Source organism: Ruminococcus sp. YE71 (assembly GCF_900119155.1).
Lineage (GTDB): Bacteria > Bacillota > Clostridia > Oscillospirales > Ruminococcaceae > YE71.
Genome location: NZ_FPIR01000001.1, coordinates 228,649 through 343,991, shown reverse-complemented (window position 1 = coordinate 343,991; position 115,343 = coordinate 228,649). Strand labels below are relative to the sequence as shown.

At 49.3% G+C, this 115,343-nt stretch carries 104 protein-coding genes (1 of these 104 running past the window's edge); 44 read left to right on the top strand and 60 right to left on the bottom strand.

The features are described 5' to 3' along the window. From BT142_RS01525 to BT142_RS01505, 5 genes are all read left to right on the top strand, one after another. Positions 1 to 326, top strand: the final stretch of a protein-coding gene (locus BT142_RS01525; RefSeq protein ID WP_072416435.1) for a hypothetical protein. It extends 631 nt beyond the left edge of the window; only the last 326 of its 957 coding nucleotides appear in the window; its start codon lies beyond the left edge, outside the window; the stop codon is at positions 324 to 326. 755 nt (positions 327 to 1,081) lie between these two features. Next, complete coding sequence (locus tag BT142_RS01520; RefSeq protein ID WP_072416434.1) at positions 1,082 to 4,825, top strand: family 43 glycosylhydrolase; 3,744 nt, start codon at positions 1,082 to 1,084, stop codon at positions 4,823 to 4,825. Positions 4,826 to 4,988: 163 nt separating this feature from the next. Further along, positions 4,989 to 5,975 carry an SMI1/KNR4 family protein gene (locus BT142_RS01515; protein ID WP_072416433.1) on the top strand — a complete coding sequence of 329 codons (987 nt, stop codon included), beginning with the start codon at positions 4,989 to 4,991 and terminating at the stop codon, positions 5,973 to 5,975. A gap of 166 nt (positions 5,976 to 6,141) precedes the next feature. Then, positions 6,142 to 6,678 carry an NUDIX hydrolase gene (locus BT142_RS01510; RefSeq protein ID WP_242871887.1) on the top strand — a complete coding sequence of 179 codons (537 nt, stop codon included), beginning with the start codon at positions 6,142 to 6,144 and terminating at the stop codon, positions 6,676 to 6,678. A gap of 794 nt (positions 6,679 to 7,472) precedes the next feature. Next, the gene (locus tag BT142_RS01505; protein ID WP_072416431.1) at positions 7,473 to 7,865 is read left to right on the top strand and encodes a hypothetical protein; all 393 of its coding nucleotides are present in this window, start codon (positions 7,473 to 7,475) and stop codon (positions 7,863 to 7,865) included. A 731-nt stretch (positions 7,866 to 8,596) separates the two neighbouring features. Here the strand turns inward: BT142_RS01505 and BT142_RS19365 are convergent. Next, positions 8,597 to 8,836: a P-loop NTPase family protein gene (locus tag BT142_RS19365; protein WP_207647519.1), complete on the bottom strand. Its 240-nt coding sequence runs from the start codon at positions 8,834 to 8,836 to the stop codon at positions 8,597 to 8,599. 29 nt (positions 8,837 to 8,865) lie between these two features. Between BT142_RS19365 and BT142_RS01500 the strand changes: the two genes are divergently transcribed. The 3 genes from BT142_RS01500 to BT142_RS01490 all read left to right on the top strand — a co-directional run bounded on the left by BT142_RS01500 (position 8,866) and on the right by BT142_RS01490 (position 13,130). After that, complete coding sequence (locus tag BT142_RS01500; RefSeq protein WP_072416430.1) at positions 8,866 to 9,126, top strand: hypothetical protein; 261 nt, start codon at positions 8,866 to 8,868, stop codon at positions 9,124 to 9,126. A gap of 795 nt (positions 9,127 to 9,921) precedes the next feature. Next, on the top strand, positions 9,922 to 10,764 hold the full coding sequence (locus BT142_RS01495; protein ID WP_084659264.1) for a hypothetical protein: 843 nt from the start codon (positions 9,922 to 9,924) through the stop codon (positions 10,762 to 10,764). Between the two features lie 128 nt (positions 10,765 to 10,892). Then, positions 10,893 to 13,130, top strand: coding sequence for a lipase family protein (locus BT142_RS01490; protein ID WP_072416429.1), 2,238 nt, complete (start codon positions 10,893 to 10,895; stop codon positions 13,128 to 13,130). Positions 13,131 to 13,190: 60 nt separating this feature from the next. On the opposite strand, the gene BT142_RS01485 is transcribed toward BT142_RS01490, so the two are convergent. The 7 genes from BT142_RS01485 to BT142_RS01455 form a co-directional block, all read right to left on the bottom strand. Beyond that, a complete protein-coding gene (locus BT142_RS01485; protein ID WP_072416428.1) occupies positions 13,191 to 13,850 on the bottom strand; it encodes a metallophosphoesterase family protein in 660 nt (219 codons plus the stop codon). Beyond that, positions 13,847 to 15,724: a BMP family ABC transporter substrate-binding protein gene (locus tag BT142_RS01480; RefSeq protein ID WP_072416427.1), complete on the bottom strand. Its 1,878-nt coding sequence runs from the start codon at positions 15,722 to 15,724 to the stop codon at positions 13,847 to 13,849. Before BT142_RS01480 ends, BT142_RS01485 begins: the two co-directional genes overlap by 4 nt. Positions 15,725 to 15,751: 27 nt before the next feature. Further along, entirely contained in the window at positions 15,752 to 16,879 is a 1,128-nt protein-coding gene (locus BT142_RS01475; protein ID WP_242940020.1) for an HD-GYP domain-containing protein, read from the bottom strand. Positions 16,880 to 17,112: 233 nt separating this feature from the next. Next, on the bottom strand, positions 17,113 to 18,750 hold the full coding sequence (locus BT142_RS01470; RefSeq protein WP_207647518.1) for a PP2C family protein-serine/threonine phosphatase: 1,638 nt from the start codon (positions 18,748 to 18,750) through the stop codon (positions 17,113 to 17,115). A gap of 8 nt (positions 18,751 to 18,758) precedes the next feature. After that, complete coding sequence (locus BT142_RS01465; protein WP_072416424.1) at positions 18,759 to 19,169, bottom strand: ATP-binding protein; 411 nt, start codon at positions 19,167 to 19,169, stop codon at positions 18,759 to 18,761. Between the two features lie 35 nt (positions 19,170 to 19,204). After that, positions 19,205 to 19,810, bottom strand: a complete 606-nt coding sequence (locus tag BT142_RS01460; protein WP_072416423.1) for a hypothetical protein — start codon at positions 19,808 to 19,810, stop codon at positions 19,205 to 19,207. A gap of 15 nt (positions 19,811 to 19,825) precedes the next feature. After that, entirely contained in the window at positions 19,826 to 20,122 is a 297-nt protein-coding gene (locus tag BT142_RS01455) for an STAS domain-containing protein (RefSeq protein ID WP_072416422.1), read from the bottom strand. 216 nt (positions 20,123 to 20,338) lie between these two features. On the opposite strand from BT142_RS01455, the gene BT142_RS01450 reads away from it, so the two are divergent. The 7 genes from BT142_RS01450 (at position 20,339) to BT142_RS01420 (ending at position 27,985) form a co-directional block, all read left to right on the top strand. Continuing rightward, positions 20,339 to 21,646 (top strand): sensor histidine kinase, encoded by a 1,308-nt coding sequence (locus BT142_RS01450; protein WP_072416421.1) that lies wholly within the window; start codon positions 20,339 to 20,341, stop codon positions 21,644 to 21,646. Continuing rightward, complete coding sequence (locus BT142_RS01445) at positions 21,627 to 22,217, top strand: response regulator (RefSeq protein ID WP_072416420.1); 591 nt, start codon at positions 21,627 to 21,629, stop codon at positions 22,215 to 22,217. Before BT142_RS01450 ends, BT142_RS01445 begins: the two co-directional genes overlap by 20 nt. A gap of 148 nt (positions 22,218 to 22,365) precedes the next feature. Then, positions 22,366 to 22,665, top strand: a complete 300-nt coding sequence (locus BT142_RS01440; protein WP_072416419.1) for an STAS domain-containing protein — start codon at positions 22,366 to 22,368, stop codon at positions 22,663 to 22,665. 13 nt (positions 22,666 to 22,678) lie between these two features. Then, the gene (locus BT142_RS01435; protein WP_072416418.1) at positions 22,679 to 23,101 is read left to right on the top strand and encodes a hypothetical protein; all 423 of its coding nucleotides are present in this window, start codon (positions 22,679 to 22,681) and stop codon (positions 23,099 to 23,101) included. A gap of 9 nt (positions 23,102 to 23,110) precedes the next feature. Further along, the gene (locus tag BT142_RS01430; RefSeq protein ID WP_072416417.1) at positions 23,111 to 25,288 is read left to right on the top strand and encodes an NHLP family bacteriocin export ABC transporter peptidase/permease/ATPase subunit; all 2,178 of its coding nucleotides are present in this window, start codon (positions 23,111 to 23,113) and stop codon (positions 25,286 to 25,288) included. 13 nt (positions 25,289 to 25,301) lie between these two features. Beyond that, positions 25,302 to 27,515 carry an NHLP bacteriocin export ABC transporter permease/ATPase subunit gene (locus BT142_RS01425; RefSeq protein ID WP_072416416.1) on the top strand — a complete coding sequence of 738 codons (2,214 nt, stop codon included), beginning with the start codon at positions 25,302 to 25,304 and terminating at the stop codon, positions 27,513 to 27,515. Positions 27,516 to 27,547: 32 nt separating this feature from the next. Beyond that, positions 27,548 to 27,985, top strand: a complete 438-nt coding sequence (locus BT142_RS01420) for a hypothetical protein (RefSeq protein ID WP_072416415.1) — start codon at positions 27,548 to 27,550, stop codon at positions 27,983 to 27,985. Positions 27,986 to 28,068: 83 nt separating this feature from the next. Here the strand turns inward: BT142_RS01420 and BT142_RS01415 are convergent, their stop codons facing one another. The 7 genes from BT142_RS01415 to BT142_RS01385 form a co-directional block, all read right to left on the bottom strand. Beyond that, entirely contained in the window at positions 28,069 to 28,869 is an 801-nt protein-coding gene (locus BT142_RS01415; RefSeq protein ID WP_072416414.1) for a hypothetical protein, read from the bottom strand. A 46-nt stretch (positions 28,870 to 28,915) separates the two neighbouring features. Continuing rightward, a complete protein-coding gene (locus BT142_RS01410; RefSeq protein ID WP_072416413.1) occupies positions 28,916 to 29,332 on the bottom strand; it encodes a hypothetical protein in 417 nt (138 codons plus the stop codon). Positions 29,333 to 29,350: 18 nt separating this feature from the next. Then, on the bottom strand, positions 29,351 to 29,923 hold the full coding sequence (locus tag BT142_RS01405) for a TetR/AcrR family transcriptional regulator (RefSeq protein WP_072416412.1): 573 nt from the start codon (positions 29,921 to 29,923) through the stop codon (positions 29,351 to 29,353). Positions 29,924 to 29,978: 55 nt separating this feature from the next. Then, positions 29,979 to 30,179 carry a hypothetical protein gene (locus tag BT142_RS01400; RefSeq protein ID WP_072416411.1) on the bottom strand — a complete coding sequence of 67 codons (201 nt, stop codon included), beginning with the start codon at positions 30,177 to 30,179 and terminating at the stop codon, positions 29,979 to 29,981. Positions 30,180 to 30,207: 28 nt separating this feature from the next. Then, positions 30,208 to 31,323 carry a zeta toxin family protein gene (locus tag BT142_RS01395; RefSeq protein WP_072416410.1) on the bottom strand — a complete coding sequence of 372 codons (1,116 nt, stop codon included), beginning with the start codon at positions 31,321 to 31,323 and terminating at the stop codon, positions 30,208 to 30,210. Positions 31,324 to 31,410: 87 nt separating this feature from the next. Further along, positions 31,411 to 33,696, bottom strand: coding sequence for a hypothetical protein (locus BT142_RS01390; protein ID WP_072416409.1), 2,286 nt, complete (start codon positions 33,694 to 33,696; stop codon positions 31,411 to 31,413). Positions 33,697 to 33,836: 140 nt separating this feature from the next. Then, the gene (locus BT142_RS01385) at positions 33,837 to 34,043 is read right to left on the bottom strand and encodes a hypothetical protein (protein WP_072416408.1); all 207 of its coding nucleotides are present in this window, start codon (positions 34,041 to 34,043) and stop codon (positions 33,837 to 33,839) included. 399 nt (positions 34,044 to 34,442) lie between these two features. Between BT142_RS01385 and BT142_RS01380 the strand changes: the two genes are divergently transcribed. Continuing rightward, on the top strand, positions 34,443 to 34,826 hold the full coding sequence (locus BT142_RS01380; protein ID WP_072416407.1) for an AAA family ATPase: 384 nt from the start codon (positions 34,443 to 34,445) through the stop codon (positions 34,824 to 34,826). A 463-nt stretch (positions 34,827 to 35,289) separates the two neighbouring features. Here the strand turns inward: BT142_RS01380 and BT142_RS19485 are convergent, their stop codons facing one another. Continuing rightward, positions 35,290 to 35,937 (bottom strand): NYN domain-containing protein, encoded by a 648-nt coding sequence (locus tag BT142_RS19485; protein ID WP_278277285.1) that lies wholly within the window; start codon positions 35,935 to 35,937, stop codon positions 35,290 to 35,292. Between the two features lie 165 nt (positions 35,938 to 36,102). Beyond that, positions 36,103 to 36,444: a hypothetical protein gene (locus tag BT142_RS19480; protein WP_242871889.1), complete on the bottom strand. Its 342-nt coding sequence runs from the start codon at positions 36,442 to 36,444 to the stop codon at positions 36,103 to 36,105. Between the two features lie 226 nt (positions 36,445 to 36,670). Between BT142_RS19480 and BT142_RS01370 the strand changes: the two genes are divergently transcribed. Continuing rightward, complete coding sequence (locus BT142_RS01370; RefSeq protein WP_072416406.1) at positions 36,671 to 37,180, top strand: hypothetical protein; 510 nt, start codon at positions 36,671 to 36,673, stop codon at positions 37,178 to 37,180. A 51-nt stretch (positions 37,181 to 37,231) separates the two neighbouring features. On the opposite strand, the gene BT142_RS01365 is transcribed toward BT142_RS01370, so the two are convergent. Both BT142_RS01365 and mobC read right to left on the bottom strand, forming a co-directional pair. Further along, complete coding sequence (locus tag BT142_RS01365) at positions 37,232 to 38,623, bottom strand: relaxase/mobilization nuclease domain-containing protein (protein WP_072416405.1); 1,392 nt, start codon at positions 38,621 to 38,623, stop codon at positions 37,232 to 37,234. Continuing rightward, positions 38,620 to 38,949, bottom strand: coding sequence for a plasmid mobilization protein (mobC, locus tag BT142_RS01360; protein WP_072416404.1), 330 nt, complete (start codon positions 38,947 to 38,949; stop codon positions 38,620 to 38,622). The genes BT142_RS01365 and mobC overlap by 4 nt, the downstream gene beginning before the upstream one ends. Before the next feature lie 540 nt (positions 38,950 to 39,489). Here mobC and BT142_RS01355 point away from each other — a divergent pair. The 6 genes from BT142_RS01355 to BT142_RS01330 all read left to right on the top strand — a co-directional run bounded on the left by BT142_RS01355 (position 39,490) and on the right by BT142_RS01330 (position 46,306). Beyond that, a complete protein-coding gene (locus tag BT142_RS01355) occupies positions 39,490 to 39,840 on the top strand; it encodes a CHC2 zinc finger domain-containing protein (RefSeq protein WP_072416403.1) in 351 nt (116 codons plus the stop codon). 1,534 nt (positions 39,841 to 41,374) lie between these two features. Continuing rightward, the gene (locus BT142_RS18380; RefSeq protein ID WP_242871890.1) at positions 41,375 to 41,548 is read left to right on the top strand and encodes a transposon-encoded TnpW family protein; all 174 of its coding nucleotides are present in this window, start codon (positions 41,375 to 41,377) and stop codon (positions 41,546 to 41,548) included. Positions 41,549 to 41,678: 130 nt separating this feature from the next. Further along, complete coding sequence (locus BT142_RS01345; RefSeq protein ID WP_072416402.1) at positions 41,679 to 43,331, top strand: recombinase family protein; 1,653 nt, start codon at positions 41,679 to 41,681, stop codon at positions 43,329 to 43,331. Between the two features lie 464 nt (positions 43,332 to 43,795). Then, a complete protein-coding gene (locus BT142_RS18610; protein WP_139182154.1) occupies positions 43,796 to 44,242 on the top strand; it encodes a hypothetical protein in 447 nt (148 codons plus the stop codon). Between the two features lie 586 nt (positions 44,243 to 44,828). Further along, positions 44,829 to 45,242, top strand: coding sequence for a hypothetical protein (locus tag BT142_RS18930; protein WP_072416400.1), 414 nt, complete (start codon positions 44,829 to 44,831; stop codon positions 45,240 to 45,242). A gap of 89 nt (positions 45,243 to 45,331) precedes the next feature. Continuing rightward, positions 45,332 to 46,306 (top strand): helix-turn-helix transcriptional regulator, encoded by a 975-nt coding sequence (locus BT142_RS01330; protein ID WP_072416399.1) that lies wholly within the window; start codon positions 45,332 to 45,334, stop codon positions 46,304 to 46,306. Positions 46,307 to 46,317: 11 nt separating this feature from the next. Here BT142_RS01330 and BT142_RS01325 read toward each other — a convergent pair whose 3' ends face one another. The 11 genes from BT142_RS01325 to BT142_RS01280 form a co-directional block, all read right to left on the bottom strand. Further along, positions 46,318 to 47,535, bottom strand: a complete 1,218-nt coding sequence (locus BT142_RS01325) for a leucine-rich repeat domain-containing protein (protein WP_072416398.1) — start codon at positions 47,533 to 47,535, stop codon at positions 46,318 to 46,320. A gap of 195 nt (positions 47,536 to 47,730) precedes the next feature. Next, a complete protein-coding gene (gene lysS / locus BT142_RS01320) occupies positions 47,731 to 49,320 on the bottom strand; it encodes a lysine--tRNA ligase (protein ID WP_072416397.1) in 1,590 nt (529 codons plus the stop codon). Positions 49,321 to 49,337: 17 nt separating this feature from the next. Further along, positions 49,338 to 49,535 carry a hypothetical protein gene (locus BT142_RS18925; RefSeq protein ID WP_175545475.1) on the bottom strand — a complete coding sequence of 66 codons (198 nt, stop codon included), beginning with the start codon at positions 49,533 to 49,535 and terminating at the stop codon, positions 49,338 to 49,340. Positions 49,536 to 49,705: 170 nt separating this feature from the next. Beyond that, positions 49,706 to 50,536, bottom strand: coding sequence for an ATP synthase F1 subunit gamma (gene atpG, locus BT142_RS01315; RefSeq protein WP_072416396.1), 831 nt, complete (start codon positions 50,534 to 50,536; stop codon positions 49,706 to 49,708). Positions 50,537 to 50,540: 4 nt separating this feature from the next. Continuing rightward, positions 50,541 to 52,034 (bottom strand): F0F1 ATP synthase subunit alpha, encoded by a 1,494-nt coding sequence (gene atpA / locus BT142_RS01310; RefSeq protein WP_072416395.1) that lies wholly within the window; start codon positions 52,032 to 52,034, stop codon positions 50,541 to 50,543. Then, entirely contained in the window at positions 52,031 to 52,561 is a 531-nt protein-coding gene (atpH, locus tag BT142_RS01305; RefSeq protein WP_072416394.1) for an ATP synthase F1 subunit delta, read from the bottom strand. The genes atpA and atpH overlap by 4 nt, the downstream gene beginning before the upstream one ends. Continuing rightward, the gene (atpF, locus tag BT142_RS01300) at positions 52,558 to 53,064 is read right to left on the bottom strand and encodes a F0F1 ATP synthase subunit B (RefSeq protein WP_072416393.1); all 507 of its coding nucleotides are present in this window, start codon (positions 53,062 to 53,064) and stop codon (positions 52,558 to 52,560) included. Before atpF ends, atpH begins: the two co-directional genes overlap by 4 nt. 10 nt (positions 53,065 to 53,074) lie before the next feature. Then, positions 53,075 to 53,362 carry an ATP synthase F0 subunit C gene (gene atpE, locus BT142_RS01295; RefSeq protein ID WP_072416392.1) on the bottom strand — a complete coding sequence of 96 codons (288 nt, stop codon included), beginning with the start codon at positions 53,360 to 53,362 and terminating at the stop codon, positions 53,075 to 53,077. A 39-nt stretch (positions 53,363 to 53,401) separates the two neighbouring features. Then, the gene (locus tag BT142_RS01290; RefSeq protein WP_084659260.1) at positions 53,402 to 54,295 is read right to left on the bottom strand and encodes a F0F1 ATP synthase subunit A; all 894 of its coding nucleotides are present in this window, start codon (positions 54,293 to 54,295) and stop codon (positions 53,402 to 53,404) included. Next, positions 54,285 to 54,692, bottom strand: a complete 408-nt coding sequence (locus tag BT142_RS01285; protein ID WP_072416391.1) for a hypothetical protein — start codon at positions 54,690 to 54,692, stop codon at positions 54,285 to 54,287. The genes BT142_RS01290 and BT142_RS01285 overlap by 11 nt, the downstream gene beginning before the upstream one ends. Positions 54,693 to 54,866: 174 nt before the next feature. Then, complete coding sequence (locus BT142_RS01280; RefSeq protein WP_072416390.1) at positions 54,867 to 55,496, bottom strand: orotate phosphoribosyltransferase; 630 nt, start codon at positions 55,494 to 55,496, stop codon at positions 54,867 to 54,869. Positions 55,497 to 55,737: 241 nt separating this feature from the next. Between BT142_RS01280 and BT142_RS01275 the strand changes: the two genes are divergently transcribed. From BT142_RS01275 to BT142_RS01260, 6 genes are all read left to right on the top strand, one after another. Continuing rightward, the gene (locus BT142_RS01275) at positions 55,738 to 58,194 is read left to right on the top strand and encodes a right-handed parallel beta-helix repeat-containing protein (RefSeq protein ID WP_072416389.1); all 2,457 of its coding nucleotides are present in this window, start codon (positions 55,738 to 55,740) and stop codon (positions 58,192 to 58,194) included. 405 nt (positions 58,195 to 58,599) lie between these two features. Next, on the top strand, positions 58,600 to 60,471 hold the full coding sequence (locus tag BT142_RS01270) for an oligosaccharide flippase family protein (RefSeq protein ID WP_072416388.1): 1,872 nt from the start codon (positions 58,600 to 58,602) through the stop codon (positions 60,469 to 60,471). An 87-nt stretch (positions 60,472 to 60,558) separates the two neighbouring features. Then, positions 60,559 to 60,810, top strand: a complete 252-nt coding sequence (locus tag BT142_RS01265) for a YdbC family protein (RefSeq protein WP_072416387.1) — start codon at positions 60,559 to 60,561, stop codon at positions 60,808 to 60,810. An 18-nt stretch (positions 60,811 to 60,828) separates the two neighbouring features. Then, positions 60,829 to 60,966, top strand: coding sequence for a hypothetical protein (locus tag BT142_RS18920; protein WP_175444866.1), 138 nt, complete (start codon positions 60,829 to 60,831; stop codon positions 60,964 to 60,966). A 3-nt stretch (positions 60,967 to 60,969) separates the two neighbouring features. After that, the gene (locus BT142_RS18915) at positions 60,970 to 61,143 is read left to right on the top strand and encodes a DUF6472 family protein (RefSeq protein ID WP_175444867.1); all 174 of its coding nucleotides are present in this window, start codon (positions 60,970 to 60,972) and stop codon (positions 61,141 to 61,143) included. Between the two features lie 15 nt (positions 61,144 to 61,158). Beyond that, positions 61,159 to 62,361: an immunity protein YezG family protein gene (locus tag BT142_RS01260; protein WP_072416386.1), complete on the top strand. Its 1,203-nt coding sequence runs from the start codon at positions 61,159 to 61,161 to the stop codon at positions 62,359 to 62,361. 252 nt (positions 62,362 to 62,613) lie between these two features. On the opposite strand, the gene BT142_RS01255 is transcribed toward BT142_RS01260, so the two are convergent. Further along, positions 62,614 to 63,240: a hypothetical protein gene (locus BT142_RS01255; RefSeq protein WP_072416385.1), complete on the bottom strand. Its 627-nt coding sequence runs from the start codon at positions 63,238 to 63,240 to the stop codon at positions 62,614 to 62,616. Positions 63,241 to 63,771: 531 nt separating this feature from the next. Here BT142_RS01255 and spoIVB point away from each other — a divergent pair. Together spoIVB and spo0A are read left to right on the top strand one after the other, a co-directional pair. Further along, entirely contained in the window at positions 63,772 to 64,965 is a 1,194-nt protein-coding gene (spoIVB, locus tag BT142_RS01250) for a SpoIVB peptidase (RefSeq protein ID WP_072416384.1), read from the top strand. Positions 64,966 to 65,651: 686 nt separating this feature from the next. Then, positions 65,652 to 66,434 carry a sporulation transcription factor Spo0A gene (spo0A, locus tag BT142_RS01245; RefSeq protein ID WP_072416383.1) on the top strand — a complete coding sequence of 261 codons (783 nt, stop codon included), beginning with the start codon at positions 65,652 to 65,654 and terminating at the stop codon, positions 66,432 to 66,434. Between the two features lie 57 nt (positions 66,435 to 66,491). Here the strand turns inward: spo0A and BT142_RS01240 are convergent, their stop codons facing one another. The 8 genes from BT142_RS01240 to rimO form a co-directional block, all read right to left on the bottom strand. Then, positions 66,492 to 67,991: an L-fucose/L-arabinose isomerase family protein gene (locus BT142_RS01240; RefSeq protein WP_072416382.1), complete on the bottom strand. Its 1,500-nt coding sequence runs from the start codon at positions 67,989 to 67,991 to the stop codon at positions 66,492 to 66,494. A 58-nt stretch (positions 67,992 to 68,049) separates the two neighbouring features. Further along, positions 68,050 to 68,472 (bottom strand): hypothetical protein, encoded by a 423-nt coding sequence (locus BT142_RS01235; RefSeq protein WP_072416381.1) that lies wholly within the window; start codon positions 68,470 to 68,472, stop codon positions 68,050 to 68,052. Between the two features lie 59 nt (positions 68,473 to 68,531). After that, positions 68,532 to 68,957, bottom strand: a complete 426-nt coding sequence (locus tag BT142_RS01230) for an NUDIX domain-containing protein (protein WP_072416380.1) — start codon at positions 68,955 to 68,957, stop codon at positions 68,532 to 68,534. Between the two features lie 122 nt (positions 68,958 to 69,079). Next, positions 69,080 to 70,612 carry a prolipoprotein diacylglyceryl transferase gene (locus BT142_RS01225; protein ID WP_072416379.1) on the bottom strand — a complete coding sequence of 511 codons (1,533 nt, stop codon included), beginning with the start codon at positions 70,610 to 70,612 and terminating at the stop codon, positions 69,080 to 69,082. A gap of 115 nt (positions 70,613 to 70,727) precedes the next feature. Continuing rightward, positions 70,728 to 71,603, bottom strand: coding sequence for a peptidylprolyl isomerase (locus BT142_RS01220; protein WP_072416378.1), 876 nt, complete (start codon positions 71,601 to 71,603; stop codon positions 70,728 to 70,730). An 89-nt stretch (positions 71,604 to 71,692) separates the two neighbouring features. Beyond that, positions 71,693 to 73,111, bottom strand: coding sequence for a cysteine--tRNA ligase (gene cysS / locus BT142_RS01215; protein WP_072416377.1), 1,419 nt, complete (start codon positions 73,109 to 73,111; stop codon positions 71,693 to 71,695). A 52-nt stretch (positions 73,112 to 73,163) separates the two neighbouring features. Then, positions 73,164 to 73,739 carry a CDP-diacylglycerol--glycerol-3-phosphate 3-phosphatidyltransferase gene (gene pgsA / locus BT142_RS01210; protein WP_072416376.1) on the bottom strand — a complete coding sequence of 192 codons (576 nt, stop codon included), beginning with the start codon at positions 73,737 to 73,739 and terminating at the stop codon, positions 73,164 to 73,166. Between the two features lie 476 nt (positions 73,740 to 74,215). Next, positions 74,216 to 75,565: a 30S ribosomal protein S12 methylthiotransferase RimO gene (rimO, locus tag BT142_RS01200; protein ID WP_347497605.1), complete on the bottom strand. Its 1,350-nt coding sequence runs from the start codon at positions 75,563 to 75,565 to the stop codon at positions 74,216 to 74,218. Positions 75,566 to 75,981: 416 nt separating this feature from the next. Between rimO and BT142_RS01195 the strand changes: the two genes are divergently transcribed. From BT142_RS01195 to BT142_RS01145, 11 genes are all read left to right on the top strand, one after another. Continuing rightward, the gene (locus tag BT142_RS01195; protein WP_242871891.1) at positions 75,982 to 76,974 is read left to right on the top strand and encodes a C40 family peptidase; all 993 of its coding nucleotides are present in this window, start codon (positions 75,982 to 75,984) and stop codon (positions 76,972 to 76,974) included. 294 nt (positions 76,975 to 77,268) lie between these two features. Further along, positions 77,269 to 77,679, top strand: a complete 411-nt coding sequence (locus BT142_RS01190) for a hypothetical protein (protein WP_072416373.1) — start codon at positions 77,269 to 77,271, stop codon at positions 77,677 to 77,679. 3 nt (positions 77,680 to 77,682) lie between these two features. Next, the gene (locus BT142_RS01185) at positions 77,683 to 78,639 is read left to right on the top strand and encodes a D-2-hydroxyacid dehydrogenase (RefSeq protein ID WP_072416372.1); all 957 of its coding nucleotides are present in this window, start codon (positions 77,683 to 77,685) and stop codon (positions 78,637 to 78,639) included. A 437-nt stretch (positions 78,640 to 79,076) separates the two neighbouring features. Next, entirely contained in the window at positions 79,077 to 79,853 is a 777-nt protein-coding gene (gene proB / locus BT142_RS01180) for a glutamate 5-kinase (protein WP_072416371.1), read from the top strand. Between the two features lie 28 nt (positions 79,854 to 79,881). After that, positions 79,882 to 80,436 carry a hypothetical protein gene (locus BT142_RS01175; RefSeq protein ID WP_072416370.1) on the top strand — a complete coding sequence of 185 codons (555 nt, stop codon included), beginning with the start codon at positions 79,882 to 79,884 and terminating at the stop codon, positions 80,434 to 80,436. Between the two features lie 233 nt (positions 80,437 to 80,669). Further along, a complete protein-coding gene (locus BT142_RS01170; RefSeq protein WP_072416369.1) occupies positions 80,670 to 81,866 on the top strand; it encodes a type II secretion system F family protein in 1,197 nt (398 codons plus the stop codon). Positions 81,867 to 81,965: 99 nt separating this feature from the next. Next, entirely contained in the window at positions 81,966 to 83,507 is a 1,542-nt protein-coding gene (pilM, locus tag BT142_RS01165) for a pilus assembly protein PilM (protein ID WP_072416368.1), read from the top strand. Next, positions 83,507 to 84,244: a hypothetical protein gene (locus tag BT142_RS01160; protein ID WP_072416367.1), complete on the top strand. Its 738-nt coding sequence runs from the start codon at positions 83,507 to 83,509 to the stop codon at positions 84,242 to 84,244. The genes pilM and BT142_RS01160 overlap by 1 nt, the downstream gene beginning before the upstream one ends. 224 nt (positions 84,245 to 84,468) lie before the next feature. Then, complete coding sequence (locus BT142_RS01155; protein ID WP_139182156.1) at positions 84,469 to 87,243, top strand: hypothetical protein; 2,775 nt, start codon at positions 84,469 to 84,471, stop codon at positions 87,241 to 87,243. 20 nt (positions 87,244 to 87,263) lie between these two features. Further along, complete coding sequence (locus BT142_RS01150; RefSeq protein WP_072416365.1) at positions 87,264 to 88,109, top strand: type II secretion system protein; 846 nt, start codon at positions 87,264 to 87,266, stop codon at positions 88,107 to 88,109. A 17-nt stretch (positions 88,110 to 88,126) separates the two neighbouring features. Then, entirely contained in the window at positions 88,127 to 90,436 is a 2,310-nt protein-coding gene (locus BT142_RS01145) for a type II secretion system protein (protein ID WP_072416364.1), read from the top strand. Positions 90,437 to 90,561: 125 nt separating this feature from the next. Here BT142_RS01145 and BT142_RS01140 read toward each other — a convergent pair whose 3' ends face one another. Further along, complete coding sequence (locus BT142_RS01140; protein WP_072416363.1) at positions 90,562 to 91,443, bottom strand: prepilin peptidase; 882 nt, start codon at positions 91,441 to 91,443, stop codon at positions 90,562 to 90,564. 160 nt (positions 91,444 to 91,603) lie between these two features. Between BT142_RS01140 and BT142_RS01135 the strand changes: the two genes are divergently transcribed. Both BT142_RS01135 and BT142_RS01130 read left to right on the top strand, forming a co-directional pair. Further along, entirely contained in the window at positions 91,604 to 93,292 is a 1,689-nt protein-coding gene (locus BT142_RS01135; RefSeq protein ID WP_072416362.1) for a GspE/PulE family protein, read from the top strand. Positions 93,293 to 93,318: 26 nt separating this feature from the next. Then, complete coding sequence (locus tag BT142_RS01130) at positions 93,319 to 94,398, top strand: type IV pilus twitching motility protein PilT (protein ID WP_084659257.1); 1,080 nt, start codon at positions 93,319 to 93,321, stop codon at positions 94,396 to 94,398. 109 nt (positions 94,399 to 94,507) lie between these two features. Here BT142_RS01130 and BT142_RS01125 read toward each other — a convergent pair whose 3' ends face one another. The 20 genes from BT142_RS01125 to purB all read right to left on the bottom strand — a co-directional run bounded on the left by BT142_RS01125 (position 94,508) and on the right by purB (position 115,237). Beyond that, positions 94,508 to 95,791: an ABC transporter permease gene (locus tag BT142_RS01125; RefSeq protein ID WP_072416361.1), complete on the bottom strand. Its 1,284-nt coding sequence runs from the start codon at positions 95,789 to 95,791 to the stop codon at positions 94,508 to 94,510. Beyond that, a complete protein-coding gene (locus tag BT142_RS01120; protein ID WP_072416360.1) occupies positions 95,757 to 96,488 on the bottom strand; it encodes an ABC transporter ATP-binding protein in 732 nt (243 codons plus the stop codon). The genes BT142_RS01125 and BT142_RS01120 overlap by 35 nt, the downstream gene beginning before the upstream one ends. 13 nt (positions 96,489 to 96,501) lie before the next feature. Then, a complete protein-coding gene (locus BT142_RS01115) occupies positions 96,502 to 98,187 on the bottom strand; it encodes an HlyD family efflux transporter periplasmic adaptor subunit (protein WP_072416359.1) in 1,686 nt (561 codons plus the stop codon). 367 nt (positions 98,188 to 98,554) lie between these two features. Beyond that, complete coding sequence (locus BT142_RS01110) at positions 98,555 to 99,475, bottom strand: ribonuclease Z (protein ID WP_072416358.1); 921 nt, start codon at positions 99,473 to 99,475, stop codon at positions 98,555 to 98,557. Between the two features lie 129 nt (positions 99,476 to 99,604). Beyond that, a complete protein-coding gene (locus BT142_RS01105; RefSeq protein ID WP_072416357.1) occupies positions 99,605 to 101,215 on the bottom strand; it encodes a spermidine synthase in 1,611 nt (536 codons plus the stop codon). A gap of 137 nt (positions 101,216 to 101,352) precedes the next feature. After that, positions 101,353 to 102,120, bottom strand: coding sequence for a Nif3-like dinuclear metal center hexameric protein (locus tag BT142_RS01100; protein WP_072416356.1), 768 nt, complete (start codon positions 102,118 to 102,120; stop codon positions 101,353 to 101,355). Beyond that, on the bottom strand, positions 102,117 to 102,824 hold the full coding sequence (locus tag BT142_RS01095; RefSeq protein ID WP_242871892.1) for a class I SAM-dependent methyltransferase: 708 nt from the start codon (positions 102,822 to 102,824) through the stop codon (positions 102,117 to 102,119). The genes BT142_RS01100 and BT142_RS01095 overlap by 4 nt, the downstream gene beginning before the upstream one ends. 115 nt (positions 102,825 to 102,939) lie before the next feature. Continuing rightward, entirely contained in the window at positions 102,940 to 104,262 is a 1,323-nt protein-coding gene (locus tag BT142_RS01090; RefSeq protein ID WP_072416355.1) for a glycosyl hydrolase, read from the bottom strand. Positions 104,263 to 104,483: 221 nt separating this feature from the next. Beyond that, positions 104,484 to 105,644 (bottom strand): molecular chaperone DnaJ, encoded by a 1,161-nt coding sequence (gene dnaJ, locus BT142_RS01085; protein WP_072416354.1) that lies wholly within the window; start codon positions 105,642 to 105,644, stop codon positions 104,484 to 104,486. Between the two features lie 102 nt (positions 105,645 to 105,746). Further along, entirely contained in the window at positions 105,747 to 107,615 is a 1,869-nt protein-coding gene (gene dnaK, locus BT142_RS01080) for a molecular chaperone DnaK (protein ID WP_072416353.1), read from the bottom strand. Between the two features lie 50 nt (positions 107,616 to 107,665). Next, a complete protein-coding gene (locus BT142_RS01075; protein ID WP_072416352.1) occupies positions 107,666 to 108,277 on the bottom strand; it encodes a hypothetical protein in 612 nt (203 codons plus the stop codon). 18 nt (positions 108,278 to 108,295) lie between these two features. Further along, positions 108,296 to 108,847: a nucleotide exchange factor GrpE gene (locus BT142_RS01070; protein WP_072416351.1), complete on the bottom strand. Its 552-nt coding sequence runs from the start codon at positions 108,845 to 108,847 to the stop codon at positions 108,296 to 108,298. Between the two features lie 8 nt (positions 108,848 to 108,855). After that, a complete protein-coding gene (gene hrcA / locus BT142_RS01065) occupies positions 108,856 to 109,887 on the bottom strand; it encodes a heat-inducible transcriptional repressor HrcA (RefSeq protein WP_072416350.1) in 1,032 nt (343 codons plus the stop codon). Positions 109,888 to 110,315: 428 nt separating this feature from the next. Then, positions 110,316 to 110,693 carry a VOC family protein gene (locus BT142_RS01060; RefSeq protein WP_072416349.1) on the bottom strand — a complete coding sequence of 126 codons (378 nt, stop codon included), beginning with the start codon at positions 110,691 to 110,693 and terminating at the stop codon, positions 110,316 to 110,318. A 4-nt stretch (positions 110,694 to 110,697) separates the two neighbouring features. Then, entirely contained in the window at positions 110,698 to 111,246 is a 549-nt protein-coding gene (locus BT142_RS01055; RefSeq protein ID WP_072416348.1) for a Uma2 family endonuclease, read from the bottom strand. Between the two features lie 29 nt (positions 111,247 to 111,275). Then, positions 111,276 to 111,827, bottom strand: a complete 552-nt coding sequence (locus BT142_RS01050; protein WP_072416347.1) for a histidine phosphatase family protein — start codon at positions 111,825 to 111,827, stop codon at positions 111,276 to 111,278. 70 nt (positions 111,828 to 111,897) lie between these two features. Then, entirely contained in the window at positions 111,898 to 112,278 is a 381-nt protein-coding gene (locus BT142_RS01045; RefSeq protein ID WP_072416346.1) for a DUF2085 domain-containing protein, read from the bottom strand. Beyond that, entirely contained in the window at positions 112,254 to 112,481 is a 228-nt protein-coding gene (locus BT142_RS01040) for a hypothetical protein (RefSeq protein WP_072416345.1), read from the bottom strand. Before BT142_RS01040 ends, BT142_RS01045 begins: the two co-directional genes overlap by 25 nt. Before the next feature lie 4 nt (positions 112,482 to 112,485). Then, positions 112,486 to 113,673, bottom strand: a complete 1,188-nt coding sequence (locus BT142_RS01035) for a hypothetical protein (RefSeq protein WP_072416344.1) — start codon at positions 113,671 to 113,673, stop codon at positions 112,486 to 112,488. Positions 113,674 to 113,797: 124 nt separating this feature from the next. Further along, entirely contained in the window at positions 113,798 to 115,237 is a 1,440-nt protein-coding gene (gene purB / locus BT142_RS01030; protein WP_072416343.1) for an adenylosuccinate lyase, read from the bottom strand. Positions 115,238 to 115,343: the final 106 nt, after the last annotated feature.

The following is a 115,343-nucleotide window of genomic DNA, read 5'->3' as shown; positions in this document are numbered from 1 at the left end:
TGAGAAAGCACCCGAATACCAACTTTACTCCCGAAATGCTCAATAAGCAGTTCCCGCAGGGTGCGATGTTCGACAAATGTCCCAGCGTCAACAGGACTGTATTTGACATCCAGCAGCTCAGCACGCACATCTCCCCCGATGACATCTGGAACAAATACGTCCCCATGGGATTCAGCCACTTCAAGATAGAGGGCAGAACTTACGAGACCTTCAACCTGCTCGAACACTATATGTACTACATGATAAAGCCCGAATGCAAGGACATCGCAAGGTTCACCTTCCTCAGGCAGCTCCGCGCAAACGGCGTGATAGACCTCGCAGAGTAACACATGACAGCAAAAGCCGACAGTTTTTTTGAACTGCCGGCTTTTTTACCGTGGGAGTGCGGGTGATATTGGGGGAGACCCGCAGGCAGCAAGACCAACAGCCCCCGAAGGGGCTGCCGATCCAGAATATTATTTAAAGGAGGTGAAAGTGATCTGTCGTTTGTGGCTGTGACAGCTTTCATGGCCGTGTATCCGATATTAACACGTTCGTCCGATATGAACATTTTGACACTGCGAAGAGTTTACAAAAGATACACAAAATATCAGCGCTTTTGCCCCAATATACTGTGCAGATGTATCATTCTGCGGCGGATTTTGCGGGCGGTTATAGTCTTTTCTCACAAATAGTTTACTTGATGTAAAACTCATGTGAAGAATCCTTATACTAATATTATACCACACGGGTGTCACAAATCCGTAACAGAGAGCGCCCTCATTTGTGAATCTTTTGTAAATTTTACAAAGAAACTACATTTTTAAGTTATACTTTTGTTGATATTTGTACTTTATCTATTCAGAACTCACAAAACTACCATAAAAAGGAAGTTTTTTTAACCTCAAATTGCGAACCTTTCAGAGTTTATATACTTATATATCGTACTTGACAAGATCCGGGGCTTGTGCTATAATATTTAACAATAAAGATAGTATGCACTAATTTCAACAAATTTGTGCGTATTTTTAGGTCAAAACGCTGTAAATTCAAGGCTGCACGGCGATGCAGCCCGAAATATAAAGGTTCGGAGGAAGTTGTTATGTCAAGTTCAAAAACGATAACGAAACGAATATTGTCAGTACTGTCATCGGCAGCGATGGCTGCGTCCTGTCTTGCACTCGTTCAGGGCGGGATGCCGTCTGTCCATGCCAACGCCCTTGAATCGGGACAGGTCGCAAATCCCGTGATATGGGCGGACGTTCCCGACCCCGACATCATCAGGGTCGGCGACACCTACTACATGGTGAGCACCACCATGTTCTTCAACCCCGGCGTGCCCGTCATGAAGTCGAAAGACCTCGTGTCGTGGGAGATATGCTCCTACGTCTACGACACCATGGCCGACGGCGCAAAGCAGACCCTCTCGAACGGTCAGCACGACTATGCGCACGGTTCGTGGGCGGCGAGCCTCAGGTATCACGACGGCAATTTCTACGTGTTCTTCGGAAGCTACGGCACAGGCAAGTCCTACATCTACAAGACCAGCGACATCGAGAGCGGCAACTGGACGAAGAGCGAGATCAACGGTATGTATCACGACGCATCGCTCCTTTTCGACGATGACGGCAGGAACTACCTCGTTTTCGGCGGCGGCGGTGAGATCAAGATCAAGGAGCTCAACTCCCAGATGACGGGCTTCGCAAACGGCGCGACCGAACGCACCATCATCAAGACGGGACTGGATAACCTCGCAGGCGAGGGTTCGCACATCCAGAAGATAAACGGCTACTACTACGTGTTCCTCATCGCATGGCCGAGCAACAGCGGAAGAATAGAGCTCTGCTACAGAAGCAAGAGCCTTAACGGCAATTTTGAGGGCAAGACGGTGCTGAATTCGGGTCTCGGAACGTATGGCTCGGGCGTTGCTCAGGGCGGTATCGTCGATACTCCCGACGGAAACTGGTACGGACTGCTGTTCCAGGATCACGGCTCGGTGGGTCGTATCCCCGTTCTTGTGCCCGTTACATGGCAGGACGGCTGGCCGATGATGGGCGTGAACGGCAAGGCTCCCGTTGTACTCGACATCCCCGGAAGCCATAAGGGCACACAGCTGGCGAAGGACGACGAGTTCGACTACAGCTCCAACAAGCTGAAGCTCGAATGGCAGTGGAACCACAACCCCGACAACCGCTACTGGTCGGTGACCGAGAGACCCGGCTGGCTGCGTCTCAAGAACGGCTACACCGCAAAGAGCATCATCCACGCGAGAAATACCCTGACCATGAGGACTGAGGGTCCGTCCTGCTCGGGCGTTATCAAGATGGATGTCTCCAACATGAAGCCGGGTGACTGCGCAGGTCTTTCGGCGTTCCAGTACAACTACGGAAACGTCGGCGTGCGTGTTACCGACAGCGGCGAGAAGAAGATATACATGGCTACCAACGCCAACTACGGCAACAGCGACGTTATGAACAGCGCCGACAAGATACAGGAAGAGGTCTCCCTCAGCGGCAACACCGTTTACCTCAAGACCGATTTCCAGTTCAACACGGTCGATTCTAACTACAATGTCTCGAACAACATCGACAAGGTGAACTTCTACTACTCGACTGACGGCAGCTCGTGGAAGAAGATAGGCACGACCGTCGGCATGACCTACGACCTGAAACTCTTCACGGGCTACAGAAATGCTATCTACAGCTACGCCACCAAGTCTACGGGCGGCTATGTGGACGTTGACTATTTCGACTATGAACGCGCAGAGTGGAACGCACCTACGATAGTCGAGCCCGACGCTGACGGCTACTATATGCACGACACATTTGAAAGCGGCACCGACGGCTGGTCGGGACGCGGCGGCTGTACGGCTGAGACAAGCACCTCTGCAAAGACAAAGGGCTCGAAGTCGCTGTTCCTGTCGGACAGGACTGCCACATGGCACGGCGGGATGAAATCGCTCAGCACCTCGACATTCGTACCGGGCAACAGCTATGCGTTCAGCGCGGACTTCGTGAACCTCACAGGCTCCGATCCGACCGAGTTCAAGCTCACTCTCCAGTACAAGGTGAACGATGAGGTCTACTACGAAAAGATCGCTCAGGGCACGACAAAGCGCGGCAAGTTCATCCAGCTCTACAACCCGAGCTATACTATCCCCGCAGGTGCGTCGGAGCTCGTGCTCATCGCCGAGACTACCGAGGAGACCTGTGATTTCTACGTGGATGAGGTCATTGCGGCTCCCGTCGGCGCAAATATCGAGATATCCTCGAACACCGCACCGATCGAGGACACGAGCAGTTATCTGTTCCACGATACCTTTGAGAGCGGCTCGGACACATGGTCGGGACGCGGCGGATGCACCGCCGAGACAAGCTACGATACAAAGTACAAGGGCTCAAGATCCATGCTCTTCTCGGGAAGAACTTCGGCATGGAACGGCGGTCAGAGAGAGCTCAGCACAAGCACATTCGTGCCGGGCAAGAGCTACGCATTCAGCGCCTGCTTTGCAAACCTTGAGGGCTCCGACCCCACCGAATTCAAGCTCACCCTCCAGTACGAGCTCAACGGCGAGGCGAACTACGCAAAGATAGCTCAGGATTCGGCGAAACGCGGCGAGTTCGTTCAGCTCTACAATTCTTCGTTTACTATACCGAAAGGCGCCGAGAAGCTCGTTCTCGTGGCTGAGACCACTCAGGAGACCTGCGATTTCTATCTGGATGAGGTCATCGCCGCTCCCGCAGGAACAAAGATAGTCGGACCTGTATCGACAGTCATAACCGACGCAGATATCAGAAGAGGCGACGTTGATCTGGACGGAGAGATCACGATCTCTGACCTTGTCAAGCTCAAGAGAGGCATCTCCGAAGGCATCACCGACAAGATCGTAAAGCAGAACGCGGATGTTGACCGCAGCGGAACTATCGACGAGAATGACGTGACCGCGCTCCACTCGTATCTTTGCGGCAAGATCACGGAATTCCCCGTGGCAGAGCCCGAAAAGGTACCGTACAACTACAACGCGAACCTTCAGTACAAGGCTGCGCCCGACAGCTACTTCAAGCAGCCCGAAAAGCACGGAACTGTTGTCAAGGAGACCTATAACGGCATCAACGGCAGCAAGTCCATGAACGTGTATCTCCCCTACGGCTACGACAAGTCGAAGAAGTACAACGTGTTCTACCTGATGCACGGCGGCGGAGAAAATGAAAACACCTGCTTCAACGACAGCAGTATCGACATTGACATAATGCTCGACAACATGATCGCAAACGGCGATATTGAGCCGATGATCGTTGTTACGCCGACCTTCAACGGCTGCCCCTCTTCGGATAACAACATGGGTGCAGGCTATGTATGGGACGAGATGCGCCGCAGCATCATCCCCTACGTGGAAGGCAAGTATTCGACCTACGCAAACGGCAGCACAAGCATCGACAGCCTGAAAGCATCCCGTTTCCACAGAGCCTACGGCGGATTCTCCATGGGCGGCGGCTCGACCTGGAAGATGCTCTGCAATAATCTCGACATCTGCGCGTACTATATGCCGCTCTCCGGTCACTGCTGGGACGGCGCACAGGGCATCCAGAATGCGATAGACAAGAGCGGATACTCAAAGCGCGATTACTTCGTCCTTGCCGCAACGGGAACGAAAGACCTCGCCTACAATAACATGGTGCCGCTGATAAACTCCCTCAAGAGCGATACCAAGCGCTTCACCTACACGAGCGATTTCTCGAAGGGCAACTTCTACTTCCTCGAAGCAGCAGGCAACGTTCACTACTGGCCGCAGGTACGTCACTATATCTATGACGCACTGCCGTACTTCTTCCATGAAGGACAGTGACATCACAGCCGAATAAGATCTTTGCCCCGAAGTGTTCAGAGCGCTTCGGGGCATCGTTCTTATCTGTTTGCGGAAGCAGGCGTCTGAGCTTGACAAACTGCGGAAATAGTGCTAAAATCAAATATGCGATACAGAACAAAAGTAAACCTTAGGAGATAAGAAAATGTTTGATAATGTAGATATGAATGATTTCTGGGACAGCGGCAGTGAATACGATCATCTTAAACTTGAGTCTTTCTCTGACGAAAAACTTCGGGACATAGAAAAGGAGATCGGATATAAATTACCCGAATCCTATATTGCCCTGATGCGTGTTCAAAACGGAGGATGCCCAAAAAATAATAGGGTCGGAAGCACGGTATGGCTGATCGACGGCATTTACGGTATCGGAAAAGATGAAAGTGACTTCTGGGAAAATGAAGGGGTAGGTTATCCGAAGATCGGCGTGCCCGTATGTCCCTCGGATGACGGCTTATGTATGATCTTTTTAGATTATCGTGAGTGCGGAAATGAAGGAGAACCCAGGGTAGTGGGGATCGATCCTGAATTGAATTTGATCGAATTTATTGCAAAGGACTTTGGATCCTTCATCGATATGCTTGTCCCTGCAAGGTATGGCGATAATGACAACCTTATAGATGAAGATATTGAAAAATTTGATCCTTATGAAGGGATACAGTTCACTCCCGTAGAAGGTGAGCAGAGAAAAGAATTGGATCGTATCATCTGGGACGCTCTGCCTTGGGCAGTCGGTTTCACCGCATTCTGGCTGCTTATGATCTTTGTACTTTATTTTTTTAAGGGTAATGTCATAATTGCTTTAGTGTGGGTCCTGTCATTTTTCCCGGCAGCATTCGGGCTCCTTGGCACAATAGGAGGTCTTGCAGACTGTATTTCCAAAAGTAAGCAAACTTATGAAAGTTATGTCGATACTGTAGATGTGGTCTGGGAAGCGAATGAGCCGATCTACAGAGCAAAAAATGAACAGGAAAAGAAAAAGCTCTTTTTCCGTCTGAAAAAGAGCAAGGCTGACAGCTACCCCAACACCGATGGTTTTAAAGAAGGCGACAGAGTAAGAGTATACAGAGCGAAAAACGGAGAGGTCATACTTGTGAAAGAGCAGGAGCAGGGAACGGCGGAGAAAAAATAACCGTGATAACTGACAGCTCCCGAACAATCGGGGGCGGTTTCCACGATATGCACGATCCCGTCAACAATATCTATATTACCGTGTCTGCCTGTTGACGGCGCGGACGAGGTATGGTATAATAATATGAAAAAGTACTGACAAAATGCAGACAGGAGTGATGACGGTCATGAGATTACTGCATATTATGGACAGCGATGATTACGAGAACTGCACACGTTTGACGGTGCGGCATTCTGCAAGAGCGATAATTATTTCCGACGGCAGGATTGCTATGATCCACAGTCTTGAAAATAATTACTTTAAGTTACCGGGCGGAGGTATCGAGCCTGGTGAAAGCAGGGAAAATGCTCTTATCCGAGAAACTCTCGAAGAAACAGGATTGCACGTTATCCCCGAAACGATAGATGAGCTGGGCTATATCCACCGCATTCGCAAGTCGCTGAAATACGAAGACGAGTGCTTTATCCAGAATAACTATTACTATTTCTGCGAAGTGACCGATGAGGTCTCCGAGCCTGAATATGATGAAGGCGAGCTGTCAGAACGGTTCGTTCCTGTGTTTGTTGATCCGCACATCGCCTTTGAGGAAAATGCGAAGATCCCCGAGAGCGACCATGCCTATGGTATGGCGTACCGTGAAAACTTCGTACTGCAACTGTTGATAGAAGTGCTCGATGCACACAAAGAAAAGCAAAACAGATAAAAAAACAGCTTGATGCCGATGTCACCGTTATCGGCATCGTGACCCTGATCGTACTGATGCTGGTCATCGTGATATTCGGCAAGCAGTTCAATGGGTTTGTATACAATACCGAGGCTTCGGGATTATTATTTGAGTTGATCCAAAATTCTGTGTAAACGCCAAATAGTGCAATAAAAAGTGTATGATGAGACCGATCGTGAAAGCAGTCGGTCTCATCTGCATATTCATCCAAACCGTACTCACAAACAGCGATTTTCAGAGTTCCAATTATTATCACCTCAATTGTTTCAGCTACCGCTGACATCACCGACGAAACCAATCAGGGCACCGCACCGTTCTGCTATATCGAAGGCGCAACGATCAGGAACCTGAATGTTTCCGGAACTATCACGGGTACAACACACGCGGCAGCGATCGTCGGTTTCTCAAGGGGTGAAAACAACAAGATCGAGAACTGCATCTCTACTGCGACTGTTAATGGCGGATCTCACATCGGCGGTATCCTCGGTCATGGTCTCGGCAGCGATATTGATATCGAAAACTGCGTATTTGCAGGCAAGCTGGAAGGCGGCGAAACCGCAAAGGGCGTATTCTTAGGCTGGAGCGATCAAGACGGCACGAAGAATGTCACGAATTGTCTGTTTGTACCGAGTGACAATCAGAACACCGGTAATCTCGACCTTATTCAGAAGCATAACGGCGAGGTTACGCCAACCAACTGCTATTATACGGAGCTTAATAAATTCAGCACAGACTTCGGCAAGCTTGCCAAGACCGTTTCAGGCGGCGAAAATGTGAAGGTCGCTCTTGCGGAAAACAGCAAAACAGGCGTGTTCTACAATGGTATTGTCTATGCGGCGAGCGGCGAGAATGTGGAGCTTGAACTTAGCAGCAATATCGCTCCGACCGATCCCACATTCAAGGGATATACTGCAAGCGCAGGAACATTTGACGGCAATACGCTGACAATGCTGGATGAAGATGTTACCGTCAGTGAGGAGTTTGCAAGGACCGAGATCACGATCAAGTCGGTCGACATCAACGGCATCATCACATCCACAACGGTCTATGCCGAGACCTACACAACCGCAGATTATACTGTACCGAGCGCACCTTATCTGGACGGCTACGATTTTGCAGGCTGGAAGGTAAACGGCAAGCTTTGTACAGTACAATATGCTATATAATAATTATGCACTATTTCCTGCTGATTTTCAAGACAAAACCGTTAACTGCTTGAATTGATAAATACTGTGAAAAATGCTGTATTTCCCGATGATATATTAAAAATTTCCTTTTTCAAACTGTTAATTTCCTGAAAAAAGTTGCCTGCTTTTTGCCTTCGTTGTTCTATTAAATAAGAATTTTATAATCTATAAATCCTGACTGTCGCTGATAAATCAACAGGCAGATTTTATTATAATACACGAACTCCAAGTCAACATTAAAAATTCGATCCATATGCAGCTTTTTGTATTTTTCGTTCAGGCATAAAAATACCCCTTAGAATCCACACTTTGGGGTTGTGTGTATTCTAAGGGGGAGGATATGTAAACATAAATGAACTGACTCAGGAACAATATCAATATATAGCGATCCAAGAAAATACCAACACAAATCTTTCGGATAAAATTTCACATTACTGCATCAAACGCCCTTGAATGGCGATAGCACGTCTGCGGTCGTTTTTCTTGTATTGCTCATAGTATCTTATTTTCGGGTTAGCGGACAGGTCTAATATCGGTAACAAAAATAGAGTGCTGTTATTTTAAGTTTGAAATCATTTGTGAAAAATCAATATGTTTATACTCATCGGAAAGCAGAAGATACAAAGCTTATAGAAATAAAGCACTTACTACAAGTCGCTTTGACAATAGTAAGTGCTTTGTTGGTATGTATTGCTATGGGTCTGGTGTTACTATTTGGAACGGGGATAGTCTTGGCGTTCTCCAATATCGAATTGAAGAGCTGTTCCTTTTCGGTAGGTTCTCCGTTTTTTCTCAATAACGCTTTGCTGATTAATGCTGAAAGTAATAATTCCTACGCTTCTCTCCGGATGATTTATGAAATGGTTGGCTAACAGTTCAACGATCTTTTCAGCCTCTTTAATATTTCCTCTTTTATTGTATACACCGTCTGATACATAAACGTACTCCACTCCAATATCTTTTCCCTTATCAACAGAAGATGTTCTATATCACGAACACGACTTCCGTTGTGGATCTGAACGGCGGAAACACCCTTGAATGTGCGAACGGTCAGCTTGTAAATGCGGCTACGGGTCGCTGGGGCAGCGACGGCTCGAACGGCGGAAACCTCTCGCTGAACATCACGGGTGACAGCATCTCCAACAGTGTGACTGCCGACGATATAAGCTCTGTTGCGGTGAATGTTCTTGACGGCGGTGAGTTCACGGGCGAGACTTCAGGGGAAGTCATGGTGGGATAAAAAGCAAGTGTTTATGGGGACGGTGAACAGCCGTCCTCTTTTTGTTTGTCGAGAGGACAAGCAAAGGTCAGTCAAAAAAGTTCTATAGCAATAAAAGCAAAATAGAGTATCAATCTCCAATCACACGGAGACTGATACTCTTTTCTTTTGGCAAGATAATCTGTTTTGAGCGAGTCTTCAATGAATCAGCAGGGTGGCTTTATAAAAACAAAGACAGCCGATGTTAGACTATGCACCTAACCTCGATTTTTCGCAAAATCAATAATTTTGCGAAAAGATAGGATTAGTTTTGGCTTGATTTCTGCTTTCTTTTTTTCAAAAGCTGTTTTGGTGTATTGATTAAAAGTATTAAAACTTGCAATATCATACAAAAGAAAAAGAGTATCAGTCTTGAACCGAACCATAAATAATGTACAGTGACAAAAAAGACCTCCTATGGTATGATAGAAACCATAGGAGGTGTTGTTATGGTATGGGAGCTTTAAGAATCGGAAGAAGAAAGAATCGTATCTTAACAGAGATAATACTTTTGAAATTCACCAAACCGGTGAGTGTTTTGAACTCAAAAAAATGATATAATAAATCTATAGCCTATACATCTTTACACACTGTAATGATAATGTTCCAATGTCAAAGGCATTAAAATCACTGTATAAAGAGGAAATCACAAGTAAAAAATAAGCGGTTTTATCGGAAAATACATGGCAGTCATCGTGCTTGCTATGACAGCACCATAAATGATTGATTTGAAAACAGTGTTCATTAACAGAATTGTGGAATTGGAGGAAAAATACTATGAAAAATCATACATCTGTAAAAAGAAAAACATTAGCGGTCATTACCTCTGCCGCCGTAATGTCGGTCATGCTGACGTCCTGTGGAAGCTCAGAAAGCAGTTCCGTGACAGAGAACAATGCTACGAAAACAGACAGTTCCACAGCTTCGGCGAGTGCAGAAAATGACCTCTCAATACAGAATCAGAAGGTAATTGATTCCCCCGAGTGGCTGACTAAGCTCGATGCAGTCAAGGACGCCGAGCAGATAATAGTCGTTGCGGGCGTGGGTGACACCACCGCTTATGTGAGTATGCACGAAAAGGACGAGGATGGCAGTTGGAAAATGCTGCTCCAGATGCCGGGCTATATCGGGCTTGAAGGTATGGGTGATGCAGACTGTAACCATGCCATAACGCCTATCGGGACTTTCACGGTCGGCAAAGCCTACGGTATCGCAGACGACCCCGGCTGTCAGATAGAATACACAAAGGTGACAGAGGACGACTACTGGTCGGGTGATATGCGTGAGGGAATGCACTTCAACGAGTTTGTCAACATCAACGACGTTCCCGGGCTTGACCCCGACGAGTGTGAGCATCTTATCGACTACACCTATGAATATACTTATTTTCTCGATATGGGCTATAATACGGAATGTATACCCGAGGAAGGCTCCTGCTTCTTTTTCCACTGCATGAGTCTTGTAAAGCCCTATACGGGCGGGTGTGTTGCGGTGAACGAGGCTACTATGAAGCTGATAATGCAGAAGATAAAGCCCGGCTGCAAGATCACCATTGACAAGGCTGATGCTCTCGGCATAGACCTGAATGTAGCCCGAGATACCGCAAATAAAATGGTTTAAGTGCGGCAGAAATTCACCAAACCGCTGAGTGTTTTGAACTCAAAAAAATGATATAATAAATGTATAATGAATCTCATATCGTGTCATTAGTTGTTTTTTCTGTCATACAAACAAAACGGAGGTTTTCCATGAAAGCTATGATTAAAACCGTAAGTATTGCCGCAAGCGTCGTTATGCTGACTTATTCGCTGCCTTTTAACACCTTTGCTGTCGATACAGATGATGTAACCAAGGGCAGCTTTACCTATATGCCTGCATTCGCCGAGGAAGCGGCAACGGAACCGTATTTTTACAGCGACAGCTACTTTGCCGAATCGTCCGACAGTCTTAAAACACACCTCAGGACTATGTCTATGGCGTTGGCTCTCTCAACTATGGAGGTCGATGGTTCGTCCTATGTCACTGACCTGCTGAGTGACATTGGCTTTGAGGATATTGCCATCGGAGACATGAACGATAAGCCCACAAAAGATACTATAGGAACTGCTATCGCCCATAAAAATATTGACGGACAGGAATTAGTGGCTGTTGCAATCCGTGGCTCAAAGTATGACAGCGAGTGGGCTTCAAACCTCACCGCAGGAGTAGATGGCGATATTAAAGGCTTTTCCGATGCCTCCAAAAAGGTCAATGACAGGATAAAAGATTATCTTGCCGACAACGAGCTTACAGATGTAAAGCTGTGGATAACAGGCTATTCGAGGGCGGGTGCAGTCGCAGATCTTACGGCAGTCTACATAAACGAGCATAATGCTGAATTTAAAACCTCTTCCGATGATCTGTATGTCTATACCTTTGAAGCTCCCGCAGCTTCCGAAAGCGATAAGGTATATGACAATATCCACGAGACCCGCAACAAAAATGATATTATCAATTACGTTTATCCCGAAAGCTGGGGTATCCATTCCAACGGAAATGTTCAGTGGATAGGCGAAGAAATGACGATAGTTTCAAAGACAGCCGATGTCGGAGTGCAGGGTGTAACTGTCAGGGACGCTGAAAATATCACAAAGGAAGAATTTATCAGACAGTTTATGGACTGGCTGTCGGGTGAGCTTACAAGAGAAAATTTTTCGGGCGATTTCGACGGAGCTGTCAGCGGTCTTTTAGAGCTGTATTTCGGCAAGACTCCCGATGAAAGACAGGCGCTCGCCGATTATTTTGGCAGCTTAAAGGAGCAGTTTTCGGATGCCGAGGCAATAAAGCAGAATGAAGCTCTCATGGGTTTTCTGACAGATGATGTCTTTTTCGGGATATTCGATCATAACTCAGATAAAATGTATGAGAAGTTAACCAATGATCTGAAAGTTATCCTCACGGATATGTACAATGCCGAAAAGACAAAGGGAAATGATGGTCTGTCGGAGGAAGATTTCAATGCAGTGCTGGATCAGCTTTATCCTTTGTTCAGACAGTTGGGTCCTGCGGTAGTCAAGGATATGCACTACCATATAGGTATGAACACCGATGATTTTCTTCCGGAGGATTTTAATGACCCGGATTATGAGCCGGGATATTATGAGGAAGAAGAGGAAGAGCCTGAGCCTGTGACCGAAGCCGAAAAAGGAGCAGCTGACGGAAAATCAGCCGCTTGGGTAGGCTACAGTGACGGACTTAACGGCGAAAAGTACGCCAGCTACAACGATGTACCCGATGACGGCGAGGAACACACAGAGGAATATCTTAAAGCCTACAAGCAGGCGTACAAGGAAGAATATGAAATACAGTACGCTGATGGCTTGAAGGATCATAGGACCGATTATCAGAAGGGCATAGATGACGGCGAGTACCGGGGTGAGCTGGCGGCTGCTCAGGATATGGAAAACGATAATGAGTACGGCACAAGCTACAACGATGAGCCGGAGGTATATGAGGACAGCGACCCTTATTCCGAGGAGTACATTCAGGGATACAAGGACGGCTATAAAAAAGGTTATGATATCAAGTTCAAGGAAAGACCGCTGTATCATGTGGCAACATTTGCTCTGAATTTTGATGAGCTTTGGAGCGAACACCAGCCGCAGTACAACTGGGAGCTTGTGAAGTCTTTGGACAGTTACTACACCGAGGATACATCTGAGCCGGACAGCAGTTCAGTACCCGACAGCAGCTCAGAGCCTGAAAGTTCATCAGAAAGCAGCCCGGAAAGTATACCCGATAGTTCATCAAGCATTCCCGACAGTTCTTCCGCTGCAAGCTCTGCCGACAGCAGCTCGTCAGCAAGCAGTTCATCGAAAGCACAGAGCAGCTCGCAGACATCAAGCCCGACCAAATCAGAAAGCAATCCTGCAACAGGCTCGTCAGTTCCCTTAGCTGCTGTAACATTACTTATGGCGGGTATAGTTGTATCAAAGAAAAAGCAATAAATATTCCTCCACCAAATATAACAAGCGGCACTTGATCTGAACACCAAGTGCCGCTTGTTTTTATAAGAAAGCTGTTATCATTCTTTGCACAATATCCTTTCTGGTAAGAGTGCTTTTGCAGTCCTCGCCCGTATCAAGGATATACCGCTCAAATCCGTTGATTATCTTAGCACCGCTTGGGTGGTTCAGCACACGCCTGAAGCGGCTGCCGTAAGTAGCATGGACGTGACCATGAAGCATGAACTTAGGCTGACAGCGCTCCAGCAGCTCGTTGAAGCACTCAAATCCCATGTGCGGCAGATCGTCCATGTCACCGTAACCTCTTGCAGGGGAATGAGTGACAAGAATATCAAATCCTGAGTTATTGAAGATAGTCTGTTTAGTGTGCCAGATTCGACGGCGCATTTCTTTTTCGGTGTACATATATGGCTTGTCACCGTATTTCATCGATCCGCCAAGTCCTAAGAAGCGCAGTCCGCCAACGGTAACTATCCTGCCGTCAATATTCTCGCAGCCTTCGGGCAGGTGATCGGTATACTTGCTGTCATGGTTGCCGGGGACATACAGCACTGGTATCTTGCCCATCGTCACCAGAAACTCCAGATATTCCGCTTTAAGATCGCCGCAGGAAACTATCAGGTCTATGCCCTCCAGCTTATCGGGAGTGAAATAGTCCCACAGAGCCTTGCATTCCTCGTCTGCTAAGATCAGTATCTTCATAGCTCGTCAATGTTGTCGTTCAGCCAGTCCATAGAAACTATATCGCTTGTTTTCATGGTCTGACGGTCGGTGGGTATGCCCACCTTACGCTCTGTTTCAGCCTGCATTACCATTCCCGAATTTGTGTGCAGCTCGCCCGTGAAGGGGTCATATCCGCCGTTTACTATCGAATTCTTGAAAAACGCAAGCAGCTTGTCTGTACGGTAGTCGAGGTTGTTCGCTCTTATATCCACAACGCCTGTCGAAAGTCCGAACCAGTAGCCGGCAGCATTTTTATTCTTCAGCTTTTCGCCCAGCTCCCATGCGCCCGAAAGCACCGATTGAACTATCTGAACATAGTATTTGCCCCAGCTGAAATACGGGGTGCCGATGTATTCGTCCTTAGTATTGCCAACACGGTAAAGCCCGGGACGCTTCATAGTATCATTTCTGCCCGAGTAGTCAAAATCGGCATAGTATTTCACGCCCTGTGCCGACCATTTCTCACGGGAATCTGTTCCGTTATCGTATGCCAGCAGCACTCTGCATTCGGGGTCTATGAGCGATACACCAACTGCAAAGGCATTAAGGTCACGATAATTCAGCTCATCGGCAGAGTTTACAAGATAGCCTATACGTCTCGGCTCGTCACCGCCCTCACGCAGAAGCATATTGGCAGCAAGAATGCCCATAAGAAAGGTCGCTTCATAGAGCTTGCCGTGATAGTATCTGATCGAAGAATACTTCTGCCCCGCCGAGCAGCAGATGAACTTCACATTCGGGTTTTGTACGGCGGCTTTGAGCACGTCGGGTATCATGCTCTCGGATACCGCAAAGATTATCTCGTTCTTATCGGCTATCGCTCGTTCGATAGCTTCCTGCGGCTTGCCGATATACCGCTCGGTCACAACGTTTTCGCCCGTCATCTCATCAACGTAAAGTCTGCCCGCCTCGTGGCTGTCCGTCCAGCGTGAATCATCAGGCTCGGTGTCATATATGAATGCCGCACGCAGGGGCGAAGCTGCGGTGTACTTCTTTCTGCCGAACATTTTAATAAACGGATTTGCAGACTGTTCATTTCCCGTGGGTGCGGATTCAAGATAGGCGATTTCCGCAGATGCCCTTGAATTAAGCTCTGCACTCGCCATTTTTATGTTCTTGATTATCTGCTCCTCGCTGTCACGGGTAAGCGTTTTAAGCGGGAATATGGATATGTACATGAGGAACGCTTCCGACAATGTGCGGTGGTCGGTGATGCCGAGAGCTTTTTTGCATTTTCTGCAAAAGCTGAAAAATGTCGATTTTAGCTCGGCACACAGACTGTCGTCCCACCTGCCGTTCAAGTCCTGTCCCAGAAGATCGGCAAGGCGTGTGTACTCTCCCGGCTCGGAGAACACAATGTAGAAATTCTTTGTTGCCGCATAAAAATCCAGATACTCGGCATATACCTTGTATTCACGGCTGTCATTCGGTTCGGGCATTATCCTGTAAACGTCAGCAAGGATAAATTCCATATTGCCGAATTTAGACACTGATACCCGCTTGTTGCCCTCCTGAACGTAATAATCGTTCATGAATTCATAGACCTTTATTGCGTCTCTGATGCCCTCCTGCAAAAATGAATCATACAGATTCGACCACTTTGAAGCAAACTCCGTGCCTTCCTCAAGCAGGGGCATGAAGTTATTCGCAAAGGCAGAATTGCGTCCCTGCTCCTTGTTGCCGATGATACGGCTGACAGGCAGCTCCATGAGCCCTAAATGTATCTCATTACCGCTGCTCTTTGCGGCGGTCTGCTCGTCAAGCACAGGAAGATAGGGCGACACGCCCTTTTTCTTCGCTTCCTTTACTGCGTCCTCCGCCAGCTTTTTGGCGGATTTGTAGTCCTCTCTCACGCTTCAGTCCTCCTTGTTAATTATTTCTCACACATCATACACATCGTCCTGCTGAAGCTGATAATCTGTATCTCTGTCCATAAGCCCCAGCATGATTTCTGCAAATTTGGGGTCAAACTGTGTGCCTTTGCCCTTTTCGATCTCCGACCTTACTACCTCCTGCGGCAGTGCGTCACGGTAACTCCTTTTTGATGTCATGGCATCGTAAGCGTCCGCAACTGCTATTATCCTTGCTATCTCGGGAATATCCTCGCCTTTTAGTCCCTCGGGATAGCCTTTGCCGTCATAGCGCTCATGATGGAAGTGTGCGCCAATGCTTATAAAAGGTGCAATATTTATCTTTTTAAGTATCCCCGCACCGATAGCAGGGTGAGTTTTTATCACCGCAAATTCTTCATCGGTGAGTCTGCCGTCCTTGTTGATTATATTGTCCGGAATGCCTATTTTGCCGACATCGTGCAGAAGTCCCGCAAGATATATGTCACGGCACTCGCCGTCGGTCTTGCCGTACACCTCGGCTATCATTTCCGAATATTCCGCTACACGCCTTGAATGACCGTGAGTGTATTTGTCCTTTGCGTCTATTGCCGATGCCAGTGCCGAAGCCGACTGCATCACCATGCGATGCATATTCTTCTGCTCCTGAACAAGCAGTTCCTTTTCTCTTTCGTGTGCGGCAGTAAGCTCTTGTCCGTTGCTGATTATCTCAACTACACATAGTGCTGCGGTCATCGCAACGATTGCTATGTTATTCAGCGACAGCCCGTACATAAAGAACTGCATGACCGCCGCAATTATCGGGCAGACCGTAAATACTGCAAGCGTATAAAACATCAGCCTGTTTATCTTCTTTCTGAAATGCAGGATAACGGAGAACTCTATCACCCATACGCAAAAGGGTATTATGTATGAGATAATGTATGCGCTTGATCTCTGATAGCGGTTGCTTTCATCAAAGGTGTAGTAAAGCCCCGTAAACTGCGATATTATCAAAAGTATCACACCGACAGCGAGTATTACCTCATTTATCCTCAGCCGCATAGGTATCTTTCCTATCTCCTCGGTATTCTGGCACATATCGCTGAGATACCAGTTGGAGGAGTGCTGAATGACAAGCACAAAAAAGAACACAAGAAAATTGCATACCCTTACCATATAAAATCCCGTAGTGCTTTCATCGCCACGATATATGTAAGCAAAACGATCTGCGATCATCATTAAGGCGGCACTTGTTCCCATTACAAGCAAAGATAGCTTTTTTCTCTTTGAGGAATGTGAAAAAGTGCCAAAAACCGTGACAGCAATACATATCCCTGCCATTACAAGCATCAGATTTAACTGATGCACTCTTAGAAATTCCATGACATACCCCTTTGCCTGGAAGGCTGTTATTTCAGTATTATGCCAAGCATAGTCAGATCGTCAAACTGCTCCGCTTCGCCCGCAAACTCATCGACGGCAGATTTGACATTTTCAAGAAGCACCTTCGGGTCGGCGGTCTTGCTATTGTTCAATGCTGTAAGCAATCTGTCCGTGCCAAAGAGTTCGTTTTTTACATTGGTAGCCTCCGCAACACCGTCGGTATACAGGAACAGCACGTCACCTTTTTCAAGAATCAGCTCATAATCCTTATATTTCATGCCGTCCATACCGCCGACAACAAAACCGTGCTTGTCCTTGAATAGCTCGAAATCACCGTCTGTTTTTTTGATGATCGGGTATTCATGTCCTGCATTGGCGGCGGTTATCCTGCCGGTGGATATTTCGAGAATGCCAAACCAAACGGTCACGAACATTTCCTGCTCATTGTTCTTACATATTTGTGCATTGGTCTGCTCAAGTACCTTTGAAGGGCTGCTGCCTGTCATAGCATAATTCTTCAATAAGATCTTAGACGCCATCATAAACAGTGCCGCAGGAACGCCCTTGCCGCTCACGTCCGCCATGACAAGCCCGAGATGATTATCGTCGATAAGGAAGAAATCGTAGAAATCTCCGCCGACCTCTTTTGCGGGGGTCATGGTCGCATAAATATCAAACTCTGTGCGCTCGGGGAATGGCGGAAAAATATTTGGAAGCATTGATGCTTGTATCTTTTTAGCAAGTTCAAGTTCTGTGCCGATGCGCTCCTTTTCAGCTGTGACAGCCCTGAGATTTGTCATATAAGATGCCACTCCGTCGGCAAGGCTTTTTACGTTAATTGCAAGCAAACTCAACTCACCGCCGGTATTAACGTGAGCATCTTCATATTCAAGCATATCCGGGTCTGTATTATCCTGCAGCTGTTTCAGAAATAAATCAGAGCTTTTTGTTATCCTGACAATAGGTCCGATAAGGTAATACCGGGTATTGAGCGTGGATAAAAGAATTATAACAGTAGTGAGGATAACTGCTATAAGTATGACCGTTAACAGATACTTGTGTATTTCTGCATTTATCCTGTTGATGTCGATCTCAACACAGATAAGTCCGACGGCATTATCGTTGCTGTCATATATCACCCGATACCCGTTGAGCATGTGACCGTACTCATCTGAATAGCCTTCTAAGCTTGCGTTTTCGGTATTTCTGTTCTTTACTGCTTGCTGAAGAGTTTTCAGCGTATCGTCCTCAAAACTACCCTCCTCGCAAGGCTTTCCCATATAGCTGTAGATTTCCGACAACGGCTTGCCGGAGGACAGCTCTTTTTGGTTCTTGGCGTTTATGGCATAATGCAGACTATGAAGCTCGTCTATGTCTTCAAAGTATATCGCATACAGATATTCAATGTCAGAACTGTCCTTTATCTGGTTGAGTTCCTCCCTAAACACCTCATAATCAGGCGGCATTTCTCGGTCTGCTATCATATCTCCAAAAGAGTGTCTAACGCTCGACCGATAGGAATATTCCAAAACTGTATCCGTATAGGTAATGTAGTTGCGCATCAGACTATCATGGTATAGCTTGTATCCGATAACAGCAATGGCAGCAGTAAGGATACTCATAAAGAGGATAGTTGCGATAACTGTTTTTGTCTTGATGCTCATTCCTTTTTTCATTTACTCACCAGACCTTTTTTCAGCGTAAGTGTATTCTTTCCCTCACGGTATTCATATCTCACGTCGTCCATGCTCTTTTTGACCATGAATATTCCAAGCCCGCCAACGTCTCTGTCCTCTGCGGCAAGGGTGGTATCGGGGTCGGGCTTTGCAAGCGGATCGTAGGGAATGCCGCTGTCCTCAAATGTTATGACAGCCCTGCCATCCGAAATATCTATCCCAATAACAGCCATTCCTGTCTCGGGAGCATAGGCATAGTGAGCGATATTCACGAATATCTCCTCGACAGCCAGCTCTATCTGCATTTGCGTTTTCATCGGGCAGTCAGCCGCTTCGAGCTGTTCGTCTATGAAAGCTATAACTGTATCAAGGTTTTCGACTGTTGCTTTTATTTCCAATGAACGCATAGACACCTCCCGATCTAAACAGGGTAATTATGGTTTTAAAACTTCTTTTTGACAACAATGTCCACCTTGCCGCCAAGCACACCAACGATAACATCATCGGCAAGATTGGCGATGATTGACTTTTCAAGCTCGTCCCATGCTTCGGCTTTATTCTGCATTTCTTCTTCCGAATCGAAGGCGTTTTTGTAGCTCATAAGCGACCATGCCATATTATCCGAGATGGGGTTGATGTTTGTCGCTCCCATCATGAAAAATCGGTACGGATCTTCTTTGGCAAGTTTCGCTCTGTCTGACATAAGTATCTCTACGGCATTGACTATCTTGCCTATTATACCCACAGCCGCCGCATTCTTTCCGCTTTTGGAAACGCTGAGAATCTTGTCTCTGTCAGATGCATTCATATCGAAAGGCGTTACCGACAGATGAAGTTCGTAATCGCTGCCCTCGTTTTCTATCCAGAATTCTCCCTTGCCGTAGATAAGCAGCTGCGGCAGCATACAGATCATTTCCTCGGCAAGCAGACGCAGACGCATCGTGCTTTTCCTGTCAAGTCCGTTATAAACGGCTACCTTTTCGGCTTCGGCAGGTATTGCACAGTAGTCGTTCGACAGCTTGTCAAGCTCGTATATATCCGATTTCATAGCATAACCTCCTGCTTACTTTATGGTCAGTATATCCGTAAAACCCGTGACCTCGAATATCTCCATGATATCCTCGCTGCAATTCGTGACACACATCTCGCCCTGCTTGTTCATGGTCTTCTGAGCCGACAGCAGCACACGAAGTCCTGCCGAGGAGATATACTCCACCTTTGTAAAGTCAAATACCAGCTTTGCAATACCATCAATGCTGTCCTTGATCTCGGTTTCAAGCTGAGGAGAGGTAGTTGTGTCAACTCTGCCCTCGATAGCTATAACAAGCTCTGTTCCTTTTTTTGTTTTTGTAACTGTCATGGTAAATTCCTCCTGATTGTTGATTTGCTTTCGAGTTATTGGTTTATACATATATTATACACTATTTTCTTTACAAAGTCAATCAAAAATACGGTTTTTCAATCTTTTTGGCACGTTCAAATACTCACCGGTTTGGTGAATTTTTTTATGTATTTATATTATTCGCTTGTTGCTTTTTCGTCATTGATATGCTATAATTATGTATGGTGATAAAAAATGAGCTTTGCTGACTATTTTTCCTATAATTACATGACCCTCATGACTCTTTCGGGGCTTGTGCTGCTGATGTTCGTCAACAGAAATGCGAAAATACCTGCTTCAAGTTGCTTCAGGGCGGGCATCATACTCCTGCTTGCTATCACGGTATCAGATTATATCGGAAATTATTACAAGTTCCTTACCGTTACTGATCCTGATATGACGCCGTTTGCAATCGAAAGGCGTTATATATGGGACACGATCTCGTATATTATTCGCCCTGTCATAATATTGATAGAGGTGCTTGTTATACTGCCGGATAAGAAATACAAGTACCTGTGCATACTTCCTGTCGTGGTGAACGGTATCATATATTCCACCCGATTTTTCGGTTCGGATCTGACCTTTGGCTTGGGCGAGGATAATATTTTTTACGGAGGTCCGCTGCATATTACAGTGTTCGTTGTGCAGCTCATATATCTTCTGCTTTTGCTGATCTTTTCGCTTATCAGCTTTAAGCAGAACGCAAGACAAAGTATCATGATATTTGGAATACTGGCACAGGCTGTCATTGCCGCTTTGGGAGAATATGTATTCCAATACGATTATGATCTTTCAGCTCAGGTCACCGCCTTCTGCATACTCGAATACTATATGTATCTTACAGCCGTCTATCAGCGTGAGATAAGGGAAACGGCGCTTGAAAAAGAGCGTGATTCCGCAAGGAATGAACTGCTTGTGCTGAAAAATCAGATACAGCCGCATTTCATCTACAACACGCTGAGCATAATCCGTTCGCTTATCAATACTGATAAGACGAAGGCTGCCGACTGTCTTGACGATTTCACTCAGTACCTTCGTACACATATCGGCGCATTGAAGAAGACCTCGCTGATACCCTTTGAGGACGAGCTTGAAAACGCAAAGCTCTATCTTTCGCTGGTGCAGGTGGATTATGAGGACAGGCTGAAGCTGGAATTTGATATCGGTGTCTCCGAATTTCTCATACCGCCTCTTACCCTTGAGCCGCTGGTCGAAAATGCCGTAAAGCACGGTATCGGCTGGGGCGGCGGAGCGATAACCGTCAGGACATTCACAGACGGTGAGCGCATTGTCGTTCAGATAAACGATGACGGGAGCAAGTCAGCCGATGAAGATGCGGAGTTTGAGCTTCCTCACAACGGTATCGGGATAGAGAATACAAGAAAAAGATTGCAGCTCCAATGCGGAGGAACGCTGGAGATAGAAATTACAGACCACGGTACGACTGCCGAGATAGGTCTGCCGAGGAAAGTGTGTGAGATAAATGAATATACTTATAGTTGACGATCACAAGGCGATAGTTGATGATATGATAGCCAAACTGGGAGAGCTGAGACCCGATGCCGAATGTACAGGCATTACTCGTCCCTCCGAGGTCATGAAGCTGCTGACGGAGCAGCAGTTCGATATTGTTTTCATGGACATAGAAATGCCCGGGATAAACGGCATAAAGCTCGCCGAAAAGATACAGGGCAAATATCCGAGAACAAATCTTATTTATATCACGGGCTTTACCGAATACGCCTTTGAGAGCTACAAGACTTTCGCCAGTGCATTCCTTGCAAAGCCGATCACCCAAAAGGCGCTTAAAAAGGCACTCGGCAATCTTCGCTATCCGGTGTCTGACATCACCGACGAGATGATAGAGCAGACCTATCAGGGCAAGGGTCTTATAGGACAAAGGCTTAAAAAGCTCATAGAGGAAAGCGGTATGTCAAAGCAGGAGCTTGCGAAAAAGTTAGGCGTACAGCACCAGACCGTTTTTCGCTGGGTAAACGGCGAAAGGCTTCCCGACCTGCCGATGATGTTAAAGATCATGCAGGTGTTGGGAATAGATAAGGATAAACTTTTTTAGAATGTAACAAGTGGCACTAAGATTTGAAATGTGCCGCTTTTATTTTTTGTCAAGTAATTCATTCACCAAACCGGTGAGTGTTTTTATTTATGAATTATGATATAATGATAATATAGCAACAGACACAATATGTTAGAGGTGAAAACTTATGACGATCCAATTAAACAGAAATAACAAAACGCTTACCGTTGCAATTAAGGGCAGACTTGACACCCTGACCTCACCCGAGCTTGAGGAACAGCTTGAACCCGCACTTGAAGACACAGAAAAAATAGTATTCGATCTTGCGGAGCTTGAATACATATCAAGTGCGGGACTTAGAGTTCTTCTTGCGGCAGTTAAGGAAATGGACGCACAGGGCGGTGAGTTGACGTTAACAAAGGTGCGCCCCGAGGTCATGGAGGTCTTTGAGGTAACCGGCTTTGTTGATATTCTTACTATCGAGTAAAAGGGTGATATAAATGGCAGAACAAAAGTCGAATATATTCAGGCAGAGATCGCTTGACCGCATTTCTTCCCCCGAGCAGCTTACCGATTATCTGCGTGTTACAAACCCGGGTGTATGGGTGCTGCTGGCAGCGGTGATAATGCTTCTCGGAGGACTATTCGCATGGAGCATGGTAGGAAGCCTTGAAACGCTTACTGACGGCGTGGCATTGGTCGAGAACGGTCAGGCTCAGATAATGGTGACAGACAGTGGAAAGGGTGAGATAACCTCGGATATGACTGTGCGTATCGACTCGGACGAGTATGAAATAGCAACTGTCGAAAAAGATGATTTCGGAAGAACAGTAGCATTAGCACCTGTCAATGAAGCTGACGGAAAATACGATGTCAAGATAGTCATTGAAAGCATACACCCTATTAAATTCCTGTTCAGCTGAGGAGCTATTATGAACGATAAAAAGATAAAGTCTGCCGTGACAAAGGGTGCTGTCAAGGTGCCTGTCATAATGCAGCTCGAAGCCCTCGAATGCGGTGCGGCTTCTCTTGCTATGGTCATGGCTTACTATGACAAATGGGTACCGCTGGAACAGGTCAGAGCCGACTGCGGTGTGTCCCGTGACGGCTCAAACGCCAAGAACATTTACATGGCAGCGGAAAGCTACGGCTTTGACGTAAAGGCGTACCGCCGTTCACCCGAAAGCATTAAGGAAAACGGGCAGTACCCCTGCATTATACACTGGAATTTTAATCATTTTGTGGTGCTGAACGGCTTTAAGGGCAAATACGCATACATAAACGATCCAGCAAGGGGCTTTGTAAAGGTCGGTGCGGAGGAATTTGACAAGTCCTTTACCGGAGTGACCATAGTTCCGATACCGGGTAAAGATTTCGAGCCGAGCGGCAAGCGTAAAAGCACCATTGATTTTGCAAGGAAACGTCTTATCGGAGCAGGTGCGGCAGTAGCTTTTGTAATGCTCACTACGGTTATCAGCTCAATATTCGGCATCATCAATCCTATCATGTCCAAGATCTTTATGGATAGACTGCTGACAGGACAGAACAGCGAATGGCTGATGCCTTTCATTGGCGTGATGTGCGGACTGGCAGCAGTTCAGCTGATCGTGGCATGGGCGCAGACGATATACAGCCTGAAAATAAATGGGAAAATGTCGGTCATCGGGAGCACGTCGTATATGTGGAAGGTGCTGCATATGCCGATGGAATTTTTTTCTCAGCGTATGGCGGGTGATATACAGTCAAGGCAGGCGACCAACGCAAGCATAGCAGGCACGCTTGTTAATACCTTTGCTCCGCTTTTGCTGAACACAGCAATGATGGTGTTCTATCTCATACTTATGCTAAAACAGAGCCTTATCTTATCCGCTGTCGGTATAAGCACTCTTGTACTGAATATATTCATTACTCGCATGATCTCCGAAAAGCGTGTGAACATTACAAGAGTCATGCAGCGTGACAGCGCAAAGCTCGATTCGACTACGGTCGCAGGCATTGAGATGATAGAGACCATAAAGGCAAGCGGTGCGGAGAACGGATTTTTTCAGAAGTGGTCGGGCTATCAGGCTTCAGTCAATGCTCTGAATGTCAAATCAAACAAAATGAATAACTATCTGGGTATGATACCCGCTTTTCTGTCAACGCTTGCGAATTATGCCGTAATGGTGATGGGTATATGGTTTGTGATGAACGGAAGATTTACTCTCGGTTCTTTGCAGATGTTTCAAGGCTTTTTAGGCTTGTTCATGTCACCTGCCATGACTCTTGTGAGCGCAGGGCAGACTATACAGGAAATGCGCACCGATATGGAGCGTGTCGAGGACGTTATGCAATACCCCGACGACCCGAATGTCACATACGAAACGGATACGCCCGACAGCCTTAAAAAGCTAAAAGGCAAAATAGAAATGAGAAACGTGAGCTTCGGCTATTCAAAGCTCACAGAGCCGCTGATAATCGATTTCTCAATGAGCATTAAGTCGGGCGGACGTGTTGCTTTTGTGGGAGCTTCGGGCTGCGGCAAGTCTACGCTTTCAAAGCTGATCTCGGGACTTTACGAGCCGTGGTCGGGCGAGATATTATTCGACGGCAAGCCGAGAAGAGAACACCCCCGTTCTGTAATGACAGGCTCGGTGGCGGTGGTCGATCAGGAGATAACGCTCTTTGAGGGAACGATCTCTGACAACATAAAAATGTGGGACGGCTCTGTACAGGATTTTGAGGTGATACTCGCCGCCCGTGATGCACAGCTCCATAATGACATAATGGCGCGTGAGGGCGGTTATGAAAGCCTTATGATCTCGGGTGGACGTGATCTTTCGGGCGGTCAGCGGCAGAGAATGGAGATAGCCCGTGTTCTTGCACAGGATCCCTCAATAATCATACTCGATGAAGCGACCTCGGCACTCGACGCAAAGACGGAGTATGATGTCGTAAACGCAATAAAGGACAGGGGTATAACCTGCATAGTCATCGCGCACAGACTGTCCACCATACGTGACTGTGATGAGATAATCGTGCTTGATAAGGGCAAGGTCGTGGAGCGTGGTACTCACGATGAGCTTATGAAGCTGGGCGGCGCATACACCGAGCTTGTCACGAACGAATAAGAGGTGAAGGACTTTGGGTTGGTTTGAAAAGCAGATAAAACAGCGCAGCGACCTCGATCAGCAGCTGTTTGAGGAGTCCTTTTTCCGTGTGGCAGGGGTCGTACTCGGCGAGAGGACAGCCACAAATATAAGCGACGAACACATAATCACCAAACAGGCGATAGACGATATATTGAAGTATTACCACTTCAAACCTGTGGAGATACCAAAGACCATTAAAGAGCATGAGGAACAGCTTGATTACTGCCTGCGCCCTCACGGTCTGATGAAGCGGCAGATCGAGCTTGATGAAAACTGGTGGAAGGACGCTTATGGGGCGATACTCGCCTACAAAAAAGATGGCGGCGAGCCGACAGCACTTCTGCCCGACAAATATTCGGGGTACTATTTCATTGACCGGGCGAACAGCAAACGGATAAAGCTGACAAAGAAAACGGCAGAGCTTTTCGAGCGTGAAGCCTATTGCTTCTATAAGCCGCTGCCACAGAGAAAGCTCACGATTCCCGATCTGCTCCGGTACATGAAGGGCTGCATGACCATGAGCGATTCTGTGATGATCGTTCTTGCGGCACTTGCGGTCACAGGCGTGGGTATGCTTATGCCCCGCATCACAAAGGCGCTTACTGGACCTGTCATATCAAGCGGCAGTACGAAAATGCTTGTGGGTATCGCTGTATGTATGCTCTGCACGGCAATTTCTTCTCAGCTTATCAGCTCGGTGAGCGCTATGCTGAACAGCCGTATACAGACAAAAACGAGCTTGGGCGTGCAGTCGGCTATGATGATGAGGATAATGAGCCTGCCCGCAAATTTCTTCCGCAATTACAGCGCAGGTGAGCTTATGAGCCGTTCAATGTCGGTAAATCAGCTTTGTGAGCTTATTCTCGGAATGGTGGTAGGAACAGGACTCAGTTCGCTGACATCGCTGTTATACATCACGCAGATTTTCAGCTTTGCCCCTGTACTCGTTGTACCGTCGCTGCTGATAATACTGACAACGGTCATTTTTACAACTGTTTCTTCGGTGGTGCAGATACGCATAAGCAAGCGGCAAATGGAGCTTGGAGCAAGGGAATCGGGCGTAACTTATGCTATGATAAGCGGTGTGCAGAAGATAAAGCTGTCGGGGGCGGAAAAGCGATTTTTTGCAAGGTGGCTGAACCTCTATTCCGACAGTGCTGAACTTACCTATGCACCGCCCACATTCATCAAGATGAACGGTGTTATCACTACGGCGATAAGCCTGTTCTCTAATATACTACTGTACTATCTTGCGGTAAAGGGCGGTATCGACCAGTCGAATTATTTTGCATTCACGGCGGCTTATGGTGCGGTCATGGGCGCATTCACCTCGCTGGCTGGCATGGCACTTTCGGTAGGACGTATCAAGCCGATACTGGAAATGGCAGAGCCTTTTTTGAAAGCCGAACCCGAGACCGCCGATAACCGCCTTAGTCCTGACGGACACGGCAAAGAGATCGTCACCAAGCTAACGGGCGGTATAGAGCTGAACAACGTATATTTCCGCTACAATGAAAACAGCCCCTACATTGTAAAAAATTTGTCGCTGAAAATACGCCCTGGCGAATATGTTGCTATAGTCGGAAGGACAGGATGCGGCAAGAGTACGCTAATGCGTATACTCTTGGGCTTTGAGAAGCCCGAAAAGGGCGCTGTCTACTATGACGGCAAGGACATAAACAGGCTCGACCTCGGCTCACTGAGACAAAAGATCGGTACGGTAATGCAAAGCGGCGGACTGTTTCAAGGCGATATATTTTCAAACATAGTCATTTCCGCACCGCACCTGACGCTTGACGAAGCGTGGGAAGCGGCAGAGGTCGCAGGCATAGCGGACGACATCAGAGCTATGCCTATGGGTATGCAGACGCTCATTTCAGAAGGACAGGGCGGCATTTCGGGCGGTCAGAAGCAACGTATCATGATAGCAAGAGCTGTTGCTCCCAAGCCAAAAATACTCATGTTCGACGAAGCGACTTCTGCACTTGACAACAAGACGCAGAAGCAGGTCAGCGAGGCGCTTGACAAAATGGGCTGCACACGAATTGTAATAGCACACAGACTTTCGACTATCCGACATTGCGACCGCATTTTGGTGCTTGACGGCGGACGTATCATCGAGGAGGGCAGCTATGAGCAGCTTATCAGTAAAAACGGCTATTTTGCCGAGCTTGTTAAACGGCAACGGCTGGATTTAGGGCAGTAACGAGAGGTATTTATATGACGGAGATAAACAGATTGAAAAATAGGATAAATAATGATAATGGGCTTCGACAGCAGTATCTTAAAAATCTTGACGAGCTTATGACTGATGGCGAGATCACACCCGAAATGGCTTCCGTTGCGGCAAAAAAGCTGGGTTATAATATCCCTGCTGAAGATTTCAGAAAAGAGACGGAGGATTCCGAGCTTTCAATAAATGATCTTGAAAGCGTTGCGGGGGGATTGCTTTCAGGCGGCGAGGTTGCTCCCGACGGTAAGTCTGTGGGCTGTCTTTATGGCTACTATCTCACATGGACGGATTACTGGATATGGAATGCCGAAGGGCTTTGTCCGAAGGGTGGAGTGCATGAACTCGATTCGAGATATAAACGTAAAACTTGTCGGAAATGCACTCTGTTTCTTGATGAAAGAGGTTGTCTTGATTGCTATGATAAAAACGGAAACGAGGTCTGAATGATCATAATTAACAACAGCCAATGCGCCCGGAAAAAGAGTGCATTGGCTGTTGATTTTTAGTATAAAAAAATCCTTTACACTTATTCAAACAGATCGTCTGTGTTGAATGCATTATAGGAAAGCTGAGAGTAAGTCACGCTTTTTACGGTCAAACCATCAGTTGCTCCTGTTTCGTTGTAATCTGTATCTTCGGAAAGCGGCTCATTAAAGGTCACTGCGTATTCATAATATCCGTTGTCAAAGGTAAATTCGCCCTCTGTTCCCACAATAGACCAGCCGCTCATTTCAAAGCCTGCGTCTGCAAGCTCGCTTACCGTGAAGCCGTTATATTTATCAAGCTCCTCCTGTGCGGGTACGCCTGCCTTCAAATCGTCTACCCTTGCGATCTCCAGATCTTTTACAAGGTCAAGCTCCTTCTGCTTGTAGTCATCATCAAAAATGTCAAGATCATACAGCTGCTGTGTCATATCCGCAGGCATATTTGCAATAAAACGTGCGCAGATGTTGTCATTTTCAATAACGCAGATGAACTGATTCCCCGACGACCCCACATTTGGATCGTCACCCGCTGCCGTAAACACATCAGCAAGCGTTTTAAAGGTCACGCCGTCATACTCAAAATCGCCCTCATAGGTCACGGGGATAAGTCTCTCGGTGGATTCCCAGTATTCATCACCAAAGGGATCCTCCTCCGTTTCGGAGGTTTCTTCCTCTGTTTCCGGTTCAGCTTCTTCTGCCGCTGTTGTGGTGGTGGTTTCGGCTTCTGTAACAGCAGTTGTTGTAGTTGCTGCCTCCGATGAATCATTCTCCGATGTACTTCCACAGCCTGCCATAAGCACCGCTGCTGCGACTATTGTCATAATTACTTTCGTATTCTTCATTCTAATTTACTCCTTTATAATACTATCTGTTTTGTTGTTTTGACAGTCACGCTGCCGGTGCTGATTTCTCCTGCTGATATTCAACGCACTTTACATTATCGCCGTATATCGTGTCAAATTCATTCTTCATAGAAACAGTTTCAAAGCCAAGTGCTGAACACTTCTCTGCGAACTCATTTGCGGTGTCTATGTCGCCGTGATCTCTTTCGGTATCGTCACAGAGCAGCATATATGCCCTGCCGCCGTTCTGAACAGTGTACTGCGCCATAGAAAAATCACCAGAGCTGTTGCCGAAAGCAAGGACAGGTACTTCGCCTATCTCATTCACAATAGCATCCACTTTGTTCATTTTAACATTTTTCGTCAGCATATCACCACCGTAAAGTACACGGTCATCAGGTGCAAATGTGTAATCTCTTCCTGCTGTATTGCCCTGCTGTTCTGCTGTCAGCTTTTTTCTCATAACAATAACTCCTTATATTTAACGCTTACATATAAGCTTTTCGGTATTGCTGTCAAGCTCCGATGCCGTTTTAATGATAAATTCCTTCGGCACCGACAGACCGCCCAGCACCCATTTCTCTATAACTGATATACAGCCCTGTGCCCGGTAGCAGCTGAAATATTCTATCCTATTATCCGAAAGGTCACTGTCCAGCTTTTCGGCTGTCAGCTTGCTGAAAAGTCCCTCCATAAGTCTGCCGAATTTATCCCGAAGGCGGTTTGTTCCGTTAGGGCTGAATATCATTCTGAATATGTTTCTCTTATCGGAAATATATCCGATAAGGCATGAAAAAAACTCCTCAGAACGCATTTCGTCAAGCTGCAATATAAGCAGTCCAAGTTCAACAAGCACGTCTGCTTCGAGCTTGTCATACAGATCGTAAACGTCGAGATAATGATTGTAAAAAGTCACACGGTTGACATCGGCTTTATCGGATATTTCCTGCACTGTTATCTTATGCAGTTCCTTTTCATAAAGAAGTTCTGCAAATGCGTCACATATCGCCTTTCGTGTTTTCAGAGTGCGGCGGTCGGGCTTTTTTTCGCTCATTTGTTTTCTCCTCATAATAAAGATGTTGGGGCTGATCGGACGGTCAGCCCCCGATTCAAGTAGCAGAAACGGCAGTTTTATTGCTTGCATTTCCCACGCTTTTCATGATAATCAGCGGATAGACCGTGACGGCAAGACCTATCAGCAGAAATGCCGATATGAAATTTCCCCAGTGTTCGCCGAACCAGACCTGAAATGTGATCTTTGTAAGATACTGTCTCCAGATAAAAACGACAGCCGTTCCGACGCAGGTCATCACGGGGAGCTTTTCACTCTCCTTTGGCTTATGCTGCTTCCTTAATTTCTTCCTCCGTATCCTCGGTAAGCTCGGTCAGACCGTATGGCTCGCCTGCGGTGTTCTTCATTTCTGCAAGCTCCTTGTACACCTCCAGCGGCTTAGTGCCAAAGGACATAACCACACCGCTGTTGATTATCCTGCCCGTTTCAAGCTCACGCATGAGGTTTCTTGCAACGCTGACATTAGGCTCACACTCAACGAACTTCGCCGTTACGGTGTAGCCGGCTTCCTCAAATGGTTTGATATAATTCTTTGTGAGATTATCGAGGTCGTCAGCAACCAGCGGCAGGATAACGTTAGTGCCTTTCATCTCGCCCGAAAGGAACTCCTGTACGGCACTGTCCATTATATCCATGCTCTCCATGTGAACGGCGTCAGCGCCCGCACCGTAGCTCTCCTGAAATTCGGGGATAAGCTCCTTGATAACGTCACAGTCAAGGATAAACGCTTTCATTTCCTCGCTGTCGGGGTCTACTACTCTCGACGATTTACCCGACGCAGGCAGACCGAGCACAAGCTCCATTTTGTAGTCCTTTGAAAACTCTCCGTCATAGACGTACTTATGCCTGCCAGTTTCCTCGTCAACACTCTCCGTCCGTGCAGAGCCTATGGCGAGAAATTCCTTCTTGATTTCCTCACGCAACTGCTTGCGCTCGGGGGTGTCGATAGCCGCAGTATTGCCGTAAAGCACCTTGTAGTACGCAGAAAGCGCGTCTATCTGCCCAATAACCTCGCTGTTTTTCAACTCGTCAAGGGTGGGATAGTCCTCGGCTTTTATCCTTGTGTAAAGCTCCCTCGCTTCGTCCGATTTGATGATAAGGTTCTCCGGAGACGGTTCCCATGTAAGCGGCTCTACTCCCTCGGGAAGCGTTGACAGCGCAGCCGCTTCTCTGTCCTCCTGTTCCGATATGCTGTCCGTGTCGGGCTTGCTTTCCTCAGCTTCGGCAGTCGTTGTGGTGGTATTCTCCGCTTTTTCGGTTGCTGCGGCGGTAGTTGTTGTGCTCTCTGACGTGCTGTTATCGCCCTGCGATGAGCCGCAGGCAGTCAGCACCGAGCAGGCGAGCATTACCGCAGTTAGTATAGTGATTATTTTCTTTGACATTTTTCTATCCTCTTTTCCTTATACCCCGAACAAGCCCCCGCACCGCAGTACGGGAGCTTTGTAGTTCGTTAGATTACAGTTTTATTGTTATTTGATAAAATTAGTAACAGAATTTATAGTATTATTCTTCGCCAGGAAGTTCTCGAATCTCTCATAGGGCGTGAGATCGGGATAAGCCTTTGCATAGCTCTTGCTATCATATAACGGTGAAGGACTTCTTCCCTCATATACGCCGTAGTCAAGGAAATGATTAAGTGTCTTTTCATAGTCTCCGCCGAATGCTGCTTTAACATCGGGGTTGTTGTCAAGGTAATACTGAAGGTCGAAATACTTCGAGAACTGTCTGCCCTCTTTTATACCGTAGTTTCTGAAATGCTCGTCGAGCTTGCTTGTGTCATGTCCGAATGCCGCCTGAAGGTCGGGATACTTCTCATAGTAGAAGTTGTAGTTATCTGCCAGTGCTGCTGCCAGTTTAATCTTTTCTCCAAACTTTTTCATTGCTTCCGCCTGTTTCTTCTCAACCTCGGCATTTGCCTCCTGAGTGGTCATTTCTGATGCATCATGGAACATGATGTAATTTGCGCCACACCAAATTTTATCTCCGCAAACCAAATCAACAAGACCCGTGTTGTTATATACACTTCTCCAATTTATGCTTTCTTTCTTACCGGTTGACAGATTTATAGCATCTATCCAGCATGTATACCGAGTCTCGGTAAAACTCCAACCATAATTTCTTTCATCATAACCGCCGCCTGTCGGAATCCACCAGCCGTAGGATGGGGACCAACTATTTCCGACATCTGTTGATTCCCAGCTGGGGTCAACATTGAATCCCATCTTATCTAAGTAATCAACTACGCTTGAATACTTTCCGGAAGCTATCTGTTTTTCAACGTGTTCAAACAGTTGTTCCATCTGTTTTGCACTAAAGCAGTTGTGGTTGTAGTAGTTGCCTATCTGTCCGGTAATACGCTTTTCAAACTCTTCTTTCGATGAGCTTTCAAGACCGTCAAGTCCGAACTGCTCGGTCTCTTTATTATCTCCGTTAATAAGCCTATAGCCCGATTCCGTCTGCAAATTCGGATTGAGCACCCTGCCGGTGGGGATATGTATAAGTCTGTTCGTGCTCAGAAGCTTATTCAGGTGAACGAAAACATTGTCATAGTTATTGGAACCAAGCTTTATCGAGCTGACCTTGGAGATAGATATACCGTTTTTGGTGAAGGCTTCGGAACCGAACAGATTCTTGGAGACAACTATCTTGGCTTTCTTGATAGTTGTACGGTCGTTCATCAGCGATTCATACTGAAGCTTGAGCTGCTTGTCGGTGATCTTTGAAGCATCAAAATCACCATAGATAAGCTGCTCCTGTGCGTCAAGGCTTGCCAACAGGATCGTGGTGTATCTTGCATAATCAAGGATCATCTTCTGAATATAAGGCGTTATAACATCAAGCACTTCACCGCTGAACTGATAGTTTGCTTTCTGTTCCTCATAAAGAGCAGTAAAGAAATCCATGTCGCTTGAATAGGATTTACCAATCATATCGTTGGTGACCGCTGTGTAAGCGTGCATGAAGCTGCCTGTTGTTGACCAAGTGTTACTGTTGCCGACAACCATTGCCAGCTTGACAAGCTTATCCTCTTCGGACAGATCGTCTTCATCCTCACTGTCCGAAATGATAGCGGCAACGTCCGCCGTAGCAACAAGAGTGTCCATATCGCTCTTGTATTTCTGTACTACAGCAGTGCGGTTCATTGCTGCGATCAGTTCCTTGGTCTGCTTGTCAAATGCCTCATCCATCTTCTCGTCCAGCTTGTCAAGCTTGTCGCTCAGATCCTTGGTGGTAATGGTCTTTTCACCCTCGATACCGAATACCGAGAAGAGCTGATCTTTGATAAGATCCTTTATCGAATCGCCAAAGGGAACGTTCTTGAGCAGCTCGGTCAGTCCCTTGTCAAGATATTCAAGACCGTATTCTCTTGCTTTATCGTATGCGAGCTTAGCTATAGGGTCGACAAAATCATAGTTACCCATCTCACCGATAACGCCGGGGTCGGCAGCCGAAGCAGTGATCGCTGTATCATTGAATATAGTTCCGCCTGTTGGGCTTGCAACCGCAGCCCCCGCGCTTGTGAACATGATCACCGATGCAAGTGCAGTCTGCAGGAAACCCCTGCCTCCGCCTACGCCATCCAGATCTTCCAGCGTAAGCTCTATGTCCTCTTCGTTCTCCGCAAAAGCGGTAAGGTCGATACCCTCAGCTTCGATCAGGACCGCAAGCTCCTCTTCGGTCTTGCAAGCCTTTACCTTCTCCTGCATCTCCGCAGAAAGTGAATCCATGAATGCCTGTACATTAAAGTTTGTCATTTTTAATTCCTCCTAATTAAATTATGTTTTTTATCAATGATCTTCCATCAATTGTTAAGCAGTGAACCCTGTTCCTTGTTCAGCTCTTCGTCGCTGACATTCTTCTTCATTTCTTCGCTCATGGTAAGTTCTTCCTTAAATTATTCTTCGATAACAATGGTAGGCGGAATGACGGGACAGCCGTTAGGGCAATAATACATCACGCCGTTACCCCGGGTCATCGGTGAGCCGCATTTCGAGCAGGTTGGTATGTGTGACGGAGGAGGTAAGATGCCTCCTGCTACTTCGTCGATCTGCTCCCTGTTCAGCTCTTCGTCGCTGACATTCTTCTTCATTTCTTCGCTCATGGTAAGTTCCTCCTTAAATTATTCTTCGATAACAAAGCCGTTATCATCAACTTCCTTTGCTCCGATCAGTCCCATAAACAGGTTGATGAGCAGCTGTACGAAAAAGTTAGGTTTCTTATCCATCGTGATTACTCCTTTCGGTCTTCGGTTGGTGTTCTTCGTTTTCCTTGACTATATCATACCACAGCCCAGAAAGAAGTACAATAGATAATCTTCTGCTCAAACGTCGTATATACTACACCGGGATACCCGAATGTAAAATAAACTACACCAGACTTCAAGATTGTGAAAAATGCATATTTTATTTACCTATAATTCATTATAACACAATTTAAACGAAAAAACACTCACCGGTTTGGTGAATAATTTGTTGATTATGTTAATAATCGTTTTCATTCTTTGTTTATTTCCTACAAACTCGTACTGATCCAAAACTTTGCTGAATATTCAGGCTTTACCGAAAATGAAGTTAAGCAGCTTTGTGATGAGAAACTGATGAATTTCCTCGAGTTCAAAAAATGGTATGACGGTTATTCCTTCGGCAGTGAAAAGTCGATATATAATCCGTTTTCCGTGATGAAGGCAATAGACAGAAAAAAAGTGCGCTCCTACTGGCGCAGAACGACAGCAGCCGAATCGCTGATAACCTATGTCAATCTCGGCGGTGATGAATTGCAGGATAAGATCGCAAGACTAATCTCGGGCGAGTCTGTTAAGGTTAAGGTCGGGAAGAAAACAAAGCAAGTCCCTGTTATAAGATACAAAAATGATGCAGATAATTGATAGAGAAAGCAAAATCCACGCAAATCGCTTGTGATCTGCGTGGCTTTTATCATTCCAGCAATTCCTTCGTGAGCCTTGCCCCATACTTAATACCGTACAAGATGGCAGCGTGAAACATGGCATTTGTCACGGCATTGACGAGCGAGTCCATTTCATGCGATTTCTCAGGTGGCAGCTCATTTTCAATGAAGCAGTGCAATCATTCTTCTGCACTGGTGTATTTTTCATCGACCAACAGAGTACGGTCAAAGTCCAAGCGTATGTGTTCCACCATATCTTTCAAAATGTCCATAGGTTGACCTCCTTGTAATGGCTATATTATAAGTATAAAGCAGTACAGGCTGAAAGTCCAGTCTTTTAGATAATGTCTGGATATGCGCCGCAAAAAAGACTTCCGCAAGCGATTCCCCCATAACATAGCGCACAAAACAGAACAGGGAGCGTAACTTCACTCCCTGTTTTATCATTTCTGTATCTCGATCACAAATTTCCCCTCAACGATTTTCAGTTTCAAGGTCTTGACATACCGATTACAGAAATTCTCCATTTCCTTTTTCGTTGCTGTTACCCTTGATTCTTCATATAGTTTATGGGTAAGATCCAATGGGTTCTCACCTATGAGCGTTGGCAGGTGCTTTTCAAGCTCCGCAAAGAGTACCGCACGTTTCATATCCTCGGTGCCGGCGGAACAAAAATCGTCTATCGAACAGTAGTATATGCCGTGTTGCGTAAGGGCGTTCTTTATCGCTGAACCGCACTTTTCGTACTCATACATCACAAGGAAAGTTGCATCGGGCAGGCTCTCGATCAAACCCCAATAGTCCGAATCGCTCGATACGATGATAAACGAAGTCACTCCGTTCCGATAGAAGTCAGTGACCACGCTTGCGGTCATTCTTACGTCTACAAGCGACTTCCTGTCGGTCACTCGGTCAATCTCAATATGCTCAACAGGTATCTGCGTGAATTTCGACAGCCAGTCCCAGCCTGTTGTAGTGTTCGGATCATCATAGAGCGTGATTTTTTCGATCCTGGCAAGTTCTTCTTGATTTAAGCCTTTCAGAACACTGTACAGTTTGAATGGGTTGGAATTTTCACAGTCAACAGCAATTGCGGTCTTGGCTGAACTGTCGATAAAATTATAAATATTGTTTCTGGTATCGTCATCGGCATCACGGTATTTCGTGTAGTCGGAAAAAATATCGCCGTGCTGCTCATAAACTAATTTTAGAAATTTTCTGTCGGTGTAAATTATGATTCCCCGATCTTCCGGTGTTCAATGTATAAACATTTGAAACGGGTAATGTTCTATGTTCGCCATATACTTTGCAAACTCGTCCCGAAGCACCTGCGGGCGCTGGTACTTTGGTATGTAGAACATATCTCGGATATAATCCCAGTTCACCCAATCGTAAAACAGGTGTGAGCACTTATCAATATTTTCGTTTATAAGCTTTGTGAGATCAGACATATATTTTTCGGAACGGTAATTCGCCTGAATTATCGTAAAGCCCCATTTTTCAAGTTGTTTTATGTTGTCGTGATCGTACCATTCCAGGTTGTGCAGGTTTTTCAGATCGTAGCGCATAGCGGTGTCGGTTTTCTTGAATTTCTGCATCAGAGTGGTGCGCAGCTTGCATAAATACCGAATTACGGTAGCGCTTTGATCGGCGTACAGTTCGTCGAGAAGCTCCTTGCATTCGGCAAAATGAGGTTCAATGAAGATATGATGAAAAGAAACGCAGGGCTTGACTTTTTCGGCATTGTCTGATATAATCTGAATGTGGGTTAGCTGCGTATAACTATTTGCGTGGTTTTGCATAACATGGAAAGGGGGGCTAAAAATGCTGCTAAGTTTTGTATACGGATTGGTCGGAATTGTTCTTCTCACAGCATTCTGCGTAATAGGGGCATTTCTCGCTCCGCAGGAAGCATATTGGTTCATGACACCCTATGCCAAAAATATTCTTGAAGAATCGGGTATCGACAGAAAGTTCACCCACAAAAGCGCTGTCCGTCTGACGGTGCTTATAGTTATAACCGGCGGTCTTTTTGTGTGGACTATCATAACAGTCGGAAGGCAGGGCGTGACCTCAGGAATGAACTTTTGGCAACTAAGTCTGCGCTTTCTGATCTTATTTTGGATGGTGTCGATTTTTGATGCCGTCGTACTGGACTGGTGTTTGTTCACCAAAACAAAGCTGTTCGGTATTTGGCTTAGAGCGCAGACCGGAAAAGAACCCAAAGTATGGAGCGTAGACCCTCAATGGGACGGGAAAGAGATACACAAACTTCTGCTGGAGATAGCAGCTTCGGCACTTCTGACGTGGTTTTTTATGAAGGTCATGAAATAATAAGTATGATAATATCGGGGACGGTTCGGCAGCTGTCCCCATTTTTGTTTGTCATCGTTTCTTACGCTTTTTCCTCGCTTCCTGCTCCTTACGCTGACGTTCTTCCTCAACGAGTTCTGCGACATAATCACGTTTCGACAACCGATCATAAGTCTCCAAAATATCTCGGTACACATCATACCACTGCTTGCAGCCTTCAAGTTTTTTCTTGAGGGCTGCTATTTTTCTGCCTGAAATCGCGGCACGTTCTCGGAGGGTATCAACATCTGACATCGTTAGCAGACCGTTATTTTGCATAGCCAGCCTGCAAACAGACATCTTGCTTTGCTCCGCGGCTGACAGCTCGGGCTTCTTCGCAAGCGAGTAATAAGTTTCCGACTGTTCCAGCAGGCTCATCATTTTATTGTACTCCATGATGTGCTGATTTATCTCAGCCTTATATTTTTCAGACAGAGTTTTCTGCTCCTTAGCCTTGTACTCCAGATCACTGAGCGAATGAATATTTTCCTTGTTCATGACGGACATCTGTGCTGACAGCTTGTAAACATCAAGGTCGTTATCGGCTGAGTATGGCAATTCACTGTTTTGCTTTCTCGGCACTTTTCTGTGCTGGTCTGCAAGCATACGAACATCTCCGATTACAGATGCATAGGCTGCCCTCAATTCTGCGTCGCTGTCATGCGAAGGTGCAGTACCCTCACCCACTTCACGATACTGTATGCGTGTGACAAGGCTTTCTTCGGTGTACTCCTCTCCAAGCGTTTTAGTTCTGACAAAGTGTATCTGCCCCGGTGCTTTAACGGAGATATACTTTCCACGCTTCATCTCATAGCCCAGCACTTCAAGATCCTGCAACAGTTCATCAAGCGAATTGACAGTAGGTATCAGCTTGTCGATTTCCTCTCTGATCTGCTGTTTCCACGATGTATCATTCTTTTTATGCTTCCATTCGTTATACTGCATAGACCGCCCCTTACCCTCAAAGTTAAGTGCAGGAGTAATGCCTAATGCCCTACATACCCCGTTTGCGTGTTCACGAACGTAACGCAAAGTTGCACGGTTGTCGTTATACTTGCGCCCGGAAATTGAGTAAGAATTGAGGATGATATGACAATGTGTGTGCGAAGTGTTGGTGTGCGTAGCGATGACCGCCTGTGCATCGTCACCGAAAGTATTTCTCACAAAAGCCATAGCTACCTTCTGAGCGTATTCGGGCGTAACATTTTCCGAGTCGGCAAAACTCATGATGTAGTGAATTGCCTTGACCGGAGTTTTTCCCTCTTTATTGATAGGTTCATCATAGCTGCGGCGTGCGTAATACTCGTAGATCATCTTCATCTGCAAATATGCGTCCTGTGCGTCCGTCGTACAATTTATGGAGGTCGCAAGTACCATGTCCTCGGTTTTTTCGGGGTTTAGTATGTAGGCTATGCTTTTGTTCACCGTTCCGTGAATGGATTTTGACTTAACGTATGGAATAACTGTGACACCTCTTCTTTCAATTTTTCTACGTCCCCTGCGTAGATGTTGTTCGTTTCATTTGCCTTTTTAGCGATCTGGTTGATATTGTTGGAAATTATTCTCATGCCGTTCAGGAGGGGGACTATCTTTTCCATATCGTAGACCTTCATCTCGCCGTGAACGGCTATGTACCTTATATACGTTCCTGTTTTCGTGTGACAGACGGCAGCCCTGCGTTCTACCTCCGCCCATTCTTCAAGTGAAAAGTCTATCTCCTTGCGGTGTACCTGCTTATATATTCTTGCCATAATTCATGACTCCTTTCATTTCAATGAAAATATTTGTTGCTTCCCGATAGGGGGCAAGGGTTAAGGGTGACGGGTTCCCTTAACAGCCAAATTGCAGGGGGTACGCCTGCGATTTGGAAGAAAGAGCCAAAGAATACGGCTCTTTCTGTACTTGCTGGATGTATGCGCTTAAAAAATATATGGATCACGAAAATCCATTTTTTCAGCATATATATCGTACCCCTGCACATATTTCCTCGCTGCGTATGCAGCCGGACTTTTTTACCCCTTTCATAAGTTAGGGGTTGGCAGACAGGATCTTTTACGTCACCCACAACAAAATCGTGAAAATAACCACACTATCCAAATCTGCACCGACCTGCATTTGTGCAATCATACGAAATTTTCAAGAACTCGCCTTTCAGACCTCAAAAAAACGGCTTCCCGACCCCTAACTTATGAGAGGGGCAGATACGCCGGTGATATTTTATCGCTGAAAAGTTACCGGGCTTTGCCTGTTTTATCTGCCCCTATCAAATACAGAATGTTAAGGGAGCTGATATGAGACAAAATATTTTTCAGGACATAAAGGATAGGGTCGATCTGAAAGATCTTGTTAGATACTACGGTCTTGATGTTGACCGGGGCGGATTTGCCTGCTGCCCACTTCACAATGAACGCAACTCTTCCTTTAAAGTCTATGAAGATCATTGCCACTGTTTCGGGTGCGGTGCACACGGAGACCACACAGACTTCATTGAGAAACTCTATGGGGTATCGAACATTGAAGCCGCAAAAAAGATCAGTCACAACTTCGGGGTATGGTTGATTGTTACGGAGCTTGCCACTCCGGTCAACTCATACCTAAAGGAAATGAACGATATATACCGCTGGCTCAAAAATATGGGGTAAATGATTTCGGTGTATATCGACGTTCTGATTCTTTTAGAGAAAATATATCCCCCCGATGTTCTATCAACATTTTATATGAGCGATATATTAAGAGTATCCGTAATTGCGGATATGTCAACAATTATCTCAATTAGCAGCTCTACGGTATATTTGAACATAAATGTGTGATCTATGAAATGGGTGGGGGCAATAATTTGCAATAAAAATCCGACTGGATATATTGGACACTATCAGCCGGAGAACCTGTAAAAAATGATTATGAAAATGGAGGACTTTGAAATGTTTAGATTTATTATCGGAATGATGATCGGCGAGACTATCGGCTTTTTCACGGCTGTACTGCTTACTGTCGTAAAGAGGGGTGACGAAATGTGAGTTTTCATAACAAGGTAAGCGAAATGTTAATGTATATCTTTTACATTTTCGTTGCCGACAATCATAATTGACTGCTTCTGACAAATGAGCATAAAAAGCTGAACTGAACAAAATGCTGCTCGGATATTTTGACGCAAAAAAATATATCGTTTATCGTGGGTGATGATAAAATAAACGCCGACCATCTCATGTAGATATATTTGCACCGAATATTTTTTCAGACAGTTTTTTATAACGATTATATATCAACCGCCACTTGTTTGTGAAGAAAAAATGATATAAATATATCGAGGGATAATTTAAATGTGATATATTATATGAAACTGTCTAATGAGAGCATATCTATATCTGCCGAGAAATAGGGAAGGATTTACATGGTGAAGAGCAATAGAGCAACCGAAAAAGTGTCGCAGGATAATATAAGGGGAGATATATCAATCACCAAAAATGTTACACGAAATAAGCATACCTAACGGATAATGATATATTATAAAAGGAACTTGAAATCCACATGGGTATCTCGGAATAGCCGACATATATCTGCATAAATTCGGTGATGGACGTGCTTCGGCAGCTTCTGTCCGAGGGCGAGGAAGTGAGGGTCGGCAGCTTTGGACGCTGTACGGTCGTTAATGATCTTTCGGGGGGATAAGACTGTTATATCGTGTTCTGCAAAGTCGCTAAAGCAGGTGCTCAATGTGGGTGAAGACATATTCTTAATGACAATGTGGTATAGGGCAAGGTTATCAAGAGTAAAAAAGATATTTATATTTTAATGGGATATGCCCATATTATGATGAAATATGATATTAACCTATACATATCTGTTTCAAAAAATAAGAATATATAATATGACAGCCCTCATATTAATTGATATTGCTTTTGCCTATGAATTATCATATTTCATTTCCAATGTAGTATATAGGGCAGGTTGATTGTTACAAAATATAAATTTCAAGAGAAATTAAATGCAGGTAGATACTACAAAACAGTTTCCGAATGATATACCTATCACGAAAAAGTAATCAAAAAAATACCGTCTTGTTGCGTCTGTCATACAAATATACACATCTGCAAAATTACACAGCCCTTTATATAAAGTTTGATTTAAAATTATAGTAGGGTATATTAATTTTTTAGAGAAATCGGAGGAATGATATTGAACAAAAGTATGGAACCAAAAGTGAATAATAACGAGGGGGATACGTTTGTGTCCGAGTATAAAATCGGTCACACCACCTATACAGTTGAGCTTCATTTCAACTTTGACCGTGACGAAACTCTTGATGATGTTATCAGGCGACTGATGTTGAAGGACTCTGGTGCAGCATAAAAAGATAACTGGATATTTCAACGGTCAGCGGATCATTTACACGATTATTGCTTTAAAGTGATGAATTATTCATTTTTATGTGATATGATGTATTTATGATCCGCTGTACTTGTCGGAAAGAGAGGAAATTATGACAGACAAGATAACAGCACTATATTGCAGGCTCAGTAACGATGATGATGGACTTAGCTGCGCACGTCAACAGGGTGAGAGCAACAGTATCACCAACCAGAAAAATATTCTCATGGATTATGCTAAGAAGAACGGTTTCCGCAACATTGAAATATATGTTGACGACGGCTGGAGCGGTACGAACTTCAACAGACCCGACTTTCAGCGATTGGTCAGGGATATGCAGGACGGGAAGATCGGGACAGTCATTACCAAAGACCTCAGCAGGCTGGGGCGAGTTTATTTAATGACGGGTCAGTATATCGAAATGATTTTCCCGGAATTTAATGTGAGATATATTGCGGTCAATGATAATGTCGATACGCTTAAAGCCGACAATGAGATGATGGTATTCCGAAACGTCTTTAATGATTTTTACGCCCGTGATTGCAGCAAAAAAATCAAGGCGGTGTTCAAAGCGAAAGGAATGTCCGGTAAGCCGCTTTCATCAAAGCCACCCTACGGTTACAAAAAATCCGAGCAGGATAAAAACGTGTGGGAGATCGACGAAGAAGCCGCAACAGTGGTACGCCGCATATTTAAGATGTGTATCGAGGGCTGCGGTCCCGTCGAAATCGCAAGGCGACTTACAGCCGAAAGCATTCTGATACCCTCGGAACATCTCGCTAAAATGAGCGGAAAAGCGAACAATAATTGCTCCGAATATACTTACATTTGGCGTGAGCAGACTATCGTTAGTATTCTGAAAAAGCAAGAATATCTCGGACACACTGTGAATTTCAAGTGCAGAAGAAAGTCCTACAAGCAAAAAAAGGTCATTTACAATCCGAAAGAAGAATGGGTTATTTTCGAGAATACCCACCCTGCGATTATTTCTCAAAACGATTTTGATCTTGTGCAACAGCTTCGTCAGCGCAGGAAAAAGCCTCAACGCTGTAAAGAGATCAATGCTTTTTCAGGAATGGTCTTCTGTGCCGACTGCGGCAAGCCAATGTACCTGCACAGGTCGAGTACAAAGAAAAAAGAGCAGGAACACATGAAATGCAGTACATATTCCAAGGGGTTCAATGAATGCTCGGCACATTTTATTCGCACCTGCGTCCTGAAAGAACTGCTGCTGAACGAGATCAATAAAATGCTTGAATACATTCACGGAAACAAGGATAAATACGTTGAAATGCTTACCAAGCAGACAGGCGATAACCATACCGAAGAAGTCAAGCAAGCCAAAAAGACTATAGCCAAGTCCGAGAAGCGTATAGCCGAGCTTGACAAGCTGTTCACAAGACTTTATGAGGATAACGTTTCTGGCAAGATCAGTGACGAACGTTTTGAGATGATGTCCAAAAGCTATGAATCCGAGCAGAAAGAACTGAAAGCAAGTGTTACCGAATTACAGAAATTGGTTGAAACCAAAGAGCAGGAGAACAGCGACATCAACCGCTTCATGGAGATAGTAAGCCGATATGAACATCTCACGGATATTACCCCCGAACAGATGCACGAGCTTGTTGAGCGTATCGAAGTCCACGCACCAGACAAGTCGAGTGGTCATCGCACACAACAGATCGACATTTATTTCAGATTCGGAATCGCTTGTGCTTCGGCAACATTTGACGGAAAAAAACGTAAAAAGAAAAAGGCTGCGTAGAGCGTGTCTGCGCAACCTTTAAATTATAACTCAAAACTTCTTTGCGTCTAATGCGCTATACATGATTTTCATTTTTTTGGAACGTTGGCTGGGGTTGATTTACTCCAGCCAACTACAAAATGCATTATTTCAGTTATTAAAAATATGATATCAATAATAATATAAACTAAAACAAAGATTCTCACTATAGATTTTTAACATAGAATAATCAGAATGAAAATATAAAAAAATAAATAGGTGATTAATTTGGGATATGTTGCAACTAATTATTTGCCCCATGATATTTCTAAGAAATTGATAATCGAATTTATAAAAGAACTAGGATATCGTGGAAAGGGTAATGAATATTATTTCATTAAAGATGAAGATTACAAATCCTTTATGGTGTACACCTTCAGATTTCAAGTGAAGAAGAAAACATTTTAATATATTCTAGTACTCCAATATATTGCAATTTCTATGATTTGGAATTTCTAAATACTACTATAAGGAAAATAAAAAAACACTTTGGCGGATATTTTATTTCAGATAATGGAAGAAATAGATATTATGAAAACAAACCTGATAACTCTACTCCTTCTGAACGCGGGTGCTATTCAGCTCATGAACGACTTTCAAATCGGTTTAACGAATTATTGTTTTTGTTATGTAAAGTAAATCAAGAGCATGATTACGATGAGTTAATTGAATCTTTTGGAATTCCAAGTAGTTCAACTCTTTTATCTAATCTTTCAACTACATATCTAAGTTCTATAATTGAAAACTATTTTAGGGAATTTTACATTGCATTGATTAAGTATTCTGACAAAAAAGAGAAAATAATTACAAGTGCAAATTTCAATAAAAATGACCTCTTTGAAGTCGCGGAAGGAAAACTTACAATTGAAGGGGCAGTTGCATTATCTAAATAAGGAAAATTGACCATTATTTTAGAGAAATCAACACCAAAATAGACATTAAAGGTGTATTATCAATTCCATACCATAGACGAAAGGAGACTTTATTTCAAACGATAGATAGGGTACTAGAAAAACGACATTCATTAGTCCATAGATTGGAATTAGATATTTGTTATAAAACAGATAACATAAAATCAGATATAAATAGTATACAGGTTGCTTTAGATAGAATATACGAACATTTGTGTTCAGTTTATCAATGGAATAATTATCAGTTACATCTGTACACACATAATGATTGTTTAAAGAGGTGATTTTATGGAATGATATTTTAATTTGTTTCTCCGTATCCGTCATATCCATGAAAAGAATGTGTAGTTATACAAAAATTGAATATCTAATATGCTATAATAGACGTAACGAAGCTGAGAAAGGAGCTGAATCGTTATGGTCACCTACATTACAGCACCAACATACTGTTGAGATCAGATGTGAAAATGTTAAAAAAGCGACTTGCTGCGATGCCGGTTCGTATGATCTAGTGTCTTACTGCACGATATGCGGCAGAAAAATATCCTGCCGCACTATTAATACTCCAGTGAAAGCTCATGTATATGGTAATCCAACGGTCGATGACGATGTTGATTCTTATTTATGGGTCGATTCTGAAAAGCATCTTGTTATTAAATGCGAGGTCTGCGGCGGTTACTTGTTTCCCGGAGATAATACAGAATCAGCGAAATTGTGTTATGAAAGTTTCGGAAAAATACCCTTCTTTGATACTCGCGGAATTATCCCCTGGAAAGGGTCTGAGAGTATGCAAGATGATGAAGATACATACGATCAAAGTTCTGAGATCGAGAAATTATTGATGAAATCAAACCTGTATGAGGGAATGGAATACAACAGAATAATAAAATTGCCTATATACCATCAAATGAGAAAGATCGGATATGATTACAGTAAACGCTATAAAAGCTTTGTTTTCGTGGGATTAGTACGGGAGAATTGAAAATGAAGCTGTCTCAGTATTGCTTTCGACGGGATTTTATGATATAATAATATCGTAGTTGTTATTTCTTTTTTTGTCGGGAGGTAGCTATGGATCGCGAGCGGATAATACATATACTGAATTACCTCACCCGAGAAACGGACGAGGAGCATGGCGTAACGATCAGCAATATCAGAGATCACCTTGCGAACAGCGCAGGAATGTATGATGTGTCAGCACTTACCGTCCGACGTGATATAGAACGGCTTGAAACTGCGGGCTATCAGATAACTAAAACTATCGGTGCTCACAACACCGCATACTATCATATGACAGGCAAAAGCTTTACGATAGGTGAACTGCGTTTTCTCGTTGATTCTGTTTCCATCAACAAGTATCTCTCTGCAAAGCAGAAGCAGGAGCTTATCAAAAAGTTTGAAAGTATGTGCTCCGAAACGGAGATAAGACAGCTCATTAGCCGAATCGAGCTGAACGAGGCGGGAAGAGTGTCTCGTGACCTTCTAGGAAACCTTGATAAGATACACAAGCTGATCTCCGAAAAACGCAGGATCAATTTCAGCTACGGTAAATTCGACACACACCAGCAGGTGACATACTACGACAAACGCCGGAATATGCTGCCTGTCAAGGTGATCTATATGAATGAGAGGTTCTATCTTCGATGCTTTAACGAGGAAACAGAGCAGTTCCGCACCTACCGCATCGACCGCATGAAGAACATCAAGGGCGGCGAGGTCAGCAGCGTTAAGCACCCAGCGGAAGAAAAACCGCAGGGCTTTGTAGTCGATGTTTTCCCTCCTGAACGTTTTGAGACTGTTACTTTCAAGATAAAGCGCTATCTTCTTGATGAAATGATAGAGCAGCTAGGGGACACCGTCAGCTCCCGGGAGGATTTTGATGATCCCGAATACGCGATAGTCCGCGCAAGCTGCGGAATAAACAGGCAATTCTATCTGTGGGTGATGCGCTATGGAGATGGATTGGAAATAGTCTCGCCGAAGGATATCAGGAAGGGTTTCGCTGAGGAGTTGAAAAAGGTTTCGGACAAGTATATAGATATATAAATTATGGATAACTAGTCGGTCTTGTTCTTCCGCTTCCCGGCGATCATTTCAAGAGCCGTAAGGCTTGCAGCAGTCGCAAATGCAAGCGCTCCGAGGGGGGCTCCGGCTCCGGTCTCGGGGTTGTCAGAGGGCACCGAGGTATCGCCGTCTGTCAGCCTGATCTTGTTCTTCTTTGCATACTTCTTGCCCGCACCGGGGTGGCAGTAAAGAACGAAGTCTTCGCTGAGAAAATAACGATCTTCGCAATCGTATGTTTCTGTTACATATCCCAGCGCGTATTCTCCGATGTTTTTGATAGAAGAGGGCAGGGTCACGCTCCTGAGGGAAGTGCAGTCACAGAACGCCTCTTCACCAATATCGGTCACACTTTCGGGAATATTCACGTTTTTCAGATTTTGGGAATTTTTAAAAGCATAAGAATCTATTCTTGTCACACCGTCGGGGATATCTATGCTTGTCAGAGCCGAGCCCGAAAAAGAACTGCTGCCGATGTTCTTCACGCTGTCGGGGATAGTTATGCTTGTCTTTCCTGCAGGACAAAGTATCAAAGCCGTAATATCCTTGCTGTATATCACGCCGTCAACGGAGCAGTACGTTGTATTGCTTTTGTCTACCTTTATATCGGTCAGGTTTGAACACCCATGAAAAGCGTCAACAGCAAGGTTGTTCACACCTTTTCCGATAGTTACGCTTTTCAGGCTGTCGCAGCCCGCGAATGCTTCATTTTCGATAGTCGTCACACTGTCGGAGACAGTCACGCTTTCCAGACTGCGGCAGTCCATGAACATTTCGGTGCTTATAGTCTTCACACTATCGGGGAGAGTTACGCTTTTCAGGCTGCTGCACCCTTTGAATGCCTCCCAGCCGAAATCTGTCACACTATCGGGGATAGTCACGTTTTTCAGGCTTCCGCAATACCTGAACGCCTCCCAGCCGATAGAAGTCACGGTGTCGGGGATAGTCACGCTTGTCAGGTCTGAGCCTTCAAATGCAAATTCGCCGATAGCCGTGACCTTCTTTCCGTCGATCTCCGAAGGTATGACAACATCTCCGCCCTTGCCTTTATATTCTGTTATGGTAACGGTATCGCCATCGACCGAGTATTCAAAATCCTCATAAGCCGCTGCACTCGCCGCGATAGCCGTACCGAGTGTTCCGGCGGGAAGAGTGCCAAGCCCTCCCGCTGCGAGTAAGATTGCTGTCGTGCAGCATACGATCTGTTTTTTCATGATGTTTATTCCTTTCTTTCGACGGGCTATGCCGCTGTTATTCTTTTAGGAATAGATAATTAATCCCGAAACTAACCGCAAAAGTCAGCTTCGGGATCAATTATTTCATATCAAACGTGTCCTCAACAATTCGGTCGTAAGTTGGTCGTAAAAACCGCCTTAGCGACCTCGAACCCTACGCTATTACAGCGTTTTTCAGTCAATCGACTTCATCGTCGGGAACAGCAGCACATCCCTGATAGCAGGCGAATTCGTCAGCAGCATTGCCAGTCTGTCAAGACCGTAGCCGATACCGCCTGTAGGAGGCATACCGATCTCGAGAGCGCGCAGGAAGTCCTCGTCGGTGCGGTTCGCTTCCTCGTCGCCCTGGCTGAGAGCCTCTTCCTGAGCCTTGAAACGCTCGCGCTGATCGACAGGGTCGTTCAGCTCGGAGTAGGCGTTGCACATCTCCCAGGTGTTGATGAACAGCTCGAAACGCTCAACAGTGTCGGGATGTCCGGGTTTCTTCTTGGTCAGAGGGCTGATCTCAATGGGGTGATCGGTGATGAAGGTCGGCTGGATGAGGTGCTCCTCAACGAACTGCTCGAAGAACAGGTTGAGAATATCGCCGCGCTTGTGACGCTCCTCGAACTCAACGTGGTGAGCCTTGGCCGCTTCGCGAGCCGCTTCAACAGTGTGTATCTCCGAGAAATCAACGCCGCTGTACTGCTTTACAGCCTCGATCATGGTCATCTTTGCGAAAGGCTTGCCCAGGTCGATCATGTGGTCGCCGTAGGGTATCTCGGTGGTGCCGCATACTTCGAGGGCGAGATGTCTGAACATCTCCTCGGTCAGCTCCATCATGCCGTGGTAGTCGGTGTAAGCCTGATACAGCTCCATCAGTGTGAACTCGGGGTTGTGACGTGCGTCAACACCCTCGTTTCTGAAAACTCTGCCGATCTCGTAAACTCTCTCAAGTCCGCCGACGATCAGTCTCTTTAAGTACAGCTCAAGGCTGATCCTGAGCTTGACGTCCTCGTCGAGAGCGTTGTAATGTGTCTCGAAAGGTCTTGCAGCCGCGCCGCCTGCATTGGAAACGAGCATCGGGGTCTCGACTTCCATGAAGCCCTTGTCGTCAAGGAAACGTCTGATAGCCGAGATCATCTTGGAACGCTTGATGAAGGTGTCCATTACCTCGGGGTTGCAGATGAGGTCGGTGTAGCGCTGTCTGTATCTGGTGTCCTGATCCTTCAGACCGTGCCACTTCTCGGGCAGGGGCTGGAGGTTCTTCGAGAGCAGTGTGAAGCTCTCAGCGTGAACGGAGATCTCGCCCATTCTGGTGCGGAAAACAAAGCCCGTAACGCCGACGATATCGCCGATGTCGCCCTTCTTCACGTAGCGGTCGAAGCTCTCCTTGCCGACTTCGTTCATGCGGACGTAGAGCTGTACCTTGCCGCTCTTGTCGCGCAGATCCATAAAGCTCGCCTTGCCCATCATTCTCTTGGACATAACTCTGCCCGCGATGCTGACTCTGCAAAGCTCGCGCTTTTTTTCCAGCAGAGCTGCCAGAGCCTCGGCGTCCTCGCCGGTCTGAGCCTTGCACTCGGCCTCTACAGCCTCATACTTTGCCTTGGCCTCAGCACAGCTTGCGGTCACGTCGAACTTTGTGATCTCGAACGGGTCGCAGCCCTCAGCCTTGAGCGCGTCGAGCTTCTCCATGCGTATTCTCTTGTATTCGCTGATCTGCTCCTGCGAGAGCTCTTCGGTCTCCTCGGGAGCAGCGGTGTTTTCCTTGATGTCACTCATTAATAAGTAACCGCCTTTCATTTTCTATTATATGTTGCCTGCAAGCCCCAGACTCCGATATGTATTGCTGCAAATAATAATCTACCGTGCTGTCTGCGGAGACTATTGGGGGAACCCCTTTTGAAAAAGGGTTCTCCCCCAAGCCCCCTTCCTAAAACTTCTGATTTTTTGGGCAGGGGGTATCTCTTTTCTAAAAGAACTGCAAAACTCATCATTCTGTGCTTTTTTTGTCAGAATGATACCCCTGCCCAAAATATTAAAAGTCTTTGGAAAGGGGTCTGGGGAAGAACCTTTCTTCAGAAAGGTTTTCCCCAGTAATTTTCGCAGTCAGCACGGTAAATCATCGTTTACGGCGATACACCGTGGGTTCGGGGCGTGCAAAGGATCAGTTTGCGCCTGCGCCTGCGACGATCTCGGTGATCTCCTGAGTTATCATCGACTGTCTTGCGCGGTTGTATTCGAGCTGTAGGTCGTCTATCATCTGCTTTGCGTTCTTGCCTGCGGAGTCCATCGCGACTCTTCGTGCGGACACTTCCGAAGCAAAACTCTCGCGCACGCAGGCGATTATCAGCCCTGTGATGTAGTCGGGCACGAACGACCTTAAAACCTCGTCCTCGCTCGGCTCAAAAACTATGCACGCTTCCGACTTTTCCGCGCTGCCGTCCGCGGTGATGGGGAACACCTCCACCGCTCTCGGCACCTGACTCATCATCGAAACGTACTCGGTGCAGATTATCGTCAGCCTGTCGAACTCACCTGCGACAAACTCTTCGCAGAGCCTTACCGCAAGTCCGTGAGCCTCTTCATAGCTGAACGTTTCCGCCGACATGAACCCGTCTCCGAGCCTGTCGCAGGATTTCTTCCCGACAGGTATTATCTCGGCGATATCCTTGTTCGGATAGTCGCGCAGAGTGCGGAAAATGCCTGCGTTGTAGCCGCCTGCAAGTCCTCTGTCGCCCGCGATGACGATGAGCTTTTCTCTGCCGCCCTCGCTTTTTTCGGGCTGACGCAGATAGGGGTTCTTACGGCAGGCAGGTTCAGCCGCCAGCCGTGAGATTATCGCGTGAGCACCGTTCGAGTACTCCTTCGCGGCGTCCATCGCCTCATTCGCCTTGCGTATCTTCGAGGACGCGACCAGACCCATCGCTTTTGTAAGATGCAGCGTGGAGTCGATGCTCCTTATCCTGCCCTTGAGCTTTTTGATGTCTGCTCCCACGCGATCACCTCGTCACTTCGGCAAGCGCCTTTTTCATCTCTTCGATGTCCTCGTTCTCGTAGTAACCGCTCTCAAGTCTCTGGAGAAGCGGCAGATATTTGCCTTCGAGCACCGCGTAAAGCTGCTGCTCGTATTCCGCAACGCCGTCAACGGGCACATCGTTGAGGTAGCCGTTGATGACAGCGTACACGATAGCTATCTGACAGCCGGGACGAACAGGCGCATTTCTGCCCTGTTTGAGCACCGCCACGATCCTGTCACCCAGTGCAAGACGCGCTTTTGTATCGGCGTCAAGGTCGGAGCCGTACTGTGCGAAAGACTGTAACTCTCTGTACTGCGAATACAGCAGTTTAAGAGTACCCGAGACCTTCTTCATGGCTTTGAGCTGTGCCGAACCGCCGACACGGCTTACCGAGATACCGGGGTTGATAGCAGGTATAACGCCCGAGTGGAACAGTTCCGTTTCAAGGAATATCTGTCCGTCGGTGATGGAGATGACGTTTGTCGGGATGTAAGCCGAAACGTCGCCTGCCTGTGTTTCAACGATAGGCAGAGCGGTGATGGAGCCGCCGCCGTACTCCTTCGCAACGCAGGCAGCCCTTTCGAGCAGTCTGGAGTGCAGATAGAATACGTCGCCGGGGTAAGCCTCACGTCCGGGCGGACGGCGGATAAGCAGAGAAAGTGCTCTGTAAGCCACCGCGTGCTTTGAAAGATCATCGTAAACGATCAGCACGTCCTTGCCCTGCTCTCTGAAATACTCAGCCATAGCGCAGCCCGAATAAGGCGCGATATACTGTAGCGGAGCACTCTCCGAAGCGGAAGCCGCCACGATAACGGTGTTCTTCATCGCGCCCGCTCTTTCAAGCTGGTTCGCGAGCTGAACGATAGAGGTGTTCTTCTGACCTATCGCAACATAGATGCAGATAACGCCCGTGTTTTTCTGATTGATGATGGTGTCGATAGCTATCTCGGTCTTACCTGTCTGACGGTCGCCGATGATGAGCTCACGCTGTCCGCGTCCGATGGGTATCATACTGTCGATAGCCTTGATACCGGTGTGCAGCGGCACGTTTACCGACTGTCTCTCGATGATGCCCGGGGCAGGGGACTCGATAGGGCGGGTCTCCTTCGTGTCGATGATACCCTTGTCGTCTATCGGTATACCCAGCGCGTTGACTACTCGTCCGAGCAGTGCTTCGCCCGCAGGCACAGAGAGAACTCTGCCCGTGCAGCGGACGCCCGAGCCTTCCTTGATATTGCTGGCATTAGCGAGGATAGCCGCCGAAACGGTCTCGTCCTCGAGGTTCTGGGCGATGCCGTAGCTTCCGTCCTCGAACTCCAGCAGCTCATTTGCCATGCACTGTCTGAGTCCGTAGATGGTCGCGATACCGTCGCCCGTCTGTATAACGGTGCCTGTCTCGTGCATCTCAGCCTTAGCGGAGTATGCCTTGATCTGCTCCTTTATGATGCTGCTGATCTCTTCAGGCTTTATCCTCACTTGTCGATCACTTCCTTGATTTCTTTTAAGCGGCGGCGAACGCTGCCGTCAATGATCTGTTCGTCTGTTTCGATAATGATACCGCCGAGTATCGAGGGGTCTACCTCGTAGCGTATCATAGCGGTCTGACCCGTCAGCACGAACAGCTTGTCGGAGACCTTTATCTTCTCGGTCTCTGTAAGCGGTACTGCGCTTGTGACCCTTGCCCTGACGGTGTTCGAGAAGTCGAGGAACATCTTCCTGAACTCATCGTAGCACTGCTCGAACAGGAACACATAGCCCCTTCTGCAAAGTATCTGCAAGAACGAGACGGTGTTCACCGAGAGCGCCTTCCCGAACGCCTCGTCGATAAGCTCAGAGCGTTTCGACAGGGGTATCGAGGGTGCGGAGAGTATAGCGCGGTAGGACGGGTTCTCGTCGAACGCCTGCGCTATTACCCTGAGCTCGTCGAGGTATTCGCGTTCGCGGCGTTCCTCGGCGGCTATCATGTACAGACCTCTTGCGTAATCTTTCGCGGTATCGTTCATGTGCTCTGTGCTCCTATCTTATCGAGGAAGGAGTTTATCAGCTCATGGTGCTTATCCTTGTCGATCTCGCTTTCGAGCACCTTCTCGACGATAGCCGAGGATACGTCCACGATCTCGCCTCTTATGCTGTCCGAAGCCTTCTTGTATTCAAGGTCAGCCTCAGTCTTAGCGGAAGCCACGATGTGCTCTGCTCTGTCCTTAGCCTCAGCCTCGATGCGTTCGCCGAGTATCTTCGCGTTTTCCGAAGCGGTCTTTACGATCTTTGAAGCCTCTTCATCAGCGGACTTCATCTTCTCGTCCCACTCGTCGCGGTCTTTTTCGGCGGCGGCTCTTGCGTCCTTAGCCTTTTCGTACTCGGCGTTCGCCATAGCCTCACGCTCGGCGAGCAGAGCCTTAACGGGCTTGAACAGCAGTTTTTTGAGGATAAGGAACAGTATCACCAGATTGCACAGCGATATGACGATCTGCCATATGTTGATGGAAATTACGTCTAATGACTGCATAGTTCCTCACTTACTTTCCTACGTTTTCCATGAGTATGTTCACGAGTCTGCCGGGTGCTACGAATATCAGCAGGATAGCGATAACGAGCGCATAAAGACCTGTGGTCTCTGCAACTGCGCAGCCCATGAGCATGGTAGTGGTGACCTGACCGCGGCACTCGGGCTGTCTGCCGATAGCCTCGCAGGCCTTTGCTACTGCGTTACCTTCACCGATACCGGGTCCGATACCTGCGATCATAGCAGTACCTGCGCCAAGTGCGCAAGCTCCTAAAATAATACCTATTGCAAGCTCTAACATTTTACTTACCTCCATATGGTTTGGTTGGTTTGACGTGAATTATTTTTCTGCTGTTTTTGCAGAATGTCTTCTTGCGTATTCATCCGCGGGGAACGCTCCCGATACATAAAGCATGGTCAGCATCGCGAAGATGTACGCCTGTAAAAGTCCGCTGAACACATCGAAGTAGATCGAAAGCACGGCGGGGATACCTATCCTGAACAGCGGGAACTCCCCGATGAATCCGGGCAGATGTCCCAGCACAGCCGACGAAAGACCCTGAAGTCCTGCCGCTATGAGTACGGATATTACCGAACCCGACAGGATGTTTCCGTAGTGACGGAAAGCCATCGAAACGGGCGTTGCGAACTCGCTTATGATGTTGAGCGGCGCGAGGAAGCCCACGGGTTCTCCGAAGCTCTTGCAGTAAACAAGAGGTCCGCATTTCATCTTGTAGTAGGTGATGAGCGCGAACGTGAGTATCGCCCATCCTGCCACGACGTTCAGGTCGGAAGTGGGCGCGAACAGACCCGTCAGCGACAGCAGGCTCGAAAATGCCGAAAGTGCCAGCATCGCCGCGATGAACGGCGCGAACCCGTCGAAGTAGCCGTCCATGTTCTCCTTAATGAGACCCTCAGCCTTTTCGACTATCCACTCGGCTATGTACTGCCTTTTTGTAGCCACCCTTGCGCGGATGCCGTGGGTAAGGTACAGGCAGAGACCCGTCACCGATATCATAACCAGCCAGGAGTTCACCTGTGCCTCGGTCAGGACGAAGTCCTGTATCGGTGCGTGAACGCTCAGGTAAATGAGCGCACCTTTTATCGCTATCCCTTCCGACTCGGGGGTGAACAGTGCCTTGAGCACCCATCCCGCGACTATCGGAAGTATCATCATGAGTATGAGCAGAACGTCCGCCGCTCTGAAGGCAGCCGTTTTGCTTTTATTCTCCATGAGTTTCACCTCGATTCACGGTGTCCTCATTCCTTGTGAAGAACACCCTCAGATAAGCCGCTATCCTCGGGAACAGCAGCGGCAGCAGAGCCGACCATATCGAAAAGACGGGCACCACCGCGCCTATCACCGCGACCCCCAGCAGCATGAAGCTCCTCAGCGTCTGCGAAAGTTTTGCGTAGTCCCTTGCGTTCTTTTCGTCCGACTCGCCTTTTTGCAGCGTTTTCTCTACCGTGCGGCACATCAGGTAAAAGTTCAGCACCGCGAAGGGCGCAGACCACAGGTTGCCGAGCAGCACCTTGTAGTCCCATTTCCCGATGACGAGGAACACTGCCTGCAAGGCAGCCGAGAGTATCAGTTCCCATACGGCTATATATTTCGTTTCCTGTTTTATCACCGCAGAATTGCCGATACAGACCAACTCCTTAACAAAAAACGCACAAGGCGGGCGAATGCACCACCTTGTGCGGCAGGTTAAAAAAGCCCAAGCATAATTATACCATGGATAATTACGTTCTGTCAAGACTTTTTTAACTGATTTTCTGTATTTTTGGACTAATATACTATTGGATCACAGTTTTGAGTAGCCAAAGCTGTTTATAAGTGCATCGACCTTTCTTCCGCTGCGGCACATGGGGCATTCGTTGGACATATAGTTGCCGTACTCGGGCAGATCCTCGTCGTGGAAAACTGCCTTTATCTCAACGTCGCCGATCTTGTCAACAGCCGAGAAGATAGCGCCTACGCCGATCAGCTGACCGTTGTAGTACTGGAGGCAGTCGAGTGCGCGGTTGATGCTCTTACCTGTCGAAGCCGAAGCCACGAGCACCAGCACCTGCTTGCCCCAGATCTTCTTCTGGGTGTTGTCGCGGAAGATCATCTGGTTGTTGGAGTTCAGCTCGGGGGTAACGAGCGAAATGTCCTGACCGTTGTTGATGCCCGTCTGAGCAAGCTGCTCCGCGAGGAAAGCGCCGATTATCTCGGTGCCCTCAAGACAGATGATGGTATCTACCTGCTTTGAGCTGTAGTCGGCGGCAAGCTCCTTTGCGGTCTCTCTTGCCATTTTCAGACCTGTCTTTATCGAGGTCATGTCAACGTAGTAATTAACGTGCGAGTGGTTGGTTGCAAAATGCCCCGGTATGATGCCGAGCTGTATCCTGCTGTTCTTTTTCGATTCAATAAACTGTTCGCGACTTTCCATGATTAAAACCTCCTGATAAAAGTAGTCTGCTCTACTATTATAACATATTATTGACCCTTTTGCAACAGTTTTTTTGCAAATCAGGTGAAATTTTTTTCACATTCGGCAAAATGTTTGACAAGGCGTTTTATATATGTTATAATAGTTAATGTATCACCGGACGTGGGAACATCCCCGAAAGAAAAAAATAATGCGGTGAGATTTGTGTAAAATATCGGAAGGAAAACGGAGGAAGGGTAATTTGTCATTTTTAAAGAAACTGCTGGTGACGGCTGCCGCGTCTATCGCTGCGGCTTCCTGCTTCGCACTGGATGCGAGTGCGGCTAACGGTTCGGGAGCTTACGGGGCGAGCATACCGTCTTACGGCTCATCGTTCGAGATAGATGTGGTGAAGGACTGCAAGGCCGATCCGTCGGGCGGCAGCGACAGCTATTCTGCGATTCAGAAGGCTCTGTCACAGGCGTCGAAAAAGTCGTCTGGAACAAAGTGCGGTATCGTAAAGGTGCCGTCGGGTACCTACAATATCTCGCAGAGCCTGCATATAGGCAGCAATACTCAGCTCATACTCGATGACGGTGCCACGATAGTCAGATGCTTCGACAGCGGCTGCATGATATACAACGACGCCAGCGGCGCGGGCGGCTATGACGGCGCTTCAAATATACTCATTCAGGGCGGCAGATGGGACGGCAATACCGACAACTACGGCAGCGCCTATACTTTCTCGAACCTGCGCCTTGCACACGCGAACAACGTCGTGCTCAGGAACATGAAGGTGCTCAACAACAAGAACGGGCATCACATGGAGATAGGCGGCGTTTCGGGGCTTACGATAGAGGGCTGCTATTTCAGCGGCTATACGGGCGCTCTCCTCAAGGAAGCGATACAGCTCGACGTCATGAACTGCGATGAGCTCTTCACGGGCTTTCCGCCCTTTGACGATACCGCCTGCAATAACGTCATAATCAGGAACAATACTTTCGCCGACATCCCCCGCGGTATCGGCTCGCACTCCGCGGTGCCGGGCGTTTACTATACAAACATCACGATAGAGAACAATACCTTCACGGGTATCTCAAACATCTGCATGGTGCTGTATAACTACAAGCACTGCACCATAAGCGGCAATACGATCACAGACAGCGCGGCAGGCATAACCTTCAACTATATGTCGGATGAGAGCTTCCGCCATTTCTTCCCGCCTGTCAACGGCTTCCAGTGGGCGCTGGACAATATGAACAGCGACGCTGATACCGTTATCTCGAACAACACGATAACCACTCAGCAGATGTGGCTGCAAAACTACCCCTACGGCATCAAGATATACGGCTCGTATGTCAACGGTACCAACAATTATCCCGGTGCGGATTACGCGGTCAGCAACGTTGACATCCGAAACAATACCCTTACCTGCGCCGATGCGGCAGTCCTGCTCACCGATGTGTACAACAGCCGCGTGTCGGGAAATGCCATTTCTTCAAACGGCTCGGTCACGAATGTCGAGAGCTACCTCATCTCGGGGAATTACTGCTATTCCTGCGAGATCTCGGGCAATACCGTCAGCGGTGCCCTCAAGAGCGGCATCAACCTCTCGAATGTTCAGGACTCCACACTTTCGGGCAACACGATAAGCAATTGCCAAAGTCTCGGTATCCTCTCCGATAACTGCTCGAATACCAAGATAAGCGGCAACAGCTTCACGGATAACACTACGGGCGGCATCAAGGTCGGCAGCGGCTGCGAGAAGATCACCTGCTCGGAGAACGTGATAAAGAACTGCGGCGAATACGGCATCAAGGTCGCCGAGTGCGGTACGGGCAAGGACATCAAGATAAAATCCAACGACATCACGGGCGTTGCCAGCGGTATCACCTGCGTGAAAAACGGCAGGGCATACCTCTCGGGCAACTCCTTTGAAGCGGTCACCGATAAGGTCTACGCCGACGCGGCAGACCTCGTGACCCTCCTCAAACCCCGCAATTTCACCGCCGAGGAGATAACCTCCGACAGGATAAAGCTCACATGGCAGTCCATCAGCGAGGCCGACGGCATCCACATCTACCGCCGACAGGCAGGCTCTGCGGACTTCGTGAACATCGCGTCGGTTGAGAGCGGCTCGATATTCCAGGATGAGAGCCTTGTTCAGGGTACGAATTATTACTACATGATGATACCCTACATCGAGTACGGCGAAGAGACCTCCGAGACAAAGCCGTCGTCGGAGATAGCCGCCCGTACCAAGATAAACCTACAGACCGCAGTTATCGACTGCGTGGCTGAAACGGGCTTCACTTCGCGCCCCGTTATGCCGCGGTTCACCGTTACGGCAGACGGCACAAAGCTCACAGCAGGCATTGATTATAATTATACATACTCGAACAACATTTTCGCAGGAACAGCTAAGATAACCGTTACGGGCAGAGGAAACTGCATCGGCTCCTGTGAACAGACTTTCGAGATAAAGCTCGGGGCACCGCAGGGTCTCGGCGGCGTACAGCTCCGCCCAAGCCCCCTCGGCAGCATCGAGAAACGGACGTACATGGTGAGAGCGGTCAGACAGCCCTCCTCCCTCTACGCCCTCAGCGACACCCGCATCCTCGCCCCCGTGAGAGTCATCGACTCCATCACGATAGGTCTGCCCTACCGCATGACCTCCGAGTCCGCCCTCTGGACAGGCAGCGGCTACAGCTACTTCTGAGGCGGTTATTAAACGGGGAGAATATTGCCGGGGTAAACCCGCCTTAGCTTCGCACGTCCGCCATTCCAAAGACTTTTAATATGTTGGCAGTTGGATCTGTTCGGGAAGATAGGCTCTCGACATTTCAAGAGTGACATCCGAACGATTAACGCCAAATGGTGCGTTACGCTCACATGAACGTCTTTTTGGCAAGGGGCAGACAAATTAAGAGAAGAACTACTACTTTCCCGACCAGCACAATGTCGGGAAGAAATACCCCCCCCTTGCCAAAAAGTATTAAAAGTTTTAGGAAAGGGGTTTGGGGGATAACCCTTTTTCAGCCGTGCGAAGCTAAGGCGGAGGGTCTTCCCCCAATAAAGCCCCGCCCCCACACCGCGGGCAAATGGAAAGTAAGGAAAAGGATAAATGGCTGAAAAGAAGTCGGATTACAAAAAGCTCTTTTCAAACACGCTGATATTTGCGTTAGGGTCGTTCAGCTCGAAGGTGCTGATGATCCTGCTTGTGAGTGTTTACACGAACTATCTCACGAAAGCAGAGCAAGGAATTAACGAGATCATACAGCAGATAGCGAACTGGCTGATACCTGTTGTCACGATGACGATAAGCGAGTCGGTCATACGTTTCGGACTGGACAAAGCATACGACAAGAAGAAAGTATTCACGGTAGGCAATCTCGCCTGTCTGGGCGGTTTTGCGGTGCTTGGCATCGTACTGCCGATAGTGACGGTATCGGGTGTTGCCGACAAGTATCTGAACGGCTATTCGCTGCTCATCTACATCTACATCGTGGCGGCGTCGCTGAAACTTGTCTACTCGAACTTTCTGCGTGCGATCGAAAAAGTGCGGCTGTTCGCGGTCAACGCCATCGTCAACACCCTGCTGACGCTTATCGGCACGGTGCTGTTCCTGATAGTGTTCCGCATGGGCAACAAGGGCTACCTCTACTCGATAATCGCCGCCGATCTGCTTTCGGTGGTATTCATGTGTTTTGCGGCGAAGCTGTGGAAGTACTTCGACCTTCTGCATCCCGACAAAAAAATGGTGCGCCTGATGCTCTCGTATGCGATACCGCTGATACCTGCGCAGATAATGTGGCTCATCACCAACAGCTCGGATACGTTCATGACCACCCACTACCTCGACAAAGAGGCTACGGGCGTGCTGAGCGCATCCTACAAGATAGCAAACCTCGTTTCGACCGTGTATCTTATGTTCGGTCAGGCGTGGAATATGTCCGCCGTCCTTGAGGACGACAGCGACGACCGCGACGAGTTCTACTCGAACGTGTTCTACCTCAATCAGTGCCTGCTCTACATCTTAGCGGCAGGATGCCTGATGATATGCGCACCGCTCACACAGATCTGGATGGGCGAGTCGGTGTGGGAGAGCATGAGATACTCGCCGATACTCATCTACTCCACGATATTCTCCTGCTTCACGACCTTCATGGGCTCGATATACCTTGCCTCCAACAAGACGGGGCGCTCACTGGTGACGAGCCTGATAGCAGGTGTTATAAACGTGACCCTCAATATCATACTGATACCGCGCATCGGTCTTTACGGTCCGCCGATAACGACTGTTGTGAGCTATATCGCGGTGTTCGTAGTGCGCTGCTTCGACTCGCGCTCGATAGTACCCTTTGAACTGAATATCCGCAAGATAGTGATAAATGCGTCCCTGCTGGCGGGGATGACCTTCGTCACCGTCATGCAGAACCTGAATCACGGCTTCAAGGTCGCGGCTTACATCGTGCTTCCGCTGATGTTCATACTGATAACGGCTATGAACATCAAGCCCGTGTGGGCAGCCGCCATGAAACTCATGCCCGCAAAGATCCGCGGCATCTGCGAACGCATCGGCAACGCAAGGCTGATAGCGATGGGATTTGCGGCGGCGGCATTTGCGGTGGTGTGCTTCCTGTGGCATATGGTGCTTACAGTCACCTGCCTTGTGGTGTTCTCGGCGGCGGCGGCCTTCGGCGTGAAGAAAGAGAACCTGCTCATCCGTCTTGGCGGACTCGGCGGTATCTTCCTGACGGTGTGGGCGGCATACGGCATCAGCTGTGCGCTTATCGCAGTACTGGTGCTCTGCGCCCTCGACTATATCTTCCAGCCCCATGATGTTATCTGCGCAGTCGGTGCGGCGGCGCTCATCGGCACAATGGGAGCAGTCTTCGGCGTATGGGCGGGAGTTTTCACCCTTCTTGTGGTGACGATTCTTGCGGTCATCGGCAATTACAGGAGGATCGCGAAGTTCCTCGATAGGCACATATAGACACGAAATTCACGAATACATCAGGGGAGCAACCCCTGTGGATATACAACAGCACTATACAAAACTTTTATAAAGGAGAGATTAAAAATGGCAGAATTAACATTTGAGATCACGGAACAGCTCGGAGTACTTTCCACCAATGCAAAGGGCTGGACTAAGGAACTGAACAAAGTAAGCTGGAACGAAAGGGAGCCCAAGTACGACCTTCGCGAGTGGAATCCCGATCACAGCAGGATGGGCAAGGGCGTTACCCTTACCGACGAAGAGGTCGAGAACCTCAGAAAGATACTCAACGGCGAGGAGATCGAGGACGATATCGACGAGGCAGACTTTGTCTGATACCGAAAGGAGCACAGCATGAAAACAGCAGAGAAGATCTTTATAGCCATCGGCATCATAACATCCCTGTGTGCCGTTGCTGCGGTAATAGTTCACTTTGTGTGTGCAGGCAACAAGAAATATTATCCCGTCTCGAAAACTACAGTCGAGGTCTGAGGGGTGTCACAGTGTGAGACCTGCGCATATTATGCGTACGACGAAGAATACGAGGAATACTTCTGCACGGTCAGCCTCGATGAGGACGATCTGTACCGCCTGAATTCCGACCCGAAGGGCTCATGCCCCTACTACAGGAACGGCGACGAGTACGCGGTGGTTCGCAGACAAAATTGAAAGGATTGGATTAAAATGGCTTTATTTGGCAAGAAGAAAAAGACCGAGGAATCTGACGGTTTCGGCTTAAATCCCGAGGATTTCGGCGAAGATGCCGAGGAGATGCAGGCACTGCTCGATCAGCTCAATTCCGAGGATTTTGACCCCGATTATGTCTCAGATGATGATTCGGAAGAAGGTATGCTGACAGGTATCGACGGTGAACTCGCTGAGGTCGTGCAGGCTCTCAACGAACAGGAGAAGATCAACGCAGCCAACAGGATCGAGGCTGTCAAGGATACCGACGACGATCAGCAGGACGGTGAGTCGGCTGACGAGAACGCAGAGGATAAGGAACTCACCCCCGAGGAAGAGTTCAAAAAGACCAGCACCGAGCTTTGCCACCGTATCCGCCTTCTGTTCCCGCAGCAGATGCTGGTGGGACTCTACCACGGCGAACTTTCGGGCGGCGACTATGTTGACGATTTCTGCTGCTACGTCGTGAACGGCGAATTCATCGACCGCGATGAGATACCTACAAAGTGCGGCATGAGCTACGCCGATATGGTCTCCCGCGAGGATAAGCTGATGCAGGCGTTCTTCAGATTCCGCAAGTCCGCCGAGGCTTATATGAACAAGCCCTGCAACGGCGTTACTATCACCATCATCAACAACGGACAGGTGAAGCTCGACGTTCTGTCCACCGAGCTTGACCCCGAGGGCGAGGAAGAGCGCTTCTCAAGGTTCCGCGAGATCGTTGTCCGCAGCGACCCGAAGAACCTTCCCCCCAGACTTACCAAGGAACAGTCCGAGGTGATCGCACAGAAGACCGCCGAGACTTATAAGGACCTCGGCACCGAGTTTTTCAGCTTCCTGCCCGAGGCTGAGTTCAAAAAGGCGTATTTCTACTGCGAGATAACCGACGGCGGTGCATTCTACCACCACCGTATGGTCCTTGAAGACGGCACTATCCTCGACGGCGATGAACTCTACGACCGCTTCGATATGGATAGGGAAGAGGCAGAAAAGAACCGCATGGAGATCGTCCGCATGATAATTACCGTAAGACAGATCTTCATGAACGATAACCAGAAACCGTTCTCGACTATCACCCTGACAGTGACCTCGAAGGGCGAGTTCCGCAGCTTCATGGGCTTCGAGCAGATCGACCCCAGCGGCGAACAGGAAAGACTCGCCGAGTGGAAAGAACACTTCGATGGCACCGAGGTAATGGAATAACCCACAAACACAAAGAGCACCCGACTACCCAAGTCAGGTGCTCTTTTTTGTGTGCGGTTTTTTACCGGGGGAAGCTAAGGCGGCCCCCATTCCAAAGACTTTTAATATGTTGGCAGGCAGATGTGGTTGGGAAGATAGGCTCTCTCCGCTTTCTGTAGGGCGGGGGCTTGCTCACGCCACTCGACCCGTGCCGTCGAATGAAGCGTTACGCACTCACAAACGTCTTTTTGGCAAGGGAAAGCCGGTACTCTCTCACTTAACGATGCTATCCACAGGCGCGTTGTCGCGTATCTGTTTTTCTTTGCGTTTTTTGGCGATGTATTTCACGATGCCGTAGGTCATGATGGCGATGCCGAGGGCGGTCACGACGAGGATGGGGTAGAGGTAGCCCATGTACTGCCTGTCCATGTCGGCGATGTCGGGTGTCACGCCGAATTCTTTCATCCTGCGGCGGATGTCGGCGACGACCCTTCGGCTTGCGTAGAGGAACAGCAGCGAACCGCCTACGGTCAGATACCCCTGCAATATGTATCTTTTGCAGAAACTCAGGACGATACCAGCCAGCATGATGAGATCGGCGGTGAGGAACAGCGCTCCCGAGTGTTTCGGGATGTTCTCGGCGAGCCCCGTAAAATCGCCCACGATCATCATGCCGCCGTAGTAGAATCCCCAGTACCAGAACGCGCCGAGCATCAGCACGGTCAGCGACAGCATGAAAATATTCGCATAGCCGCGTCTCGCACTTCTGCGAAGCCTTTTGGCGGCCTTGCTCTCGCGGTGTTTTGCCGCCTCACGCTCCTCGAGCTCTTCCTGCTCGGCGAGCTTTTTTCTTTCGTCCTGACGCTGTTTTTCTTTTTGAAGTCTGCTCTTTTTTGACATATTTTACCTCGGTCAAGCTGTATAATTAACGTATCGAACTATAATATTATACCACATCGCCAAAATAAAATCAAGCAAAATAATGTCACAAGTGCCAATGAAAAAAATACTTGACTCCAACACCGAATCATAACAGCTTTTTGTGCCGAAAATATAATCACACATTTTTTTAACACCATTTAAATGGGTAATTTTGGGAAAGCCCCTCAGCCTTAGTTTCACACGGCTGAAAAAAGTTATACCCCAAACCCCTTCCCAAAAGCTTTTAATACTTTTTGCTTGCGCATGACAGGAAGATGGCAGTACTTTTTCTATACAGCCGTCTCATGCCCAAAAGACGTTCAACGGTGGTATACGCATAGTTGAGCGTTTCAGACGTGGTGCGGCGAGAGCCTATCTTCTCGAACACATCCAACTGCGAACATATTAAAAGTTTTAGGAAAGGGGTTTGGGGGATAACCCTTTTTCAAAAGGGTTTCCCCCAAGAAGATCCGCACAAATGAAGTCAAGAGAGTCCCCAAGGAGGTCAGAATGAGGAGAATGAGGCATATTCCGCAGTCGGCGGCGGCGATACTTTCGGCTGTGTGTACTGCGGTGATGATGACAGTAGGATATTACGGCACGGCGCTGCCTGACAGTTTCACGAACGAGCGGGGCAGAGTGCTGACGCTGTCCACGCGGCTGCCCGTGACGGCAGCGGCGGCGGTGGAATGCGGCGACAGCGGCAGCCGACAGGTGAGCCTGCGGCTGTTCGGGAGCGTGCCTATCAAGGAAGTGAGGGAAACGGCAGTGGAAAGACCAACGCTCATCGCCTGCGGACAGGCTTTTGGGATAAAGCTCGTGACCGACGGCGTAATGGTCATCGACCTGAAAAAGCTCAGCGGACGCTGTCCTGCGTCGGAAGCGGGGCTGAGGATAGGCGACGTTATCGAGGAAGTGAACGGCGAACGCGTCGGCTCGAACAGCCGCATCAGTGAGCTCATCCGAAGTTCGCGTGGGGAGGACTGCACCATCAGCTACCGCCGCGGCGAACAGCAGCGCGAGTGTACCCTCACCCCTGTGTTCAGCGAGGGCAGCTATCGGGCAGGGATGTGGGTGCGCGACAGCTCGGCAGGCATCGGCACGCTGACTTTCGCCGATCCTGCCACGGGCGCGTTTGCGGGGCTGGGACACTCCATCTGTGACGCCGACACCCACGAGCCCCTGCCGCTCTCCCACGGCAGCGTCACCGAGGTCGAGCTCAGCGGCTGCACTAAGAGCACCAAGGGTGAGCCCGGACAGCTCATCGGCGAGTTCACCGACCGCGACATCGGCGAGCTGATCCTCAACTGCGACGGCGGCGTTTACGGCGAGACCGACTGCCTGCCTGACGGCGAAGAGCTTCCCCTCGGTTTCGCGCAGGAAGTCCGCGAGGGCAGCGCCTATATCCTGGCTCAGCTCGACGACGGCGGCGTGAAGCGGTACAACATCACCATCGAGCGCGTCTCCCCCATCGACTGCGACCACGACCTTATCATCAAAACGTCCGATAAGCGCCTGCTGCGCAAGGCAGGCGGCATCGTGCAGGGCATGAGCGGTTCGCCGATAATCCAGAACGGCAGGCTGGTGGGCGCGGTCACTCACGTTTTCGTGGACGACCCGACGGGCGGCTACGGCATCTTCGCCGAGCGGATGTACACCTGCTCCCTCGGAGCCGCCAAGTCCGAGACCCGTGCCGCAGGCTGACCGATCCTGTCGGCAAATGTCGAAAAATGCCCCTTGCCGTCGCTCTCCGACGCTTTTCTTCACTTCTGGTCGCACAAAGCCGAAATATCACAAATAGTGATATTGTACGTCAAAAAATGGTGCATTATGTACGAAAACGACGATAAAAATATGACATAATTTCCAAAAAACTATTGCTTTTCACGATAAACTGTGCTATAATCAGAATACAGACGAACCAAAGCCCCCCGCCCCGCCTTCCTGTACGGCTTTCTTTTCTTCATGAGTGCGGGAATATTGGGGGAGACCCTTTTGAAAAAGGGTCTTCCCCCAAACCCCCTCACTAAAACTTTTAATACTTTTTGGCTTGTGGTGCTTCTTCACTATTTTGTGTTGGTCGTGAAGTGTGTGGTTCTATTCTTTAATAGTCTGCACCTTGCCAAAAAGACGTTCAATAGAGTGTAACGCAGCATTGAGCGTCTTTGTCAGATGGTCTCTCGTGAAACGGGAAGAGCCAATCTTCCCAACCACAACCAACTGCCAACATATTAAAAGTCTTTGGAATGGGGGCTGCCTTAGCTTCCCCCGGTCAATCAAGCACTCATGAGAAAAAGAAAGCCCGACAGGAAAGGCGATTGGATGGGACACTTCGTGCGCACAGAAGACTGCTTCGTTAGACTATATCACAAATTTCGGAGGAAATAGCAATGAATGAGAAGATAAAGATACTGATAGGCGACGACACGGCACAGTTCGGCGTAAGCTGCGCGTCTGTGCTGAGGCAGAGTGGATTTTATGTAATAACGCGGCCGAAGAACGGGCAGACTGTATACGAAGCGGTTATTGCGGAGCGTCCCGACGTTGTGGTGATAGACGCGGTGATGCCTGTTCTGGACGCCATCGCGCTGATAAAGAAGATAAGCGAGCAGGGCAGTGTGAAGCCGTACTTCATCGTAACGGCGTCATACGTCAACGAATTTCTGGAGCAGCAGGTGATGAACGCGGGCGCGTCCTACTATATGCTTCGCCCGTTCGAGCCCGAGATGCTGGGCGACCGCATCAAGGCGCTGTTCGACATCGACACGGACATAGGCGAGCGGATGTCGGCACGAAGCGAGCGCCGTCCGAATCTCGAAATAATCGTCACGGACATAATCCACCGCATCGGCGTCCCCGCGCACATCAAGGGCTATCATTACCTGCGCGAGGCGATAATCCTGTCGGTAGGGGACAAGGAGATGCTGGAGAGCGTGACGAAGCTGCTGTATCCTGCGGTCGCGAAGAAGTTTTCGACCACGTCGTCGCGAGTCGAGCGTGCGATTCGCCATGCAATAGAGATAGCGTGGGACAGGGGCGACCTCGACATACTTAACAGCTACTTCGGCTACACGATAAGCACGGGCAAAGGCAAGCCCACGAACAGCGAGTTCATAGCCCTCATTACCGACAAGATCTGTCTGAAATACAAAGCCGCCCTGGCAGCGGTATAATAAAAAAAGGCAGTACCCTTAACGGATACTGCCTTTTGGCGTAGATCTTACGAAATATTACTTAAACGGATTTTCCTTGTGATAACGGAAGTTTGCGGGACGGTTGAATTCAACGTCTTCGATTCCGAGGAGATCGAGCAGAGCGTAGATCTGCTTGCCGTAGTGACCGAAGATTACCGAACCGTGGTGCGGATAGCCCTTCTCGATCAGCACATAGCGGTAGAATCTCGCCATCTCCTTGATACCGAAGATACCGATGGTACCGAAGGATCTTGTGGGAACGTCCAGAACCTCGCCCTGTGCGGCATAAGCGCGGAAGGTAGCGTCGGAAGTGGACTGGAGACGGAAGAAGGTGATCTCGCCTGCCTTGATGTCACCCTCAAGGGTACCTCTGGTGATGTCGGGCTCCTTGTCGGGCTCAAGACCTCTGTGCATGATCTTCTGATACTTCATAACGGGGCTGTTCATGATGGAGCAGCTGCCGTTACCGCAGTGGAAGCCCATGAACAGGTCACGCTGAGTGTAGTTGAACTTGCCCTCGATATCCTCGCGGAAGATGTCGCCCGGAACGGTGTTGTTGATGTCAAGCAGGGTAACGATCTTGTCGGAGATGCACTCGCCGATGTACTCGCTGAGAGCGCCGTAGATGTCTACCTCGCAGGAAACGGGGATGCCCTTTGCGCAGAGTCTGCCGTTGACATAGCAGGGAACGAAGCCGAACTGTGTCTGGAATGCGGGCCAGCACTTGTTAGCGAAAGCGATGAACTGTCTCTCGCCCTTGTGAGCCTCAGCCCAGTCGAGCAGAGTCAGCTCGTACTGTGCCAGACGGGGCAGGATGCCGGCCATCTTGTTGCCTGAGCCCAGCTCGGCAGCCATCTCGTCAACGAGAGCGGGGATGCGTGCGTCGTCCTTGTGCTCGTTGTAAGCTGCGAACAGGTCGAGCTCGGAATTCTCCTCGATCTCAACGCCGAGATCGTACAGTCTTGCGATAGGTGCGTTGCAGGCAAGGAAGTCCTGGGGACGGGGGCCGAAGCTGATGATCTTTAAGTTCTTCAGACCGACAACAGCGCGTGCGATCGGGATGAACTCTGCGATCATGTCAGCAACTTCGGGAGCGGTGCCGACAGGGTACTCGGGTATGTAAGCCTTGATGTGACGGAGCTTTAAGTTGTAGCTTGCGTTGAGCATACCGCAGTAAGCGTCGCCTCTGTTGTCGCCGAGCTCCTTGCCGCAGTCGTCCTCGGCAGCCGCTACGAACATAGCGGGACCGTCGAAATACTTAGCCAGCAGAGTCTCGGGAGTCTCGGGACCGAAGTTTCCGAGGTAAACAACGAGAGCGTTGCAGCCTGCCTCGTTCACCTCAGCGAGAGCCTTTCTCATGTCCTTCTCGTTCTCAACAACGGTGGGACATTCAAACAGCGACTTGGCGCAGTACTTCTCGGTGTAAGCCTTGACTACTGCCTTTCTGCGGTTTTCGGACAGGCTCATGGGGAAGCAGTCTCTCGAAACTGCCACCAGACCGAGCTTGACCTCGGGGATGTTGGGTAGATTGTTCATGGTTTTTATACCTCCTAAAGTTAAATAGACTGAAAATAAAGCGCTTCAGGGCAGTTCGTCACTTCTCTCTGCCCCAGCGGATATTGACAGCGAACCTTTCGCCGCAGGCAGGGCACTTGGTGTTGTGTTTTCCCTTGACCCTCGGGAGCCGCAGCGTGCGCTTGCAGTTCGGGCACTTCTTGAAAGCGTAGTCCTCGCTCTGTTCGTAGCGCTTTTTCGCCTTGGCGATGGAGCCGCGGAGCTTCTCCGTGTGGGCGAGCACCCATTGGTTCTCGCTGCTGCGTTTCGGGATGTTTTTCGACAGTGAGCGGAACATGGTCACAGCGAATACTGCCATACTCACCAGATGCAGCGTCCATGAATGTGCGAAGACGTTCACGACGACCAGTATAAGATACAAAGCCGTGAGCATATAGGCGGTCTCATCTGCGCCGTATCTTCCCTGCATAAACTGACCTAATCTGTTCCTGAATCCGTTCATGTCGATATTCCTTTCTAAAACTCCCTTTTTATAAAAGTGTTCCTTAGATAAATCAGAATTTATCTAATATTCCAGGTTTGCTCTATGGCCCAACTTTGAATTTCCAAATACATTTTCCCTTTTATATCTTCAAATCTCACATATTTAAATTCATGATCAGGCTCCACAGGCTCCTTGACCTTATTCAGAAGTCTTCCAAGATAGTATTTTTGTATTGGATGGAAATAGCCTATGGTAGGATGAAGCATATATGCTTCCGCAGATCCGACTTCTTTAACTATTTCTACTTCATATCCTGCCTCTTCAATGCATTCTCTCTTAATGCACTGAAAATCGGACTCACCAGAATCCAAGCCGCCTCCCAACAAGAAAAATCCCTTAGGAGTTTCTACAACCCCTACCTCATCTCCTCTAATTGGAATAATATATGCACCTTGCCTGTCATAATATTTCTCGTGTTCCTTCTTGCCAAAAATCTTATGCATATTTACCTCTATAAATTCCGATTTATCTTATTAGCAACACAAAAGTAAAAAGGAATTTCTAAAAAACAATGGAGTGCCGCAATCAACACTCCATTGTTGCCCTATATCCTGCTGTGTCGGTATCAGGAATTAGGATTCTTCTTTGAATACTCTGTCTGACGGTCATAGATCTCCTTGACGGAGTACTTCTTGACTGCCTTCTCATTTACCTTGATACCTGCGGACTCTATCCAGCCGTTGATAAGATCTTCAAACTCAGTGTCCTTGATCTCGTGGCGGAGGGTGTCCTTATTTTCTTCAACATAATCTGTTCTCTCTGCGATGTCATCGGTGATGAAGAGCACGTAGGAGCTCTCGCTCTCGGTGTACAGCGCAGCCTTGTTGTACTCCTGATCCTTGATGGTCTTTATCATATCGGCGTACTTTTCGTCATAGCTTTCGCTGGTGGTATCCAGATATGTAGAAGCGTTCATTACATATTCGTTAGCGTAGGGATCCTTAGCCTCTTCCTCGCCCGAAGTTACCTCAAGTCCGTCGTCGGAAGAAGTATCCCCATCGGTGGTCTCGGTCTCGTCGGCAGTGCTTTCGTCAGCCGCGCTCTCATCTGCGGTGCTTTCGTCGGCAGTGCTCTCGGTCTCTTCGGAAGTGCTCTCGTCAGCGGTGCTTTCCTCAGCTGTAACAGCGCTCTCGGTGACCGACTCGGTGTTCTCAGCCTCTAAGGAAGTGATCTCACCCTCGGAAACGGTGCTCTCGCCCTCGCTTGCGGAATCCTCGGTGCTTTCAGCGCTCTCGGAGGTATCGGCAGCAGACTCGTCAGCCGCGCTGCTGTCAGCAGCACTCTCACCGTCGGCAGCGCTTTCGTCGCCGTCCTCGATCTCGGTGCTGTCGCCTGCCTCGGGAGCCTCAGCGCTCTCGGCAGCCTTCTTAGCTTCCTGATAAGCGTTGTACTCGTCGATGATAGCGTCGAATCCCTCGAAGTCAACATCCTTAGCCTTCTCGTAGTACTCGTTGAGGAGTGCCTCAGCTTCTTCGTTCTCGGACTTCTTGGTCTCTTCGTCCTCAGCGGCGCTCTTTGCGATGGAGATCATCTTATATCTGATATAGTTCTCATTGACGTATGACTGGAGAGCGTCTGCGGTGACCTCATCTGTGCCGCCGTCAGCGTAGTAGTGATCGAAGATGGCCTTCTTCTTGTAGGAATGCTCGGTGCAGACCCTGAAGCTCTCCTTGCTGACGCCTGCGTACTCATACATTCCGCCGCCGCTCTCCCATGTGGAAGAAACGGTGTTGTTGATAGCCTCGATATCCTCATCGGAAAGCTCAAGACCAAGCTCCTTGAACTTAGCGTCCACCGCAGCCATTTCCTTAGTGGTCTTGAGAGCGTTCTCCTGAACTACCTCGACAAAATCCTTGCCGTCGATCTTCTGGGAGAATGCGTCATCGGCATTCTGCAAAGAACCCGAGTAGTAGAGGGTGTACATCTGGGAGTTCGTCTCGCTGATGATGTTGTAGATATACACGCCTGCCTTGATCTCCTCGTCGCCGACCTTCATAGCGTAGCTGGTCGAAGAACCGCATCCTGTAAGACTGCCGGACACGAGTAAAGCAGCACAGCATACTGCCGCTGCTCTTTTTATTGAGATGAGCTTTTCCATTTTCTTTTACTCTCCTTGAGAAATTGTTTTTATATCATTACTATTATAGTCCATTTTTGCCGTCAAGTCAATAGTCTGACCCAAAAATCAGCGATTTTTCAGACTTTTATCACACTCACTGCTCTTCCTGTGAGCTTTTGGTCACAGAAAAGAACTCATCGTTCTTGTTTTCGCCGTAAGTGGAAAGATATACTTTTGTGAATCTGAGCGACTCAGTAGGGCGGATGTCGGCGTTCTTGCCGTTCTCGTCGCCCTTGTTCACCACCGCAGCCCTCAGCAGCTGTTCGTAAGCGTCAAAGCCGTCGTACACCTGTGCGAAGATGGTGTACTGCTGAGAGAAGTTCGGAACGCCGCCCTTCTCCTTGAAAGCGTTGTTGAGCTTTTCGTTGTCGCTTGCGGAATCGAGCTGTTCCTTCAGCTCGTCGGTGAAGTCGATAGTCCCGATGAAAAGGTCGCGGCTGCCCGCCTGTATCGTCGGGTCGAAGAGGCTCTTCTTGTTGCCGTAGCCTGCCACAGCCCCGTAGAAAGGCCACAAGTCCTTGGATTTTTCGGGGTCGTGTTCGGACTTGTCGGTGTTATCGTCGTCGATACCGTCGGAATTCTTCGCGCCCGCCATGAAGTACACGCCTTCCTGCACCGCGAAAACATAAGTCCCGTCGTAGTATCCCGACTCCACAAGTCCCTTGTAGTACTCGCAGTACTCGGGAGCCTGCTCGGGGAACAGCACCGCCTTGAAAGTGCCCTTGTCGGTCTCGTACACCACTACGGGCGTATCGTCCGAGGGCAGTTCAAACTGTATCAGCTCAGCCGAGGAGTAGTCTATCTTGTTTTTCTGCTCTTTTTTGAGCGAGACAGCGTAGATTATCCCGAACACCAGCACGAACACCATAGCGATAAGCGAGAACTGGAAGTACGCCATCATCCTTCTGCGTGCGTGGGGCACACCGAGGGTGGAGTTGTTCGCCTTGTCTACGATAGGTTTGTTTTTCATGTATTACAGTTTTTTCCTTTCGCGCAAAAAGATAAGCATCGGGAGATAAGGAGCCGCCTTTTCGGGAAACTCCTGTCTCTGTTCACATCTTACTTTTTGTATACCTTAGTGCCCTGACGGGTCTCTTCGATGACCCAGCCGAGGGAAGTTATCTTGTCTCTGAGCTCGTCGGCCTTCGCAAAGTCCTTAGCCTTGCGTGCCGCCTTGCGCTCCTCCACGAGAGCCGCTATCTCCTCGGGGATGTCCTCCGCCTGAGCGTCGGCAGCGTCGTTGAGCGCCTTTGCGTGAGCAGTCAGACCGAGGGTCAGCACCTTGTCGAAGTCCTCGATGAGTGCCAGCTTTGTAGCCTCGTTGGTGTCAGCCTTGAGCACATCGTACAGAACGGTGATGCCCTGGGCGGTGTTGAGGTCGTTGCCGAGAGCCTCGTTGAAAGCACCTTGCAGCGTACCGAACTTCGCCTTGTCCACCTCGCCCTGTGCGTTCTTCATGAGGGACGCGATCTTCGCCACGAGCTTTTCGTAAGCCGCCTTTGCGTTGTCAAGGTTGCCCCAGTCGAACACGAGGGTCTTTCTGTAGTGGGACTGCAAGCAGAAGAAACGGTATACCATCGGGTCGTAGCCCTTCTGTTCAAGCAGGGAAACGGTGAGGAACTCGCCCTTCGACTTGCTCATCTTGCCCGATACATCGTTGAGGTGGTAAACGTGGAACCAGTAGTTGCACCACTTGTGCCCGATGTACGCCTCACTCTGTGCGATCTCGTTGGTGTGGTGGGGGAACTGGTTGTCGATACCGCCGCAGTGCAGGTCAAGGTATTCGCCGAGGTTCTTCATGGAGATGCAGCTGCACTCGATGTGCCAGCCTGGATAGCCCACGCCCCAGGGAGAATCCCATTTCAGCTCCTGCGAATCGAACTTCGACTTTGTGAACCACAGCACGAAGTCCGCCTTGTTTTTCTTGTTGCCGTCAGCCTCAACGCCCTCGCGGACGCCGACTGCCAGGTCTTCCTCGTTCACATCGCCGAAAACGTAGTACTCTTTGAGCTTCGAGGTATCGAAGTAGATGTTTCCGCCAGCCTCGTAAGCGTAGCCCTTCTCGATAAGCGAGGAGATGACCTTGATGAAGTCATCGATGCAGGAAGTCGCAGGCATAACAACGTCGGGAGTCTTGATGCCGAGCTTTGCGCAGTCGGCAAAGAACGCGTCGGTGTAGAACTTCGCGATCTCCATAACGGTCTTGTGCTCGCGCTTTGCGCCCTTGAGCATCTTGTCGTCGCCCGTGTCGCCGTCGGAGGTCAGATGACCGACGTCGGTGATGTTCATGACTCTGGTAACGTCAAGACCCGTGTAGCGCAGGTACTTCTCCAGCACGTCCTCCATGATGTAGGTGCGCAGGTTTCCGATGTGTGCGAAGTGGTAAACGGTAGGACCGCAGGTGTACATCGAGAACTTGCCCGCTACGTTGGGTACTACTTCTTCCTTTTTTCTTGTGAGCGAATTGTAAAGTATCATTTTATTTCACCTTTATAATATTATTTTCTAAATACAATTGTTTGTCAGCACCTTACTTGCTCGGATCGATGTACTGCCAGTACTGCTTCAGATAGATGCCGCCCGAAATAACGGTGAGTACAGTCGCTATCCAGATGAGCACTTCGTTTATCGCAAAGACAACGCCGTGGTCGAGGACGGTTATCATGCCGCTCGGACCAAAGAAGATGTCCAGCGCCATCATGCCGATGACCGCGACCATCGTGAATGCGGTCTTGACTTTGCCCCACATTCCCGCGGCTGCGACCACGCCCTCTTTCGCGGTGACAAGTCTCAGTCCCGATACCATGAATTCACGGGCTAAGATGATGATGACCGCCGCAGGGTCGCACCAGCCCAGCGCTGTAAAACATACAAGCGCCGACATGACCAGCATCTTGTCCGCCAGCGGGTCTAAGAATTTGCCGAAACTGGTGACAAGGTTCTGCTCTCTCGCGATCCGCCCGTCGAACCAGTCGGTGATAGATGCCGCCGCAAAGAAAAAGATAGCCAACCACACGTTTCCGGGCAGCTTGTCTATCATCAGTGCCGCGACAAAGAACGGTATCAGCACAACTCTGAGTACCGTCAGCTTGTTTGGAAGATTCATTTCTCTTTCCCTCCGTAACTTTCCTTTTCTATTTCCCGCTCCGCCCGTGCTTGTGAGTGCGGGTCTTTCTGGGGGAAACCTTTCTGAAGAAAGGTTCTCCCCTTGCCGTGCGAAGCTAAGGCGGCCCCCATTCCAAAGACTTTTAATGTTGTTGTCAGTTGGATGTGGTCTGAAAGATAGTCTTTCACCATTTCAAAAGATGCTGTCTGACAAATATCGCTAAACGACGACAGAACCACTGTTGAACGTCTTTTTGGCAAGGGGCGTGCAGTTTTGAAGCAGAAGAACAAACTTCTGATTCTGTACTTCCTATAGCAGAATATCACCCTTGCCAAAAAGTATTAATAATTTTAGGAAAGGGGTTTGGGGGAGAACCCTTTTTTAAAAGGGTTTCCCCAAAGAAATTCAGCACTCATGAAACATAAGCGCACGCAAAAGGGCGGGGTGTCTTTATCATACTTTAGTTGTGGAGTCGGTTATTGAGCCGAGCCGTAAAAGCAGCCGTCTTCGCAGCTGTCGATATGCACCGTGACGTATTCGCCTTCTGCGAGTCCGCGGTCGCTTGCGACCAGCACGCAGCCGTCTATCTCGGGAGCGTCGGCGGCAGTCCTTCCGACGAACAGACCCTCGTCCTCGTCGAAGCCGTCTATCAGCACTTCGAGCGTGCTGCCGACCTTTTGCGCCATCAGTTCATCTGTAATGAACATCTGCTGTTCGGTGATTATCTCGCTCCTGCGGACGCGTTCTTCGGGCGGCACCTGACCGTCCATCTTAGCGGCGGGGGTGCCCTCCTCCTCCGAGTAAGCGAAGCATCCGAGCCTGTCGAAGCGCATCTCGCCCACGAACTCCGCCAGCTCCTCGAACTGTTCCTCCGTCTCGCCGACGAAGCCCGTGATAAGGGTCGTTCTGAGGGTGATGTCGGGGATGCGTTCCCTGAGCTTGTTCATCAGCGCCGCGAGCGTTTCACGGTCGCCCCTGCGGTTCATCCGTTTGAGGACTTCGGCGTTGCAGTGCTGTATCGGGATGTCGAGGTACTTCACCAGCTTCGGCTCCTTCGCGATAACGTCGATGAGCTTGTCGGTGATGCGTTCGGGGTACATATATAGTGTGCGTATCCACCTGAACCCGTCGATGCGGCAAAGTTCTGTCAGCAGTTCCGCTATGCGGCTCTCGCCGTAGATGTCCTCTCCGTAGCGGCTTGTGTCCTGTGCCACGACGATGAGCTCGGTCACGCCCGACTCTGCGAGCTGACGCGCTTCATCCAGCACGTTCTCCATCGGTCTGCTCCTGAACCTTCCGCGAATAGCGGGGATAGCGCAGTAAGTGCAGCCGTTGGAGCAGCCCTCTGCTATTTTAAGGTAAGCGCTGTAGCCGCCGCCGATAAGGGTCCTGTCACCTTCGAGGGGCAGGTCGTACTTATCGCGCGGGTCGATGTCAGCCTCGCCCGTTTCTGCGAGCTCGCCGATTATGCGTGCTATCTCGCCGTCGTTGCCGAGTGGCACGACTGCGTCGATACCTGGCAGCGATTCCATAATGTCGTCGCGGTAACGTTCGGCAAGGCAGCCCGTGCAGACAACGCCCTTTATCCCGCCCTCATTTTTGAGCGCGAGGAATTCGAGCAGTGTCTCGATAGCCTCTTCTTTTGCCGACTGGATAAATCCGCAGGTATTTACGATAACGATGTCCGCTTCTTCCGGGACATCCGAAAGTTCAAAGCCGTAAGCCCTGAGCCCGAACATCATTTTCTCGGCGTCCACCTGATTCTTGGGACAGCCGAGAGACACCATACCGACCTTTACAGACACGGCAGCGACCTCCTTTTTCACATGATAACTCCATTCTATTATCTCACTTTTTGCCGCGGTTGTCAATAGTTTATCTGTAAAATCGGCATTAAGACCATTGTGACGTATGATTTGCAGCGGATTCTTGCGAACATTGTGCAGTTTTTGCTCTCCGAGCCGCTTTTTCGCAATCCCTTTATCTGACAAATACCGCGCAGAACAACGCTTTTGCGCCCTTCCGACAGATTTTTACAGGTATCGCGGCGCACCGAAAATTGCGGTAAATCTTTTGTGCAATTGCTCTATAAAAGTTACATTACGGTTACAGCACAACGTTCATTGTTACGAAATTTTAATAAATCCCTTTACATCCGACCTGCGGATATGCTATAATGGCACATATTGTCAAGGTGCCCGACCGTCGGGCGCCGCGGCGATACCAAACGGGAGGAATGAACATGAAAAAGCTTATAGGATTTCTGACCGCGGCTGTTATGACCGCAGTCATGCTGTGCAGCGGCGTCACCGCTTCCGCACTCACGCTGTCGAGACCGCAGGTGAAGCTCAAGACAGCTTACGCCGACCAGGTGATACTAACGGTCGGGAACCTCTCGGCATACCCGAGCAACGCGAAGTTCGGTGTTTACCGCTCGGGCAGACTGATAAAGACTACTGCTAAGACCTTCGCGTCGGGCATCACCATCGAGGATTCGGGCGTGACCTACCTCAAACCCGATACGGTTTACACCTACAACGTTGTCCCGATGATGCCGGGCAGCGGCCCCATCACTTCGCTTTCGACCACCATCAAGGTGAAGACTGCGGCTCAGACCAGCTACCGTGCGGCTGTCGGTGCACAGGTCGTGAAGCTCTCGGGCAGTGCGATAAAGACAAGGGCAAAGCTCACCAAGGCCTGCGAGGGTCACGGTGTTCTCGTTGCCGCGGACGGCAAGGCAGTGGCAGGAAAGTCCCTTTCGGATACGAAGGCTATGTACGTAAAGTTCACCGACGGCGCATACAAGGGCTGGTACGTCAGGACAACTCAGGCAAAGCGCATCGCCGAGCCGAAAAAGACCCACGAGCAGGAGATAGCCGAGAAGAGAAAGATAGTCTGCGACTATGCGGCTTCGATGGACGGCGGCTACTACGTATGGGGCGGAGCGGCTTACCGCGCCTGCGACTGCTCGGGTCTGACCATGCTGGCGTATAAGCAGGTGGGCATCGACCTCTACCACAGCGCTTACGCACAGTCTCTCGCGGGAATTGGCGTCAGCTACAACGATATGCAGCCCGGTGACATCATCTGCATGAACTACGGCGGACACGTAGGCCTCTACCTCGGAAACGGTCAGGTGGTACACGCCCTCAACCCCAACGACGGCATCAAGATAACTCCGCTGAGCTACCTCAAATATTTCCACATCGACTGCGTGAGAAGACTGCTGTATTGATGCGTTTGTGAAACGGTTTTCACAAACTTTTCATTCGGATTTAAGGTTGAATTAAGCAGGAGAGGGTATAATATAATCAGAACAAGGGAAAACCCAAACAAAGACCTAAACTCATTTAGATTCCATAATATTATCCTCTCCGATAAAAACGGCTGTGCAGAATATGTGCTGCCGTTTTTATCATTTCTCCGCGCACGAAATCGATTGAATTTTTTCATGCGCTGCTCTTGCATTTTTCATTTAGTTGTGGTATACTATTATAATACAGATATTTATATAAGGAGAGTAATAAAAATGTACGATCTTACGCTGTTTTCTGCGACTCAGGGGCTTCAGAACGTCTATACGCCTTTTCCTTTCAAAATGCACCTCGGCTTCTGCATAATCGCAACGATACTCTATCTGATACAGTTTTACCGCAGAGGTTCTTTCCACTACCTTGTGCTGATGGCGGCTATCGACCTGACCTTCCTGACTCAGACGACTATCTGCAACGACGGAAGCAGGGTGGCTGTGCTCGGTATCGTTGAGGTGGCGCTGCTGGCTATCGCGGCGGTGCTGAATATCCACTACGGCAAGCAGCAGAAGGCGGTCAAGGCTGCCGCAAATGCTGCTGCCGACGAACAGAACGAGCGCAAAAAGAACGCCGAGCGCGAACAGTCGGAGAAGGATAAGGCAGTTGTTGACAACGCCTTCGAGGACTGAGTCATGGCAAAGATAGTTATTCTTGATTCCGAGACGGTCACGAGGGGCGACGTTTCGCTGGAGTGCGTTTCGGAACTCGGCGAGACAAAGGTTCTGGGCTTCACGCCGAATGAACGGGTCGCCGAGGAGATAGGCGACGCCGACGCGGTCATCTGCAACAAGTGCCTCATCACCGAAGAGGTGTTCGAGCGCTGCCCTAACCTGCGGTATGTCGGGCTTTTCGCGACGGGCTACAACAACGTCGATACCGATGCCGCTTCAAAAAGGGGAGCGGTGGTCTGCAACGTGCCTGCCTATTCGACCTACTCGGTGGCGCAGCATACCTTCGCGCTGATACTCGAACATTACAGCCGCATAGCCGACTACGCGAAGTCGGTGGACGACGGCGGCTGGATAAACTATAAACTGTTCTCCTACTTCTATATGCCGACTACGGAACTGTTCGGAAAGACCATCGGTATCGTGGGGTACGGCGATATAGGACAGAGGGTCGCGGCAATAGCGAGGGCTTTCGGGATGAAGGTCATCACGCATACGCGAACCCCGTCGAAGGTCACGGACGGCACGCCGACGGTCAGCCTTGAAGAGCTGATGCGGACAGCCGACATCGTGTCGCTGCACTGTCCGCTGACGAAGGACAATGCGAAGATGATAAATGCGGAGACGCTTTTGCTGATGAAGCCGACGGCTCTGCTGATAAATACAGCACGCGGCGGACTGACCGATGAACAGGCATTGGCGGACGCGCTGAATGAGGGCAGGATAGCAGGCGCAGGTATTGACGCGCTGACATTCGAGCCGATGAGGTCGGACTGTGCGCTGTATAAGGCGAAGAATTGCGTTATCACGCCGCATATCGCATGGGCACCTGTAGAAACGAGGGAAAGACTTCTGAAAGAGGTCGCCGCCAACCTGAAAGCCTGGCTAAACGGCACCCCAAGAAACGCAGTGAATAAGTAAACCATATTTCCGAGCTCAAACAAAAAGACCCGCACAAACAGCGACGTTCAAGTGGGTCCAGCGCCACCGCGCTGGTCAGAGTCCAGAGGCGGAAGCCTTTGGTCAAGAGCTCGAGAGTGAAACTCTCGTTTTCGCCAAAGGCGAAATAAACCAAAGCAACCCACTCCTTCCACGCGTAAGCGAACCACAAAAAACACCATAAAATCGGCAAATCCCGAAAACCCGCCCCGAAAGGCGCCATAAGAAAGACCACACAAATCTATCAAGAATACCCCAATTTTGCCGATTTTATTTTGGCGAGAGAGCGAAGCGATTCGAGCCAACCCCCCCAAGTCGGTCCAAAGGACCGACACCCCACCCGCAAATCACAAAAACAAGAACCAAATAAGTCCACAATATAATATATTATAATAAGGTATATAAGGAAAGAAAAGAGTATGAAAAAGAAAAGAGTAGTAGTAAAACTCGGCTCGTCAACGCTCACACACAAGACGGGCAGACTGAACATCAGACGCGTAGAAAAGCTCGTAAAGATACTTTCGGATATCCATAACGCGGGCAACGAGATAGTGCTGGTATCAAGCGGCGCACAGGCGCTCGGCATGGCAAAGCTGGGACTTCTCGAAAAGCCGAAGGATACCCCCTCGAAACAGGCGTGCGCGGCAGTGGGTCAGTGCGAGCTGATGTATATGTATGAGAAACAGTTCGCGGAATACTCGCTTTCGGTGGCACAGCTGCTGCTGACTAAGTACATACTGCTTGAGGACAGACGAAAGAACGTTGAGAATGCCCTCGAAAGCGTGCTCCGGCTGGGAGTCGTGCCCGTAGTCAATGAGAATGATACCGTGGCTATCGACGAGCTGGAACTTGAGGTCGGCGAGAACGATTCGCTGGCGGCTACCGTGGCGATGATAGCAAAGGCTGACCTGCTCATAATCATGTCGGATATCGACGGTCTTTATGATAAGGATCCACGCTCGAATACCGACGCAAAACTTATCCCCGAGGTCAGGGAACTTAACGACGATATCAGAGCACTGGCAGGCGGCGCAGGCTCGAAACTCGGTACGGGCGGTATGATAACCAAGATCAACGCCGCACAGATCGCTATGGATAACGGATTCGATATGGTCATCGTAAACGGCAGAGAACCCGAGAATCTTTACAAGATCTTCGACGGTATCCCCGTCGGTACAAGATTCATCGCGCCGTAAGGACGTAAGGGAGATCGGAGGCAGTCACATGGACGGTTACGACAGCTTGAAATACTTTTTCTTCAGACTGGTGCTGCTGGTCGGGACTAATACGCTGGGGCTGCTGCTGGGAAAGGTGCTGCTGTGGTGCGTCGCGAACTTTGTGCCTGCTTCGGCTGAGGGCGTCAAGACGTTCCTCGTAAGCGACGCTACAGGTTCGGTGTTTGCATCTGTCGTGATGGCGTTTCTGCTGGCACTGGTCTTCCGCGACGATGCGAAAAAACACGCTGCTTACGACGATATGGACGCTGTGCCCGTGGCGATAGTGCTCCTTCTTCTGCTGGCTATCTACTTCGTGCCGTCGATATTCTATAACCCGAACGACATCACAAAGTCGGTGTCTACCATGTATTACGCATTCTACTATCCTACACGCTGGCTGACCGAAATTTTCGGAGCGGCGATGAAGACCGCAGCAGCTGTGGGGATGACTATTGTGCTGGGCGTGCAGATGACGGTGTATCAGGTGACCTACTCGGCGTATAAGAAGGCTCACCCCTTTTTGTTCAGGCATGACAGCACTGAAAGCGAGACGGCAGAATGACTATATCTTAATGTATATTTGCTATTCTTTTTTGGATATATTGTTATTTTTGTTAAAAATGTATAGTTTTTCGACTTATATTTCGTCAGGGGAAAGCGCAAAAAACACGTTAATAACTCTTGAATAAATCAAAAAAAAATGTTATAATAAACTAAAATACGTAACGTGTCTCTTTGCGCCTATTTTTAGACGGGGACGGCGGCGTGTTATACTGGTGGAGGTGTATCTATAATATGAATTTCAGCTATGTGGCTAAGGACTCGAGCGGTAAGACCATCAAGGGTACTATCGAGGCCGAAGACCAGCAGGGGGTACAGGAAAAGATCTATGAACAAGGTCTGTTCCTTATAAGTGCCACTGAGGGCAAGGGCGGACATCGGCAGGAGGGTGTCTACAGGTTCAAGACAAAGGATCTGGCATTCTCGTGCAGACAGCTCGCCGCAATGCTTACGTCGGGACTTACGATCGTTAAAGCGCTCGACATCATGTACAAGGAAGAAGAGCACAAGAAGGCTAAGGCAGTCTGGCTCGCACTTTACGAGGACGTTAACAAGGGCTCGAATCTTACCGAGGCTCTGCTTAACCGAGGAGGAAGCTTCCCTGACTTCATGATCTCGATGGTCGATGCGGGTGAGTCCGCAGGTAACCTGGATATCACTATCCAGCGACTCAGCGATTTCTACGCAAATCAGAACAAAACTCAGAATACCATCAGAAGTGCTATGATGTATCCTATCATACTCGGTATCCTGACTGTTGCGATGGTAATCGGTATGTTTACATTCATCATGCCTACCTTCGCAGGACTTATGTCTGAGGATCAGATGCCGCCTCTGTCAAGAGCGCTCTTCGGATTCTCCAGGTTCCTGAAAACCAAATGGTACATACTCATAATCACAATCGTGGTCATCGTGCTCGCGATCAAATACGCGCTCAAGGTGCCCGACATCAGACTTAAATTCGACATGATGCTGATAAAAATGCCGGCAATCGGACCTCTGATGGTAAAGATCTATGAGGGTCGTTTCGCAAGAACTCTTTCGTCTCTGTACTCAAGCGGTATCCCGATGGTTGACTCTCTCCAGAGATCTTCCTCGGTACTTTCTAATTCCTATGTAGATAAGATGTTCATCCAGGTCATTGATGAGGTTAAGCAGGGCTCCCCGATGTCCAGCGCTATCGCAAAGACCGAGATCTTCGAGGGTATGTTCACTTCGATGATCTTCGTCGGCGAAGAGTCGGGTGCTCTTGATGAGATCCTTGAAAAGACCGCGGACTTCTACGAGGAAGAAGCAGACGCCGCTGTAAAGCGTCTTGTTGGACTTCTTGAGCCTTGCATGATCATCATCATGGGTGGTGCGATAGGTCTCTGTCTTGCAGGTATCTTCCCGCTGCTGTATGGTGGTATCGGAGGACTCGAGAACTCGTAATAAACGGGGTAATAAGGATGCGGAGTGCTGTGACAGCTCCGCTCCGCATCTGCTTTATTATAATGAGTAAACAAATCTTTAGAAGAGGTGAAGGAATAAATGCTGTCATTTGACATTACTGACAGAGTTATAAACATCGTAAAGGGTGATAACTCGGCACAAAAGATCAAGATCGAAAGATCCTTTAGCGTAGAGGTTCCTGAAGAGATGATCGTGAACGGTGAGGTACTTAACCTTTCCGGACTCGCAGATCTCCTCGTTACAAACCTTAAAGCTGAGGGAATGATGGATAAGGAAGCTGTTGTTACTTTCTCGTCCAGCACCATAGTTTTCAAGGAACTTATTGTTCCTAAGGCAAAGGGCGGAGAATTCCTGAGCATGGTACAGAACCAGATGCAGCAGGAAATGGGTATCAATGATGAATACTCCATCTCCTACACCATCGTTGGTGAAGCCGGCGAGCAGAACCCCGGTTCTGTTAAGGTACTTGCTACCGCTTGTCCTTCGACTATCGTTGCTGCTTACAGAAAGCTGTTCAGCATCATGTCGATCAACCTTCGTTCGGTAAACATCAGCTGTAACTCCATTTCGAGAATCGTTCTTGCTGACAAGCAGAACCTCGAGAAGATGCCGCTCCTCGTTTGCCAGATCGATGACAACTTCTTAGGTCTTATCCTGTTCGAGAACGGACAGATGGCATTCGCAAGATATGAGCCTATCTCCAAGGAGGACTACGAGTCTGAGGAATACCTCACCGAGGCTATCAGTGAGAACATCTTCAGAATGGAGCAGTTCAACAAGGCAAGAGGCGGCCCGGGTCTTTCCAACGTTATCCTTTACGGTAAGATCGACGACTTCATCAAGCTCGTTAACGCACTTGAGTCGCTCGATGTAAGAGCTTCGGTACTGAGCGTTCCTCCGCAGATCACCGGTTACGAGAACTTCGAGTTCACGATCTACGCAAACGCGATCGGTGCTCTTTATAAGAGAAACAAGGCTACCGAGCGTATCAACCTCCTTGAGGTAGATACCGCAAGCGGTAAGGTAACTACAAGCTCGACGGGTACACTTATCACCCTCGGAATCTCGCTCGGTGTTTCTGTTGCACTGATCGGTGCTGTTACCGGTATCATCAGACTTCGTGAGAAGTCCATCCAGAAGGATATCGATAAGGTACAGGTAGAGATCAATAAGTGTGATGAACAGATCGCTGCTAACCAGAAGAAGCACGATTACTTACAGGTACTTAATGAGTATCAGACAGAGATCGATACCGCTAAGAGAAACCTTGAGACTCTCCCGATCATCAAGCAGGAAGTCTTCGATAAGATCGAAGAGAACTGCAAGGTCAAGAGCAGCGATGGTAAGGAAGAAGAGATCACATATACCTCCTTCACTTACTCGATCGGCGGTACTATCTCTATAAGCAACATCACACTTCCCGAGCAGCAGACTGCAAATGACTTCATCGGACAATTCATTAACCAGGACTACTTTGCTAACGCTACATATAACGGCTACACCGGTACAGGCAAGGACGGCAACAACGTTGTTATCAGTACAGTTACCCTCAACATGAAGGATGTTCCTGATGATACAGAGTCTGAGTCCGGAGAGAATACTGAGGAGGTAGCAAACTAATGAAACTTAACGCAAGAGAACAGCTCGTACTTGTAGTTGTTTTAGTAATTCTCGTATGGGTCGGCGGTATCGTTGCTTTCATCAAGCCGTCCATCGATGCAGTAAGAGACGCAAGCAACACCCTTTCCGATAAGGAAATGGAGCTTGCGACCAAGCAGCAGATAATCAAGGATGATGAAAATCTTGATGAGGATGTAGAGAAGGCTTATGCTAAGGCTACTGAAACTGCAAACATCTTCTATCCCAGAATGATCCAGCACAAGGCTGCTACTATCATGCAGGCTGAGCTTGACCTCGATAACGACATCAAGAACGGCTACGAAGTTCAGAACCTTGACCTTGCTCTCAGTAACCTGGGCGCAAGCACCGTAAACAGATACGTTTACATTCCTTCCAATGTACAGACTAACCTCGATACCATCGTATCCAAGGTTACTCCTGCTGAGGGTGAGGCTGTTATCGTTCAGAATAACATCAACATGACTGCATATTCGTTCTCCTTCAACTTCACCACTACCAAGAAGGATCTCATGCAGTTCCTTGCAAACCTCCAGAGCAACGAGCACAAGAGTATTGTTGTTAATGGTCTGAACATCGGCGATGTCGGTGAGAACAAGGAAGATACCGAATGGAGCGGAAGCATGAGCCTTACCATGTACATGGTTCCCGAGCTTCCTAAGGTTGAGGAAGTAGACAAAAAAGATGATGCTGCTAAAGTAGACGCTGTAGCAGAGTGATCAGTTAGCACTTAATTATGGTAGGAGCGGAACCAAAATCAGCTCCTGCCATGATGTGTTATAATTTAGTTAAAACTTTTAAGGACAATATAGCTTTTAGAAAGGTGGTAAAAGCAATGTTGAATCGAAGGAAAAAACCGTTACATTCGCCGAACCGTGAAGGCTCGGTACTGCTTGCAGTTGTTGTTGTTTCGATGTTTGTACTTTGTCTTGCAACGATCTGCTTGCATGTTGTTCGATACACTGCACAGGCTACAAGCCGAAATGTACAGAGAACACAGGCTAAGATCACTGCTGAGGCAGCACTTACCGAGTTCATCAACGGCTACAAGGCTAATCAGCAGTCTTCGTCATCGTATGATCCGAATCATCTTTACGATGAGCTTCAGTCGATCGCAGCGAACGGAACCAAGGCCAGCCCCGTTGTTTACAAGGTGGGAATGTCCGGCGAAACTGATGACGAATTCAGCAGGAACTTTGGCGCTACCGAGATCCATCTTTATGGCATCGGCGGCAGCTCCTTCAAGGCTGAGGCTATAACTACTTTCGTTACCCAGACTCAGACCGCGAGCATACAGTTTGCTTCGGTAACAACTATCAAGCCTGTAAGCTCGAACACGATCGAGAGCAAGAAGGGTACGGTTCTCAGTAATGAAGAACAGCTCTCAAACCCTGTTGACGGCAACATCGTCTATGAGAATGATGACGGCGCGATCAAGACCTACAAGCGTATGTCCAGATCCATCATCAGAGGTCACGTTTACTCTGAGATGAGCATCATGTGCGACGACCAGACCACAATCACCGACCTGCTCAACAAGTCGGGCGACAACATTTACAAGAAGGATTACAGATACTTCACTCAGGCTCCTACATTTACTGTAGACGGTTATCTGGCAACTCAGAACACCTTCTTTATGTATACAAACGTAGGTAAGAGCGACATTGATAAGGCAAATTCTTCTTATCAGGGCGGCGCTTACGCTTATCCTAAGAACAATGAGCTCGGCAATTATGACGGCTATCTCTGTGTATACAAGAAGCTGTTAGCACTTAACGGACATCATTACTGCATCGGCGGCAAGCCTTCCAATCCTAATGATTATGCAGATGTTTATAACAATAAGATCGATGTTTATACTCACGGATTCTATGGCGGCGACACTTTTGACAGCGCAACACTGGACAGTGCGGACGGCACCGTGAGCTTCGCAAATGACATCACTACCGTTAAAGAAGCGTATGACTATAACGGCGCAATCGTTGATAGTTCTTCGCAGTCTGACAAGGTAACTGTAAACGGAAATTTCTACTCTTACGTTGAGGCTACTGCTGCTCCGAATACACACAGCGGCGATATTGTTATTGCACAGTCGAACAGCAACAGCGCACAGAGAATACTGAACGTTAAGGGCGATGTATACTGCGACGGCAAGATCTACATCTACTGCGGCGATTACAGCACTGGAGTAGCACCTAAGGTAGTTTTCAAGGTTGATGGTAAGCTTCATGCAAGCGGCGGCGTTTACTACAAGGACGGCGGCGAATGGAAAGCCTGCAATCCTCTGAGCAAGGCTGAGCTCCTCAAGATCGGTGTTGAAGTCGGTGATGTTGACACAGACGTTACACAGACCGGCAGAAACATGATGCCGAAGAAGGGTTACATTCCCTACACCGGTGACGGTATGACCGAGGAAAGCCACACCCATCTGAAGAACACATATGATCTTGCTTCTACCAACGATATATTCACCATGTCTGCAAGTGCTACCGATGGCAATATCGTGCCCAAGAATAAGTCTGCAAACAAGGTATTAAAGGCACAGGACATCTCGAGCAAGTATGCTGATGCTATGACCAGAGACTTCGACAGCACTTTCAAAGCTTCCGACGGAACACAGAAGAGAGTTGTTCAGGTCTATTCGGACGATCACACAGAAACAGGTAAATACTACCAGATCAACTCAAGTGTCAAGCTTAGTGCTAAGCAGGCACGTTCAAGAGAAGGCGGTACAGAGGGCGTTTACAATAAGTACATCGTAAACGTAACAGATCAGGATATTGTTATCGCACTCCCGATCAGCAAGGATGTTAAGAATCATATGCATGGTATGACATTTAACGGCCTTACGGTTGAATATACCTGCGAGATCGGTGCAAAGTTCAAGATCTTTGTAAATGATCCTGTAAACAATCCTCATTACGTATACTTCATGTTCTACCTTGAGGACAGACCTGAAGAGTGTCTGTACATCAACTGCGGACTGGCGGATATCGGCGGTGAAATATGCGGTATCAACAATAATTATATCACAGCTCCTAGCGTAGGTGTCAAAGCAGGCGATACTGTTCATTTAGAGACTACTGACGGTCAGCCTTATGATGTAGTAGCAGCAAAGGTACCTGTTGGAAAATACAAAACTGATTCCACGACCGATCTGTTCACCGCAATTGATAATCCGAATTCAAGACGTGGAATGGTAATTGAATTCTACTCGCTTGGCGGACAGTGGATAGCGTCTGACTACAGACTGCTTGTATCCGATAGTTCCAGGATCACTGCGGGAATGACTGCCGAACAAATTAAAAATGCGGTTATTAGCAGCTTTAATGACGGTACTTCACCTATTACCGGCGGCTCTTTTGAAAATCAGTATGTTCCCGACACGGGACGTCTCATCGATAACTACATCATGTGGCTCATTCCCGACTACGTTACCTGTAAGCTTTCGGGCAGCGAGTCTTCTGTAAGAGTACAGGGCGTTCTCTACGCTTGGAACTCTCAGTTCAACATGGGTCACTCCGGTCAGGCAAGATGGGTAGGTCAGATCAAGGTCGACAGATACTGCTGGGACGAAAATGATGCATCTACCACTGCTAAAATGGAGCCCATGATCATCGACCTGCCTATGGCCGGTACATCTCTGCTGTCGTATGCAGGCGATGACTCAGGTGCAGCAACACCGTCTAAGATCGATATCCAGTACTATCAGTACTAAAAGATATGGAGGGACATATTATGAAATTCAAGAAAAATAATTCAGGTATGTCACTCGTTGAGGTCGTTGTGGCGATGTCAGTATTCTCCTTCATGACGCTTGCTATCACGATGGCATTCAGTGCCTCGATGAAATACGGTATGCGTAATGTCAAGCGCGATCAGGCTCTTTCAACTCAGCAGACCGCGCTTGAGAAGGGAATGCCGGGCGGACTTGAGGTCTATAACGATTCGTTCAAGAATAAAAAGACCATCAAGTTCATCGGTCAGAACGGAACGGCTGATATGCAGGCCGTTACCGGTTCTACCGCATTCAGCAGCATAGCAGAGTACAATGCTAAGGCTACTGCAAATGCACAGATGTCTGACATCAATTTCCAGCTCAAGACCTTTTCGAGTGTAGCACTCGGAACCTCGCTTACTTCTCCTGTTAAGAGCATGGACAGATACACCTTCGAGTTCAGCAATATGAGTGACAAGACTGTCGATGTAATAATCGAGTTAAACAATGTTGACAGAGCATATCTCGGAGATTACGATACAGGATATGTTCACAAGTCTCCGGTTTACACCATTACTCTTCCTGCTTACGACCCGACTGTAGACGCTGAGTCTGAAATGAAGGTCGAAGCTATCGACGGTACAACTCTTATCGACTCCATCCCATCCGACATGAATCTCGGACTTGAGATGCCGCCTCCTGAGGCGGGAGAGGATGAACCGAATATCAAGGTTTCTTTCCGCATTGACGGTTCTGTTTACCAGCTGCCTAATCTTCTCACCAGAACAACATTCTATAATGATCCTGACGGCAAGATAAAGTACAGATATAACGGTACAACATTCCAAAATGTGAGCAACGAATAAAGGGAGGGTGATAATGCATGAGAAAACTTAAAAAAGGTTTTACACTGGTAGAGCTTGTAGTAGTTACCATGCTGCTTGGCATAATTATGACAGCCTTGGTTATCATTCTTCGCCCGTCGCAGAAGTACTACAAGAATATCACAAACAAGGCATTTGAAGAGCTTGCCTGCATAACAGCTATGGACGTAGTTGACGGTGAGCTCAGATATGCAACAAATCTCAAGATCGTTTATACCGATTCCAACGCCAAGACAGCCGCAAATGTTGATGTTTTCTCGCTGATCGATGCTTCCAAGTATCCGAACTACATCAAGTTTGATAACGGTCATCGTGAGAACATCGGTAAGTTTAACGCAAGAGGCTATGTCAATAAAGGCAAAACCTCTACAAAGAAAGCTGTAGAAAGTACTCTTAACAAGGGTACGTTCTCTGACTACGACTATCAGTTCTCCATCTCGGGTATCAATACGACACCTAAGAAGCAGAGCCTTACGGTTACAGTAAAGGCTACCCCGATGCTCGTAACCGCAAGCACAGTTGAGCTTGATACCGAGCACGAGCATCAGGTCGATGAGACTTTCAAGCTCATCAACATGAGACACTCCGATGAACTCGGCGGTGACATGGGCTCGCTTGATATCCCGCTGGATGAGGATGTTCCCGACGGCGGTATCATCTGGGTATTCTACGCAAAGCCTGTTGACATTGCTTCCAATGGTTCGACTCTGGTCAACAATCATGAGTCCATTGGCGATCTTAACCCCGGCGCTTATGAAGAGCTCATGCCTGATTTCGAGCTCAAGAGCGAGGATGATGTTGATTACAACAGGATCTACTTCATCAAGCACGAAAGCGTACATACAGTTTCTCCGTATGGTGGTAATGCAGAATTCAAGCCTAATATGAAAAACGGCGTTACGATCGAACACTGGGAGACTAAAGGTACTCTGACCGATAAGAGTGATGACACCAAGAACTCTAATGTTGGTCAGGTCTACGCCGACGATTACATCGACATCTACTGGGGCGATGACCCTAATGCTTCAATCGACATCTCGGCAAATCAGGTTTACGAGCAGCTGGCTGGTACTCATCAGAAGGTTCAGGCAAGCACTGTCCTTGCAACTGTTACCCGCGCTGACTTCCTTGACCAGAAAGTAAAGTATTTCTACTATGCAGATACATATGTTGACGAGAGCGTTCTCCCGAACAACAGCCTGTTCCTGCACAACACCTGGGATCCCTCAAATCCTGAACTCGGCGATCCTACACTCAAGTCCAAGACTAAGACCGTTCATTACGTACACCTTCTCGGCGATACCGAAAAGGGCGTAAGACTCGATCATCAGGCAGAGGGCGCAAAGGCTTCTGTTACCGGTGCTATCGGTTATGTAGAGTGCAACAACGATGCTGACATTGTTGAAGTGCTCAAGGGTTCTGACACCGATACCGTATCGGTTTCCGTTTACAGCGGCAACAGCTCTTCCGAGGATAAGCTCCTCTACAAGTTCAACATGGAAGCTGACAACAAGGATGAGATCTGGGTATGCAACGGTCAGGTTTACTTCAGTGCCGATGACGTGCCGAAGGATCCCGACCCCATAACCATCCACTACATCAAAGCAGAGAACGAGATCTATACAATGATGGGTGCAATGACTCACACAGCAGGAAAAGCAGAGTTTGAATCCATGCTCCTGAGTGAGGTCGGCACTTACACCACTATCGGTCTGGACGGAAACAAGGATATCAAACTTCAGATCGGTCTTGGCGGAGATGCATACTGCATTCTTTATGACGGAGCGGGCAATACCTATCCGATCACTCTCGCGAATAATCCTGATAGCCAGCCTCTCTCCCCCGCGACCGATGCTCAGGCAGGTAACGAATACTGGCTCTATGATGGCAAGCTTTATGGTTCACAGGATGAAGTAAACGCTGTTCTTCCTGCTCCTCCCGAGCCTGAACCCGGAGCAGTTCCTGCTGATCCGTCCGCTTATATACTGGTTCTTAAGTTCACACCTGATAGCGATCATTACAAGCTGTATGTAAAAGCCTATGATTCTCACTGTGAGGTTATTGATCTTGATACAGGTGCTGTACTGATGAGCGAAGATAATCAGCAGAAGTCTATCGACCTTTCCGGCTATATCGGGCAGAATGTTACTCTCGTAGTTAAGCTGAATCTGTTGTGGGGAAAAACTGAATCAAGTGCCGGATACGTCTTTGCTCTGGGTACTGACGATTACGGTAGTAATGCAACGTTCAATTATACGATTAGCGGATATTCTTCCGAAGATTATGGTTCTGTAACCACAGTAAGCTGATTGTAATGTAAAAAGCAAATTTCATTTCACTTCAAGCCCCCGTCAAACGGGGCTTGATGCTGAAAAAATCCCCCGAACTCTTTGAGGGGTTCGGAGGATTTTTTGAGCAGAAATATCAGCCTCGCTCAAAAGAGCTGAGGATAATACGGAAGTCTGACTGTAATGCCTTCGCCGTAGATCAGTTCGCTCAGTCCTGTGAGGTTCATGTAGAGATTTACGATATCCCAGCCCCACAGCATCGAGATGAAGATGCCCAGCGAAAGCCACGGTCCGAATGCGAATCTCGATTCGCCGTTGATCTTCTTGAGGATGAGTCCTCCGATAGCACCGAGCACGATGCCGATGAACAGCGCCGCAACTGTGCGGTGAACGCCGAGGAAAAGTCCTGCGGCCGCCATCAGGTAAACATCGCCAAGACCCATCGCACGGCCTTTCGAGATCAGTGTGATCAGCAGAAGCGGAACGCTCGCTGCAAACGCGCCTATGATATAGTGTACAACTTTGCTCGAATTGAATACTAACGGCACAGGGATGAGGCCGAGGATGATCTTGATTATCGCTAAGGCTGCGATGAACAGCACTACGTAGGTCGAGATCAGCTGAGTGTCCCAGTCCATGAAGAAAACGACTAAAAGCGCCGAGAATACCAGACTGTAGAGGATGCACTTTACACCTGATCCGCTGCCCATCATGTCGAGCTTCAGTGCGATAACGACCCAGCCGATGCCGTTGAGCGCTTCAACAACTGTGTATCTCGGAGAGATCCTTGCACCGCAGGCACGGCACTTGCCCTTTAAACAGCACCAGCTGATTATCGGGATGAGGTCGCGGCGAAGGATGGGAGTTCCGCAGCTCATGCAGTGAGAATTGCTCTTGATAAGCGATTCCTCTTTCGGCAGACGGTAGATGCAGACATTCAGAAAGCTGCCCACACAGACGCCGAAAATGAAATAGAAGAAATACATTATTCCGGTAAAGATCGCATACTGCATATCAAAATTTGCCATATTAACACCTCCTTACATTATTTAATAATATTATTTTAGCACACTTTTGATACAATTTCAATAGTTATTTAGTTTAATTTTTTTTCTTATCTTCCACAGGCTCTTCGCAGCAGGTCTGTAGGAACGATCAAACCATGCTGCGGAGAGGGAGTTTTGATTTATGAAGAATATACCTATTGGTGAACACCTTATCGAAAAAGGTCTCATCACGGCGGAAGATCTTCAGAGAGTCCTTGCAGCACAGAAAGATGAGAAAAACAAGGGCAAGAAGATGGGTGACCTGCTTCAGGAAATGGGTCTCGTTACTGAGAATCAGTTCTCCGAAGTACTGGCAGAACGTCTGAACATCACATTCGTTGATGTTGACACCTTCGAGCTTATCCCCGATATCGTTAAGAAGATACCTGAGGATAAGGCGAGAAAGTACAACTGTATCGCACTGAATAAAATCGGCAGACGTCTTACCGTTGCTACCGATAACCCCTCTGACTTCTACGCAATGGAAGACCTCAGAGGTATCACAGGCTGCTCCATCACTTTCCAGATGGCTACGGGAAGCGCTATCACCCGCGCTATCGGTAAGTTCTATTCCAAGGGCGCTACCGACGCTATCGTTGAGGAGGCTACCAAGGAAAAAGAGGAACAGATGTCCCTCGAAGACCTCGTTGCTGAGGCTTCCAACGACCGAGTTGACAACGCGCCTATCGTTAAGCTGGCTACCACTATCGTTGAGAACTCCTTCAGAATGGACGCGACGGATATCCATATTGAGCCTTTTAAGGATCATACCAGGATCAGAGTCCGTGTAAACGGCGACCTTGTTGAACTTATGGAGCCTATCTCGTCTGCGCTGCATACCGCTCTCGTTACCCGTTTCAAGATCACTTCGGGCATGAACATCGCTGAAAAGCGTGTACCTCAGGACGGTCGTATGACTCAGATCATCGACGGCAGAGTAGTTGACCTTCGTGTGTCTAACCTTCCTATGGTATACGGCGAGAAGGTCGTTCTCCGTATCCTCGCGGGCGACTCGATGGTAAAGAAGATTCAGGACCTCGGTATGACCGAGTACAACTATAAGAGATTCTGCGAGTGCCTTAAAGTACCGCAGGGCGTTATCCTGGTTACAGGACCTACCGGTTCCGGTAAGTCTACCACACTTTATGCGACTCTCGGTGAGATCGCTAAGCCTAACCTCAACGTTATTACCGTTGAGGACCCTGTAGAAAAAAAGATCGCTAACATCAATCAGTGTCAGATAAATGATAAGGCAGGCATGACCTTCGCGGCTGCGCTGCGTTCCATTCTCCGTCAGGACCCTGACATCATCATGGTCGGTGAGATGCGTGACGAGGAGACCGCTTCGATAGCTATCAGAGCCGCTATCACAGGACACCTCGTGCTCTCGACAATCCATACCAATGACGCGGCTTCGACCGTTACCCGTCTGGTGGATATGGGCGTTCTGCCTTACATGGTTGCGACCTCGCTTATCGGTATTATCGCACAGCGTCTTTCCAAGACCCTCTGCAAGGAGTGCAAGCAGCCTGTTATGACCACCCAGATGGATATGGAACTTATGGAGATAGATCAGCCGATGCAGATCTACAAGCGCGGCGGCTGCCCCGTTTGCAACAACACAGGATACAAGGGCAGAACTGCTATCCATGAGATCCTTCTGACAACAGCCGAGATGAAGGCACTCATCACCAGAGGCGCTAAGGCAGACGAGATTCAGGCTCTCGCAAGAGAGCAGGGCTGCAAGCTGCTTCGCGACAATGCTTCTTTACTCGTTCAGCAGGGTAAGACTGATATGGACGAGCTTGTGCGTGTAACCTACGCAGTATAAATTCAAAATAGTGGAGGTAATTAGAAATGGCAATCGACATTAACAAGATACTGGACGAATCAAGAGCACTGGGCTGCTCTGACTTGCACTTTACTGTTGGTATCCCCCCGATAGTAAGACAGGGCGGCAGCCTTCGTAAGCTGTCCTCTTACCCTGATATGACCGAGATCGACATTCAGCAGATCTGCCGTTCGATGACTAACGAGCGTCAGATGCAGCAGATCAGAGATCACATTGATACTGACTTTACCTATGTTTCGCTCAGAGGTTTCCGTCACCGTGTCAATGTATACCGTCAGAGAGGCTACACAGCTATCGCTATCCGTCTGCTCCGCAACGATATCCCGACCTTTACCGACCTCGATCTGCCTCCCGTGCTTTCCGAGTTTGTAATGCGTCCCCGTGGACTGGTTCTCGTTACCGGCCCTACCGGTTCCGGTAAGTCCACCACACTGGCTGCTATGATCGACCACGTTAATCTGCACAAGTCGGCTCACATCATCACCATCGAGGATCCTATCGAGTATCTGCACGCACACAAGCGCTGCATGGTAAACCAGCGTGAGATCGGCGGAGACGTTCCTTCGTTCGCACTTGCTATCCGTGCTGCTCTTCGTGAGGACCCGGATATCATACTCGTCGGAGAAATGCGTGACTTCGAGACCATCGAGGCTGCCGTAACCGCTGCTGAAACGGGACATCTTGTTATGAGTACCCTGCATACCACTTCGGCGCCTTCGACCGTTGACCGTATCATCGACGTATTCCCTGCTCACCAGCAGCACCAGATCAGAACCCAGCTTGCTACCGTTCTGGTTGGTATTTGTACACAGACACTTTGCCGTACACTTGACGGCACGAGCCGAGTTGCTTGCTGTGAGATCCTGAATGCTACCGATCCTATCAAGGCTATGATCCGTGACGACAAGGTACATCTTATCAACTCTGCTATGCAGACAGGTAAGAAGGACGGAATGCAGACCCTTGACCAGGAGCTTGCTAAGCTCGTTAACGACAGAAAGATCTCGCGTGAGGTTGCACTTGAGAAGTGTGCGAACCCCGGCGACCTTCAGAGATTCATCAATTCCGGCAAGGGACAGATCTAAAAAAATTACGGACGCTTCAAAAAGAAGCGTCCTTTTTTTAGCAAAAGAAGCGGGTTCGCGTTTTTATAAAAAAATCCCCTCTCCTGATTCGGAAAGGGGATCGTTTTTTTTATTCGTAACGCAGTGCGTCGATGGGGTTCATCTTTGCCGCTTTGTTCGCAGGATAATATCCGAAGAATACACCAAACGCCATTGAGAATATTACACTTCCCGCTATCGCACTGAACGACGCGTGACCCTTGAATCCGATCACATTCGATATCGCCATACCACCCAATAATCCGAACAATATGCCTATCGCACTGCCGACCAGACAAAGCACCACCGCTTCAATGAGGAATTGCATACGAATGTCCTTGTTCGTCGCTCCAAGCGCTTTTCTCGTGCCTATTTCTCGCGTGCGCTCCGTGATTGAAACGACCATGATGTTCATGACACCAATGCCGCCGACTAAAAGCGAAATCGCCGCAATTGCCGAGATCGCAAGCGTTATCATGTTCGTGATGTTGTTGATCTGATCCAGCGTCGAGGTCATCGTCTCCGCATAGACCTTGTATGTGTCGTTCTTCGAGAAGTAGACGTTGTTCAGATAGTCCTCCATCTCCTTCGAGATCTCTTCGACTTCGTCCGCATTCTTCGCAATTGCCGTGAACTCCGACATCTCAAGCGGTTCGCCCAGACGTATCGACTGCAACGAATTCAGCGGAATAAGCGAGATCTGCGTCGGGACATATACCATCATGTCCATCAGAGCACCGTTCGACTTCTTCTTGTAGGTGCCTACCACCGTGAAGTTGTCGTACTTGTTCGTCAGCGAGTCGATGCCCTCAAAGGGCTTGCCGATGGCGGCTTCGGGACTTCCGTAGTACGCCGTCGCAGTCTCGTCAGAGATCATTATTACCTTCGCACCGCTTTCAAACTCGCTCTTACTGATGTGCCTGCCGTGGGTGAACTCCATCGTGCCCTCACTGAGCGATTCCTCGAAACCGCACTGATTGCAGGCGTAGAGGACTATCCTCTTGTCGTCCTTGTAGTTGAGGGTGCTCTGCGCCATCATCAGCGAGATGCCCTTCACTCTGTCGCCGAAATGATCTTCAAGATCGCGGAAGATCTCGTCGTTGAACATATCCGTCGAACGCATGGGACGAATGTCGTTCTGTCGGTTGTTGTCGTCATACGGGTCGTTCTGATCCTTCTGTATGACGTAGTAATATATCTTTGTTGCGCCCAGTCCTCCGAGCGTGTCCATTGTCGAGCTTCTGAGAGCGTCGCCGACGGTCATTATCGCGATAACTGCCGAGATACCGATAACGATACCCAGCATCGTGAGGAAGGAGCGCATTTTGTTGGCTTTGAGCTCACTGAACGCCAACAGTATGCTGTCTAAGATCATACGTAGCCCCCCTCGCTTCCGATATTATATTGCCGTCCATGAGCGTCAGCACTCTCTCGGTCTCATTCGCCAGCTCGGGAGAGTGGGTGATGAGCACGATTGTGATGCCTTTTTTCTCATGAAGATCATGGAACAGGTCCATGATGAGTCTGCCCGTTTTCGAGTCCAGCGCACCTGTCGGCTCGTCGGCAAGTATTATCGACGGGTCGTTTGCGAGGGCTCTCGCGATGGCAACTCTCTGTTTCTGACCGCCCGAAAGTCTGTCGGGTGTATGGGACATTCTGTCGCCCATACCCACCAGTTCGAGCAGTTCCCTGGCTTTTTTTCTGCGCTCCGATGGTTTGTGCCTTGCGTACATCATCGGGAGCTCGACGTTTTTGAGCGCCGTATTTCTCGGGATGAGGTTATAGGTCTGGAAAACGAAGCCTATCTCCTTGTTGCGGATGTGTGAAAGCTCGCTGTCGTCAGCCTGACACACGTCGGTGCCGCCGAGGATGTAGCTTCCTTCCGAGGGTCGGTCGAGTGCGCCGATTATGTTCATGAGTGTCGATTTGCCCGAGCCCGAAGCTCCGACTATCGAGATGAACTCGCCCTTTTTCACTTCGAGGTCGATACCGTGAAGTATCTCCAGCTCGTTGGGCTCACCCTCATAGAATCTCTTGTAAATACCTTTGAGGTCGATAACTGTCTCATTCATGCCGCGTACCTCATCAGTAGAACATATCATCGTCACCGCTGTCGGCAGTGGGAAGAACAACAGTCATGCCCTCTTTTATCTTATCGGAGATTATCTCTATGTAGTAGCTGTTCTCCATACCCGTCTGAACGTCGATCTTTTCGGTGGTGCCGTCATCCTTCTGCACCTCTACGGAGCAGTGACCGTCGGCAGTCTTTGTGACGCAGGCGGAAGGCACGGAGAGCACGTCCTTTCTGACTTCGATATTGATGACCAGTTTTGCGCTCATGCCGATGCGCAGACCATCGACAGGCTCATCGAAGGTGACTTCGATATCGTAGTCGGTTGAAGAAGTCTGCGTGTTCGAGGTCGCGTCGTAATGCACCTCGGGAGTCGGCGCGATGAAGCTGAGCTTGCCGTCGAAGCTGTCCTTGCTGACCGCATTAACGGTGATATCGGTGCTGAGGTCTTTGGTAAGGCGGTTGATGTCGTACTGATCGACCGAGGAAGTCACCTTGAACTCGGTGTCATCCTGAATGACCGCGATAGTGCCGCCGTCGTACTTCTGACCCGCCTTGTAGTTCAGTTCTGTGACAACGCCGTCCATATCCGCGATGATGACGCACTGTGCGATGCTGTCGGTGAGCTTGTCTATCTCGCTCTGGGGGACAGTCAGGCTCTCATCTATCATTATCTTGGTGGTGGTGAGGTTATCCTCGCCGCTCTTTACGGCGTGGTCGAGCTCCTTGTCGCTGTCGCTCTTGCCTTCCTTCGCCGCAACGAGCGCGGAAGCTGCCGCCTTGACCTCGGCGTTGGCAAGTTCGAGCTGAGACTGGAGCTCCAGCTCGGAAGTGTAAGCCTCGGCGAGCGAATCGTTCAGCTCCTTGTATTCAGCCGAAACCTCGGTATAGGAATCCTTAGCCTCTTTGAGAGAAGCCGCCGCCTTCGCAGCCTCAGCGGAAGCGTTGTCGTAGGCGGTCTTAGCCGCGGTGACCTCTTCCGAATCCTCGGGCTTGCCGTCGGCTATGAGTTGATCGTAAGCGTCCTTGGCGGTCTTGAGCGCAGTATTTGCGGCGTCCGACTCGGCTGTGAGGGTCTTTACTGCGGCGGAAGCGTCGCTGACCATCGTGCTCATCGAATCCACAGCGGCAGCGCAGGCAACGCGCTGATTGTAAGCCGCGAGGTACTTGTTGTACACCTGATTATCCTTGGTGACAGCCTCGTTGTAGACCTCCTGAGCCTCGTCCACCGAGCGTGCAGTCCTGCCCGAAACGGTGCTCTTGCTGCTGACCGCGGACTCGTAGCCCTCCTCGGCGTTTTCAAGCTCGATCTCGTTCTTTGTCTTGGTGTTTTCAAGGCTCTTCTGAGCGGCTTCGAGGTTCTTTTGCAGTTCTTCGGAGTTGAGAACGGCGATGATGTCGCCCTTCTTCACCTTGTCGCCGACCTCGACTTTGATCTCGCTGAATTCGTTGCCGACCACGTCGCTGGTCAGGTTCGAGGTGTTCTTGCTCTTGACGATGCCCGAGACCGCGACGGTGTCTTTCAGGTCGCGCTTCTCGACTACGGCGGTCTGTGTGCCAGTCATAGCTTCAAGAGCGGCAGTTTTCGCACCCGAAACCATCTTGCTGACTGCGATACCGCCGCCCGCAAGAATGACAACTCCGCCGATGACCCAAGGCAGCTTCCTGCCTTTCTTCTTCGTTTTCTGTTTGTCTTTCATTTTGTTCCCTCCGGATTAAAATATTATTTTTCTGTGACACTGTTTGGCTTCTCTGCGTTTACAGAATGCGGGTCTTGCTTGGGGGAGACCCCCGCCTTAGCTTCGCACGTCCGCCTTAGCTTCGCACGTCCGCCTTAGCTTCGCACGGCAAGGGGAGAACCTTTCTTCAAGCCGTGCGAAGCTAAGGCGGACGTGCGAAGCTAAGGCGGGTTTCCCCCAGTTAAGACCTACGAGGTTTCCCCCAGCTAAGACCCACACACTTTTTACGACAGAAAAGCCTTAGTGTCTAATTCTATTATAACATTATAATCCTAAAAAAACTATTAATTCTTTCAAAGGAAAAAGAATTTTTAGATGATTGCACAAATCAATCTTTTATTTCAATGTTGATTCCGTCAATGCTGACAGTGACGGCAGGGAAGAGTTTTTTGAGTTCTTTTTCGTAGTATTTCGGGTTCATTTCGGCGGGGCTGTAGTGAGTCAGCCAGAGTTTTTCCGCGCCCGATTTTGCGGCGAGTTCGCAGGCGTCCTGCATGAGCATATGTCCTTTTTCGTTCATGCTCTGTTTCTTTTCGCGGTCACCGTACATACCCTCGCAGATAAAGAGCTGTGAATCCTTCGCGAATTCTGCGATACCGTTGAACGGCAGCGTATCGGTCACGTAAGTCATCTTGATAGGGCGGCGGTTTGCGAGGGTGACCATATCGGGCGTGATGATCCTGCCGTCGTCGAGGGTCACGCTTTCGCCCGAGTGGAGCACTCTCCAGAACTGAACAGGCACGCCGAGTTCCTTCGCTGTCTGGGGCTGAAATTCCTGTTTGCGGTTAAGTGTGACCGAGTAGCCGATGCAGGTAGTGCTGTGCCGCAGGGGCAGCGACTCAATAGTCAGCAGGGGCGAGAGCCGTTCGGCGGTGAAGCTGAAGCGGCGGTCGGTAGGCAGTTCGGTGAATCTCACCTCGAAAGGCAGGTGACCGCAGATGCTCATCAGGCTTTTGATGACCCCCGTCTTGCCTGCGGGCAGGTAGATGTCGAGGGGTTCTTCGCGCGAAGCGTTGCCCAGCGACAGCAGAAAGCCGGGCAGACCCGAAACGTGGTCGGCGTGGGTGTGAGTGATGAGCAGCGCGTCGATGCGGCTTATCTTGCGGTCGGCGGCGGCGAGTGCTATCTGTGTGCCCTCACCGCAGTCGATGAGCAGGGCGTGACCCTCGTACTCGTAGTAACACGAGGTCAGCCAACGGTTTTTCAGCGGCATCATGCCGCCTGTTCCTATGAGACATATTTCCGGCATTTTGGGTGGTTCTCCTTGTTTTGGTTATGGTGTTGTTTATGTTTTTTGGGGGCGCTCCTCGCCCCCCGAGCCCCTCGCCGGTACCCCTAAACTTTTTTAGGTTCTGGCGTGGACGGGATGTTGTTTGGGTCATGCTATAAGCGATAAAATGCCTTCTTTGGCTATTTTTTTCTTATAGTAGCTCAATTCTTCACTTATCAGGTCGTCTATTACCTGCATTCCCAGCAGCTCTACGGGGGCTTTATCATCGGTCAGCGGGGCGCCGTTTGCTTTACATTCGGTCAGCCCTTCCGTCACAAGCCCCATCATATACGCGAACTGGTCATCGGTCAGCTTCTCCGTGTTCGCGGTCAGCCGCTTCGTCATCTCATCCGACGCTGACGCGAACAGCTCACGGTTCGTCGAGCCTTTGACATCCACCGTGTAAACGTTCGGGAAGACCGCACATATCGTGTCGGTGAGCTTATCGTTCACGCTTCCTGCACGGTCGGATTTCATGTTCATGTTCACGACCATCACGCCGTCATCGGTCAGATGCTGACGCACCAGTCTGAAAAACTCGATGCTCGACATCTGGAACGGTATCGTAATATCCTGATAAGCGTCAACCATGATGACATCGTACTTCCTGTCAGAGACGTTCAGGAAGGCTCTGCCGTCATAGGTAGTGACCTTCACGCTTTCGGGCAGGTCGAAGTATTCGCGGGCGAGGTCGGTGATGCGGTCGTCTATCTCGACGCCTTCCACGGTCACATCCTTGATATACTCGCTGCACTGAGTGGCATACGTACCGCTGCCCATACCGAGCACGAGGATATCGCAGCCCTCACCGCTGGGCTTATCGGTCATGAGCGGCGCAGCCATAGCGTAGTCGTAGTAGAGCCCCGAAAGACCGCCGTGCTTCATTTTCAGCGACTGGACGCCGAACAGCACGTTAGTGGAGAGGATAACGCGGCGGTCGTCCTCTTTGACTTGCAGGTAATTATAGACGCTCTCGCCCTCGTAGGTGAGGTCTTTCTCCCAGAACGCGAAGCCTGCGGTCGTACCGAAGATGCAGCACACCACGAAGAGAGCGGCGCTGACGATCGTCGCGACGATCTTACGTTTCACGGAGATGAAGTAGACTGCCGCGAGTATCAGCATTATCCCCGAGAAGATGAGGAAAGTGACCGCAGTTCCGAAAGCGGGTATCGAGAGAAAAGTCGGGACGAAAGTACCGATAATGCTGCCGATAGTATTTGCAGCGCCGAGAGCGCCGACAGTTTTACCGCTGTCGTCGAGGCTGCCGACGGTATATTTCACGAGTGAAGGGGTGCAGGTTCCGAGCAGGAAGAGTGGGAAGACGAAGATAAGCATACAAGCGAGGAACGCAGCCCAGACGAGGAAATTAGTACTGACGGTAACGACGAGGAGACCTGAAACGAGGAGGATAATAAATTTACCGAGGACCGGTATAGCGGCAGTCCAGACGGCGGAGACGAGCAAGCGGCGATAAAGTTTATCGGGGTCGGGGTCTTTATCGGCGCTGCGGCCGCCGTAGATATTACCGAGAGCCATAGCTATCATAATGGTACCGATTATGATAGTCCAGACTATCTGAGAGGAGCTAAAGTAAGGTGCGAGGAGGCGGCTTGCGCCGAGTTCGACAGCCATTACGGACATACCCGCGAAGAATTCGGTAAGGTAGAGGTAAAATTTATTCCGAAGCACGCCCTTAGGGTGGGAAGAGTTATTATCCATGAGTCATCTCTTTTCAAAAAATATAGAACAAACAATTGAAGCGTGTTCGCCAGAGACTAAAAAGTTTAGGAGGGCGGGAGACCCTGGACCCCTAAACTTTTTGAGACTCTGGCGTGGACGGGTCGGTGGCTGCTTTTTCAGACTATCGTTACGGGGTCTGTGAACGCTTCCGACTGCATTACCGTCAGGGTGGGGAATTCTTCCGTCAGCTTCTGCGCTATGAACTCGTGGAAAATATTCTCCGTATGATAATGCCCTGCATCTATCAGACAAAAATTACTGTTCACTGCTTCTATAAACGCCGAATGCTTGCAGTCGCCCGTTATCAGCGCGTCACAGCCCTTCGCTATCGCTTCACTTATCAGCGACGCTCCGCTGCCCGAACATATCGCCGCACGCTTCACACTTCCGCCTGCTTTTGTCATTCGTATCACTTCACAGCCCAGCTTCTTCTTGCAAACCTCCGCAAGATGCGACGCCGAACTCTCGAACGGGAGCTCGCATACATACCCCATCGGTTTGCCTTCCTCATACGCTAACGGCTCGATGACCTTCAGCCCCAGCCGCTGCGCTAACAGATCGTTCATGCCGCCTTCCGCCGAGTCGAAACTCGTGTGCGCACATATCGCCGCTATCCCTTTCGCCGCCAGCGCAACGGCAGGCTCCCTCGGGTCGAGCTTCTTCAACGGTCTGAAGATCACGGGATGATGCGAGATGATGAGCTGACAACGCTTCTCCGCCGCTTCCCTCACAACATCGTTGGTGATGTCGAGGGCGGTCAGCACTCGCAGCACTTCGCTGTCCCTGCTGCCTACAACGAGTCCGCTGTTGTCATAGCTCTGCTGCCCCGAAAACGGCGCAAAACTGTCGATAAGGTCGTAGATCTGTCCGACTGTGGTATTCATAGTATTCCCTCCGATTCTTTTTTCAGTCGTTCGGCAAGAGCGGTCAGCCGCCTGCCCTCGGCGCGCTTTTCTTCATCCGATGACGAGAGCATCCCCTCGCCTGCTTTTCTGAGCCTTGCCGATCTCATGGCAAGGTATTTTCTTCCGTCGTCCGTTTCGGCGGTGACGAACCCTGCCGAAAGGTAGCGCTCGCCGCATTCGTATTCGGGCGGACGTTTCACCGCCGTCATGACCGAATACACGAAACTCCCGTCCTCGCAGGCGGTCTCGGCAGTGATGCTGTAGCCGTTGTCGTAGAGCCATCCCCGAAGAACGTCGGCTTTGGTCATGGGTTGTAGGATGAGGACGGCTTTGTCAGCCCAGCCGCAGCGCGAGATTATGTCCGCGATGAGTTCGCCGCCCATGCCTGCGCAGATGACCGCAAAGCTGCCCTCCGCAGGCGGCTGCGGAAAAGCGTCCAGCCCGTTCGAGAGCACCGCCGTCACGCTGTCCCCGAGCCCGTATTCGGCGATGGTCTTTTCCGCGAAACCGAGTGGACGGGGGTTGATGTCGCACGCCCAGACGCGGCGGCTGATGCCCTGCTGCACAAGGTATGCCGCCAGATAGCCGTGATCTGTGCCGATGTCGCAGGCGTAGTCGGTCTGCGAGCCGCGCACTGCCTCGGCGCAGGCGATAAGTCGTTTGTTTATGAGCTCAAGTCTCATGTTATCTCTCCGTTCATGCGCAAACCGTCAGCCCCGAAATTGCAACGGAACTGACGGCAGGTGATCTGATCCGATAAGGTGCCTGACTCAGGTCGGGCTTATCCTCTGCGGATCGTTATTTCCATTTTCTCGATACGATAACTACAGCCGCGGTGAGCACAGCCACAGCAAGCACGCCTGCGGTATCAGCACCTGTAGCGGGGCTGGTGTCGGAGGACGCTGCTGCCGATGCAGTCGCGGTCTTGGTGGTGGAAGCTGCGGTGGAAGTGGAAGCAGCCGAGGAAGACGAAGCGGAAGAGCTGTCCGACGTCTGTGAGCTGCTGTCTGTCTGGGAGGAACCTGTCTCCGAAGAGCTCACTTCAAAGCTGCTTTCATCCGAGGAGCTGTCCTCAGCGGTATTGCCGTAGGACTTTAAGTCGGGCAGCTCGTCGAGAGTGATGACAACATCGCTGTTGTACACCTCGGTGAGGTTATCCTTGTCGTTGTTGACGATGTAGTCGGTATGCCATACCATGAACCACGACCATACCACGCCGTCTTCCGTGAAGGTGTCTATCTCAGGCAGATTGCCGCACTCATGGAAGCACATGGGCTTGGAATCGGTGGCGTTCTCCAGCAGCAGGTTCCAGCCGCGCTTGTTGTCGGTGGTCTTGCGGTAGGTGTCCGAACCCACGATGTCGCAGTATTCGTCGCCGGGATACCAGCCTGACTTGACGTCGTCGGCATAGCCCAGCACCCAGATGAGGCTGTTCAGCCCGAGGTCGTTGGTGTAGTGGTCGTACATGAGCGTCCAGAGCTTCTTGAAGTTCTCGGCGCCGCCCTTGCCCCACCAGAACCACTGTCCGTCGAACTCGTGGAAGGGTCTCCACAGTACGGGAACGCCTGCGTCCTGAAGCTCTTTGAGAGCCGCGCCTGCCTTGTCCCAGTTTTCCATCATCGCCTTGTATTCATCGGTGGAGGGGTCAAGGAGCTTTTCAAAGTCGGGGTCATCCGCCTTCGATTCGTTATAGCCCTTGCCGTTGACGCCGCAGTGCCAGCATATCTCAACGATACCGCCCTTAGCGTCCCATTCGATGCCGCGCTTTACCACGCCGCTGAAATCATCGTTCATGAAATCAAGACCGCGGAGAGCGGGCAGCTTGCCCGTAGTCTCCTCGATGTAGTTCATTTCGTAGTCGGGAGTACCTTTCCAGGTAGACTCCTGCTGACCTGCAATCATTTTAACGCCGAAATTATCGCAGAGATAATCGTAAAGGCGTTTTGTCTCGTTAGTCGCGTTAGGGTTTGTCAGGGGGTGAGCTGCCGTATAGTTATCGGCAGTGGTCACAGCGGTGTCGGCTGCGGAGCTGTCTGCAAAGACCGCAGGTGCGTAAGCTGCCGAAGCGGCAGCTGTCATGATGGCTGCGCAGAGTACTGCTAAATGCTTTTTTGTATTCATTGTAATCACATTCCTCGAAAAAAAGGGGTCAAAAAAATAGTGTTTTTTCAGCTTTCGGGCGGGGGGCGCCGCGATCGCTTTTTCTACAATGATTATAGCATTTAGACGTACATATTTAAACACCGTTGTATGTTCAATTTGTAAAAAATCACATAAAAAAGCCCCCGAAATGTAAATTATTTTCGGGAGCTTTGAACAAACTTTGAACCGCTGTTTTTATGTTATTTCAGCTTTTCCTTTAACTTGTCAAAGAATGTCGAACGCTTTTTATAGTTCTTTTCGGTAAGCGAACTTTCAAACTTTTCGAGCAGCTCCTTCTGGTGTTTGTTGAGTCCCTTCGGCACTTCGATGACCACCTGGAAATAGTGGTCGCCGCGTTCATCGCGGTTGCCGCGCTTCACGCCGAGGCCTCTCAGCCTGAACTCGGTACCCGGCTGTGTGCCCTCGGGTATCTCGAAGGTCTTGTTGCCGTCGATGGTAGGCACGCTGACCTTATCGCCGAGAGTTGCCTGAGCGTAGGTGATAGGCAGTTCCGTCCAGATGTCGTAAGTATTTCTGCGGATGAACAGCGGGTCGGACTTGACGCGTACATTCAGGTACAGGTCGCCGGGCTGACCGCCGTTTATGCCGTGGCTGCCCTCACCGCGTATCTGGAGCTGTGCGCCGTCGTAAACGCCTGCGGGGATGTTAAGGGTCTTGGTGACGGTCTTGCGTACTCTGCCCTTGCCTGCGCAGGTAGGACACGGATTCTCGATGACCGAGCCTGCGCCGCCGCACTTGGAGCAGCTCGTAGTCTGTGCGAAAGCTCCGAAGGGTGTATTCTGGGTAATGCGCACGCGTCCCGAGCCGTGACAGTCGGGGCAGGTCTTTTTCGAGCTGCCTGCTGCCGCGCCCGTGCCGTTACAATCGGGACAGCGTTCCATCCTGGTGACCTTGATGGACTTCTGGCAGCCCTTGCAGGCCTCCATGAATTCAAGGGTGATGGACTGCTCGAGGTCTTCGCCGCGTCTGGGGGCGTTGGGGTTCGAGGAACGTGCTCCGCCGCCGCCGAAGAAGGCGTTGAAGATGTCATCCACGCCGCCGAATCCGCCGAAACCTCCGAAGCCGCCGAATCCGCCCGCACCTGCGCCTGCGCCTGCGCCGTAGTTCGGGTCAACGCCTGCGAAGCCGAACTGGTCGTACTTCGACTTCTTGTTCGGGTCGGAAAGCACTTCGTAAGCCTCGTTTACCTCCTTGAACTTCGCCTCAGCGTCCTTGTCGTCGGGGTGAAGGTCGGGGTGGTACTGCCTTGCCATCTTGCGGTAGGCTTTCTTTATCTCGTCATCCGAAGCGCCCTTTGAAACGCCGAGCACCTCGTAATAATCTCTTTTATCCTCTGCCATATTCTTTACCTCCGTATGCCCTTTTTTCAAAGGCTATAACCTACTATAGGACGGCGGCGAATTTTCCGCCGCCGTCCCGTAGGTTTAAGGGTTTACCGGTCTTTAGTCAGTGAAGGTAGCGTCGATAACGTCGTCGTTTCCTCCGTTATTGTCAGCTGCGCCTGCGTCAGCACCGCCGAAGCCGCCTGCTGCCATGTTCGGGTCAAAGCCGCCTGTCTGACCGCCGTTAGCCTGTGCAGCTGCCTGATATACAGCGGTAGCAACTCTCTGGAAGCTCTCCTCAAGTGCCTTGTGAGCGGACTTGATAGCCTCGATATCGGTGCCCTTGAGTGCTTCCTTGACGGCGTTGATCTTAGCCTCAACGTCAGCCTTGTCGGAAGCGTTCACCTTGTCGCCGAAATCGTTCAGGCTCTTCTCGCACTGGAATGCAAGCTGGTCTGCTGCGTTTCTTGCGTCAACCTCGTCCTTCTTCTTCTTGTCCTCAGCTGCGAAAGCCTCAGCTTCCTTTACAGCCTTGTCGATGTCGTCCTTGGACATATTGGTGGAAGAAGTGATGGTGATGTTCTGCTCCTTGCCTGTGCCGAGGTCCTTAGCGGATACGTGAACGATGCCGTTTGCGTCGATATCGAAGGTTACCTCGATCTGGGGGATTCCTCTCGGAGCGGGAGCGATGCCGTCGAGACGGAACATACCGAGCTGCTTGTTATCCTTAGCGAATTCTCTCTCACCCTGAAGAACGTTGATATCAACAGCGGTCTGGTTATCAGCGTAGGTGGAGAAGGTCTGGGTCTTCTTGGTGGGGATGGTGGTGTTTCTCTCGATCATCTTGGTAGCGATGCCGCCTGCGGTCTCGATGGACAGCGAAAGCGGAGTAACGTCAAGCAGGAGCAGACCGTTCTCAACGTCGCCGCCGAGGATACCGCCCTGATATGCAGCACCGAGAGCTACGCACTCATCGGGGTTGATACCCTTGAACGGCTCCTTGCCGATGAGGGACTTAACAGCTTCCTGAACAGCGGGTATTCTCGAAGAACCGCCGACCATCAGGACCTTGTTCAGCTCACCTACGGACAGACCCGAGTCGGAAAGTGCCTGACGAACAGGTCCCATAGTCTTTTCAACGAGGTCTGCGGTCATCTTGTTGAACTCAGCCTGAGTAAGGGTGAGCTCTAAGTGCTTCGGGCCGTCAGCCGAAACGCTGATGTACGGCAGGCTGATGGTGGTGGAAGCGGTGGAAGAAAGCTCGATCTTTCTGAGCTCTGCTTCGGTCTTGAGTCTCTGCATAGCCATCGGATCCTTGGTCAGGTCGATGCCTTCCTGAGCCTTGAACTTCTCGACCATCCAGTCGATGATCCTCTGGTCGAAGTCATCGCCGCCGAGACGGTTGTTACCTGCGGTAGCAAGAACTTCGGTAACGCCGTCGCCCATCTCGATGATGGATACATCGAATGTACCGCCGCCGAGGTCATATACCATGATCTTCTGATCCTCTTCCTTGTCGATGCCGTAGGAAAGAGCAGCCGCGGTCGGCTCGTTTATGATTCTCTTTACAGTCAGACCTGCGATCTGACCTGCGTCCTTGGTAGCCTGTCTCTGAGCGTCGGTGAAGTAAGCAGGAACTGTGATAACAGCCTCAGTCACCTTCTCGCCGAGGTAAGCCTCAGCATCGCTCTTGAGCTTCTGGAGGATCATAGCGCTGATCTCCTGAGGAGTGTACTCCTTGCCGCCCATCTGAGCCTTGTAGTCGCTGCCCATGTGACGCTTTATGGAAATTACGGTGTCCTTGAAGTTGGTAACAGCCTGACGCTTAGCTACCTGACCGATCAGTCTGTCGCCGTTCTTTGAAACGCCGACTACCGAAGGGGTAGTTCTTGCACCCTCGCTGTTAGGGATTACTACTGCCTCGCCGCCTTCAACAACGGCTACGCACGAGTTTGTTGTACCTAAGTCGATTCCGATTATCTTGCTCATAAGTCATTTCTCCTTTTTTATATATATGGGTATGTTTGAATTACTTTGTGTTATTTGAGATCCTTGATAGCATCAGGTATCATTTCCTCAGGCGAATCGTACATTGCCGAGGCTGCTTTTTCTTTCTGCTTTTGTTTTGCGACCTCGTAGAATTTTGTTTTCTCCTCTTCGGTCATCTGTTCAAGGATGTAATCCTGCGTGATAAGAAGCTCAATATCCTTTATCCTGAGCGCTTCCGTCATCGAGCCCGCGTCCTCGTCATCGGTATACACCTTCTGGTCGGTGTATTTTTTCAGAAGAACGCTTGCCGCGTCGGAGCGGTTTTTCAGCTCCTGCATGGTGTCCAGCGTCTCGTTGAGATATTCAAGACCCGCTTCACAGGTGCTGAACCGTTTCCACTCGAAGAAGAGCGGATAGTCCAGGATAGAGTCCACAAGGTCCTCGGTGGAGAGTCCCTTGAGGGTGCTTTCGGGAAGCTTTAGCTTATCAATGCGGCTTTCGGTGTTAAGGTCGTTCTGCCACTGCTGGTCGTCGGTGACCGAGTCGTAGAAGGAACGGACGCCTTCGATGTTGTCTGCGACCGACACGGAATCGGAACCGCCTTTTCCGCATCCGCTGAGCAGAAGCAGCGCCGCAAGAGCCGCTGTTATAGTACGTTTCATGCCGCACCTCCTTGGGGGCTACGGGTTTGCCACCACTACCATCGGGTATCTGATGACCTTGTCTCCGATCATTACGCCCTTCTCGAACACCTGAGCCACGACGTTCTCGCCGAGGTCGGGGTCTTCGATGGTGCTTACCGCGTTCGCCTGTGCTGGGTCGAAGGGTTCACCTGTGGGGTCGATGATCTTAACGTTCAGCTTGTCGAGAGCGTCCCTGAACTGGTTGAGTATCATCTCAACGCCCTTCTTGTAGGTCTCATCCGAGCACTCTGTCTCGGCTGCTCTCTCGAAGTTATCATAGATCTTTATGAAGTTCAGCACCGTGTCGCCCACTGCCGCCTCACGCGTTTCAAGCTGCTGCTTTGCGGTGCGCTTGCGGTAGTTGTCGTACTCTGCCATCAGGCGAAGGTACTTGTCCTTCTGTTCGGCCAGCTCCTTTTCGAGCTTATCCGAGCCGCCCTCTTCGGCAGTCTCCGCGGTCTGTTCCTCATCGATCTCCTCCTCAACTGCCTGTTCGGCAGCCTCCTCCTCGATCTGATCTTCTATTTCCTTTTCAAAATCAATGCTCATGGGGTCTGTCAGCCTCCTTTATTTTCTTCGTCGTCATTCGGGCTGCTGTCTGTCAGCAGGTCGGTTATTCTCTGCGAGAAGTATTCCAGATACGGGATGAACTTCGCGTAATCTATCCTCATCGGTCCAATAAGTCCGAGCGCGCCTGCCGTCCTGCCGTCCTTTTTAAAAGGTGCGGTGATTATCGACGAGTTGTGTATCACGAACCCGTCGCTCTCGGGTGAGAAGCTCACCTGCAAGCTGCTGAAACTGTCGTCGAAGAACCTTGCTATCTCGCGTTTATTGTCAAGAAAATCTATTATCTCGGTCTGGTCGAAATCCTTGCAGGTCAGCAGGTTCTTTTCGCCCCTGAGCTTTATATCCTGCGCGGTCATCTCTTTCGCCAGCGTGAACAGCTCACTGAGAAGCGGCGTCAGGGTCATCATGTACGCCCCGAGCGCTTCGCGTATCTTCTCGAAAGTCTCTTCCGAAATCTTGTCAACGGGCACGCCCTCAAGATTCTCTGCCAGATACCTGTCGAAGAATTCCAGCTGTTCGTGTGTAAGGTCGAATTCAAGTCTGCACACCTTGTTGCGTATCGTGCCGCCCGAGGTTATCATGAGGATGACATACATCCGCTTGCCCGTAGGTATTACCTCGACCTTCGATATCATCGAGAATTTTGGTGCGCTGCTCGCAACTACAGACGCGCACTGTGTCAGCTGCGTCAGTGCCAGCGAAGCGGAGTTCACAAGTTCCTCTTCGGTGGCGGCGTTCGGGTCAAGCATCGAGTCGAGCCTGCGCTTTTCTTCTTCCGAGAGAGGGTCGCGCTCCATCAGGGTGTCCACATACAGCCTGAACCCCACATAGGTGGGTATGCGCCCCGCCGAGGTGTGCGGCTGTTCAAGGTAGCCCTGCTTTTCAAGCTCCGCCATTTCGTTTCGTATGGTAGCCGACGATGCTTTGACGTGTGCCATTATCGCTTTAGAGCCTACAGGCTCGCCTGTAACGATATACTCATCGACTACCGCCTGCAATATCTTTAGCTTGCGGCTGTCCATTTCTATCTGCTCCTTCCGACTTTAGCACTGAACTGTTTTGAGTGTTAGCACTCTTACTCTCTGAGTGCTAATTATAGTTTACCCCTTTTTTCAGAAATTGTCAAGGGGCAAACCCAAAATTCCCTCAAAAATTTCGAGCCCTTTCTCGACACCTTTTTGTGCACTATGCCAAAACGGCGCTTTCACGGGGAGAATGTGCGGATCTTACCGGGGGAAACCTTTCTGAAGAAAGGTTCTCCCCCGGACCCCCTTCCAAAGACTTTTAATATTTTTTTTGGCAAGGGGTATACATTCTTCCAAAAACAGCACGAATTTAAAGTTCGCAGTTCTTTCGGAAAAAAAGAAAACCCCTTGCCCAAAAACATCAGAAGTTTTAGGAAAGGGGTTTTCAAAATAAATCCTGCACAAACTCCACGAGCAAGCGCCGTTCAGAGTTCGGTGAACAGTTCTATTTCTTCGCCGAGAGGGCCTTTGCAGAAAGCCATTCTCAGCCTGTAGGGCGGGTCGGAGGGGAGAGTCCTGTCGTCGGGCTCGATAAACACCTCGTAGCCTGCCTGCTTTACCTTAGCGGCGAGGCCGTCAACGTCGTCGGTGAGCAGAGCGAAGTGTCTGACCGCGCCTGTCTCCCTGACGCCCGTGCCGTTGGAGAATATCTCGATAAGACCGCAGCCCGTATCGAGCATGATGCCCTCAGCCCATCTGCGCTTCACGGACAGTCCAAGCACTTCGCAGTAGAACCTCTCTGCCTGCGCGAATTCCTCTGCGGTGCCGCATTTCAGCGATACATGGTGGATACCTTTTACCATAGCATCACACCGTCTGAGCGAGGTTTATCGCGAGGGGGTCATCCTGACCGAATATCGCGACGTTCACCGTCTCGCCGAAACCGAAGCTCTCGGCGAAGCGTTCCGCCTCAAAGAAATAGAGGGTGATCTTCTCACTCTTCGGGTCAACTATCCAGTATTCGCGGACGCCTGTCTCCTTGTAGAGCACGAGTTTCTTGAAGTACTCGTCGGAGGGTGTGTCGGAAGCTATCTCGATGATAAGCTCGGGAGCGCCGTTGAACTTCACGTCGTCGAGCTTGCTCCTGTCGGACGCGACGAAGATGTCGGGCACGACAATGTTGTTGTCGTCGAGCTTTACGTCGGCACTTGTCAGCACGAAGAAGCCGCTGCCGCGAGCGGACAGATATGCGTTTATCTGTGATGACAGTGCGAGCAGTATCTGCTGATGTCTGATGTTCGGGGTCGGCATATAGTCGATGCCGCCGTTTATCAGCTCAGAGCGTTCTCTTATCCACTCAAGAGCCGCGTAGTACTCATCGGCAGTGTACTTTCTTTCCATTACGATGTTTTCCATGTTTTACCCTCCGATTAAAAAGATTCTGACTAAATTAGTCTTTTAAGTTTGCAGTTTTCGATTCCTGCGCTCCAGAAGTCTTTGACAGGTATATTCTTTACCTGACATACGATGCTCGAATTCATCGCGCCGTGACCGACTATCAGCACAGCCTTGCCTTCGTCCAGCAGCGGTCTGACTTCTTTTTCGAGAAGATCCCCCGTCCGTGCGAAAAGCGACTCAAAGCTCTCCGCGCCGCCGGGCGGATCGGTGTAGTCCTCGGGGTGCAGGAACAGCGCGTTTATGGGGCAGTTCGGCACCTCGAAGCTGTAAGCCATACCCTCGTACTCCCCGAAACACATTTCTTTCAGCCTCTCGTCGGGGATGATGGGGACGTCCCTGCCTTCGAGAAGTATCTCCGCAGTCTCCCTCGCCCTCACCAGCGGCGAACAAAAGCACACATCAAAATGCACATCCCTGTACTCCTCAGCGGCAGCGCGTGCCATCTGCCTGCCCTCTTCGTTGAGCGGAATGTCCGTCTGACCCTGTAACTTGTGCTGCTCGTTCCAGTCGGTCTTGCCGTGACGTATTATGTATAACAAAAAATATCAACTCCGTTAACTGTGTATTGCCGTGTCGGCGTCTGCGGTTCTTCCCCAATAAATTCCGCAGTCACCCCTGCAAACGCTGACATGACAATGCAGAAATAAGGCGGAAATACAAGCAGCCTGTTCCGAAGCCGCCGAGGATGCCTGTTATCAGCCGTCTGCGGTTGTTGGACATCACGCCTTTCTGCTGTGCTGTCCAGTCGGCAAGTGTCGTCAGGCACAGGCATATCGGGAGAAATGTCGGCAGACGGCGTTTTATCGTGAACACCGACAGCAGATGCCCGATCATCACCCCCGTGCATCTCGCACAGACGGGAAACTGCCACTCCCTGAAAAAGAAGCTCCGCTCGGGAAGCTGGTGACAGCCTGCCCTTGCGCATATCTCCATCGCTTTCAGCCAGACCGCCGTCCGTCTGTCGGTCACAGTCTGAACTTCTTTCCGCATGAGCCGCAGACCCGGAAGGTGCGCTGCTTGTACTTCGGCTTGTGACCGCAGAGACCGCATAGCAGACCCGCGGGACCGAGTATCAGGTAGCCGCACAGTCCCTTGAACACTCCGTAGCCGCCGCCCTTGAAGTCGGTCTCGGTGATGGGGTGACAGTTGTATGAGCCGCATTTCGGGCATTGTGATCCGTTCGTTCTTGCCATAATATCAGTCCTTTGTAAAAGTCAGTGTTTTAAGGGTGTCCTCAACTATACTGCGGTCAACGCCCGTCATCGAAGAACCGTCGATGTGGATATATTCCGAACGGAATTCAAGGAATGCGCCGCCGTGCGGATAAATATCGTACCAGGTCTCATACGGGTCCTGGAGTTCTTTGCCCGAGTAGTGCTTGTCCGTGCCGATGATGCGGATGCCCTTCGTACCGTCGGATGATGTTATCTCCTCGACCTTGTCGAAGGTATGCACGGTAGCGTATTCGTAGTTGCCGTACAGCGTGCCGCGTGTTTTCATGAACACATCGGCAAATTCTTCGAGGGTCATAGGTTCGGCAGGGGTGATCTCGCTGATATCCATCCAGATATAGCCGTCTGACACGCCCGAATCGGGTGCTATCCTCGAAAACGTCATGAACTCGTAGTCCTGACAGTAGTATTTTTCGACATGACTGAACTGATAGCAGGTCTTTGGCAGTACCATGGTGAAGCCGTAGTCGCTGTCGGTGTACAGGTCGTTGTTCTGGTTCTCAAAGTGTCCGAAGGGGTCGGTGTCGGTATTTTCGGTAGGCTCGTATCCCGACACATCAACGCCCCAGCACTGATACCACTGATAAGCGTCCGCCAGCAGATACACGCCCGGTTCGTCGATGACAGCGGTCACGCGGTAACTCTCATAGTCGGTGAAGGACGCCACGGTGTTGTAGACGTGCTCGTTCTCGACGTAATGCAGCAGGATGAGGTTTTTCAGCGGAACATTGTTCATGTTGCTGCGGTCGATGTTGAACTGGATCTTTGCCGAAACAAAGTTCTCGCAGGTGAATTCCACAGGTGCGCCGAAAAGTCCGACGACTTCCGAATGCAGAACGTGTTTGCCGTACAGGTCGGACAGACTGCCGCCCTCATACACGCCGTACACGCCCACGCCCTTGACCCCGTACATCTCCGAAGCCGAAAGGTCGATAGACCTGAAGGTCTTGTCTTCGTCGGGCTGTTTTTCGGGCTCTGAGCTGTCGGCGTCCTGTTCTTTCGGGGAGTCGGTGCCTGCTTCGGTCACGGTGACTGCGTTTGCTTCGGGTCTGTCTGCCGACTTTGTTTCTTCGGCGTCTCCCGAGTCATTGAGAGGTGCGCATCCGCAGAGCAGTGCTGCGGCGATGGCTGCTGTCAGTATTTTCTTTTTCATTTCTATGAGTCTCCTGTCTTTTATGATGCTGACGGGCTTATTTATAATACAGGGGCGCACCTGTGTGTACGCCCCTGCACTCAAATATTTCTTATGTCAATGTGCTGCGGCAGGGGAGATGCTTTTATACGTTTATCTCCGCTACGTCGTCCGATACTCCGTTTGCTTCAAGTACGGGCTTCACGCAGTTGGCGATGAACTCCTCGACCTGCTGCGGACATCTTCCGATGAAGTTCTCGGGCTTCATGATCTCGTCCATCTTCTCCTTTGTCATGCCGAACATGGGGTCAGCAAGGATAAGATCACACAGATCGTTGTCAAGTCCGTCGCGCTTTACGTGACTGCCTGCGATCATCGAAAGCTCTCTGATGCGCTCGTGGAGCTCCTGACGGTTTCCGCCTGCCTGTACAGCGTCCATCATGATGTTCTCGGTAGCCATGAAGGGCAGCTCTGCCATAACTCTTCTGCGGATGATCTTGTCATATACAACAAGTCCGTTCTCGGGGTCGGTGACGTTGAGCATGATGTTCAGGATAGCGTCAACTCCGAGGAATGCCTCAGCTACAGCGATACGCTTGTTAGCGCTGTCGTCGAGAGTTCTCTCGAACCACTGTGTGCCTGCGGTGAATGCGGGGTTCAGAACGTCTACCATCACGTATCTTGCCAGCGAGCAGATGCGCTCATCTCTCATCGGGTTGCGCTTGTAAGCCATCGCGGACGAACCGATCTGGTTCTTCTCGAAGGGCTCCTCGATCTCCTTGAAGGACTGGAGGATGCGGATGTCGTTGCCGAACTTCATAGCCGACTGAGCGATGCCCGAAAGCACCGAGCATACAGCGTAGTCGATCTTTCTCGAATAGGTCTGACCCGAAACGGGAACAACGCCCTCAAAGCCCATCTCTTCCGCGATAAGGCTCTCCAGCTCCTTGACCTTGTCGGTGTCGCCGTGGAACAGCTCCATGAAGGAGGCCTGAGTGCCCGTAGTGCCCTTGGAGCCCAGCAGTCTGAGTCTGCCGATCTCGAAATCGAGTGCTTCGAGATCCATGAGCAGCTCGTTGCACCAGAGGGTAGCACGCTTGCCGACGGTGGTCAGCTGTGCGGGCTGGAGGTGGGTGTAGGCAAGGCAGGGCATACCCTTGTACTTGTCAGCGAAGGCTGCCAGCTGGGAGATGACCTTGACCAGCTTGCGCTTTACGACCTTCATAGCGTCGCGCATGATGATGACGTCGGTGTTGTCGCCGACATAGCAGCTTGTAGCGCCGAGGTGTATCTTGCCTGCGGTGTCTTCCGAAACGGTCTTGCCGTAGGTGTAAACGTGAGCCATAACGTCGTGACGGACGATCTTCTCGCGCTCGGCAGCTACAGCGTAGTCGATGTTCTCGATATTGGCTTCGAGCTCGTCAACGTTCTGCTGAGTAACGTTCAGACCGAGCTTCATCTCGGCTCTTGCCAGCGCGACCCAGAGTCTGCGCCATGTAGTGAACTTCTTGTCTGCCGAGAAGATGAACTGCATCTCCTTGCTTGCATAGCGGGTGCAGAAAGGGCTTTCGTAGGAATTTGTCATAACATATACCGTCCTTTTCAAAAATCAGGGCGAAATCTGCCCTATAAATGGTTATATACCACTATTATATCACATATAAGTTTCGATTGCAAGAGCTTTTATGTGA

Bases quoted from the DNA above. Each gene is read 5' to 3' on its own strand.
- BT142_RS01265 (WP_072416387.1), top strand. From the start codon at position 60,559: ATGGCAGAATTAACATTTGAGATCACGGAACAGCTCGGAGTACTTTCC.
- BT142_RS01070 (WP_072416351.1), bottom strand. From the start codon at position 108,847: ATGAGCATTGATTTTGAAAAGGAAATAGAAGATCAGATCGAGGAGGAG.
- BT142_RS01460 (WP_072416423.1), bottom strand. From the start codon at position 19,810: ATGAAATCGGATATATACGAGCTTGACAAGCTGTCGAACGACTACTGT.
- BT142_RS01225 (WP_072416379.1), bottom strand. From the start codon at position 70,612: ATGGAAAAGCTCATCTCAATAAAAAGAGCAGCGGCAGTATGCTGTGCT.
- BT142_RS01150 (WP_072416365.1), top strand. From the start codon at position 87,264: ATGAAATTCAAGAAAAATAATTCAGGTATGTCACTCGTTGAGGTCGTT.
- BT142_RS01040 (WP_072416345.1), bottom strand. From the start codon at position 112,481: ATGGCAAGAACGAACGGATCACAATGCCCGAAATGCGGCTCATACAAC.
- BT142_RS01095 (WP_242871892.1), bottom strand. From the start codon at position 102,824: ATGAGACTTGAGCTCATAAACAAACGACTTATCGCCTGCGCCGAGGCA.
- BT142_RS01355 (WP_072416403.1), top strand. From the start codon at position 39,490: ATGAGACAAAATATTTTTCAGGACATAAAGGATAGGGTCGATCTGAAA.
- BT142_RS01035 (WP_072416344.1), bottom strand. From the start codon at position 113,673: ATGAAAAAGAAAATACTGACAGCAGCCATCGCCGCAGCACTGCTCTGC.
- BT142_RS01125 (WP_072416361.1), bottom strand. From the start codon at position 95,791: ATGATCTTAGACAGCATACTGTTGGCGTTCAGTGAGCTCAAAGCCAAC.
- BT142_RS01330 (WP_072416399.1), top strand. From the start codon at position 45,332: ATGGATCGCGAGCGGATAATACATATACTGAATTACCTCACCCGAGAA.
- BT142_RS01515 (WP_072416433.1), top strand. From the start codon at position 4,989: ATGTTTGATAATGTAGATATGAATGATTTCTGGGACAGCGGCAGTGAA.
- BT142_RS01345 (WP_072416402.1), top strand. From the start codon at position 41,679: ATGACAGACAAGATAACAGCACTATATTGCAGGCTCAGTAACGATGAT.
- atpH (WP_072416394.1), bottom strand. From the start codon at position 52,561: ATGAACGATACCGCGAAAGATTACGCAAGAGGTCTGTACATGATAGCC.
- BT142_RS01220 (WP_072416378.1), bottom strand. From the start codon at position 71,603: ATGAAAAACAAACCTATCGTAGACAAGGCGAACAACTCCACCCTCGGT.
- BT142_RS01290 (WP_084659260.1), bottom strand. From the start codon at position 54,295: ATGGAGAATAAAAGCAAAACGGCTGCCTTCAGAGCGGCGGACGTTCTG.
- BT142_RS01140 (WP_072416363.1), bottom strand. From the start codon at position 91,443: ATGGCAAATTTTGATATGCAGTATGCGATCTTTACCGGAATAATGTAT.
- BT142_RS01090 (WP_072416355.1), bottom strand. From the start codon at position 104,262: ATGAATACAAAAAAGCATTTAGCAGTACTCTGCGCAGCCATCATGACA.
- BT142_RS01045 (WP_072416346.1), bottom strand. From the start codon at position 112,278: ATGCGGAAAGAAGTTCAGACTGTGACCGACAGACGGACGGCGGTCTGG.
- dnaK (WP_072416353.1), bottom strand. From the start codon at position 107,615: ATGAGCAAGATAATCGGAATCGACTTAGGTACAACAAACTCGTGCGTA.
- BT142_RS01260 (WP_072416386.1), top strand. From the start codon at position 61,159: ATGGCTTTATTTGGCAAGAAGAAAAAGACCGAGGAATCTGACGGTTTC.
- BT142_RS01500 (WP_072416430.1), top strand. From the start codon at position 8,866: ATGTTCTATATCACGAACACGACTTCCGTTGTGGATCTGAACGGCGGA.
- BT142_RS01445 (WP_072416420.1), top strand. From the start codon at position 21,627: ATGAATATACTTATAGTTGACGATCACAAGGCGATAGTTGATGATATG.
- BT142_RS01130 (WP_084659257.1), top strand. From the start codon at position 93,319: ATGGCAATCGACATTAACAAGATACTGGACGAATCAAGAGCACTGGGC.
- pgsA (WP_072416376.1), bottom strand. From the start codon at position 73,739: ATGAATCTTCCAAACAAGCTGACGGTACTCAGAGTTGTGCTGATACCG.
- BT142_RS01235 (WP_072416381.1), bottom strand. From the start codon at position 68,472: ATGAACGGATTCAGGAACAGATTAGGTCAGTTTATGCAGGGAAGATAC.
- BT142_RS19480 (WP_242871889.1), bottom strand. From the start codon at position 36,444: ATGCAGAAATTCAAGAAAACCGACACCGCTATGCGCTACGATCTGAAA.
- BT142_RS01325 (WP_072416398.1), bottom strand. From the start codon at position 47,535: ATGAAAAAACAGATCGTATGCTGCACGACAGCAATCTTACTCGCAGCG.
- BT142_RS01475 (WP_242940020.1), bottom strand. From the start codon at position 16,879: ATGGTAAGGGTATGCAATTTTCTTGTGTTCTTTTTTGTGCTTGTCATT.
- atpF (WP_072416393.1), bottom strand. From the start codon at position 53,064: ATGCAGTCATTAGACGTAATTTCCATCAACATATGGCAGATCGTCATA.
- BT142_RS01410 (WP_072416413.1), bottom strand. From the start codon at position 29,332: ATGAGAAAAAAGCTGACAGCAGAACAGCAGGGCAATACAGCAGGAAGA.
- BT142_RS01520 (WP_072416434.1), top strand. From the start codon at position 1,082: ATGTCAAGTTCAAAAACGATAACGAAACGAATATTGTCAGTACTGTCA.
- hrcA (WP_072416350.1), bottom strand. From the start codon at position 109,887: ATGGACAGCCGCAAGCTAAAGATATTGCAGGCGGTAGTCGATGAGTAT.
- BT142_RS01060 (WP_072416349.1), bottom strand. From the start codon at position 110,693: ATGGTAAAAGGTATCCACCATGTATCGCTGAAATGCGGCACCGCAGAG.
- cysS (WP_072416377.1), bottom strand. From the start codon at position 73,111: ATGATACTTTACAATTCGCTCACAAGAAAAAAGGAAGAAGTAGTACCC.
- BT142_RS01175 (WP_072416370.1), top strand. From the start codon at position 79,882: ATGGACGGTTACGACAGCTTGAAATACTTTTTCTTCAGACTGGTGCTG.
- BT142_RS01405 (WP_072416412.1), bottom strand. From the start codon at position 29,923: ATGAGCGAAAAAAAGCCCGACCGCCGCACTCTGAAAACACGAAAGGCG.
- BT142_RS01450 (WP_072416421.1), top strand. From the start codon at position 20,339: ATGAGCTTTGCTGACTATTTTTCCTATAATTACATGACCCTCATGACT.
- BT142_RS01385 (WP_072416408.1), bottom strand. From the start codon at position 34,043: ATGAGCGAAGAAATGAAGAAGAATGTCAGCGACGAAGAGCTGAACAGG.
- purB (WP_072416343.1), bottom strand. From the start codon at position 115,237: ATGACAAATTCCTACGAAAGCCCTTTCTGCACCCGCTATGCAAGCAAG.
- BT142_RS01430 (WP_072416417.1), top strand. From the start codon at position 23,111: ATGAACGATAAAAAGATAAAGTCTGCCGTGACAAAGGGTGCTGTCAAG.
- BT142_RS01240 (WP_072416382.1), bottom strand. From the start codon at position 67,991: ATGAACAATCTACCCAACATCCCCGAGGTCAAGCTCGGTCTGGTGGCA.
- BT142_RS01470 (WP_207647518.1), bottom strand. From the start codon at position 18,750: ATGAGCATCAAGACAAAAACAGTTATCGCAACTATCCTCTTTATGAGT.
- BT142_RS01455 (WP_072416422.1), bottom strand. From the start codon at position 20,122: ATGACAGTTACAAAAACAAAAAAAGGAACAGAGCTTGTTATAGCTATC.
- BT142_RS01370 (WP_072416406.1), top strand. From the start codon at position 36,671: ATGCTGCTAAGTTTTGTATACGGATTGGTCGGAATTGTTCTTCTCACA.
- BT142_RS01075 (WP_072416352.1), bottom strand. From the start codon at position 108,277: ATGAAACGTACTATAACAGCGGCTCTTGCGGCGCTGCTTCTGCTCAGC.
- BT142_RS01105 (WP_072416357.1), bottom strand. From the start codon at position 101,215: ATGGATAATAACTCTTCCCACCCTAAGGGCGTGCTTCGGAATAAATTT.
- BT142_RS01185 (WP_072416372.1), top strand. From the start codon at position 77,683: ATGGCAAAGATAGTTATTCTTGATTCCGAGACGGTCACGAGGGGCGAC.
- atpE (WP_072416392.1), bottom strand. From the start codon at position 53,362: ATGTTAGAGCTTGCAATAGGTATTATTTTAGGAGCTTGCGCACTTGGC.
- BT142_RS01415 (WP_072416414.1), bottom strand. From the start codon at position 28,869: ATGAAGAATACGAAAGTAATTATGACAATAGTCGCAGCAGCGGTGCTT.
- BT142_RS01440 (WP_072416419.1), top strand. From the start codon at position 22,366: ATGACGATCCAATTAAACAGAAATAACAAAACGCTTACCGTTGCAATT.
- spo0A (WP_072416383.1), top strand. From the start codon at position 65,652: ATGAATGAGAAGATAAAGATACTGATAGGCGACGACACGGCACAGTTC.
- BT142_RS01135 (WP_072416362.1), top strand. From the start codon at position 91,604: ATGAAGAATATACCTATTGGTGAACACCTTATCGAAAAAGGTCTCATC.
- BT142_RS01485 (WP_072416428.1), bottom strand. From the start codon at position 13,850: ATGAAGATACTGATCTTAGCAGACGAGGAATGCAAGGCTCTGTGGGAC.
- BT142_RS01170 (WP_072416369.1), top strand. From the start codon at position 80,670: ATGAATTTCAGCTATGTGGCTAAGGACTCGAGCGGTAAGACCATCAAG.
- BT142_RS01465 (WP_072416424.1), bottom strand. From the start codon at position 19,169: ATGCGTTCATTGGAAATAAAAGCAACAGTCGAAAACCTTGATACAGTT.
- BT142_RS01390 (WP_072416409.1), bottom strand. From the start codon at position 33,696: ATGACAAACTTTAATGTACAGGCATTCATGGATTCACTTTCTGCGGAG.
- BT142_RS01510 (WP_242871887.1), top strand. From the start codon at position 6,142: ATGAGATTACTGCATATTATGGACAGCGATGATTACGAGAACTGCACA.
- BT142_RS01230 (WP_072416380.1), bottom strand. From the start codon at position 68,957: ATGCATAAGATTTTTGGCAAGAAGGAACACGAGAAATATTATGACAGG.
- BT142_RS18920 (WP_175444866.1), top strand. From the start codon at position 60,829: ATGAAAACAGCAGAGAAGATCTTTATAGCCATCGGCATCATAACATCC.
- BT142_RS01495 (WP_084659264.1), top strand. From the start codon at position 9,922: ATGAAAAATCATACATCTGTAAAAAGAAAAACATTAGCGGTCATTACC.
- BT142_RS01100 (WP_072416356.1), bottom strand. From the start codon at position 102,120: ATGAATACCACAGTCGGACAGATCTACGACCTTATCGACAGTTTTGCG.
- BT142_RS01255 (WP_072416385.1), bottom strand. From the start codon at position 63,240: ATGTCAAAAAAGAGCAGACTTCAAAAAGAAAAACAGCGTCAGGACGAA.
- BT142_RS01190 (WP_072416373.1), top strand. From the start codon at position 77,269: ATGTACGATCTTACGCTGTTTTCTGCGACTCAGGGGCTTCAGAACGTC.
- BT142_RS01110 (WP_072416358.1), bottom strand. From the start codon at position 99,475: ATGCCGGAAATATGTCTCATAGGAACAGGCGGCATGATGCCGCTGAAA.
- spoIVB (WP_072416384.1), top strand. From the start codon at position 63,772: ATGAGGAGAATGAGGCATATTCCGCAGTCGGCGGCGGCGATACTTTCG.
- BT142_RS01160 (WP_072416367.1), top strand. From the start codon at position 83,507: ATGAAACTTAACGCAAGAGAACAGCTCGTACTTGTAGTTGTTTTAGTA.
- BT142_RS01145 (WP_072416364.1), top strand. From the start codon at position 88,127: ATGAGAAAACTTAAAAAAGGTTTTACACTGGTAGAGCTTGTAGTAGTT.
- pilM (WP_072416368.1), top strand. From the start codon at position 81,966: ATGCTGTCATTTGACATTACTGACAGAGTTATAAACATCGTAAAGGGT.
- dnaJ (WP_072416354.1), bottom strand. From the start codon at position 105,644: ATGGCAGAGGATAAAAGAGATTATTACGAGGTGCTCGGCGTTTCAAAG.
- proB (WP_072416371.1), top strand. From the start codon at position 79,077: ATGAAAAAGAAAAGAGTAGTAGTAAAACTCGGCTCGTCAACGCTCACA.
- BT142_RS01055 (WP_072416348.1), bottom strand. From the start codon at position 111,246: ATGGAAAACATCGTAATGGAAAGAAAGTACACTGCCGATGAGTACTAC.
- BT142_RS01280 (WP_072416390.1), bottom strand. From the start codon at position 55,496: ATGGAAAGTCGCGAACAGTTTATTGAATCGAAAAAGAACAGCAGGATA.
- BT142_RS01435 (WP_072416418.1), top strand. From the start codon at position 22,679: ATGGCAGAACAAAAGTCGAATATATTCAGGCAGAGATCGCTTGACCGC.
- BT142_RS01115 (WP_072416359.1), bottom strand. From the start codon at position 98,187: ATGAAAGACAAACAGAAAACGAAGAAGAAAGGCAGGAAGCTGCCTTGG.
- lysS (WP_072416397.1), bottom strand. From the start codon at position 49,320: ATGAGTGACATCAAGGAAAACACCGCTGCTCCCGAGGAGACCGAAGAG.
- mobC (WP_072416404.1), bottom strand. From the start codon at position 38,949: ATGGCAAGAATATATAAGCAGGTACACCGCAAGGAGATAGACTTTTCA.
- BT142_RS01120 (WP_072416360.1), bottom strand. From the start codon at position 96,488: ATGAATGAGACAGTTATCGACCTCAAAGGTATTTACAAGAGATTCTAT.
- BT142_RS01195 (WP_242871891.1), top strand. From the start codon at position 75,982: ATGAAAAAGCTTATAGGATTTCTGACCGCGGCTGTTATGACCGCAGTC.
- BT142_RS01400 (WP_072416411.1), bottom strand. From the start codon at position 30,179: ATGACCTGCGTCGGAACGGCTGTCGTTTTTATCTGGAGACAGTATCTT.
- BT142_RS01490 (WP_072416429.1), top strand. From the start codon at position 10,893: ATGAAAGCTATGATTAAAACCGTAAGTATTGCCGCAAGCGTCGTTATG.
- BT142_RS01270 (WP_072416388.1), top strand. From the start codon at position 58,600: ATGGCTGAAAAGAAGTCGGATTACAAAAAGCTCTTTTCAAACACGCTG.
- BT142_RS01395 (WP_072416410.1), bottom strand. From the start codon at position 31,323: ATGTCAAAGAAAATAATCACTATACTAACTGCGGTAATGCTCGCCTGC.
- BT142_RS18925 (WP_175545475.1), bottom strand. From the start codon at position 49,535: ATGATGAGTTTTGCAGTTCTTTTAGAAAAGAGATACCCCCTGCCCAAA.